The 115343-nt window shown below is 67.0% G+C and carries 96 protein-coding genes (1 of these 96 only partly in view); 46 read left to right on the top strand and 50 right to left on the bottom strand.

What is annotated here, in order from left to right:
* Nucleotides 1-198 precede the first annotated feature (198 nt).
* Nucleotides 199-1761 (bottom strand): AAA family ATPase, encoded by a 1563-nt coding sequence (locus tag BO996_RS14445; RefSeq protein ID WP_198041288.1) that lies wholly within the window; start codon nt 1759-1761, stop codon nt 199-201.
* Nucleotides 1762-2308: 547 nt separating this feature from the next.
* On the opposite strand from BO996_RS14445, the gene BO996_RS14440 reads away from it, so the two are divergent.
* Together BO996_RS14440 and BO996_RS14435 are read left to right on the top strand one after the other, a co-directional pair.
* Complete coding sequence (locus BO996_RS14440) at nt 2309-3265, top strand: BRO-N domain-containing protein (protein WP_071955191.1); 957 nt, start codon at nt 2309-2311, stop codon at nt 3263-3265.
* A gap of 97 nt (nt 3266-3362) precedes the next feature.
* Nucleotides 3363-4022, top strand: a complete 660-nt coding sequence (locus BO996_RS14435) for a hypothetical protein (RefSeq protein ID WP_071955189.1) — start codon at nt 3363-3365, stop codon at nt 4020-4022.
* Nucleotides 4023-4061: 39 nt separating this feature from the next.
* On the opposite strand, the gene BO996_RS14430 is transcribed toward BO996_RS14435, so the two are convergent.
* Complete coding sequence (locus BO996_RS14430; RefSeq protein WP_071955187.1) at nt 4062-4346, bottom strand: immunity protein Tsi6 family protein; 285 nt, start codon at nt 4344-4346, stop codon at nt 4062-4064.
* Nucleotides 4347-4470: 124 nt separating this feature from the next.
* Nucleotides 4471-6630: a methyl-accepting chemotaxis protein gene (locus BO996_RS14425; protein ID WP_071955185.1), complete on the bottom strand. Its 2160-nt coding sequence runs from the start codon at nt 6628-6630 to the stop codon at nt 4471-4473.
* Nucleotides 6631-6887: 257 nt separating this feature from the next.
* Between BO996_RS14425 and BO996_RS14420 the strand changes: the two genes are divergently transcribed.
* From BO996_RS14420 to BO996_RS29690, 3 genes are all read left to right on the top strand, one after another.
* A complete protein-coding gene (locus tag BO996_RS14420) occupies nt 6888-7751 on the top strand; it encodes a LysR family transcriptional regulator (RefSeq protein ID WP_071955183.1) in 864 nt (287 codons plus the stop codon).
* A 96-nt stretch (nt 7752-7847) separates the two neighbouring features.
* Nucleotides 7848-9005, top strand: a complete 1158-nt coding sequence (locus tag BO996_RS14415) for an agmatine deiminase family protein (protein WP_071955181.1) — start codon at nt 7848-7850, stop codon at nt 9003-9005.
* Nucleotides 9006-9227: 222 nt separating this feature from the next.
* The gene (locus BO996_RS29690; protein ID WP_232240532.1) at nt 9228-9392 is read left to right on the top strand and encodes a hypothetical protein; all 165 of its coding nucleotides are present in this window, start codon (nt 9228-9230) and stop codon (nt 9390-9392) included.
* Nucleotides 9393-9417: 25 nt separating this feature from the next.
* On the opposite strand, the gene BO996_RS14405 is transcribed toward BO996_RS29690, so the two are convergent.
* The 4 genes from BO996_RS14405 to BO996_RS14390 are packed head-to-tail and all read right to left on the bottom strand — an operon-like array spanning nt 9418 to nt 16884.
* Nucleotides 9418-10071 carry a response regulator transcription factor gene (locus tag BO996_RS14405; RefSeq protein ID WP_034392317.1) on the bottom strand — a complete coding sequence of 218 codons (654 nt, stop codon included), beginning with the start codon at nt 10069-10071 and terminating at the stop codon, nt 9418-9420.
* Nucleotides 10072-10089: 18 nt separating this feature from the next.
* The gene (locus BO996_RS14400) at nt 10090-13347 is read right to left on the bottom strand and encodes a hybrid sensor histidine kinase/response regulator (protein ID WP_071955178.1); all 3258 of its coding nucleotides are present in this window, start codon (nt 13345-13347) and stop codon (nt 10090-10092) included.
* Between the two features lie 20 nt (nt 13348-13367).
* Nucleotides 13368-14579, bottom strand: coding sequence for an EAL domain-containing response regulator (locus BO996_RS14395; RefSeq protein WP_071955176.1), 1212 nt, complete (start codon nt 14577-14579; stop codon nt 13368-13370).
* Between the two features lie 4 nt (nt 14580-14583).
* Complete coding sequence (locus tag BO996_RS14390) at nt 14584-16884, bottom strand: ATP-binding protein (protein ID WP_156897955.1); 2301 nt, start codon at nt 16882-16884, stop codon at nt 14584-14586.
* Nucleotides 16885-17237: 353 nt separating this feature from the next.
* Between BO996_RS14390 and BO996_RS14385 the strand changes: the two genes are divergently transcribed.
* Nucleotides 17238-19595: an Ig-like domain-containing protein gene (locus tag BO996_RS14385; RefSeq protein WP_232240531.1), complete on the top strand. Its 2358-nt coding sequence runs from the start codon at nt 17238-17240 to the stop codon at nt 19593-19595.
* 34 nt (nt 19596-19629) lie between these two features.
* Here the strand turns inward: BO996_RS14385 and BO996_RS14380 are convergent, their stop codons facing one another.
* The 9 genes from BO996_RS14380 to BO996_RS14340 form a co-directional block, all read right to left on the bottom strand.
* Nucleotides 19630-19947 carry a DUF3325 domain-containing protein gene (locus BO996_RS14380; RefSeq protein ID WP_071955172.1) on the bottom strand — a complete coding sequence of 106 codons (318 nt, stop codon included), beginning with the start codon at nt 19945-19947 and terminating at the stop codon, nt 19630-19632.
* Complete coding sequence (locus BO996_RS14375) at nt 19940-21613, bottom strand: PepSY-associated TM helix domain-containing protein (RefSeq protein WP_063326476.1); 1674 nt, start codon at nt 21611-21613, stop codon at nt 19940-19942. The genes BO996_RS14380 and BO996_RS14375 overlap by 8 nt, the downstream gene beginning before the upstream one ends.
* Before the next feature lie 17 nt (nt 21614-21630).
* Nucleotides 21631-21909, bottom strand: coding sequence for a hypothetical protein (locus BO996_RS14370; protein WP_063326477.1), 279 nt, complete (start codon nt 21907-21909; stop codon nt 21631-21633).
* A gap of 114 nt (nt 21910-22023) precedes the next feature.
* Nucleotides 22024-23742, bottom strand: a complete 1719-nt coding sequence (locus tag BO996_RS14365) for an FMN-binding glutamate synthase family protein (protein ID WP_071955169.1) — start codon at nt 23740-23742, stop codon at nt 22024-22026.
* A gap of 137 nt (nt 23743-23879) precedes the next feature.
* Nucleotides 23880-24521 (bottom strand): His-Xaa-Ser repeat protein HxsA, encoded by a 642-nt coding sequence (gene hxsA, locus BO996_RS14360; protein WP_013802946.1) that lies wholly within the window; start codon nt 24519-24521, stop codon nt 23880-23882.
* Nucleotides 24518-25651: a His-Xaa-Ser system radical SAM maturase HxsC gene (gene hxsC, locus BO996_RS14355; RefSeq protein ID WP_013802947.1), complete on the bottom strand. Its 1134-nt coding sequence runs from the start codon at nt 25649-25651 to the stop codon at nt 24518-24520. The genes hxsA and hxsC overlap by 4 nt, the downstream gene beginning before the upstream one ends.
* Nucleotides 25651-27114: a His-Xaa-Ser system radical SAM maturase HxsB gene (gene hxsB, locus BO996_RS14350; protein WP_071955168.1), complete on the bottom strand. Its 1464-nt coding sequence runs from the start codon at nt 27112-27114 to the stop codon at nt 25651-25653. Before hxsB ends, hxsC begins: the two co-directional genes overlap by 1 nt.
* Before the next feature lie 273 nt (nt 27115-27387).
* Entirely contained in the window at nt 27388-28869 is a 1482-nt protein-coding gene (locus tag BO996_RS14345; protein ID WP_013802949.1) for a sensor histidine kinase, read from the bottom strand.
* Between the two features lie 2 nt (nt 28870-28871).
* Nucleotides 28872-29588 (bottom strand): response regulator transcription factor, encoded by a 717-nt coding sequence (locus tag BO996_RS14340; protein WP_012204915.1) that lies wholly within the window; start codon nt 29586-29588, stop codon nt 28872-28874.
* Nucleotides 29589-29756: 168 nt separating this feature from the next.
* On the opposite strand from BO996_RS14340, the gene msrB reads away from it, so the two are divergent.
* The 5 genes from msrB (at nt 29757) to BO996_RS14315 (ending at nt 36853) form a co-directional block, all read left to right on the top strand.
* Nucleotides 29757-30257 (top strand): peptide-methionine (R)-S-oxide reductase MsrB, encoded by a 501-nt coding sequence (gene msrB / locus BO996_RS14335; RefSeq protein WP_013802950.1) that lies wholly within the window; start codon nt 29757-29759, stop codon nt 30255-30257.
* 16 nt (nt 30258-30273) lie between these two features.
* Nucleotides 30274-32103, top strand: coding sequence for a cytochrome c biogenesis protein DipZ (locus BO996_RS14330; RefSeq protein ID WP_071955166.1), 1830 nt, complete (start codon nt 30274-30276; stop codon nt 32101-32103).
* Nucleotides 32104-32137: 34 nt separating this feature from the next.
* The gene (gene msrA / locus BO996_RS14325) at nt 32138-32887 is read left to right on the top strand and encodes a peptide-methionine (S)-S-oxide reductase MsrA (RefSeq protein WP_071955164.1); all 750 of its coding nucleotides are present in this window, start codon (nt 32138-32140) and stop codon (nt 32885-32887) included.
* An 83-nt stretch (nt 32888-32970) separates the two neighbouring features.
* Nucleotides 32971-34329 carry a chromate efflux transporter gene (gene chrA, locus BO996_RS14320; RefSeq protein WP_071955162.1) on the top strand — a complete coding sequence of 453 codons (1359 nt, stop codon included), beginning with the start codon at nt 32971-32973 and terminating at the stop codon, nt 34327-34329.
* 364 nt (nt 34330-34693) lie between these two features.
* Nucleotides 34694-36853 (top strand): TonB-dependent siderophore receptor, encoded by a 2160-nt coding sequence (locus BO996_RS14315; RefSeq protein WP_071955160.1) that lies wholly within the window; start codon nt 34694-34696, stop codon nt 36851-36853.
* Between the two features lie 36 nt (nt 36854-36889).
* On the opposite strand, the gene BO996_RS14310 is transcribed toward BO996_RS14315, so the two are convergent.
* Nucleotides 36890-37840: a transglutaminase-like domain-containing protein gene (locus BO996_RS14310; protein WP_013802957.1), complete on the bottom strand. Its 951-nt coding sequence runs from the start codon at nt 37838-37840 to the stop codon at nt 36890-36892.
* 227 nt (nt 37841-38067) lie between these two features.
* Between BO996_RS14310 and BO996_RS14305 the strand changes: the two genes are divergently transcribed.
* Entirely contained in the window at nt 38068-38754 is a 687-nt protein-coding gene (locus BO996_RS14305) for a GntR family transcriptional regulator (protein WP_071955158.1), read from the top strand.
* A 12-nt stretch (nt 38755-38766) separates the two neighbouring features.
* Here BO996_RS14305 and BO996_RS14300 read toward each other — a convergent pair whose 3' ends face one another.
* From BO996_RS14300 to BO996_RS14290, 3 genes are read right to left on the bottom strand one after another with little or no spacing between them, the layout of a single operon-like run.
* Nucleotides 38767-39186 (bottom strand): heme-binding protein, encoded by a 420-nt coding sequence (locus BO996_RS14300; RefSeq protein ID WP_071955156.1) that lies wholly within the window; start codon nt 39184-39186, stop codon nt 38767-38769.
* Between the two features lie 37 nt (nt 39187-39223).
* Nucleotides 39224-42310 (bottom strand): FAD-binding and (Fe-S)-binding domain-containing protein, encoded by a 3087-nt coding sequence (locus BO996_RS14295; protein ID WP_071955153.1) that lies wholly within the window; start codon nt 42308-42310, stop codon nt 39224-39226.
* 8 nt (nt 42311-42318) lie between these two features.
* On the bottom strand, nt 42319-43008 hold the full coding sequence (locus BO996_RS14290) for a GntR family transcriptional regulator (RefSeq protein WP_012204897.1): 690 nt from the start codon (nt 43006-43008) through the stop codon (nt 42319-42321).
* Between the two features lie 158 nt (nt 43009-43166).
* Here BO996_RS14290 and BO996_RS14285 point away from each other — a divergent pair, with 158 nt between their 5' ends.
* From BO996_RS14285 to BO996_RS14270, 4 genes are all read left to right on the top strand, one after another.
* On the top strand, nt 43167-44408 hold the full coding sequence (locus BO996_RS14285; protein WP_012204896.1) for a pyridoxal-phosphate-dependent aminotransferase family protein: 1242 nt from the start codon (nt 43167-43169) through the stop codon (nt 44406-44408).
* 105 nt (nt 44409-44513) lie between these two features.
* Nucleotides 44514-45551 (top strand): Bug family tripartite tricarboxylate transporter substrate binding protein, encoded by a 1038-nt coding sequence (locus tag BO996_RS14280; protein ID WP_071955152.1) that lies wholly within the window; start codon nt 44514-44516, stop codon nt 45549-45551.
* Between the two features lie 11 nt (nt 45552-45562).
* Entirely contained in the window at nt 45563-46150 is a 588-nt protein-coding gene (locus tag BO996_RS14275) for a tripartite tricarboxylate transporter TctB family protein (RefSeq protein ID WP_026062133.1), read from the top strand.
* Nucleotides 46151-46177: 27 nt separating this feature from the next.
* Complete coding sequence (locus BO996_RS14270; RefSeq protein ID WP_071955149.1) at nt 46178-47692, top strand: tripartite tricarboxylate transporter permease; 1515 nt, start codon at nt 46178-46180, stop codon at nt 47690-47692.
* A 3-nt stretch (nt 47693-47695) separates the two neighbouring features.
* On the opposite strand, the gene BO996_RS14265 is transcribed toward BO996_RS14270, so the two are convergent.
* The 8 genes from BO996_RS14265 to BO996_RS14230 all read right to left on the bottom strand — a co-directional run bounded on the left by BO996_RS14265 (nt 47696) and on the right by BO996_RS14230 (nt 57496).
* A complete protein-coding gene (locus BO996_RS14265; RefSeq protein ID WP_034392272.1) occupies nt 47696-48739 on the bottom strand; it encodes a transporter in 1044 nt (347 codons plus the stop codon).
* A gap of 145 nt (nt 48740-48884) precedes the next feature.
* Complete coding sequence (locus BO996_RS14260) at nt 48885-49502, bottom strand: hypothetical protein (RefSeq protein WP_034392269.1); 618 nt, start codon at nt 49500-49502, stop codon at nt 48885-48887.
* Between the two features lie 241 nt (nt 49503-49743).
* Entirely contained in the window at nt 49744-50262 is a 519-nt protein-coding gene (locus BO996_RS14255) for a phage tail protein (protein ID WP_088165522.1), read from the bottom strand.
* Nucleotides 50263-50360: 98 nt separating this feature from the next.
* On the bottom strand, nt 50361-50978 hold the full coding sequence (locus tag BO996_RS14250) for a hypothetical protein (protein WP_071955147.1): 618 nt from the start codon (nt 50976-50978) through the stop codon (nt 50361-50363).
* Between the two features lie 109 nt (nt 50979-51087).
* Complete coding sequence (gene pdeM / locus BO996_RS14245; RefSeq protein ID WP_071955144.1) at nt 51088-51807, bottom strand: ligase-associated DNA damage response endonuclease PdeM; 720 nt, start codon at nt 51805-51807, stop codon at nt 51088-51090.
* Between the two features lie 16 nt (nt 51808-51823).
* On the bottom strand, nt 51824-54712 hold the full coding sequence (locus tag BO996_RS14240) for a ligase-associated DNA damage response DEXH box helicase (RefSeq protein ID WP_071957105.1): 2889 nt from the start codon (nt 54710-54712) through the stop codon (nt 51824-51826).
* Between the two features lie 55 nt (nt 54713-54767).
* On the bottom strand, nt 54768-56459 hold the full coding sequence (locus BO996_RS14235) for an ATP-dependent DNA ligase (RefSeq protein WP_071955142.1): 1692 nt from the start codon (nt 56457-56459) through the stop codon (nt 54768-54770).
* Nucleotides 56456-57496, bottom strand: a complete 1041-nt coding sequence (locus BO996_RS14230) for a ligase-associated DNA damage response exonuclease (RefSeq protein WP_071955140.1) — start codon at nt 57494-57496, stop codon at nt 56456-56458. Before BO996_RS14230 ends, BO996_RS14235 begins: the two co-directional genes overlap by 4 nt.
* A gap of 189 nt (nt 57497-57685) precedes the next feature.
* Between BO996_RS14230 and BO996_RS14225 the strand changes: the two genes are divergently transcribed.
* Complete coding sequence (locus tag BO996_RS14225) at nt 57686-57943, top strand: DUF2789 domain-containing protein (RefSeq protein WP_012204886.1); 258 nt, start codon at nt 57686-57688, stop codon at nt 57941-57943.
* Between the two features lie 9 nt (nt 57944-57952).
* Here BO996_RS14225 and BO996_RS14220 read toward each other — a convergent pair whose 3' ends face one another.
* The gene (locus BO996_RS14220) at nt 57953-58915 is read right to left on the bottom strand and encodes a TauD/TfdA dioxygenase family protein (protein ID WP_063326491.1); all 963 of its coding nucleotides are present in this window, start codon (nt 58913-58915) and stop codon (nt 57953-57955) included.
* A gap of 187 nt (nt 58916-59102) precedes the next feature.
* On the opposite strand from BO996_RS14220, the gene BO996_RS14215 reads away from it, so the two are divergent.
* The 5 genes from BO996_RS14215 (at nt 59103) to BO996_RS14195 (ending at nt 64405) form a co-directional block, all read left to right on the top strand.
* Nucleotides 59103-60335: a SpoIIE family protein phosphatase gene (locus BO996_RS14215; RefSeq protein WP_071957104.1), complete on the top strand. Its 1233-nt coding sequence runs from the start codon at nt 59103-59105 to the stop codon at nt 60333-60335.
* A 9-nt stretch (nt 60336-60344) separates the two neighbouring features.
* On the top strand, nt 60345-60917 hold the full coding sequence (locus BO996_RS14210) for a SiaB family protein kinase (protein WP_013802972.1): 573 nt from the start codon (nt 60345-60347) through the stop codon (nt 60915-60917).
* A 68-nt stretch (nt 60918-60985) separates the two neighbouring features.
* Complete coding sequence (locus BO996_RS14205; RefSeq protein ID WP_012204882.1) at nt 60986-61387, top strand: DUF1987 domain-containing protein; 402 nt, start codon at nt 60986-60988, stop codon at nt 61385-61387.
* Nucleotides 61387-62127: a GGDEF domain-containing protein gene (locus BO996_RS14200; RefSeq protein ID WP_034392248.1), complete on the top strand. Its 741-nt coding sequence runs from the start codon at nt 61387-61389 to the stop codon at nt 62125-62127. The genes BO996_RS14205 and BO996_RS14200 overlap by 1 nt, the downstream gene beginning before the upstream one ends.
* Nucleotides 62128-62155: 28 nt before the next feature.
* Nucleotides 62156-64405: a putative bifunctional diguanylate cyclase/phosphodiesterase gene (locus BO996_RS14195; protein WP_071955138.1), complete on the top strand. Its 2250-nt coding sequence runs from the start codon at nt 62156-62158 to the stop codon at nt 64403-64405.
* Between the two features lie 35 nt (nt 64406-64440).
* On the opposite strand, the gene pdxR is transcribed toward BO996_RS14195, so the two are convergent.
* Nucleotides 64441-65928 carry a MocR-like pyridoxine biosynthesis transcription factor PdxR gene (gene pdxR / locus BO996_RS14190; RefSeq protein WP_224986001.1) on the bottom strand — a complete coding sequence of 496 codons (1488 nt, stop codon included), beginning with the start codon at nt 65926-65928 and terminating at the stop codon, nt 64441-64443.
* 232 nt (nt 65929-66160) lie between these two features.
* Between pdxR and BO996_RS14185 the strand changes: the two genes are divergently transcribed.
* The 8 genes from BO996_RS14185 (at nt 66161) to aspA (ending at nt 77949) form a co-directional block, all read left to right on the top strand.
* Nucleotides 66161-67033, top strand: coding sequence for a carbon-nitrogen hydrolase family protein (locus BO996_RS14185; protein ID WP_013802975.1), 873 nt, complete (start codon nt 66161-66163; stop codon nt 67031-67033).
* A 91-nt stretch (nt 67034-67124) separates the two neighbouring features.
* Nucleotides 67125-70028: an aminotransferase class I/II-fold pyridoxal phosphate-dependent enzyme gene (locus tag BO996_RS14180; RefSeq protein WP_013802976.1), complete on the top strand. Its 2904-nt coding sequence runs from the start codon at nt 67125-67127 to the stop codon at nt 70026-70028.
* Nucleotides 70025-71482 carry a biotin carboxylase gene (locus BO996_RS14175; RefSeq protein WP_013802977.1) on the top strand — a complete coding sequence of 486 codons (1458 nt, stop codon included), beginning with the start codon at nt 70025-70027 and terminating at the stop codon, nt 71480-71482. Before BO996_RS14180 ends, BO996_RS14175 begins: the two co-directional genes overlap by 4 nt.
* Before the next feature lie 9 nt (nt 71483-71491).
* Nucleotides 71492-72493, top strand: a complete 1002-nt coding sequence (locus tag BO996_RS14170; protein WP_071955136.1) for a C45 family autoproteolytic acyltransferase/hydolase — start codon at nt 71492-71494, stop codon at nt 72491-72493.
* A gap of 113 nt (nt 72494-72606) precedes the next feature.
* Nucleotides 72607-73923 carry a dicarboxylate/amino acid:cation symporter gene (locus BO996_RS14165; protein ID WP_013802979.1) on the top strand — a complete coding sequence of 439 codons (1317 nt, stop codon included), beginning with the start codon at nt 72607-72609 and terminating at the stop codon, nt 73921-73923.
* Nucleotides 73924-73945: 22 nt separating this feature from the next.
* Nucleotides 73946-74965: an amino acid ABC transporter substrate-binding protein gene (locus BO996_RS14160; RefSeq protein ID WP_156897954.1), complete on the top strand. Its 1020-nt coding sequence runs from the start codon at nt 73946-73948 to the stop codon at nt 74963-74965.
* Nucleotides 74966-75085: 120 nt separating this feature from the next.
* The gene (locus BO996_RS14155; RefSeq protein WP_043796316.1) at nt 75086-76516 is read left to right on the top strand and encodes an amino acid permease; all 1431 of its coding nucleotides are present in this window, start codon (nt 75086-75088) and stop codon (nt 76514-76516) included.
* Nucleotides 76517-76530: 14 nt separating this feature from the next.
* Nucleotides 76531-77949: an aspartate ammonia-lyase gene (aspA, locus tag BO996_RS14150; protein ID WP_071955134.1), complete on the top strand. Its 1419-nt coding sequence runs from the start codon at nt 76531-76533 to the stop codon at nt 77947-77949.
* A 54-nt stretch (nt 77950-78003) separates the two neighbouring features.
* On the opposite strand, the gene BO996_RS14145 is transcribed toward aspA, so the two are convergent.
* Together BO996_RS14145 and BO996_RS14140 are read right to left on the bottom strand one after the other, a co-directional pair.
* Nucleotides 78004-79176 carry an MFS transporter gene (locus BO996_RS14145; RefSeq protein ID WP_071955132.1) on the bottom strand — a complete coding sequence of 391 codons (1173 nt, stop codon included), beginning with the start codon at nt 79174-79176 and terminating at the stop codon, nt 78004-78006.
* Nucleotides 79173-80423, bottom strand: a complete 1251-nt coding sequence (locus BO996_RS14140) for a serine hydrolase domain-containing protein (protein WP_071955130.1) — start codon at nt 80421-80423, stop codon at nt 79173-79175. The genes BO996_RS14145 and BO996_RS14140 overlap by 4 nt, the downstream gene beginning before the upstream one ends.
* Before the next feature lie 118 nt (nt 80424-80541).
* Between BO996_RS14140 and BO996_RS14135 the strand changes: the two genes are divergently transcribed.
* Both BO996_RS14135 and BO996_RS14130 read left to right on the top strand, forming a co-directional pair.
* Nucleotides 80542-81513 carry a LysR family transcriptional regulator gene (locus BO996_RS14135; protein ID WP_071955127.1) on the top strand — a complete coding sequence of 324 codons (972 nt, stop codon included), beginning with the start codon at nt 80542-80544 and terminating at the stop codon, nt 81511-81513.
* Between the two features lie 333 nt (nt 81514-81846).
* Entirely contained in the window at nt 81847-84816 is a 2970-nt protein-coding gene (locus BO996_RS14130) for a diguanylate cyclase (protein ID WP_083571215.1), read from the top strand.
* Between the two features lie 67 nt (nt 84817-84883).
* Here BO996_RS14130 and BO996_RS14125 read toward each other — a convergent pair whose 3' ends face one another.
* The 7 genes from BO996_RS14125 to BO996_RS14095 form a co-directional block, all read right to left on the bottom strand.
* Nucleotides 84884-85561, bottom strand: coding sequence for a DUF1028 domain-containing protein (locus BO996_RS14125; RefSeq protein WP_071955123.1), 678 nt, complete (start codon nt 85559-85561; stop codon nt 84884-84886).
* 53 nt (nt 85562-85614) lie between these two features.
* On the bottom strand, nt 85615-86049 hold the full coding sequence (locus BO996_RS14120) for a RidA family protein (protein ID WP_012204875.1): 435 nt from the start codon (nt 86047-86049) through the stop codon (nt 85615-85617).
* Between the two features lie 53 nt (nt 86050-86102).
* The gene (locus tag BO996_RS14115; protein WP_071955121.1) at nt 86103-87386 is read right to left on the bottom strand and encodes a flavin-containing monooxygenase; all 1284 of its coding nucleotides are present in this window, start codon (nt 87384-87386) and stop codon (nt 86103-86105) included.
* A gap of 115 nt (nt 87387-87501) precedes the next feature.
* On the bottom strand, nt 87502-88200 hold the full coding sequence (locus tag BO996_RS14110) for an ABC transporter ATP-binding protein (RefSeq protein ID WP_016448200.1): 699 nt from the start codon (nt 88198-88200) through the stop codon (nt 87502-87504).
* On the bottom strand, nt 88193-89020 hold the full coding sequence (locus BO996_RS14105; RefSeq protein WP_016448201.1) for an ABC transporter ATP-binding protein: 828 nt from the start codon (nt 89018-89020) through the stop codon (nt 88193-88195). Before BO996_RS14105 ends, BO996_RS14110 begins: the two co-directional genes overlap by 8 nt.
* On the bottom strand, nt 89010-90191 hold the full coding sequence (locus BO996_RS14100; RefSeq protein WP_012204871.1) for a branched-chain amino acid ABC transporter permease: 1182 nt from the start codon (nt 90189-90191) through the stop codon (nt 89010-89012). The genes BO996_RS14105 and BO996_RS14100 overlap by 11 nt, the downstream gene beginning before the upstream one ends.
* Nucleotides 90191-91108, bottom strand: a complete 918-nt coding sequence (locus tag BO996_RS14095) for a branched-chain amino acid ABC transporter permease (protein ID WP_047327224.1) — start codon at nt 91106-91108, stop codon at nt 90191-90193. Before BO996_RS14095 ends, BO996_RS14100 begins: the two co-directional genes overlap by 1 nt.
* Nucleotides 91109-91395: 287 nt before the next feature.
* Between BO996_RS14095 and BO996_RS14090 the strand changes: the two genes are divergently transcribed.
* The 3 genes from BO996_RS14090 (at nt 91396) to BO996_RS14080 (ending at nt 95142) form a co-directional block, all read left to right on the top strand.
* Nucleotides 91396-92544 (top strand): branched-chain amino acid ABC transporter substrate-binding protein, encoded by a 1149-nt coding sequence (locus BO996_RS14090; protein ID WP_013802993.1) that lies wholly within the window; start codon nt 91396-91398, stop codon nt 92542-92544.
* Nucleotides 92544-94058 carry a 4-hydroxyphenylacetate 3-hydroxylase family protein gene (locus BO996_RS14085; protein ID WP_071957102.1) on the top strand — a complete coding sequence of 505 codons (1515 nt, stop codon included), beginning with the start codon at nt 92544-92546 and terminating at the stop codon, nt 94056-94058. Before BO996_RS14090 ends, BO996_RS14085 begins: the two co-directional genes overlap by 1 nt.
* A gap of 133 nt (nt 94059-94191) precedes the next feature.
* Entirely contained in the window at nt 94192-95142 is a 951-nt protein-coding gene (locus BO996_RS14080; protein WP_034398359.1) for a LysR family transcriptional regulator, read from the top strand.
* A gap of 29 nt (nt 95143-95171) precedes the next feature.
* On the opposite strand, the gene BO996_RS14075 is transcribed toward BO996_RS14080, so the two are convergent.
* Nucleotides 95172-95732 carry a dihydrofolate reductase family protein gene (locus BO996_RS14075; protein ID WP_071955119.1) on the bottom strand — a complete coding sequence of 187 codons (561 nt, stop codon included), beginning with the start codon at nt 95730-95732 and terminating at the stop codon, nt 95172-95174.
* 220 nt (nt 95733-95952) lie between these two features.
* On the opposite strand from BO996_RS14075, the gene BO996_RS14070 reads away from it, so the two are divergent.
* The 3 genes from BO996_RS14070 (at nt 95953) to BO996_RS14060 (ending at nt 98455) form a co-directional block, all read left to right on the top strand.
* Nucleotides 95953-97059: an alkene reductase gene (locus BO996_RS14070; protein ID WP_071955117.1), complete on the top strand. Its 1107-nt coding sequence runs from the start codon at nt 95953-95955 to the stop codon at nt 97057-97059.
* Between the two features lie 73 nt (nt 97060-97132).
* On the top strand, nt 97133-98152 hold the full coding sequence (locus tag BO996_RS14065; protein WP_071955115.1) for a zinc-binding alcohol dehydrogenase family protein: 1020 nt from the start codon (nt 97133-97135) through the stop codon (nt 98150-98152).
* A 3-nt stretch (nt 98153-98155) separates the two neighbouring features.
* On the top strand, nt 98156-98455 hold the full coding sequence (locus BO996_RS14060) for a putative quinol monooxygenase (protein WP_071955112.1): 300 nt from the start codon (nt 98156-98158) through the stop codon (nt 98453-98455).
* A gap of 48 nt (nt 98456-98503) precedes the next feature.
* Here the strand turns inward: BO996_RS14060 and BO996_RS14055 are convergent, their stop codons facing one another.
* Nucleotides 98504-99454 (bottom strand): LysR family transcriptional regulator, encoded by a 951-nt coding sequence (locus BO996_RS14055; protein WP_034392211.1) that lies wholly within the window; start codon nt 99452-99454, stop codon nt 98504-98506.
* Between the two features lie 99 nt (nt 99455-99553).
* Here BO996_RS14055 and BO996_RS14050 point away from each other — a divergent pair, with 99 nt between their 5' ends.
* Nucleotides 99554-100534: a Bug family tripartite tricarboxylate transporter substrate binding protein gene (locus tag BO996_RS14050; RefSeq protein ID WP_071955110.1), complete on the top strand. Its 981-nt coding sequence runs from the start codon at nt 99554-99556 to the stop codon at nt 100532-100534.
* A gap of 12 nt (nt 100535-100546) precedes the next feature.
* Nucleotides 100547-100939 (top strand): 5-carboxymethyl-2-hydroxymuconate Delta-isomerase, encoded by a 393-nt coding sequence (locus tag BO996_RS14045; protein ID WP_071955108.1) that lies wholly within the window; start codon nt 100547-100549, stop codon nt 100937-100939.
* 67 nt (nt 100940-101006) lie between these two features.
* On the opposite strand, the gene BO996_RS14040 is transcribed toward BO996_RS14045, so the two are convergent.
* Both BO996_RS14040 and BO996_RS14035 read right to left on the bottom strand, forming a co-directional pair.
* Nucleotides 101007-102293 (bottom strand): M16 family metallopeptidase, encoded by a 1287-nt coding sequence (locus tag BO996_RS14040; RefSeq protein WP_071957101.1) that lies wholly within the window; start codon nt 102291-102293, stop codon nt 101007-101009.
* A gap of 157 nt (nt 102294-102450) precedes the next feature.
* The gene (locus BO996_RS14035; protein WP_071955106.1) at nt 102451-103593 is read right to left on the bottom strand and encodes a DUF3883 domain-containing protein; all 1143 of its coding nucleotides are present in this window, start codon (nt 103591-103593) and stop codon (nt 102451-102453) included.
* A gap of 319 nt (nt 103594-103912) precedes the next feature.
* Here BO996_RS14035 and BO996_RS14030 point away from each other — a divergent pair, with 319 nt between their 5' ends.
* Nucleotides 103913-104287: a nucleotide pyrophosphohydrolase gene (locus tag BO996_RS14030; RefSeq protein WP_016448215.1), complete on the top strand. Its 375-nt coding sequence runs from the start codon at nt 103913-103915 to the stop codon at nt 104285-104287.
* On the top strand, nt 104284-106155 hold the full coding sequence (locus BO996_RS14025; RefSeq protein WP_071955104.1) for a DUF2075 domain-containing protein: 1872 nt from the start codon (nt 104284-104286) through the stop codon (nt 106153-106155). Before BO996_RS14030 ends, BO996_RS14025 begins: the two co-directional genes overlap by 4 nt.
* A 92-nt stretch (nt 106156-106247) precedes the next feature.
* On the opposite strand, the gene guaA is transcribed toward BO996_RS14025, so the two are convergent.
* From guaA to BO996_RS14005, 4 genes are all read right to left on the bottom strand, one after another.
* Nucleotides 106248-107864 (bottom strand): glutamine-hydrolyzing GMP synthase, encoded by a 1617-nt coding sequence (guaA, locus tag BO996_RS14020; RefSeq protein WP_034364424.1) that lies wholly within the window; start codon nt 107862-107864, stop codon nt 106248-106250.
* Nucleotides 107865-107895: 31 nt separating this feature from the next.
* The gene (locus BO996_RS14015) at nt 107896-108330 is read right to left on the bottom strand and encodes a type II toxin-antitoxin system VapC family toxin (protein ID WP_071955102.1); all 435 of its coding nucleotides are present in this window, start codon (nt 108328-108330) and stop codon (nt 107896-107898) included.
* Nucleotides 108327-108605, bottom strand: coding sequence for a type II toxin-antitoxin system Phd/YefM family antitoxin (locus BO996_RS14010; RefSeq protein ID WP_012204855.1), 279 nt, complete (start codon nt 108603-108605; stop codon nt 108327-108329). The genes BO996_RS14015 and BO996_RS14010 overlap by 4 nt, the downstream gene beginning before the upstream one ends.
* Nucleotides 108606-108745: 140 nt before the next feature.
* Entirely contained in the window at nt 108746-109675 is a 930-nt protein-coding gene (locus BO996_RS14005; RefSeq protein ID WP_071955100.1) for a LysR family transcriptional regulator, read from the bottom strand.
* A gap of 93 nt (nt 109676-109768) precedes the next feature.
* On the opposite strand from BO996_RS14005, the gene ilvD reads away from it, so the two are divergent.
* Entirely contained in the window at nt 109769-111463 is a 1695-nt protein-coding gene (gene ilvD, locus BO996_RS14000; RefSeq protein WP_071955098.1) for a dihydroxy-acid dehydratase, read from the top strand.
* 105 nt (nt 111464-111568) lie between these two features.
* Here ilvD and guaB read toward each other — a convergent pair whose 3' ends face one another.
* Nucleotides 111569-113044 carry an IMP dehydrogenase gene (gene guaB, locus BO996_RS13995; RefSeq protein WP_013803023.1) on the bottom strand — a complete coding sequence of 492 codons (1476 nt, stop codon included), beginning with the start codon at nt 113042-113044 and terminating at the stop codon, nt 111569-111571.
* Nucleotides 113045-113180: 136 nt separating this feature from the next.
* Between guaB and BO996_RS13990 the strand changes: the two genes are divergently transcribed.
* Entirely contained in the window at nt 113181-113738 is a 558-nt protein-coding gene (locus BO996_RS13990; protein WP_071955096.1) for a DUF4124 domain-containing protein, read from the top strand.
* A 13-nt stretch (nt 113739-113751) separates the two neighbouring features.
* Here the strand turns inward: BO996_RS13990 and BO996_RS13985 are convergent, their stop codons facing one another.
* Both BO996_RS13985 and BO996_RS13980 read right to left on the bottom strand, forming a co-directional pair.
* A complete protein-coding gene (locus BO996_RS13985) occupies nt 113752-114096 on the bottom strand; it encodes an RnfH family protein (RefSeq protein ID WP_012204850.1) in 345 nt (114 codons plus the stop codon).
* The gene (locus tag BO996_RS13980) at nt 114089-114541 is read right to left on the bottom strand and encodes a type II toxin-antitoxin system RatA family toxin (RefSeq protein ID WP_043783393.1); all 453 of its coding nucleotides are present in this window, start codon (nt 114539-114541) and stop codon (nt 114089-114091) included. The genes BO996_RS13985 and BO996_RS13980 overlap by 8 nt, the downstream gene beginning before the upstream one ends.
* Before the next feature lie 168 nt (nt 114542-114709).
* Between BO996_RS13980 and smpB the strand changes: the two genes are divergently transcribed.
* A complete protein-coding gene (smpB, locus tag BO996_RS13975) occupies nt 114710-115183 on the top strand; it encodes an SsrA-binding protein SmpB (protein ID WP_013803027.1) in 474 nt (157 codons plus the stop codon).
* A 109-nt stretch (nt 115184-115292) separates the two neighbouring features.
* On the top strand, nt 115293-115343 hold the 5' portion of the coding sequence (locus tag BO996_RS13970) for a COG4315 family predicted lipoprotein (protein WP_063326519.1). It continues 366 nt past the right edge of the window; the window shows 51 of its 417 coding nt (coding positions 1-51); the start codon lies at nt 115293-115295; its stop codon lies beyond the right edge, outside the window.

Here is a 115343-nt window from a genome sequence, read left to right as displayed (position 1 = left end):
CCAAATACCATTCGCTCACGAATGGCGGCAATTGGAAGCTCTGCGACCATCGCTGAAGGTAACCCATGGTGGCTGCACGAAAGGTCACAGGCCGGCATCCGCTTTGCAGCGATTGCCGACTCTGTGGACGTGCACGGTTGCGTAGACCACAAGGCCACGCAGTCGGAATTTTGCCCGGCTCGCCATAGAGGCAGATTTCTAGCCACCTGCTCCGTTGAATTGATGGGCAGAGTTTTCCACCAGACGCGCTTCGGCTGACACAGCCTCCGTGGCAGGCAAAGATGCTGCAGCTTGAGCGGATGCAGGAATGGCAGATTCCAGGACGCGCAGCAGCTGCTTCGGGACCAGCACCTCAATTCGTCCATTCGCCCTTGCAGCTAAGAAGTAGCTGCTGTGATCTGCGATCTCAATAGCCCGAAACACATCCGCAACAATCATAGAGGCGTCAAACGTACGCAAGTTTTCGAAGGTCATATGGCTAGCATCAATACGGTCAGCAAGGAACTCGAAGAACTTGTTTCTCTGGAATATCGACTTCCTCTGGGAGCTAATAGACGCAACTATCGTCTCCTGCACGTCCGACAACGATCGTCCTGAAGCTGCGGCGAGAGTTTCGGGATCCAACATAATGTTCTCGACACAGTAATACGGCAGATGTATGAATTGTTCGTCATGCGGAAACGGATTTCCCTGGTTGTCGCCGTCGATCATGAAATGCGCGTTTGCCCAACGTCCGTGGGCCAGTTGGTATTGGTACAACGACTTGACGTTTGTACTGTTGCCGCACTGTGAGGTAGTGACGTTTGCGCCGTAGGTATCGGCTAAGATTTTAATTAGATTAGCGTGAGCATGATCCTCAACAAAAAGTGTAGGCTTCGTGAAGTCCCCAAGTGCGACGATCTCAATGGCATCGCCAGCGAGTCGACTCCGCTGCTGTGGTGTGAGGTCCTTGCCCCATGCAACCCGCTGGTCGTCCCCCCACCGTAGGAACTGTGCCTTGGGAAAGAAGCGTGGCTTGAAGATCGTCCTGCTGTGCGTTACTACTATGGCCTGCTTCCCGGTGTTTTCGCAGAAGTCGTCTAGAAAGCTAAAGAGCCGCTCTTCCAGATGCCAGTTCAGATGGACTTCAGGCTCGTCAATCAAGTAGACGTCAACGTTATCCCTGCCAGTGTGGATACTGAGTATCAACGAGAGGACTTCCTGCTCGCCCATCGAAAGACCTTCGATAGGGAACTCGACGTGCCCATGCTTGCACATGCCGATTCGCGGGGCACCCAAATTTTTGTCCCAGTGGGCCTGTAGACAGTAGTGCGGGAAGACGGATTGAATGACGCCGTTGAACTCACCCGTCAAAGCCTCCATGTGAGCAGTTCGGTCCGTACCGTCCTTGCATCGGTGTTCGAAAAGCAAGTAGTAGAGGTCTCCTAAGGAGGGGTAATTATCGAATCCAGAAGTGTTTATCTGTGCCCCGATCCGTTCATTGACGTTTGATTCCCAAGTACGGTTGTTTTGTCGGAAGAACTGAAGGATCGCCTCGCTTGCCCGTCGCTCAGAATTCCTCTTTGGACTAAATGTTTGCATCCGCAGTACTGCGGGGTAGTGCGCCTGCACTCCGCCGCCGCCGCGTAGCGCTTGCAGAAGTTGGGTTTTCAGCGTCCCGTTCTCCCCGCTGATGATGTTGAGCCCAGGCAGGAACTCCATGGTTCCACGCAACAGACCGTCACGTATGTCTACCTTTGCAGAAACGATGTAGTTCCTCATTATTTCCCCTTGCTGCATCACTCAATTGTGAGTGCATCCATCTTACGGTCCGGCCACGTGTACTCGGCGGAAATAAAAGTCTGCTTGCGGAGAAACCAGTCACTTAGCAGAGCAAACATCAGAGACCGTCTTCAGGCTGAAGCCGTCGCTCAGAAGTCTGCGGGGGCCGACTGTTCATGGCCCTCTGCTGACGCCCAGGCATTGAGCAACTGATCTGTGAAAAAATCAAACCAAGTGACGTTGCCCTCTCAAATCACTGCAAAGCCCACTCACGCAACACGTCCCTGCACCCTCCATCTAGCACTCCTACGTAACCGCCTTGGGCAGCTCCCGCACGCCCCACCTGCTACGATCCCCCCGGTGCTCAACACACCTTCATAGGCGGAAGTCACTCCCGAAAGTCAGTGGCATTTCGCCCATACGCTTTGCCTTGCCCTGCAATCCAGGGCAAGTCTTGTTTATGGCCGGGCTGCCCGCCGCTGCATAAAGCCATTGCGGCAAAGACGGACGGGCAACCCTATGACCGTGTTGACATAGGAGGCCATTCATGGCTTTGCGATCACCGTCCGTCCGTGGAATCCCTGCAGACGACATCACCCCCCAAACCCTCCACTTCGGCGACATCCCGATACGCACGTTCCCCAGGAATGGCGTGACCTGGTTCATGGCCAAGGATGTGTGCACCGTCCTGGGCATCTCCCGCCACAAGCTGGCCACCGGCAAGCTCGCTGAGGACCAGCGCTGCACCGTTCGCCTTTCCAGCGAACCCAGCCGCAAGCCCAGGCGCGAAGCCGTGGCGGCCATCAGCGTGGACGGCCTATATGCGCTGATCCAGGCCAGCGCCTCAACTGAGGCAAAGCGCTTCAGGCGCTGGGTGCAGCGCAAGGTGCTGACTGGCGTGGAGGCTCCAGCCAAAGACAGCAAAACCAAGTCCAAGACCAAACCCGGGTGCGATGCCAGGCACCCGCCCCAGAGCCTGGTCTCGAGCCCCGCACCCAAGGTCTTGCGCCGCATCCGCACCTGCGATGACCTGTCTTTCACACGGCGCAATGCGAAGGGGGAGCGCATTCAGTGGTTTGTGCCGCCGCGCGCGAACAGCGGGCATGAGCACTATGGGATTGGAGAGATCTGGTTCAGCGAGGTGGTGGAGTTGGCCCGCCACAACCCCAGGCATGCCTATGACGCCATGCGGTTTGCGGGGCCGGAGATGGCGCGGTACTGGAACCATGGGCACCCTGACGGCTTCTTCGACCGCATGGCGCGTTGGGCGCTGGGGGCCATTCTTGCCAATGCGCAGGAGCCCATGCTGCCGTTCGAGCTGCCCTGCCTGGGCTTTGCGCCGCTGGAGGGCATGGAGGCCATGCTGGCGACTGCGGCTGCGCCCCGGCCGCTGCCGGACCATGTGCAGGAGACCATCGACAGGCAGGCCTGGCAGGAGGCGGCCGAGTGCCAGCGGCATTACTACGAGCGCCGCCGCCGTGACCTGATGGCGCGGCACGACTGACGCGGGCTTCAAATGCCACTCCTTTACCCCAGGAGTGGCCAGCGGCTGGCTGGGCAGTGACCTGGGCAGGGACAATGGCACATATAGCGAGACTCCCATGAAGTTGAACCTGCTCACCCTGCACGAAAGTGACCTGGCCGCACTGCCTGAAGGCGTGTACCTTCGCCGCCTGACCCACCCCATCACCGAGATGTTCATGGCCCTGCTGCCTGCGGTTGAGATCAATGGCAGCAGCAAGATTGCCGTGGTTCTTGGCCCCCAGGGCGAAGCGGAGGCGTTCGACAATGTGCTTGGAGTGACTGCGGTTTTTGTTGAGAATTTCGACTTTGCGCATTTTCTGGCGCAGGACCGCGCTGCCCAGAACCAGCAGTTGCTGGAACTCCTGCGCCAGTGCCTGATGGACATCGCCAACCGCAAGGGACCGAACCTGCAAGCCGTGCAGGCCATCAACGCAGCAGCGGATGCGGTGGTGCAGCGCCAATTCCAGCTGACGCTGCCCATCAAGAAGCTGGGCAAGAGCAGCAGGGACAGAAAGTCCCGGGTGGAAGTGTTCCGGCACCTTGATTCCGAAGTGGGTGAAGCCTGGTATTGCGAAGTGACCAGGGCAGGCCAGAGCACCCCGCAAAGGCTGTGGATGAGCGATATGCCCGGCTTCATTGACCGCCGCGACTATTTCAAGACCGCCGAGATCAGCGGCAACAGCTACATCGCCAAGAGCCGCCTGGGCCGGGTGGTCTTCGAGACTCCGCTGGCATAGCGCCAAACTGCCCTCGCCATTTCCTTTGCTGGAGCGCGCTCAGGGCAAATCGATCTTCAGCCCGCGCGCGGTCTGCACGGCCACGTAGTGCGCATCCTTCAGGGCCCGGGCCAGCTCTGGATCGGTCTCGTCGAACTCCTTGACCGCAACGCTGCCGATGGTGATGTGGTGCAGCCTGGAGCGATCCAGGCCCCGGTCCAGCAGCACCGCACGCACGTATTGCAGCTGTTGCGCCAGGTGCTGGAAGACATCGTGCCCTGGCAGGGCCAGGGCACGTTGGGCCACCAGCGCCAGGGCGCGATCGATGTATTCAAGGGGCGTCAATGGGATTCAACCGGTTCATGCAGTGGCTGCAGAGCATGCCAGAGCGCCGCGGGCCTGAGAGGGCGGGCCGCTGGAGCCAGGGGCCCCAGGGGCTCCGGGCTCCCCTGGCCTCACGCGGTGGCTCTCAGAAATTGTCCCAGTCGTCATCAGCCGTGGAGGCCATGGCGACGGGCTTGGCGGCGGCCGTTTTTGCCGGGGCGGCCGATGCTGCGGGCTTGGCTGCGGCAGCGCTGGGCGCCAGCGCCGGGGCACGGTGGATTGCGGCGCTGGTGGTTGGCGCGGCGCTCGCTGCGCGGGCCGCAGTCTGCAGCGGCGCACCGCTGCCGCCCGGCAGCCTGAAGACCGAGACCACGCGCACCAGTTGATCGGACTGGTGGCGCAGGCCTGCGGCGGCGCCGGCCATTTCCTCGACCAGGGCCGCGTTTTTCTGCGTGGTCTGGTCGATGTGGGTGATTGCCTCGGCCACCTGGGCGACGCCGCTGTTCTGCTCGGCGCTGGCGTGGCTGATGTCCGAGATGAGCTGGGTGACCTTGCGGATTTCCTCCATGGCCTGTTCCATGGTTTCCCCGGCAAACGCGGCCTCCTGGTTGCCGGTGTGGATTTCGGCGACGCTGTGGCTGATGAGCTGCTTGATTTCCTTGGCGGCCTCGGCGCTGCGGCCTGCCAGGGCGCGCACTTCCTCGGCGACCACGGCAAAGCCCCGGCCATGCTCGCCCGCCCGGGCCGCTTCCACGGCGGCGTTGAGGGCCAGGATGTTGGTCTGGAAGGCAATGGAGTCGATGACGCCGATGATGTCGGCGATCTTCTTGCTGCTGGCGTCTATGCCCTGCATGGTCTGCACGACCTTGCGCACGGCCTGCCCGCCTTCGGTGACGACGCGCTGGGCCTCGCGCGTGATGCGGTCGGCCGATTGCGCGTGGTCCGCGTTGTGGGCCACGGTGGAGCCCAGCTCTTCCATGGCGGCGGCGGTCTGCTCCAGCGCGCTGGCCTCGCTTTCGGTGCGGGCGGCCAGGTCCTGGTTGCCCTGGGCGATTTCAGCGCTGGCCAGGGCCACGCTGTGGGCCTGTTCGTTCACGCTGCCGACCACGCGCGTCAGGCCCGTGCTGGTGGTGTTCATGGCTTCCAGCAAGTGGCCGATTTCATCCTGGCGGTCGCTGGCGATGCGCACGGTCAGGTCGCCATCGGCAATGGCGTAGGCCATGTGGCTGGCCTGCTTCAAGGGGCGCACGATCATGCGGCGGATGAGCCAGAACCATGCCGCCGACAGCAGCAGCACGGCGCCCAGGCCCATGAGGGCGAACTGCAGGACCAGGCTGCGGGTCTCGGACACGGCTTCGTCCACGTAGGCGCTGGTGGCAATGACCCAGTTCCAGGGTGCGTATTGGCTGAAGACGACCAGCTTGTCGCGGGCCTGGGTTTCGCCCGGATTGGTCCAGGGATAGGCCATGCTGCCCTGCTTGCGGTCCAGCATGTCGCGGATGAAGAAGCGGCCATCGCCGTCCTTGGAATCGCTCATGTTCTGGCCTTCCAGGGCGGGATGCACGACCAGTTGGCCGCGCTGGGGGCCGTCTTCGGCATTGAGCACGTAGTAGTAGCCGGTCTGGCCCACCTTGAGCGCGCGGATGGAGTCCTTGAAGTGCTCCAGCAGTTGCGAGAAGTCCTGGCCCACGAAGGCGATGCCCACGGTGGCGCCGGAGGCGTCCTTGAGCGGGCGGTATTGCGTCATGTACTGGCGGCCGAACAGGTGGGCCAGGCCCATGTAGCTTTGGCCGGCCTGGATGGCGGCATAGGCGGGATGGGCGCGGTCCAGCCGGCTGCCCAGCACGGCCGCGCTCTGGTCGCCTTTCTCGTTTTTGAGCGTGGTGGCAATGCGCACGAAGTCGCCCTGCCCCTGGGCCGCAAACACGGTGGCCACGGCGCCGGTGCTGCGCGTGAAGGCCTGCAGGTGCGCATCGTTGCCGTTGAGCGGCTGGCCGTCCAGGCTCAGCACGGGTTCGCCGCCGCTGGTGTCCAGGCTGAGCGTTCCCTGCAGGCTGCGCGCCAGGCTGTCGGCCAGGAACTGGGTGCGCTGGCGCAGCTCCTTGTCGGTGGACTCGACGAAGTTGTGCAGCATCTGGACGCCCTGCTGCATCTCGTTGTGCATTTTTTTCTGCAGGGACTTGCTCACATCCCAGGCAATGCCCAGCACCAGCAGCGCCAGGATGGCGGCGACCCAGACAAAATTGGTGAGTGACAGCTTTGCGCCCAATCCTTGGCGGCGCCAGAAACGTTGACCGATGTGCATTGATGCATCTCCTGTGCGGCGTTGTGCGCCGCTGTTGTGCGCGCACAGGCGGGGAATGCCTGCGTGCCAAGCCATGCTGACCAAAGTCAAGCCCTGGTGATTCATGGGCCGAAGCGTATCGACGCTGCCGCATGCGGGATTTGAGATGGGTCAAGGAAGTAACCAAGTGTTGCAACGACAGCGTCCGGTCCATCGCGCCCCGGCTTCGGCTGGGCGCGTCGACAATTCCGGTTCCACCGCTTTGCCTGCCGTGCCCCATGTCCAATGCCCGCCTCCCCTCCTTCCGGTTCCTGATCGGCTTCGAGGCCGCAGCCCGCCTGGGCAATTACTCGCGCGCGGCAGAGGAGCTGTGCATTTCCCAATCCGCCGTGAGCCACCAGATTGCGCAGCTGGAGCAGCAGTTGGGCCAGCCGCTGTTCCGCCGCAAGGGGCGCGGCGTGGAGCTGACGGTGGCGGGCCGGCTGCTGCTGGACAGCGTGGGCAAGTCGCTGGACCAGATCCGCCACGGGCTCAGCCGCATAGAGACCTACATGGACGACAGCCTGGTCACCATCGTCTGCCCCGCCCCCGTGGCCAGCGGCTGGCTGCAGCCGCGCCTGGACGGCCTGCTGCAGCGCCACCCCCAGCTGTGCCCCATCGTCTCCACCGACGAGACGGCGCGCTACATCGACGAGCTGGATGTGGACATCGCCATTACCCGCGAGCCGCTGCGGCAGACCGATGTGCTGCAGGTGCCGCTGCTGGCCGACGAGCTGGTGGCCGTGCGCGCACCCGGGCCGCACACAGGCGACGGCCTGCTGTGCCTGGAGGAAGACCTGACCAGCGACCGCACCGGTCCCTTCATCCGCCAGCACCTGGGCCGGCTGCGCAAGACCGCCATCTACGACGACGCACGCCTGCTGCTGGACGCGGCGCTGCGCGGGCGTGGCTGCGCCGTGGTATCGCGCCTGCTGGCGGACGAGGCACTGGTCACGGGCCGGTTGCAGTTGGTGGAAGGCATTCCACCCTTTGCGCTGGGCCGCCTGTGGATGTCGCGCATCGAGGGCGAGCCGCGCATGGCGCTGGTGCGCGAGGTGTTCGACTACCTTGTGGAGCAGGCGGTGCCGCTGGCCAAAGCATGAGCTGGGTTGATTGATTGCGGCAAAAGATATCAATTTTCAGAATGAATACGGGCTCGGACAATCGCAGCATTCCCCCAAGCACCTGCTGAAGACACCATGCCTTACGCCCTTTCCCGCCGCTGCCTGCTGAACTGCCTGGGCCTGTCGCCCTTGGCGGCCCTGGCCGGCACCGCCGCCGCACGCTCCACGGCAGCCCGTGCCGAAGGCAGCCGCCAGGACCCGGACAGCCTGGCGACCTGGCACATGCCCGACGAGGGCGACCCGCACCAGTCCACCTGGATGTCCTTCGGCCCCAGCGAAAGGGTCTGGGGCCGCCGCCTGCTGGAGCCCGCGCGCGAGCACCTGGCCGGCATTGCGCGCGCCATTGCCGCCTTCGAGCCCGTGAACATGCTGGTGCGCGAGCGCGACTACGACCTGGCCGCGCGCCTGTGCGGCAACCGCGTCAAGCTGCATGTGCAGCCCGTGGATGACCTCTGGATGCGCGACACCGGGCCGGTCTTCGTGCGCAGGCTGGGCAGCGGCACTGGCAGCAGCAAGGGCGAACTGGCGGGCGTGGATTTCAACTTCAACGGCTGGGGCGACAAGCAGGCGCATGACAACGATGCCGAGGTGGCAGGCTTTGTCACCGAAGCCGCCAACGTGCGCCACCTGGAGACCGAGCTGGTGCTGGAGGGCGGCGGCATCGAGGTGGACGGCCAGGGCACGGCCCTCATCACCGAAAGCTGCGTGCTCAACCCCAACCGCAATCCGGGCCTGTCGAAAAGCGCCTGCGAGGCCGAACTCAAGCGCCTGCTGGGCCTGCGCAAGATCATCTGGCTGCCCGGCATTGCGGGCCGCGACATCACGGACGGGCACACCGACTTCTATGCGCGCTTTGCCTCGCCCGGCGTGGTGGTGGCGGGCCTGGACGACGACCCGGACTCCTACGACTACGCCGTCACGCGGCGCCACCTGGACATACTGCGCCAGGCCACCGATGCGCGCGGGCAAAAGCTCAGCGTGCAGGTGCTCAAGGGTCCGTCATCGGTGCGCAGCAAGCTGGAGTCCAGGGAGTTCGCGGCCGGCTACATCAACTTCTATGTGTGCAACGGCGCCGTGATCGCCCCGCAGTTTGGCGATGCCCGCGCGGACGCCAACGCCCGCTCCCTGCTGCGCGAGCTGTTTCCCCGCCGCGAGGTGGTGCAGCTGGACATCGATGCGATTGCCGCCGGGGGTGGCGGCATCCACTGCACGACACAGCAGCAGCCGCTTTGATGCGCGCCGTACGGCAATAAGAATCGTCTTAACCTTGGCTGCGCAAGGCCGGGCAAGACTGGAGAGCGGTATATCGATCCGTTTTTTCCAGAAATGCAGCCAAAGAGAACGTCCCAGAAACTGTGCGACCCGTGCTACGAATTGCTGAGCAATACAAGCCTGTCAACGCCCCACCCCGGACTGAGGTTCCGCTTTTACTCACTGGAGCAGGATGCCAATTTCGTGAACTATGACTGCGTGCATTGCCAGGCGCCCCTGGCGATGAAGACAAGCCGGCGCGGGGCACTTCTGGGGTTTCGCCTGATGCCGTCCGAACCGCACTATCGCCTGGGCGAGGGGGACGCCGAGGACGGCAGCCAGGCGCAAGGCCAGGCGCTAAAAGGGTGACCGGCTTGTGCAGCCCGCAGGCCGGTCAGTCGAAGAGATGGTGCTCGGCGCAGAAGGCCGCCAGGTCCTGGTTGCTGTCCACGTTCAGCTTGCGCATGGCGGAGTTCTTCTGGAGGCTGACGGTCTTGACGCTGCGCCGCAGCCGTGCGGCGATTTCGGTGATGGACTCCCCATTGGCGAAATGCCTGAGGACTTCGAACTCGCGCGGCGAGAGGCTGTTGGCGCGCTCGGCCAGGAAAACGGACCGCTCCTGCCTGGGCGTGTCGGCCTGGAACGAGGGCGAATAGTAGCGGGCATTGAGGCGGACACACTGCAGCGCCGCCATGATCTGGGTGAGCGGCTCTTCCTTGAGCAGCACACCGGCGACGCCGGCGTCATACAGGGCCGAGATGATCATGGGGTTGGAGACGGTCGTCAGCACCAGCACCTTGATGTCCGGGAAGTGGCGTATCAGATAGTCCACGTAGCGCAGGCCATCGCCATAGACATCGTCGCCCGGCATGGAGTAGTCGGTCAGAACCACGTCCAGCGGGTTCGATCTGGCGTATTGCATCAAGGACGATGGCGTGCTGAACGTGGCCACGACCTGGAGATTGGGGTCCTGCTCCAGGAAGTCCTTGACGCCAAGCAGGACCACGGCGTGGTCGTCCACGACAGCAATGCGCAGTTTCAGTTTCATGGGATCGCAAGCAAAGGGTTAGGGCTGGGGCAATTGCGCCATCATGGCGCGAAGGTCGGCCAAGAGGTCGTCCAGCAGGACTGACAGCGCGGCCTGCAGGCCGGGCTCCCGGGTGCCGTTCGGGAGCTGGTCCTCCAGCGACTGGGTGCGCGCGGCAAGCTCCTGCATCCTGGCCAGCAGCAAGGCGCCGCGCATGCGATGCAGCGCCTGCGCGGCCAGGTCGGGCCGGCGCTCATCCAGGCCACGGGCCAGCATTGCGATGTCGTCGTTCATGCACTGCACGAAGACCTGCCTGTGCGTCTGCAGCACGTTGGGCTCCGACAGGGCCGCAGGCTGCGGGGTATCCCCCACCGGGGTATCGGCCTGGGCAGGCGCCGGACGGAGCCGCTTTTTCGGCGCGAATTTCTCCAGGGTGCGGACCAGCGTGCGCAATGGGATGGGCTTGACCAGCCAGGCATTCATGCCGGCATTCAGGCAGCGGTTTTCCTCGTCCAGCATGGCATTGGCGGTCACGCCGACGATGGGGCAGGCAACGCCCTCCGCACGCAGCCGCTCCGCCAGTTCGTAGCCGTTGAGGTAGGGCATGTTCACGTCCGTCAGCACCAGATCGTGCGGGCTGATGTCCCACAGCGCCAGCGCCTCCTCCCCGTCGTCGGCGACCGTGACTTCGCAGCCCAGGCTCTCGAGCTGGCCGCGCAGCGTCACCTGGTTGACGGGATTGTCCTCGGCGACCAGCACGCGCAGGTCGAACAGGGGCAGATCGGAGCCGGAGCCGGCCGAGCGCTGTGCGCCGCCGAGCACCTGCGCAATGCCCAAGCCGATGCTCAGAACGTTGTGCCCGTCGATGCCCCGGTTGTCCGGCGAGGAAAGGTTCAGGTGCGGCCCCATCCATCCGGGCGCGGGGCTGTCCGCCGGCAACAGGACGTCCAGCAGCAGCTCATCCTTGTCTGCGGCCACCGGAGCGGCGCCCGCCACGCGGGCCTGGCCGCCCCAGCGCTGCAGCCAGGCACAGATGTTGTCCGTCAGCTCGGGGTGGGGAGTGCGCACCGCGATCCGGGCACCCTTGAGCTCGGGCGCCTCCTCCTCCTGCGCGACGGTCTCCAGCCCCAGCTCGAACCAGAACCGGCTGCCCAGGCCGGGCTCGCTCCAGACCTCGATGGAGCTGGACATCATCCGGGCCAGGCTCCAGCAGATGGACAGGCCCAGGCCCGCTCCACGGGCCGTGCGGCTGCTGTTCTTGACGAGATAAAAGGGCGTGAAAAGCTCGCCATGCAGGGATTTTTCTATGCCCACGCCCGTGTCGCAGACCTCGAACACCAGCCGGACCTGGGAGGCCGTGCCCGGCACGCTGCGCAGGCGGACGATCACATGGCCGGCCTCCGTGAACTTGATGGCATTGCTGATGAGATTGCCCAGGATCTGGCGGATGCGCACCGCATCGCCCAGCACCGACTCGGGCACCTGCGCGTCCACGCAGGAAAACAGCAGCAGGCCGTTTTGCTGCGCCATGGCGGCATAGGAGCTGGTGCAGTTTTGCACCAGCTCCCGGGGATTGAACGGGGCCTTTTCCAGTTGCAACTGGCCCGCCTCGATCTTGCTGGTGTCCAGGATGTCGCTGATGATCTGCAGCAAGATGGACGAGGAGGCTTCGATACGGTCCACATACTTGCGCTGCAGCTGCGTGAGCTCGGTCAGGCCCAGCAGCTCCAGCGTGCCCAGCGCGCCATACAGCGGCGTGCGGATCTCGTGGCTCATGGTCGCCAGAAAGGTGGACTTTGCCTCGTTGGCCTCGTCCGCCGCGATTCTTGCCCGCTCCAGATTGCTCTCGATTTCTGCGCGCGCACTGACGTCGGCAAACACGCACAGCGTCACATCCTGGCCCAGGTAGCGGGTGGGCGCGTAGGCCACGTAAAGCGTTCGGCCCTGCGCGGTGACCAGCTGCTCCATGGTTCCTGCGGCCCTGGCGTGGACAATTTCATCCAGCGCTGCCCTGTTTTCCGGCGAGCCGGGGCGCAGGTAGCCATCGGCCGAGTGCAGCCACTCCTGCACCAGCGAGTTGCTGAAGATGATCTTTCCACTGCCGTAGGCCACAAGGCAGACAGCCACGGGGGCGGTTTCGATCAGCGTCCTGTTGAATTGATTGCTCTCGACGATGACCCGCTGCGCTTCCTGTGCAGGCGCAATCACCTTGCGGTTGAACCAGCGGGTATAGGCGATACCGGCCAGCAGGCTCAGCAGCAGGGCCAGGACCAGGCCGGCAGAGGGCGCGAACAGCCGGCCCTGGAAAAAGGTGGCGTAGTCCACCTGGTAGTAGCCGGTCCACCGGCCGGAGGCATCCTCGGTCTTGAGGATCAGGCCGTTGCGCGTGTACCGCATCCCCGCCTCGTCCACCTGCGGCACCGGGCCGGTGCCCATGAGCACGCCGAAATCCCGGTGCTCCAGCCAGAAAAGATGCCTGGGCAGCGTATGGATGGATCTTTCTATGGCGCTGATGCGCTGGCGGCTGAAAAGGATGGCGGCGTAGATCGGGCTTGTGGCGGCTTCGTCGCCGGCATCGATATGGCTTGAAAAGCCGGCTGCGACCATGCCGATCATCTTTTCCGGGAACTGGGGCGACCGGAACCAGACGATCTCCTGCGCCGGCGCCGTGGAGCCGGCGCCAGGCCGGGCATCGGCGGCCCTGGCCCGCAGATGCGCCTTGACGGCGGCAATCGTGCTGTCGAACATTTCCTGCGTGACGCTCTCGTTGCCTATGGGCACGTCGATGGCCGGCACGCCGATGCTGATCGCCCCATCCTCCTTGGTGAAGAAGGCAGCGGCTGCCGGGAAGTAGGAGCCTGCCCAGAAGGACGAATAGCCTGCGGCCAGGGAGCTGCCCAGCGAGAAAAGCCGGTCCGGGAGCGTGTCGCAGGCCGCGCGCGCAGAGCATTGCAGTGAAAAGGGAATGCCGCCGATGGCCTCGCGGCCACGGAACATGCGGTAGTCCGCCTGCGCAGGAGCAGGCACGTCGACGATGGTGGCTACTCTCTGGTCCGGCAGCGCTTTCCAGGACTCGTTGCGGCCCTTGAGCCGCCGAAGAAAGATCTCCTGCTCGTCGAGCGAGCCGACGATGGCGGAGAAGTTCAAGGCCAGGCGGCCCTGCTCCTGCTCGAAGATCCTCTCAGAGCCCCACAGCAGCACGGCGATGAGGAAGATCGCAAGGGGAAGCACTCCAAACAGTACCCGGTTCTGCCAGCGTGTGGTGCGTGTGATCTTGCTGAACGGGGAGTCGGGCATGGACGCCTTGCGTGCTTGGGTCAGGTGGGGTTGCCTTGGTGTCGGGGTTCGGATGCCAGCATAAGGGCAAATTCGCTGGCGGGCACCGCGGCGGACAGCAGATATCCCTGCACGCAATCGCAGCCGATGCTGCGCAGCAACTCCAGGTCCTGGGTGGTCTCCACCCCTTCCGCCGTCACCGTCAGGCCCAGTTGCCGCCCCAGCTGCACCGACGATGTCAGGGCGGCTGTGCGCACCTCGTCACCCGCGGCGCCGGCCACGAAGGCCCGGTCGATCTTCAATTCGGTGAAGGGCGTGGAGATGAGGCTGTACATCGAGCTGTAACCCCGCCCGTAGTCATCCTGGGCCAGGCCGAAGCCTTTGAGCCGCAGGCGGCTCGCGCACATGTAGTAGTTGGCAGGTATGCCGACGGCCTGGTCCTCCAGCAGCTCGAACGTGATGTTCTCCGCAACGATGCCGCACCGGGCCGCCATGTCGTGCAACTCATCCGGCAGGCCAATATCGTCCAGCAGCGGTATCGGCAGGTTGACGGACACAGGCACGACATGTCCGGCACTGCGCCAGGCCAGGTGCGCCGACATGGCGTCTTCCATCATCCGCACCAGCAAGGCATGGTCCAGGCCATGGAACCGGATGGCGGACATGAACGAGCCCGGCATCATGAAGCCGAACTGCCGATCGTTCCAGCGTGCCAGCGCTTCCACACCGACGGTGTGGCCCGTGAGCAGGGATTTCTTGGGCTGGAACCAGGCCTGTATGGTTTTCTCCTCCAGCGCCTGGATCAGGTGTGCCTTGGCGAAAATCGGCCGTTCCTTGATGCCTGGAGCGCTTTTCCTCTCGCAGGCACGCAAGGACCTGAGTTGGCTGGCCAGGACCTGGACATGGTCCGCACCGAACGGCTTTTGAAACATCCCGACGACGGAAAAGCCGGACTCCTTGGCCATGAGACTGACACTGTTCATCAACCGGCGCGAGCAGGAGCTGGATATGACGAGCATGGGATGCAGGCCGCGCTGGCTCAGTTCATTGATGAACTGCAGGCCGTCCATGTCGGGCATTTTCAGGTCGGTGATGACGAGGTGGAATCCGCCATCGCGCAGCATTTGCAGTGCATCGCGTGCGTTGCAGGCAATGTGCGTGTCCACGATTCCCGCCTCCATGAGCAGGCTGCGCGTGTGCTCGCAGCACAGGGCGTGGTCGTCAAGAATGAGTACTTTGAATGTCGACAGCATGGGATCAGTTCCTGCATTGCTTGATGTGGTTCAGGGTGGTGCGCAGCACCGCCAACGTGAATGGCTTGCACAGCAGGCTGTCGAAGCCGGCCGGCAGTCCGTCGCCCTGCCCTTGCGCCTGCGTTTGCGTCTGCGGCTGGGCATTGGCCGTCAGCCCGACGATCGGGCGGCCGTAGCCACGCTTTCTGAGCGCACGCGCCAGGGCCAGGCCGTCCAGCAGCGGCATGTGCAGGTCGGTGAGAACGGCGTCGAATTCGAGCAGGCCGGGCATGGACAGCGCGTCCTGTCCATTGCTGGCCTGCTGGACCTCGCAGCCCAGCACCTGCAGTTGCTCTCGCAGGATGATTCTGTTGATGGGGTTGTCCTCGACGATGAGCACACTCAGCCCCATCGGCTCGTGGACCTGGGGAGCGGCGGCGTACAGGTCAGGGCGCGCGCCCGGCGCAATGCCCTGCTGGGCCATGCCCAGCGCCTGGCCCACGGCCAGCACGCCAGGCATGCTGGTTTCCCACACACGGGCCTGCAGGGTTTCGCGGGGGACCTCGCCCGGCGCCAGCGCCAGAACGCATTTGCCCGTCCATTGCGGACGGCGCACCGACCGTGGCCAGGCTTGCACCAGCACCGCCTGTTCATTGGGGCCCTGCACCTGCTCCCGGTACGGCTGGGCCATGGCGCCCCAATGCCGAAGCCAGGCGCACAGGTTGTGCACCACTTCCGGAATGGCGCCATCCACGTAGACGGTGTGCGGCAACAGGCTGGGCACCGCCTCATAGCCTGCCGCGCTCTCGCGCGGCAGGCGCAGCTCGAATGACACGCAGGTCCCCAGTCCCGGCTGGCTGGCGGCCGTCAGCCGCCCGCCCATCTCCTGGCTGAGGCGCAGGCAGATGGACAGACCCAGGCCCGCGCCCTGGACCTGCTGCTGCGTGGCCGCATGGGCACGGAAGTACGGGTCGAACAGGAAGGGCTGCTGCTCCGGCTCGATGCCGATGCCCGTGTCCTGCACCTGGAACCGCAGGTCGGTGCCTTCCTCGCTGTCGCCCATCACCTGCAGGCGGATGGCCACATGGCCGGAGAACGTGAACTTGATGGCATTGCCCACCAGGTTGTCCAGGATCTGCCGCAGCCGCAAGGCATCGCCCACCAGCAGCGGCGGCGTTTTCACATCGGAGACGGCATACAGCTGCAGCCCCTTTTGCTCGGCACGCGACAGCAGGCCCGCGGCCACGCTGTCGAGCAGTTCGGTGGCCGAGAACGCATGGGCCTCCAGTTGCAGCCGGCCCGCCTCGATGGCCGACAGGTCCAGGCTGTCGTTGACGATGCGCAGCAAGGAGGCCGACGCCTGCTGCATGGCCCCCAGGTATCGGGTCTGTTCGGAAGGAGCCCTGGACAGCGCCAGCAGCTCCAGCGTTCCCAGGATGCCAAAGAGCGGCGTCCGTATTTCGTGGCTCATGGTGGCCAGAAACTGCGTCTTGGCCTGGCTTGCCGATTCGGCGCGCAGCTTGGCATCGACCAGCGCTGCCTGCGCCTGCCTGAGCGCCGTCACATCGCTGACCAGGCAAAAAACCACCGGCTCGCCTGCGTGGCTGGTGTGCGTGGTGCGGACCTCCACCAACCGGCCGTCTCCCAGCACCAGCTCGCGCCGGCCCTGCTGCGCGCCCGCGGCAACGGCATGCTCGAACCAGGAAGCATCACTGCACACCCACTGCCGCGCCAGTCCGTTGGACAGCAGCAGGCTGCGATCGCTGCACCGCACCAGCGCCAGGCCCACAGGGGCCGTGTCCAGCAGCTTTCGGCAGAGCGCATCACCGGCGGCGCAGGCGCCTGCCCGGCTCCAGGCCGAAGCCGGCACCCTGCGGCGCAGCCGGCGCACGCACCATGCAATTACAGCCATGAAGGCAAGTCCCAGCGACACGGACCCCAGCAACAGCCAGACATGGGCCCTGACCAACTGCCGCGCGGGCTCCCAGCGGCCTGCAAGCCATCCGGCGTTGTTCGCGGATTTGCGCAGCAACAGGGATTCGGGAAGCGCCTGGCCTGCCTGCATCAGTGAATGGAGCGGCCCGGGCTGGCCCTGCGGTGCGCTGGCGCGCCACGGCCAGGCATAACCGGCTTGCGTGTGGATGGCTGCGTGCGTGGCCCCCACCGCAGCGTCCAGCAGCAGGAAACATCGGTCCATGAAAAACAACTGAATGTCTCGCACGGGCACATGACCCAGGCTGCGCGATGGCGTCGCCGGGGCGGCGTCGTCCCTGCCGCCGTGACCGGCACAGGCCAGCATGGCCATGATCGCCAGTGCAAATGCCATCAAGTCACGCCGTGCCAGGGACAGGCACAGCCTGTGATGTGTCGATCTGGAAGAAAACAAGAGAGCTTGAAACTGGCGCATTGCCGAATCTTAGGAATCAAAAGGCGAATTTGGACTAAGAATTTTCTTAATGCTGAAACCTCTTGCACGCCGCCTCGCCAAAGAGCGATTTCAAGCATCGATCCGCCATCGGAAAATCGTCAAATCTCTTTGAAGATGCCATTATTCCTGTCACTTTAAGAAAATTCTTAAACCAATATTCCGATGCCCTGGAGATCATTGCCGGATTGATTCATCGACAAAGGCTGCTCCGTTTCTGACCACCCCTGTGATATTGCACACAGACGTCGCGCATGCAGAATGCCAGCGCTATTTCACGTCCTGTATTGCGCAATATCCAGAATGCGTTTCGGCGGCCCATCTCAGGGGAAGTAAAAATGGCAATGAGGATATACAGGCGACGATTCACGACCAGGCCGGCAAGCAGGCCGCTGCGCCTGCTCGCCCTGGCGTTGCTCTTGCAAGGCTGTGTCGCCACGGCCCATGCATGGACCGTCGTGGTGGACAGCGCCGCCGACGCAAGCGGCCCGTGCGCCAGCACCGGCCTGGGACCCTGCTCCCTGCGCGACGCCATCACCTACGCCAACGCCAACCGCAACAAAGGGGGCGACAACCGCATCGAGTTCAGCATCGGTGCGGGGGGAGAGCAGACCATCGTCACCCAAAGCAACTGGAATGGCAGCCTCATGCAGCCCATTGCACCCGCCACATCGCTCACGGTGGACGCCAGCACGCAACCCGGCTATGAGGACCACTTGCCACGCCGTCCCCTGATCACGCTGCAGGCAGGCAGCCCCGAGTTCGGCATAGGGCTCGAGCTGGCAGGCACCATCACGGTGCGCGGTCTGGCGATAGGCGGCTTCAGCACGGCCCTGGCGGTGACAGGCGACGGCAACACCGTGCTGGGCTGCCATATAGGCGTTGACGCATCTGGAACGGTCGCCATGGGCAACCGCAGCAACATTATTGTCAACTCCGGCAACCGCAACCGCATCGGCAATCTGGATATTGGCGGGCGAAATGTCATTTCCGCGGCGGAAAATTCCGGAGTATGGCTTTCCTGGCCGGGCGTCGGTACAGAAAACATCATTCAGGGAAATTACATAGGCACCGATATCACCGGCAACGTGGCGCTGGGAAACCAGGGAAACGGCATCAGCGTGGCATCCGGATTTACCGGCACGCTGATCGACAGCAACCTCGTCTCCGGCAATGTCAGGGAAACCGGTGGTTCATCCGGGATTTCCATTTCCGGCTCGCACACGCTGGTGACCCGCAACCGTGTCGGGACCAATGCAGCCGGCACGGCCATGATTGCCAACAATGGGCCAGGCATTGCCGTATTCTTTTCGCCGGAAGGCGGACATCGCATTGGCACAGGCCCTGAAGACGGCAACCTGGTTGCCGGAAACAAGGAAACGGCCATTGAATTGAATGGAAACTACGCCGCACGCAACTCGAATACCCTTATTGCCGGGAATATCGTGGGAACCAGCCTGGATGCCAGCACCATGCTGCCCAATCAATGGGGCATCGTCATCAAGGATTCGGACGAGGTCACCGTGCGCGGAAACATCGTCGGTGGCAGCAAGGCGTCCGGCATACAGTTCCAGGGCGCCGGCAAGAACAACCTCGTGCAGGGCAACTACGTGGGCGTCAGTCCCCAGGGAACCGCCCTGCCCAATGGGGAAGGCGTTTCCTTTTTCCAGAAGGCCCATGACACCCTGGTCGGCGGTGACGACGCGGCACATGCCAACGTGATTGCGCACAACAGGCTGTTCGGCGTGGGATTGCGGGGGGACGAAGTCAAGGGCGTCTCCATGCTCGGCAATGCCATCTACGGCAATACCGAGGGAGGCATCGCACGAACCAGCCTGGCCAACGGAGATCCTGCCGATCCGGTGCTGCTCACGGTGACGCCCGAGGGCCTGTCCGGCACGCTGGACAGCGTCGCCAACGAGAGCATGCGCATCGAGTATTTCTCGACGCCCAGGCTGCCCGACGGGCTGGTGGAGCGCGCCGCCGGCAAGGTTCTGCTGGGCTCGCAGACCGTGACCACCGATGCCTCCGGCCATGCGCCCTTGGCGTTCAAGGGCGCCATGCCCCCGGGCGACCAGGCCGCTGTCACGGCGACCGCCACCCGGATTTCCACCGGCGACACCTCGCGCTTTTCCAACGCAATGGCGGCCAACGCCGCCCCCATGGCGCTGCCGCAAGCCGTCACGACGCCGCAGGATACGGCGCTGTCCATCACCCTCGCTGGCACGGACTTCGAGTCGGACCCGCTGCGCTTCGAGATCACCGCCGGCCCCGCCCATGGCGGCATCGGCGGCTTCGATCCCCAGACGGGCACGCTGGTCTATACGCCGGCGGCCGGCTACTCCGGGCCCGATACCTTCGCCTTCACGGTATCCGACGGGCACCAGAGCGCTGCCGCACCGGCATCCGTGTCCATCGAGGTGATCGCTGCCGATCCTCCCGACCCGGGCCCGGGCACCGATCCCGATCCCGGTCCGGGCACGGACCCAGGGCCCGGTCCCGGCCCCGGAAATGTCCAGGCCGTTCCCGGCCTGGGCAAGGGCGGCATGCTGGCGCTGCTGTGCGGCATGGCCTATCTGGCCAGCCGCAGGATGAGGAAAAGGCAGGCCTGAGCCTGCAGCGGGCGCAGAGGCCCCCGCGCAAACGTCAGGCCGGCAGCCAGCGCAGCCAGCTCGGCCGCCAGGTCAGCGTGAAGGCAATGGACAGGGCGGCAGCGGCCAGCGTCATGATCCAGACCAGTGAGGCCATGGAGGCATGGTCCACCGCCAGGCAAAGGCCCAGCGAGGCGGCCAGGCCCAGGGCTCCCAGCCAGCGCAGCAGCCTGACCTTGCCATCGGGCTGGGGCATGTCGCCGTGCACCTGCTCCCAGTGCACGTCCTTGGCCAGCGCAAACCAGCCCATGCCGGCCAGCGAGGCGGCAAAGGCGGCGGCCAGCAGCAGTGCGTCCATCAGTCCCTCAGACATGGGCCACCTCCGCCGTGCGTGCAGGCGTGGCGGTGGCCACGCGGCTCTTGAGCTTGCGTGCCACCACCACGGCCAGCACGGCGCTGGCCAGCATGAACAGGTCCACGCCGGCCACCGGCCAGTAGCCCGCGCCCAGGGTCTTGAACAGGTGGTCGCCCGTGGTCAGCCAGTTCAGCAGCACGGCCGTGACGGCCATGGCGGCCACGGCCCAGCACTGCTCGCGCCATGCTGGGTTGGGCAGGCCCCGGGCCACGGGGGCGCTGCGCACAAAGGCATGCGCCATGGCCAGCAGCCAGGCGGCCCAGAAGAAATAGCGCTCCATGTCGCCCCGGCCCGGCCAGCCCTGGGGCATGGCCTCGGGCAGCAGGCGGTTGGAAATCAGCATGCCCAGGGCGGCCACCAGCATGCCGGTGACGGTGGTTACGGCCAGGGCATCGACCACGCGCGCGCCCTGCACGCCCTGCTTGGCGTGCTGCTTCTTGCGCTTTTCCACGAAGAAGACGAAGCCGGTGGCAATGCAGGCGCAGCCGGCCAGGCCACCGAGCACGTACAGCCAGCGCAGCAGCCAGTGGCGGAAGTGCTGCAGGTGCAGGCCGGTGAGGAAGGTGTTGAGGCTGTCCACGGCCGTGCGCGGCGGGTCTTCGCGCAACAGCGCGCCCGTGCTGGCCTTGAAGTGGATGCCCTCGCCCGTGAGCGCGATGCGGTCGGTGCCGGCGCGGTAGACGCTGACGTAGCCATTGGCATCGCCCACATGGGTGACGGACAGGAAGCCCACGTCGCCGGCCATGCCCTTGGCGGCCCAGCGGCGCTGCGCCTCGGCCACCATGGCGTCCACCGAGGCCACGGGCGCAGCCACGCCGGCGCGGTCATGCGGCAGGCCGGTTTCCTCGGCCTCCATTTTTTCGTGCAGCTCGTGCAGCGGCTCCAGCTGGGTGTGGGTGATGGGGAAGTAGATGCCCGCAAAGATCACCAGCCCCGTGAAGGCGAAGAAGAAGTGGAAGGGCAGCGCCACCACGCCCGTCATGTTGTGCAGGTCCAGCACGCTGCGCTGGGTGGCCTTCTTCGGACGGAAGGTGAACAGCTCGCGGAAGATCTTGCGGTGCATGACCACGCCGCTGACCAGCGCGACCAGCATGATGAGTGCGGCAAAGCCCACGATCCAGTAGCCAAGGCCCATCCAGTTGAGCGTCAGGCTGTAGTGCAGCGGGTAGAAGAACTGGCTGCCGATCTTGAGGTGGTCGTCCGGCAGGGACTCGCCATTGCGCGGGTCGATGGTGCGCATGGCCCAGATCAGGGTCTCGGGCTTCTTGGCGTTGGCCACCTCGTAGCCGGCGAACAGGCCCAGCACCGGGTCGCGGTGCGTGGTGTAGGCGCCCCAGCGCTGGGGCGTGTCGAAGCGCTCGGGCAGCGGGCCGTTGACCTCGCCGCGCATGGCCTCGCGCGCCTGGGCGTTGGGCTGCATGGACTCGAAGACCGGCTTGAGGATCTGGTCGTACGAGGGCATGGGCGTGGGCTCGAAGCGCGAGGCCGGAATGGCCCAGCGGTCGATCTCGCGGTCGAACACCGACAGCGCGCCAAAGAAGAACGCGGCCATGAGCACGAAGCCGAGCACCAGCCCGAACCAGGTGTGCAGCCAGGCCATGGAAAGGCGGAAATTCTGGAACATGGGAAGCGATCTCCGGATCAGGGCAGCAGCATCTGCTGGAGCAGTGATGCGCAGCCGGTCATGACAATGCCGCCACCGGCCAGCACGGCCCAGACGCGCGGGAGGCTCTGGGCGGCAAAGGCCCAGAGGAACACCGTCAGAAACACCAGGAAGCCGAGGATGTAGCCCAGATGCTCGGCATCGTGGAACTCCATTCCGGCGGCAAACATCAGCACCACGCCCAAGGCGATGAAGCCCCAGGTGAAGGCATAGCCGCCGAAGATGGCAGCTGCAATGCGAACCAAAATAGTTTTCATTTACACAGAAAAATACAGTTGTGCACCAAGTTCTCGGGGCGCATTATCCCCGAGGGTTGTTAAAACCTGTAATCGGCTGTGGTCTGTGGCGCCTGTCTTCTGTGCGTGGCGTCTCTATGCAGGCTGGCCTGCCGCCTGCGCCTTGGCCTGCGGCGCAGAAGGCTTGAGCGTGGGCGGCGCGAACTGGAAGGTGTGGGCGCTGGCGCCCGGCCAGTAGAGCTTGAACACGCTGTGCTGCTTGTCCAGCGGCCCCAGCAGCGCGCCGGGCTCCACGCGCAGGACCAGGTTGGCCAGCTGCCGCACCTCGGTGTCGGAGATGCGCCGCACGATGTGGTGGGCCGTGATGTCGCAAGGGTGCTCCAGGCCCGCAGCCTGCACCAGTTCCTGCAGCGCATGCAGGGTCTTGTCGTGGAAGTTGGCCACGCGCGTGGCCTTGTCGGGCACGACCAGGGCCTTCTGGCGCACCGCGTCCTGCGTGGCCACGCCCGTGGGGCAGTGGCCGGTGTGGCAGTTCTGCGCCTGGATGCAGCCCAGGGCCATCATGAAGCCGCGCCCGGCGTTGCACCAGTCGGCGCCCAGCGCCATCATGCGCGCGATGTCGAAGGCCGTGATCACCTTGCCGGCCGCGCCGATCTTGATGCGGTGGCGCAGACCCACGCCGATCAGCGTGTTGTGCACCAGCAGCAGCCCTTCCTGCAGCGGCACGCCCACGTGGTCGGTGAACTCCACCGGCGCCGCGCCCGTGCCGCCCTCGGCGCCATCGACAACGATGAAGTCCGGCGTGATGTCCGTCTCCTGCATGGCCTTGACGATGGCGAACCACTCCCAGGGATGGCCCACGCAGAACTTGAAGCCCGTGGGCTTGCCGCCCGACTTCTCGCGCAGCCGGGCGATGAAATGCATCATCTGCACCGGTGTCTTGAAGGCGCTGTGGCTGGACGGGCTGATGCAGTCCACGCCCACGGGCACGCCGCGCGCGGCGGCGATCTCAGGCGTGACCTTGGCGCCCAGCAGCATGCCGCCGTGGCCGGGCTTGGCGCCCTGGCTGAGCTTGATCTCGATGAGCTTGACCTGCGGGTCGGTGGCGTTGGCGATGAATTTTTCTTCGTTGAAGCTGCCATCGTCGTTGCGGCAGCCGAAGTAGCCCGAGGCCACCTCCCAGATCAGGTCGCCGCCGTGCACGCGGTGGTGCTGGCTGATGGAGCCCTCGCCCGTGTCGTGCGCAAAGCCGCCCATCTTCGCGCCCTTGTTCAGCGCCAGGATGGCATTGGCCGACAGCGCGCCGAAGCTCATGGCCGAGATGTTGAAGATGCTGGCGCTGTAGGGCTGGGTGCAGGGCGAGGTGCCTTCATCGGCGCAGCCGATGGTGATGCGGAAGTCATGCGAGGCCAGCTTGGTGGGCTGCATGGAATGGTTCACCCATTCATAGCCCTGGGCCGTGACATTGAGCTGCGTGCCCAAGGGGCGGCTGTCCGGGTCGCCCTTGGCGCGCTGGTACACCAGGGAGCGCTGGGCGCGAGAGAACGGCAGCGCCTCATGGTCGGACTCGATGAAGTACTGCCGCATCTCGGGCCGGATGAACTCCAGCAGAAACCGCAGGTGGCCGATGATGGGGTAGTTGCGCAGCACCGAATGGCGCACCTGGGTCATGTCGCGCACTCCCAGCAGCGCCAGCGCGGCGCACACGCCAAAGCCCAGCCACCACCACAGCCCTCCCCACACCAGCGCCGCCACCAGCAGCCCCGCGCTGCCGACCAGGCTCAGGCAGAACGTGGTGTAGCGCAGCGGCACCCATGCGGGCAGGCGATGAACCGGGGAGGCAGACGTTGACATGGCGTGGGTCCTTGGGGGCGTGTTGACGATCTTGTGCATGCCGCGCCGTCGAGGGCGCGCTGTGCACAAGGGTAACGCAGCGACGCCGCGAATTCCCCGGCATGGCCGGCATCCTGGGCCGGAGCCGCCGACACACCTCAATTGACAGCAGGAATCCCCATGGCGTTGAGCGTGGGCGTCGTCATCGTGCCGGTTCTCTGCAGCCCCTTGAGGTCCTGGAAGTAGCGCAGAGCCGTGCGCGTTCCCTCGTTCATTACCCCGTCAATCGGCCCGTCATAGAGACCAAGGTTCTTGAGTTTGATCTGCACCCTCATGATCTGAAGCCGCAGCTTCTCGGGGTGCGTCAATTCCTCGCGTGACGACGCTGCCCCGGTAGTGCCTGGATAGGTCTGTGGTGCTTTGCTGGCGCCCGGAGTGTCCACCAGATGATTGGAAGTGGTGCCTGAGGATGGCGCATAGCGAGAAGGAGCGGGTGCCGAGTAAGCCGGTGCAGGCACAGGGCTGGGCGCCACATACGCCGGAGCCCGGTAGCTGGAGCTGCTGCCGCCAGAGCCTGAGTAGTGCGAACTGTGGCTTGAATGGGAACGATGGCTTGAATGCGAGCGGTGGCCCGCAAAGAGATTGTCCATTTCCCTGTTCAATGGGCGCAGCGGAACAGCGCCAGGGCCTTCCAGAGGCTCCAGCTCAACCGCCGTTGCAGGCGCGGCCGACAGGCTCTTGGTTGCCAGCAGCGGCAGTCCCGCGACGAACAGCGAGATGTTGCGGATAAATTTGCTCATGCGGTTACCTCGATAGCGTCCAACGCCTTCAGCGGCGCTGGCTTCCAGCCTTTCTCATGCCATGCAAACAGACCCGCGCAGCGGGACTTCACTGCGCATTCCGTGCACTCCGGGGCATATACGTTCTTCCAGTCGGAGATGCTGCGATGCGCGAGCGGCCACAGCGGCCTTGGCAAGACACAGAGCGGCAAATTCATGAACAGTTGGGGGACGCCATGCCGGCGAAGCACACGCGACGATTGCTCAAGGGTTGCGCCCCAATCGCTTAGATCCACTTCGCACAGCTGTCGATTGGCCAACGCAAAACCTGTCGGCTCGCAGCCCATCCATGCCAGTTCATTCACGAACGGCAGGTTGCGACCGATGAAGCCTGCCAACTCGGGAAGGATCTCCAGCACGGGCTCTATCAGTACGGTTCGCAACTGCACCTGTTGTCCATGGTCTTGAAGCGCCAGCAGGCCCGCGATTGTTTCGTCGAATGCGCCAGGAGACTGCACCACGAAATCATGGACAAAGTCCGCGTGCCCATAGAGTGGAATCAACCAGCGCACGGTCGTGTCCAGGCCGTCCAGGATGCTCGCTGCGGTTTGTGCATTGCTGAACAAGCGTCCATTGGTCAGGACTTCCACGCGCGTTTCGGGCAAATGGGCAGCAATGGCATCCAGAACACGCCTAAGGCCATGGCCCAGCAGCAGCGGCTCCCCTCCCGTCAGTCCCAGCACCCTTGGGGCGCGGCGCAAATGGCGGATGGCGTCAATCGCCTCATCCACCAGCCAGCTGTCATCCGCTGTTGTCGGCGGCTGCGAGCACATGAGACAGTAGCTGTTGCAGCGGTTGGTCATGAACAGCGCATGGTGCGAGTCTGCCTCTCTCAACAGCACCACAAGCTCGGCTCTGCTGGCATGCGGGACCACGACATCTCCGGCCTGCAGATCGCAGGCCTGCACCCAGCAAAGATTGGACAGGCCTGACTTTCCCAAGTCATCCACGCAGCGTCGCTCCTGCTCCGACTGCACAAGGACGAGAAAGCGCAAATGCGGCAACCACTGTGCCGCCACATCCTTGAAGCTCACCACCCGGTGCACCACAGGCTCGCAGCCCGGCTGCAGCAATGCCTTTATCCGGCGCATCAGGCCGCCCCCTCGCCGACAGGCTGCGCCCAGCGGTGCAGCAGATCCTGGCATGGCTCATCGGCGCCATGCAAAAGCCTGAACATGGCGTCGAACAAACCCATGTGACGCTGGCAATGCTCGGTGTCCTCGGCCGGCACCAACAACTTGCCGAACTGCGCCTGTGCGTCCACAGGATTGGGCGCACAGAACATGCTGTAGGCGCATTCGCGGCACGCCGCCATTGCCTGTGTCTGGCTGGATTCGACAAGGCTGCGCCGCACCTCGGTCTCCAGCAATGCGCTCATTGGCGTGCCTATGCGCCCCATGCGCAACGATGTATCGCCAGTCTCTGCAAGCATGCGCGCCTCATCGCTGGGATAGACATGGCCGTCATAGTTGTAGACCAGCACACTGCTGCCTGCGCCTGTGGGACTCTGCAGATCGACGTAACCTGCGTCGAAGGTGGAAAGAATCTTGTTGAGCAGGATGCTGGCATACACCTCCCTGATCTCGACTCCTTGCGCGTTCCAATGCAGAACGCGCGACAGGCCTTGTTGATAGAAGCGGAAGAACTCGCCCACGGAGTAGCCCAGCAAGGCCTGATTGCGCTTGGCAAAGCCATAGCTGCTCAATGGCCGCAGGAAAATCTCCTTGAAACCCAGCCGCACGTACTCGTCAACAATGGCATCGGCGTGTGCCAGCGATGCCTTGGTCGTGGTCATCAATGCGGATACTGAATCAGGCCCGATCAACCGTCTTGCCATCGCCACCCCGGCAAGCGTGCGCGCATGGGCGTTGCGCCCAGGAATTGGCCGATTGCGGTTGTGAATGCCAGGAGGCCCGTCGATGCTGGTGGAAAGGTATACGCCGTGCGTCTTGAAAAATTCACACATCGCCGGATCCAGCTGGTGCAGCGTCGAAGCGATGACAAACCGGATCTGGCGCCCCTCGGATGCATTGCGCTGATGGATGCGCACGATTGCGCGCTGGACCAGATCGAAACGCAGCAGAGGATCACCCCCCTGAAACTCCACGGTCAGGACACGGGAAGGACTTTCAAATACGGTGTCGCAGGCTGCATCCAGGTCAGGCACCGACATGGTGTGGCCCTGATCGTCCAGAGCGCGGCTGACTTGGCAATAGCGGCACGAGTGAGCGCATTGCAGCGTGGGAACAATGATGTGCAGGGCGGGCCCGCTGGAAACCGTCTCGCGCTTGGCTGCCCTGCGCGAAGCCAACAGCCTGCGCATACCCTTTGCGGACTCGTTGCTGCCCAGCAAAAATCGGGCCCACAACTCGGCTTGGCGGCGCAAGGGCAGCGTTGATGGCCTTTGGTTAAATTGCTCGAATTCCGCTGCCGAGAAGAATGCATGGTCACCGCTATCTGCCGTAGCCACGATCACATCATCGGACAGGCGCCGGCTGCGAAACGCGAGGACTTGAGGTGCATATACTGCACCGTATGTGCCGCTATGGGACATGGCAAATTCGCATGCACGATGCATGCTGTGCATTGGTGCTTGCCAATGACCAAAACCTTGAATTGATGCTCATCGCCACGGCGTCTCCTTGTCAGTTTCTTTTTTCACACCATGAATAAACATTTTGCAACATCCAGGTGCAAGAGGTTTTTTCTCAGGAATTGGCAACGCAATGGATTGCGTATTGCCCGATTCCCATTCATGGATTGCGAAACTGTCAGAGACCTTGATCTGCCATGTGCTGGCCTCCGGTTTCCCGGACGCAATGGCCCATCAGACAGCGCGTGGCTTTGCCGCAGGCAGCACGAACCGGAAGCTCGCCCCCTGCCCCGGCTGGTCCACCAGTTCGATGCGGCAGCCGTGCAGCTCCAGCATGCGGTGGACGATGCGCAGGCCCAGGCCGCCGCCGCGGCGGGCGCCGCCCACGGTGAAGGGGCGCTCGAACAGGCCTTCGCGCAGATCGGCCGAGATGCCGGGGCCGGTGTCGGCCACGGTGACTTCGACCGCGTTGCCCGCTGCCGCCAGCGCCACCTGGATGCTGCCGCCGCCGGGCGTGTGGCGCAGCGCGTTGTCCAGCAGGTTGCCCAGCACGCGCTCGATCATGCCCAGGTCGGCCTGGACGACGGGCAGGCGGGGCGGGAAGTCGGCCCGCAGCGCCACCTGGCGCGCCTCGGCACGCAGCTCGAATTTCTGGAACACGTCCTGCACCAGGTCGGGCATGGAAAACGGCTCCGGCTCGGGCTGGACAAAGCCGTATTCCAGGCGCGCCAGCTCGAACAGGCTTTGCGCCAGCTCGCCCACCTTCTGGCTCTGGGCCAGGGCAATGCCCAGGTAGCGGCGGCGCTCGGTGGCGTCGAGCACGGCGTCCTTGAGCAGCAGCGTTTCCAGGTAGCCGTGCAGGGACGACAGCGGCGTGCGCAGGTCGTGCGAGACGTTGGCGATGAGTTCGCGCCGCTCCTGGTCCTGGCGCGTGAGCGCCCGCCACTGCTCGCCGATGCGCGCCACCATGCGGCGGTAGGCCGAGTCCAGCACGGCGATCTCGTCACGGCTGTCCTGTGCGGCGCCGGGCTGGGGGGCCGGCAGGTCCGGGGGCGCGCCATGGATGTCGAAGCCGGCCACCTCTTCGGTAAGACGGCGCAGCGGCCGCGTGATCAGCGCAAAGGCCACCAGGCCCGCCACCAGGCACAGCAGCGCCACCATGCCGATGGACCACAGCGCCGTGCTGAGCACCGAGTTGGCCGAGCCCTGCGCCACCAGCTGGTCATGCGCCTCGCCCTGCAGCACCACGTAGATGAAGCCCACGTCCTTTCCGTTGACGCGCAGCGGCGCCGCGCTGAAGACCTTGCGGCCTTCGACGCTGCGCGGGTCGTCGCCCAGGATGGGCAGCGTGCCGCCTTCCAGCAGCCGGTGCACGGGCGCCAGGTCCACGCGCTCGCGGCGCACGCGGCCGTCGGGGGCTGCATGGCCGGCAATGCGGCCGTCGGCGTCCAGCAGGTAGACCTCCACGCTGGGGTTGACCAGCATGAGCTGGTTGAAGAAGCTGCGCACGGCGCCGGGCATGAGGCCGTTGGCGTCGGTCAGCTGGGCGTCGCGCGCAATGCTTTCGGCCACATCGCGGGACAGGCCCTGCACCACTTCCAGCTCGTGCATGCGGCTGGCGCGCAACTGCATCCAGGCCGAGGTGCCGCTGCACACCAGCAGCAGCACGGCAAAGACCAGGGACAGGCGCTGGGTCAGTGTCAGGCGCAGTTTCATGGTCATGCGCCCTCGCCCGCTTCGGCGAACTTGTAGCCGCGCCCCCAGACGGTGAGGATGCGCGCGGGCTGGGCCGGGTCGGCCTCGATCTTGGCGCGCAGGCGGTTGATGTGGGTGTTGACGGTGTGCTCGTAGCCCTCGTGCTGGTAGCCCCAGACGGCATTGAGCAGGTCCATGCGCGAGAACACCTTGCCGGGCTGGCGCGCAAAGAAGTACAGCAGGTCGAACTCGCGCGGGGTCAGGTCCAGCCGGGCACCATGAAGCCGGGCATCGCGCGCCACGGGGTCCATGGCCAGGCCGGCGATGGTCAGGCTGCCGGACTCCAGCCGGGCATTCTGGGCCAGCGCCTCCACGCGGCGCAGCAGCGCCTTGACGCGCGCCACCAGCTCCAGCACGGAAAACGGCTTGGCCAGGTAGTCGTCGGCGCCGATCTCCAGGCCCAGGATGCGCTGCACCTCGCTGGAGCGCGCGCTGATGATGATGATGGGCGTGTAGCGCGCCATGGCGCGGGCGCGGCGGCAGATCTCCAGGCCGTCCACGCCGGGCAGCATGATGTCCAGCACCAGCGCGTCCCAGCCGCCGCGCTCCAGTTGGCGCAGGCCGTCGTCGCCACGCGCGCAGTGCATGACTTCCAGGCCTTCGTCGCGCAGGTGCAGCGTGAGCAGGTCGGCGATATGGGCGTCGTCCTCGACGAGAAGTACGCGGCGCGTGGCGGTCATCGGATGCGGTTTCCTGGAAGTGGCGGGAGTGGCTGCCATTGTGCGCAATACCGGGGCCGGGAGTTATCACGAATCTTTGAACTCTGCGTGAAGACTTCGGGAGGCCGCCGCCCTAACCTGACTGGCATCGCATCGTTTTCAGACGCAAAGAACCTTCAGGAGCACACCATGACCACCAGACGCCATCTTCTGTGGACTGCAGGTGCCGGCACCACCGCCGTGCTGGCGGCCAGCCTGTTCCCGCGCCGCGCACCGGCCGCCGCCTCCAGCGAAATCTTCGAGGTGAGCTACAGCGACGCCGAGTGGCGTGCCCGGCTCACGCCCGAGCAGTACCAGATCCTGCGCAAGGAAGGCACGGAGCGCGCCGGCACCAGCCCCCTGAACAAGGAGCACCGCGCCGGCACCTTTGCCTGCGCGGGATGCGCGCTGCCGCTGTTCTCGTCCAAGACCAAGTTCGACAGCGGCACGGGCTGGCCCAGCTTCTGGCAGCCGCTGGACAAGGCCGTGGCCACGCGCCAGGACCGCACCTACGGCATGCTGCGCACCGAGGTGCATTGCCGCCGCTGCGGCGGCCACCTGGGCCATGTCTTCGACGACGGCCCCAAGCCCACGGGCCTGCGCTACTGCATGAACGGGCTGTCGCTGACGTTCACGCCCCAGCCTGCCTGAACCCGGGAGCCACGCCATGCTGCTGATCGTCCTGGCCTATCTGGGCGGGGTGCTGACCATCGTCAGCCCCTGCATCCTGCCGGTGCTGCCCTTTGTCTTTGCACGCGCCGACCAGCCCTTCGCCAAAAGCGGCCTGCCGCTGCTGGCGGGCATGGCGCTGACCTTCGCCCTGGTGGCCTCGCTGGCCGCCGTGGGCGGCGGCTGGGTGGTGGCCGCCAATGAATACGGCCGCTGGCTGGCCCTGGGCCTGGTCGCCGTGTTTGCGCTGACCCTGCTGTGGCCCGGCCTGTCCGAGCGGCTGACGCGGCCGCTGGTGGCGGCGGGCTCGCGTCTGTCCGAGCGTGCCCAGGGCACGGACGGCGGCGCCCGCCCCGGCGCCTCGCTGCTGCTGGGCGTGGCCACGGGCCTGCTGTGGGCGCCCTGCGCGGGCCCCATCCTGGGCCTGATCCTCACGGGTGCCGCCCTGCAGGGCGCCAACACCACCTCCAGCCTGCTGCTGCTGGCCTATGCGGCCGGTGCGGCCACCTCCATGGCGGCGGCCCTGCTGCTGGGCGGCAAGGTGTTTGCGGCGCTCAAGCGCATGCTGGGCGCGGGCGAATGGGTGCGGCGCGGGCTGGGCGCGGCCATGCTGGCCGGTGTGGGCGCGATTGCGCTGGGGCTGGACACGGGCGTGCTGGCGCAAGTGTCAACGGCCTCCACCGGCGGCCTGGAGCAAAGGCTGGTGGACCGCCTGAGCGGCAGGCCCGAGGGTGGCGCCATGGCCATGCAGGCCGGTCCCGCCATGATGGCCGCCGTGGACAGGGGTGAGGGTGCTGGCCCGGCCATGATGGCCGCAGGCGGCGCCATGCGCTTGGCCGGCGGCCCGTCCCGCGCCGCCCTGCCGGACGAAGGGCTGGCCCCTGCGCTGGACGGCGCCACCGACTGGCTCAACTCCATCCCACTGACGGCCGAACAACTGCGCGGCAAGGTGGTGCTGGTGGATTTCTGGACCTACTCCTGCATCAACTGCCTGCGCACCCTGCCCTATGTGAAGGCCTGGGCCGAGAAGTACCGCGACCAGGGCCTGGTGGTGGTGGGCGTGCATGCGCCGGAGTTCGCCTTCGAGCGCAAGCTGTCCAACGTGGAAAAGGCCATCAAGGACCTGGGCATCAGCTACCCCGTGGCCGTGGACAACGGCTACAAGATCTGGCGCGCCTTCAACAACCAGTACTGGCCGGCGCATTACTTCATCGACGCCCAGGGCCGCATCCGGCACCACCACTTTGGCGAAGGCGGCTATGCCGAGTCCGAGCGCGTGATCCAGCAACTGCTGCAGGAAGCCGGATCGAAGCAGGTGGACCAGGGCCTGATCGACGTGCAGGCCAAGGGCGTGCAGCAGGCAGCCGACATGGCAGCCGTGCGCTCGCACGAGACCTACCTGGGCTATGAGCGCGCCGAGCAATTTGCCGCCACGCCTGCCGCCGTGCACAACCAGGCCACCGCCTATGCCACGCCCGAGCGCCTGCCGCTCAACGCCTGGGGCCTGAGCGGCCAATGGACGGTGGGCCCGGAAAGCGCCACGCTGGACGGCGCCACCGGCCGCATCACCTACCGCTTCCAGGCACGCGACCTGCACCTGGTGCTGGGCCCCGGCAGCGATGGCAAGCCCGTGCGCTTCAAGGTGCTGATCGACGGCAAGGCGCCCGGCGCCTCGCGCGGCATGGACGTGGCCGCCGACGGCAGCGGCAGCGTGACCGAGCAGCGCCTGTACCAGCTGGTGCGCCAGGACGGCGGCGCAGCCGAACGCACCTTCAGCATCGAATTCCTGGATCCCGGCATCTCCGCCTATGCCTTCACCTTTGGCTGATCCCTGGCCACTTCACTTTCACCGGAGAGACACCATGACCAACGATTCCACCCTCGCCACCGCACCCCGCCGCCGCGGCCTTCTCCAACTGCTGACCGGCAGCGCCGTGCTGCTGGGCGGCGCCCTGCTGTGGCAGGGCAGCAACCTGCAGGCGGCCGAGCAGGCCGTGCGCATTCCGCCACCCGCGCAGGATGCGACCGACACGGGCCAGGGGCCGCAGAAAGCCATCTTTGCGGGCGGCTGCTTCTGGGGCGTGCAAGGCGTGTTCCAGCATGTCAAGGGCGTGCAGCGCGCCGTCTCGGGCTACAGCGGCGGCACGGCGGCCCAGGCCTCGTATTCGGCGGTGAGCAGCGGACGCACCGGGCATGCGGAGTCGGTCGAGATCACCTATGACCCGGCCCAGGTCAGCTACGGCCAGCTGCTGCAGATCTACTTTTCCGTGGCCCATGACCCGACCCAGCTCAACCGCCAGGGGCCGGACACGGGCACGCAGTACCGCTCGGCCATCTTCGCCACCGACGCCGCGCAGCTCAAGACCGCCCAGGCCTATGTGGCCCAGCTGGACGCGGCCAAGGTCTTCGGCAAGCCCATCGTGACCCGGCTGGAGGACAAGCCCAGCTTCTTCCCGGCCGAGAACTACCACCAGGACTTCATGACGGAGAACCCGCGCCATCCCTACATCGTCATCAACGACCTGCCCAAGGTGGAGCAGCTCAAGCAGCTGTTCCCGGGCAGCTACCGCGCCGAGCCGGTGCTGGTCAAGCAGGCCGCCCGGCAGATGTAGCGTCTGCGCAGCGCGGGTGGGGTGCGGTGCGGGTGCGGTGCCTGCAGGCGTCAGCGGCGGCTGCCGTATGAGACATTTGCGGCATGCCTCCCAGCCCGCTTGATGCACCCGCTGCACCCCTCCCGCCCACCCGCGCCGAAGCCCTGCGCTACTGGCTGAAGCTGGGCTGCATCAGCTTTGGCGGGCCGGCCGGGCAGATCGCCATCATGCATGAGGACCTGGTGGAGCGGCGGCGCTGGATCTCGGAGGGGCGCTTCCTGCATGCGCTCAACTACTGCATGCTGCTGCCAGGCCCCGAGGCGCAGCAGCTGGCCACCTACATCGGCTGGCTGCTGCACCGCACCTGGGGCGGCATCGTGGCCGGCGGGCTGTTCGTGCTGCCTTCGCTGTTGCTGCTCATCGCCCTGTCCTGGATCTATGTGGCCTTCGGCCATGTGCCGGCCATTGCCGGCATCTTCTATGGCATCAAGCCGGCCGTGACGGCACTGGTGGTGCATGCGGCCTGGCGCGTGGGCTCGCGCACCCTGCGCAACGGCTGGCTGTGGGGCATTGCCGCGGCGGCCTTCGTGGCCATCTTCGCGCTGAAGCTGCCGTTTCCGCTGATCGTGCTGGCGGCCGGCGCACTGGGCTACCTGGGGGGCAGGCTGGCGCCGCGTCACTTCGCCCCTGCGGGCGGGCACGGCCCGCGCGGCGGCAGCCACGGCCCGGCCGTCATCGACGATGACACGCCCACACCGGCCCATGCACGGTTCAGCTGGCGCTTTTTCAGCCAGGTGCTGGCGGCCAGCCTGGGGCTGTGGGCGCTGTCGCTGGGCCTGCTGGCCGCCGCCTTCGGCTGGCAGGGCGCGCTCACCCAGATGGGCTGGTTCTTCACCAAGGCGGCGCTGCTGACCTTTGGCGGCGCCTACGCCGTGCTGCCCTACCTCTACCAGGGCGCCGTGGACCACTACCACTGGCTCACGGCCACGCAGATGATGGACGGGCTGGCCCTGGGCGAGACCACGCCGGGGCCGCTGATCATGGTGGTGTCCTTCGTGGGGTTCCTGGGCGGCTGGAGCACGCAGGTGTTCGGCCCCGATGCGCTGCTGCCGGCCGGCGCCGCCGCCGCCCTGGTCGTGACCTTCTTCACCTTTTTGCCGTCCTTTGCCTTCATCCTGCTGGGCGGCCCCTTCATCGAGTCCACCCATGGCAGGCTGGGCTTCACCGCGCCGCTGACGGGCATCACGGCCGCCGTGGTGGGCGTCATCGCCAACCTGGCCGTGTTCTTTGCCTGGCACGTGCTGTGGCCCCAGGGCTGGACGGGTCCCTTCGACTGGCCGTCCGCACTGCTGGGCCTGGCTGCGGCGGCCGCGCTGCTGCGCTGGAAGGTGGGCGTGATCCCCGTGGTGGTCGGCGCGGGGCTGGCCGGCCTGGCGATCACGCTGGCGCGCCAGGGCGTGTAGAGACCACCCGCCACGGCCCGCCTGGGACTGTGGCCGTGGCCGGAGTAATCAGCGGTTTTTTGGCAAGCTGAGGCAAGAACCGCTAGCACAGTGCCGCCGCCGCCGGCAACCACATCCATGCGCGGCATGGGTGGTCCATAGAAGACGTCTTCTCTCTTTCACCACAAGCATTCATTGCTATCAAAATAAGAGTAATGCGTGGCATGCTACACACAATTAAAAAGAAAAAGCAATCATTCTCATTGTCATTCTAGAATCCGCACCCGCCATGACAGGCTGCGCCGCTGGCCCCAGGCCGGCAGCAGCGCCGACGCACCTAGAGCACGCCCCACGGCACAGGTTTCCCAGCTCTCGACCATTGACCATGCTTATCCAAAGACTCTCGCGCACGGCAGTTGCGCATGCCGCCCTGCTTGCCCTGTGCGGCGCAGCCCACGCCCAGGCCCAGCCTGAAAATGTTCCCGAGGCCACGCTCGCCCCGGTCACCGTGAACGCAGGCACCGAGAAGGAAAATCCCACCGGCCCTGTGGTGGGCTTCACCGCCAAGCGCGCCATCTCGGCCACCAAGACCGACACGCCGCTGATAGAGACGCCCCAGGCCATCAGCGTGGTCACGCGCGACCAGTTCGAGGCGCAGGGCGTGCAGACGCTGCGCCAGACCACGGCCTACAGCGCGGGCGTGGTGTCCAACTACTTTGACAGCCGGGTGGATAGCTTCTCGGCACGCGGCGGCAGCGTGAGCCAGTACCAGGACGGGCTGCTGCGCACCTACGGCACCTACAACACCAGCCGCCCCGACCCCTACACGCTGGAACGCGTGGAGTTCCTGCGCGGCCCCTCTTCCGTGCTCTACGGCCAGGGCAGCGTGGGCGGCGTGCTCAATCTGACCAGCAAGCGCCCGCAGGCCGAGGCGCTGCGCGAGGTGCAGGTGCAGATGGGCAGCTACGGGCGCAAGCAGATCGCCACCGACCTGACCGGCGCCGTCACCGAAGACGGCCAGTGGCTGTACCGCCTGGTGGCCGTGGGCCGGGAAAGCGGCACCCAGGTGGACCATGTGAACGACGACCGCCTGGTCATCGCGCCCAGCCTGACCTGGCGGCCCAGCGCTGATACCTCGCTCACGCTGCAGGCGCTCTACCAGAAGGACAAGAGCGGCTCGCTGATCGGCTTCTTCCCCTGGCAGGGCACGCGCCTGCCCAGCCCCTACGGCCAGATTCCCACCAGCACCTTCATCGGCGAGCCCGGCTGGGACTCTTTCGACACAGAGAACAAATCCTGGGGCTACCTGTTCAGCCACCGCCTGAACGCGGACTGGACCGTGCGCCAGAACCTGCGCCGCACCATCAGCGACGTGGACTACCGCTCCATCTACACCAGCTTCACCGCCATCCCCGGCCAGGGCCGCCCTGCGCGCCCGGTCTTCAACCCCGACAACCGCAGCGTCTACCGCGATGCCTCCTGGCAGGTCAACGGCGGGCGCATGCTGGTGATCGACACGCAGCTCGAAGGCAAGCTGCGCTGGGGCACCGCAGAGCACACCGTGCTGGCCGGCATGGACGCACAGCGCAACAGCACCAGCCAGTCCACCTGGCGCGGCCTGACCGCGCCGTTTGACGTCTACAACCCCGTCTACGGCAATTTCACGCCGCCCACGGCCTCGCAGCTGGTGCGCCAGCCGGGCGTGTCGCAAAAGCAATTGGGCTTCTACGCCCAGGACCAGATCAAGTGGGGCCGCTGGACCGCCACCCTGGGCCTGCGCCACGACAGCGCCCAGACCGATACCGAAGGCCGGCCCGCCTCCGCCGTGGACGAGAAGGCCTGGACCAAGCGCGCAGGCGCCACCTACCAGATGGACGGAGGCTGGGCGCCCTACCTGGGCTACTCCGAGTCCTTCCAGCCGCTGGGCGGCGTGGATGTCTACGGCACGCCCTACAAGGCCCAGCGCGGCGAGCAATGGGAAGCCGGCGTGAAGTGGCAGCCACCGGGCCAGGGCCTGTCGGCCTTTGCCGCCGTCTATACGCTGCGCGAGAAGAACCGCAAGACCACCGACCCGGCCAACCCGCTCAACAGCCTGCAGATCGGCGAGGTCAAGGTCAACGGCTTCGAGGCCGAGCTCACCGCCAGCCTGGCCCGCCACTGGGACGCCACCCTGGCCTATGCGTACACCGACGCCGTCATCTCGCGCAGCAATGGCGGCGACCAGGGCCAGCGCGTGACCAGCGTGCCGCGCCACACGGCATCGGCCTGGCTGACCCACCGCTTTGCCAGCGAAGGACGCGGCGGCTGGAGCCTGGGCGCGGGCGTGCGCTATACGGGTTCACAGTGGACGGGCACCAGCCTGGTGGACACGCCCTCTGCCACCCTGCTGGATGCCATGGTGTCCTATGACGCAGGCCCATGGCGCCTGGCCTTCAACGTGGTCAACCTGACCGACAAGGTGCAGATCACGCAGTGCCTGGCACGCGGCGACTGCTTCTACGGCCAGCGGCGCACCTTTGCGGTGACGGGAACGCACCGCTTCTGAGAGCCGCCGCCGCGCGCCTTTCACAGCGCAGGCAACTCAGGCAGGCAGCTGCCTGAAGCTCCTTCGGTCCGCCGTGCTGCCAAACGATGCGCAGCCCGACAGCACGGCGGGCGAAGGCGCGGTGGTCGACAGCGCCTCGCTGCACAGCCGGGGCAGTTGGCTGTGCTCGTCTTCCAGGGCCTGTGTCTGGATCATGGGGGCCATGGCCACCACGTTGCCGAAGATGGTGGCAAAGGCCACGTCGGCCGCGTCACGGCCCGTGCCAAAGCGCATGAAGCCCATGGGAATGGCCGTGCCCGATGCATCGAACAGATACCACCTGTCGCCCAGGTAGGCTTCCACGTAGGCATGGAAATCGGGCGGGCCCAGTGCAGGATCGGCGCCGTAGTCCGTGCCGGTGGCGATGCGGGCGGGAATGTTCAGCGCACGGCACAGGGCGATCATCAGGTGCGTGAAATCGCGGCACACGCCCACCTGCTCCACCAGGGTATCGACGGCCGAGGTGGACGAGTTGCTGGTGGCCGAAGCGAAGGTCACCAGCTCCTGCACCCACTGCTGTATGGCCAGCACGCGCGAATAGCCCGGCGCCAGTTGGCCGAAATTGCGAAAGGCCAGCTGCATCAGCCGGTCGGACTGGCAGTAGCGGCTGGGGTAGATGTACGGCAGGACCTCCAGCGGGATGCAGCGCACCGGAACCTCGCCCAGCGCCGCCGGATCCTCGCGGTGGTGCGCGATGCAGACGGTGGCCGTGTAGGTCAGGTGCAGCGGGCCTGGGTTGGCATGCAGGCGCATGAAGCGGGTGGAGGTGGCGGGCTCGGTGGCAATGTCGGGCTCCACGGGCTGGCTGAGCACCAGACGCTCGTTCTCCACCGTCTGGTGCGAGGTGTGGGCCGCATGGATGTTGAACACGAAATCGGCCCCGGCCGGATCGCGGATGTCATAAGCAAGATCCACCTGGATCTGCAGCCGGATCGCTGCGTTGGCCATTGTTTGTCCCTGGTTGGTGTGTCTGATCGGCACCATGGTGCGGGCAGCCACGCCCGCAGGCCGTAGGCCCCTGCTGAAAAGCCTGTAGTGCTTGGCAGGGACAGCGCGTGCGCCGGGCAGGAGGCCCGCCTGGGGTGCAAACTCGGCTAACATCGGCGCCGCCCCGCATGGCGCAATGCCTGTGGCGGGGGCATCCACCAGCCAGGAACAGCCAAGGAGACCGCTAGATGGCGGAGATCATCGAGATATCGCGGGCGGCGCTGCACGAGCAGGTGGCGGACCGTTTGCGGTCCATGCTCATCGAAGGGCGCATCGCCCCGGGCGCCAAGCTCAACGAGCGCGAGCTGTGCGAGCAGCTGGGCGTCTCGCGCACGCCGCTGCGCGAGGCCATCAAGCTGCTGGCCGCCGAAGGCCTGGCCGACCTGCTGCCCAACCGCGGCGCCATCGCCGTCAAGCTGAGCGAGGCCGATGTCATGCACGCCTTCGAGGTGCTGGCCGGCATCGAGGGCCTGTCGGGCGAACTGGCCGCGCAGCGCATCACCGACCAGGAATTCGCCGAGATCCGCGCCCTGCACTACGAGATGATGGCCAGCGTGGCGCGCGCCGACGTGTCTGCCTACTACCGGCTCAACGCCGCCATCCACGCGGCGCTGAACAGCGCCGCCAAGAACCCCGTGCTGACGGAAACCTTCCAGCGCATCAACAACCGCGTGCAGTCGCTGCGCTTTCGCACCAACCTGGACACGGCCAAGTGGAAGCAGGCCGTCAGGGAGCACGAGGCCATGATCGAGGCCCTGGGCGCACGCGACGCCACGGCCCTGCGCGAGCTGCTGGTCACCCACCTGCACCACAAGCGCGATGCCGTGCTGGCCATGCTGCGCGCCGAGGCCCTGCAGCCGCGCAAGTCGCGCTGAATCCAAGGGCCGCTACCGCTGCGGCGCGGCCCCCAGCGCCGCACTCCCCGCCCGCGCCACCTCAGCATCCTCTGCCGGCTTCACCCCGCTGACACCCACGGCGCCCAGGCAGTGGCCCTCACTGGTGATGGGCACGCCGCCTTCCAGCAGGCCCTGCAGCGCGGGCACGCTCAGGTAGGCGGTGCGGCCACCATTGATCATTTCCTCATAGAGCCGGCTTTCCTTGCGGCCCAGTGCTGCGGCGTGGGCCTTGGCCGGCGCGATGTGGGCCGAGGCCGGCGCCGCGCCGTCCAGGCGCTGCAGCCACAGCAGGTGGCCGCCGTCATCGGCGATGGCGATGCTGACGGCCCAGCCGCGCGCCGTGGCATGCGCCTCGGCGGCCTGGGCGATGGTCTTGATGTCCTGGAGGTCCAGGCAGGGCTTGTGCTTCATGGGAGTGCCTTGTCTTGCGCGGGAGGGAGGATGGAGGTCAGCGGGCGTCCAGCAGGCTTTCCAGCAGCCGCGCCACATGCACGGCTTCGCGCGCCGCGCCGTCGGCGATCTGGTGGCGGCAGCTGGTGCCGTCGGCCACGACGATGGCCTCGGGGCGCTGGCGTATGGCCGGCAGCAGGGCCGCCTCGGCCATGACCATGGAGACCTGGTGGTGGCTGGCCTCGTAGCCGAAGCTGCCGGCCATGCCGCAGCAGGAGCTTTCGATGAGCTCGGGCTGGGCGCCGGGAATCAGCCGCAGCACGTCGAGGATGGGGCTGACGGCGCCGAAGGCCTTCTGGTGGCAATGGCCGTGCACGAGGATGGGCGCCTCGGCGGCGCGCAGCGGCAGCGCAAAGCGGCCGGCCTTCACTTCACGGGCAATGAATTCCTCGAACAGCAGGGCCTGGGCGGCAACGGCCTGTGCAGGCTCGCCCAGGCCCATGACCAGGGCTTCGTCGCGCAGGGTCAGCAGGCAGGAGGGCTCCAGGCCGACGATGGGAATGCCGGCCCGGGCCAAGGGCGCCAGGGCGTTGATCAGCGCACCCGCGCTGGCCTTGGCCTGCTCGACCATGCCGGTGGCCAGGTAGGTGCGGCCGCAGCAGTGGTGGCCGCCGCCCTCTTTGGCGGACTTGCTGGCGGTGTGCAGCGCATAGCCGGCCGCCTGCAGCACGCGGGCGGCGGCCAGGGCGTTTTCGCTCTCGAAGGTGCCGTTGAAGGTGTCCACGAAGAGCACGGCCACGCGCTCGCCGGCCGCCGCGCGGGCCAGGGCCTGGTCGCGGTCAAGAAAGGTATGTGCTTCGGGCGCGCGCCAGAAGGTGTCGCTGCGCCAGGCCGGCAGCGAGCGCCTGGCGGACAGGCCCAGCAGTTTTTCGCCCAGTTGGCGCAGCACGGGCAGGCGGTTGCGCAGGTTCAGCAGCCAGGGCATGCGGCTGGCCGTGGCGGCGTAGCGCGGCAGATGGGCGACCAGCCGGTCCTTGAGCGTGTGGCCATGGCGGGCCTTGTAGTGGGCCAGGAATTCCACCTTCATGCGGGCCATGTCCACGCCCGTGGGGCAGTCGCGCCTGCAGCCCTTGCAGCCCACGCACAGGTCCATGGTGTCGTGCAGGGCCTCGCTGGTGAAGGCGTCCGGACCCAGCTGGCCCGAGATGGCCAGGCGCAGGGTGTTGGCGCGGCCGCGCGTCAGGTGCTGCTCGTCGCGCGTGACGCGGTAGCTGGGGCACATGGTGCCGGCGTCGAACTTGCGGCAGTGGCCGTTGTTGTTGCACATCTCCACGGCCTTGGCAAAGCCGCCGGTGACGTCGCCGCCCGTGCCGGGCGCCGTGGTGACTTCGGTGACCGGGTCGGCCTGCACGTTCCAGGCCGACCAGTCGAGCACGGGCGTGATGGGAATGCGCCGGTAGGGCCGGGGCGTATCGGCGGGCGCGAAGCGGAACAGCCGGCCATCGTCCATCCTGGGCGTATCGATGATCTTGCCGGGGTTGAACAGGCACTGGGGATCGAACTCCTGCTTGATGGCGCGCAGGGCCTCGGTGATGGCGGGCCCGAACTGCCAGGCAATCCACTCGCCGCGGCACAGCCCGTCGCCGTGCTCGCCGCTGAAGGCGCCCTTGTATTTGCGCACCAATTCGGCCGCTTCCTCGGCAATGGCGCGCATGCGCGCCGCGCCGTCGGTGCGCATGTCCAGGATGGGCCGCACATGCAGCGTGCCCACGGAGGCATGGGCGTACCAGGTGCCCCGGCTGCCGTGGCGCGCGAACACTTCGGTGAGCGCGTCGGTGTACTCGGCCAGGTGCTGCAGCGGCACGGCGCAGTCCTCGATGAAGCTCACGGGCTTGCCGTCGCCCTTGAGGCTCATCATGATGTTCAGCCCCGCCTTGCGCACTTCCCAGAGGTTTTTCTGGGCCGCTTCCTCGGGCATTTCCACCACGCTGCCGGGCAGGCCCAGCTCGCCCATCAGCTCCACCAGCTGGCGCAGCCGCGCCAGCAGCGCGGCGCGGTCGTCACCGGCGAATTCCACCAGCAAGATGGCAGCCGGGCGGCCGATGAGCGCGGTCTCTATGGTGGGCTTGAAGGCCGGGTTGGCCAGGCCCAGCTCGATCATGGTGCGGTCCACCAGCTCCACGGCCGTGGGGCCCAGCTTCACGATGTGCTGGGCCGAGTCCATGGCCGCGTGGAAGGAGGGGAAGTTGACCACGCCCAGCACCTTGGCGCGCGGCAGCGCGCTGAGCTGCAGGGTGAGCGAGCGCGTGTAGGCCAGCGTGCCCTCGGCGCCTATCAGCAGATGGGCCAGGTTGACGCTGCCGTCGGCCGTGTAGGGCCGCTCGCTCTGGTTGTCGAAGATGTCGAGGTTGTAGCCGGCCACGCGGCGCATGACCTTGGGCCAGTGGGCGTGAATGTCCTCGCGGTGCTGTTGCGCCAGCCCGTGCACGAACTGCGCAATGCGCGCCGCGCGGCCCGTGGCCTGGGCGACGGGGCCGAAGTCCAGCAGCTCGCCATCGGCCATCCAGGCGCGGGCGCCGCGCACGTTGTGCACCATGTTGCCGTAGGCAATGGAGCGCGAGCCACAGGAGTTGTTGCCCGCCATGCCGCCCAGCGTGGCCTGGGCGCTGGTCGATACGTCCACCGGATACCACAGGCCGAGCTTCTTGAGCCGGGCGTTGAGGTGGTCCAGCACCAGGCCGGGCTCGACCTCGGCAATGCCTGCATCAGGGTCCACCGAGAGGATGTTGCGCAAATGCTTGCTGTTGTCGATCACCAGGGCCGCGCCCGTGGTCTGCCCGCACTGGCTGGTGCCGCCGCCGCGCGGCAGCACGGGCACCTTCAGCTCGCGGGCGATCTGCAGGGCCGTGGCGATGTCTTCTTCGCAGGTGGGCACGAAGACGCCCACGGGCATGATCTGGTAGATGGAGGCATCGGTGGCATAGCGCCCGCGCGAGGCGGCGTCGAACAGGACCTGGCCGCGCGTGTCCGAGCGCAGGCGGCGCGCCAGCATCTGGCTGACATCGTTGGGCGGCAGCACGGTGCCGGGGGCGGGCACGGTGTCGTCGGGGGAAGCGGCAAGGCGGTGCGTGGATTCCATCAGCATGGCGGCTCTCATTCGTTCATGGTTCGTGGGTAGATCTGGCCTGCCTTGAGCAGGGCGATGACGGTGTCGCGCTTGTGCTCCAGGTGGGCGACCAGCACCTGGCGCAGCGCGGCGGCGTCGCGCGCCTGCAGCGCCTCCAGCATGCGTTCGTGCTCCTGGACGGCGCGCTTCCACTTGGCCGCGTCCTGGTTGGTGCGAAAGCGCAGCGACTGCACGCGGGCGTTGATGCGGCCATAGGTCTCGGCCAGCACGGGGTTGGCGGCGGCGCGGTTGATGGCCGAGTGGATCAGCGCATTGAGCCGGTAGTAGCCGGACAGGTCCTGGCGCGCATGGCTGGCCAGCATCTCGAAGTGCAGGGCCCGCACCTCGGCCAGTTGCTGCTCGCTGATGCGCTGCGCGGCCAGCTCGCCCGACATGCCCTCCAGCCCCGCCAGCACCTCGAAGGTCTGCAGCACATCGGCCTCGCCCAGGCGCACGGCCACGGCGCCGCGGTTGGGCACCAGGTCCACCAGCCCTTCGGAGGCCAGCAGCTTGATGGCCTCGCGCAGCGGCGTGCGCGAAACGCGCAGCTGCTCGCACAGCGCGCGCTCGTTGAGCTTGGCACCGGGCGGTATGCGCCCCTCCACCAGCCAGGTGCGCAGCCGCGCCGCCACCTGGTCATGCAGGGCAAGCCGCGAAATCTCGATGATCTCCGCCATGGATTCTCCTGGTCGAATGAATTTTGCATTCATTTTTACGCAAGCATTTCTCAAGGCATTCATGGTTATCACCAAGGCATTTATGAATTTTGAATGCAAAAATTCGCAAACACCCTCCCCCACAGACCGACCTGGCATTTCCTTGAAAAGGACGCACCATGCTCACGCTCGACAACCATCCCACGGGCCGCCACTTCCTCCAGATCCCCGGCCCCAGCCCGGTTCCCGACCGCATCCTGCGGGCCATGAGCCTGCCCACCATCGACCACCGGGGGCCGGAGTTCGGCCAGCTCGGTTTGAAGGTGCTGGCTGGCATCCAGCAGGTCTTCAAGACCCGGCATCCGGTGGTGATCTATCCGGCCTCCGGCACGGGCGCCTGGGAGGCGGCCCTGATCAACACGCTCAGCCCTGGCGACCATGTGCTGATGTTCGAGACCGGCCACTTCGCCTCGCTGTGGCAGAAGATGGCCACGCGCCTGGGCCTGTCCACCGAATTCCTGTCCTATGGCGGCTCCGATGAGCACCTGCCCCAGGCGCCGGGCTGGCGCCATGGCGTGCAGGCCGGGCTGATCGAGGCACGGCTGCGCAAGGACACGGAGCGCCGGATCCGCGCCGTGTGCGTGGTGCACAACGAGACCTCCACGGGGGTGACCTCGGACATCGCCGCCGTGCGCCGCGCCATCGACGCGGCGGGCCACCCGGCCCTGCTGCTGGTGGACACCATCTCGGGCCTGGCCAGTGCCGACTACCGCCATGACGAATGGGGCGTGGACGTGACCATCAGCGGCTCGCAAAAGGGCCTGATGCTGCCGCCCGGCATCAGCTTCAACGCGCTGTCGCCACGCGCGCTGGAGGCCGCCAAAAGCGCCAAGCTGCCCAAGTCGTTCTGGGCCTGGGACGAGATCGTGGAGATGAACCAGACCGGCTACTGGCCCTACACGCCCAACACCAACCTGCTGTACGCCCTGTCCGAATCGCTGGACATGCTGCTGGCCGAAGGGCTGGATACGGTGTTTGCGCGCCACCAGCGCTGGGCGGCCGGCGTGCGCGCCGCCGTCCAGGCCTGGGGCCTGCCCATCCAGTGCGCCGATCCGCAGGTCTACTCGCCCGTGCTCACCGGCGTGATCACGCCCGAAGGCGTGGATGCCGACGCCCTGCGCCGCCTGATCCACACGCGCTTCGACCTGTCGCTGGGCGCGGGCCTGGGCAAGCTCAAGGGCCGCATGTTCCGCATGGGCCACCTGGGCGACAGCAACGACCTCACGCTGCTGGCCATGGTGGCGGGCGTGGAGATGGGGCTGAAGCTGTCCGGCATCCGGCTGGCCGGCAGCGGCGTGCAGGCGTCCATGGACTACTTCGCTGCCCACGCCGCAGCCGGGGCGCTGCGCAAGGCCGCCTGAACCCATCGGCCCCGCGCCGAAAACCCTTGGCAGAGCCGGAGCACATGGCTCGCCCCCTTGATCGTGGATTGCACCAATACCAGGAAATAACAGGAGACAAGAGACATGACATCGCCCCGCAACCGCCTGGCGGCAACTGCCGTCGCCACCCTCGCCGCCACCGCCGCCATCACCCTCGCCGCCCCTGCCGCCTGGGCGCAGTGGAAGCCCGCCAAGTCCGTCGAACTCGTCGTGCCGTTCTCGGCCGGTGGCGCCTCGGACCAGATGGCGCGCGTGATCCAGGCCATCGTCACCAAGCACAAGCTGATCGAGCAGCCCGTGGTCATCCTCAACAAGGCGGGCGCCTCCGGCGCCGAGGGCATCCTGGATGTCAAGGCCTCGGCGCGCGACCCGCACAAGCTGCTGGTGGCCTCCACGGCCATCTTCACCCTGCCCATGGCCACGGCCCTGCCCTTCCAGTGGCGCGACCTGAATCCCGTGGCCATGATTGCCCAGGACCAGTTCGTGCTCTGGGTCAATGCCGAGACCGGCTACCAGACGCCCGCCGACTACCTGGCCGCAGCGCGGCAGGCCGGCGGCAAGTTCAAGATGGGCGGCACCAGTTCCAAGCGCGAGGACCAGATCATCACCGCCAACATGGAACAGGCCGCCGGCGTGAAGTTCACCTACATCCCCTACAAGGGCGGCGGCGAGGCCAGCACGCAGCTGGTGGGCAAGCACATCGACTCCAACGTCAACAACCCCAGCGAGTCCATGGCGCAGTGGCGCGCGGGCCAGGTGCGGGCGCTGTGCGTGTTCGACACGCAGCGCATCGAGTACACGGCCAAGGTCACGGGCAGCCAGGCGCTGTCGGACATCCCCACCTGCAGGGAGCAGGGCCTGGATGTGCAATACACCATGCTGCGCGGCTTCTTCCTGCCGCCCGGCACCACGCCCGAGCAGGCGCAGTTCTATGCGGGCGTGATGCACAAGGTGGTGGCCACGCCCGAATGGAAGGAGTACCTGGAGAAAAACGCGCTCAAGCCCGAGTACATGACGGGGCAGGCCTTCGTGGACTTCCTGGCCAAGGACGAGACGCGCCACCTCGACATCATGAAGAAGGCCGGCTTCCTGTCGGCCAGCGTGGCCGCCGCCGCCAAGTGAGGAGCCGCGCCATGGACACCGCCATCCACCTTGCCCCGCCCTCCTCCAATGCAGCGGCAGCAGCAGCCCCGGCCCAGCCCGCCAGCGCGGCCACCGAATCCATCCCCGCCACCGAAGCCCAGGCCCCCGGCCTGTCCCGCCGCCATGTGGAGTACGGCGTGGCCGCCGTGCTGCTGGCGCTGGCCGTGCTCGTGGTCTGGGACAACCAGCGCATTGGCGCAGGCTGGAGCGACACCGGCCCGCAGGCCGGCTACTTCCCGCTGCGCGTGGGCGCCGTGCTGGGCATCTGCGCCATCGCAGTCTTCGTGCAGGCGCTGCGCAGCCGCAGCCAGGAGCAGTTCGCCAGCTGGCTGCAGCTCAAGCGCGTGGCCCAGGTGCTGCTGCCGCTGACGGCCTACATCGCCGTGATCGCGCCGCTGGGCATCTACGCGGCCTCGGTGCTGTTCATCACGGGCTTCATGGTGTTTGCGGGCCGCTATCCCTGGTGGAAGGCCGTGGCGCTGTCGGGCTTCACCAGCGTGCTGCTGTTCTACGTCTTCGAGATCCAGTTCAAGGTGCCCCTGCCCAAGGGTCCGCTTGAAGCCTGGCTCGGCTATTGACCCCTGTCGCCGCCACGGAGCAACACCATGGACGAACTCCAATACCTTGCGCACGGCTTCGCGGCCGTCACCACCTGGCAGAACACGGGGCTGATGCTCACGGGCATCCTGCTGGGCATCGTGGTCGGCGTGCTGCCGGGCCTGGGCGGCCCCAACGGCGTGGCCATCCTGCTGCCGCTGACCTTCGGCATGTCGCCCACCTCGGCCATCATCCTGCTGTCTTGCATCTACTGGGGGGCGCTGTTCGGCGGCGCCATCACCTCGGTGCTGTTCAACATCCCGGGCGAGGCCTGGTCGGTGGCCACCACCTTCGACGGCTATCCCATGGCCCAGCAGGGCCACGCGGGGGCGGCGCTGACCACGGCCTTCACGGGCTCGTTCATCGGCGCCATCTCGGGCGTGATGCTGATCACCTTCCTGGCACCGGTCGTGGCCTCGTTCGCGCTGCAGTTCGGGCCGCCGGAGTTCTTTGCGGTCTTCTTCCTGACGTTTTGCTCCTTCATCGGCATGGGCAAGGAGCCCAAGGCCAAGATCGTGGCCGCCATGGCCGTGGGCCTGCTGCTGGCGGCCGTGGGCATGGACACCATCTCGGGCGACCTGCGCATGACCTTCGGCTCCACGGAGCTGCTGCGCGGCTTTGATTTCCTGGTGGTGGTGATCGGCCTGTTCGGCATCAGCGAGATCCTGATGACCATCGAGGAAGGCCTGGCCTTCAAGGGCAAGAAGGCCTCCATCGACCTCAAGGTGGTGTTCAGGACCTGGGCCCAGCTGCCGCGCTACTGGCTGACCATGCTGCGCTCGGCCCTGGTGGGCTGCTGGATGGGCGTGACGCCCGGCGGCGCCGTGGCGGCCAGCTTCATGGGCTACGGGCTGGCCAAGAAGTTCTCGCGCGACCCCGACAGCTTCGGCAAGGGCAACCCCGAAGGCGTGCTCGCCCCCGAGACCGCCGCCCACGCGGCCGGCACCTCGGCCCTGCTGCCCATGCTGGCCCTGGGCATTCCGGGCTCGGCCACGGCGGCCGTGCTGCTGGGCGGGCTGATGATCTGGGGGCTGCAGCCCGGCCCGCTGCTGTTCACCGAGCAAAAGGACTTCGTCTGGGGACTGATCGCCAGCATGTACCTGGGCAACATCGCCGGCCTGGTCATCGTCATGGCCACCGTGCCGCTGTTCGCCGCCATCCTGCGCGTGCCGTTTTCCATCGTCGCGCCCATGATCCTCATGGTCTGCGCCATCGGCGCCTTCACCGTGCACGGCAATGCCACGGACATCTGGCTCATGCTGGTCTTCGGCGTGGTCGGCTACGTGTTCAAGAAGCTCGACTATCCGCTGGCGCCCATGGTGCTGGCCATCGTGCTCGGCGACCGCATGGAAGACGCCTTCCGCCAGAGCATGCTCTCCAGCCAGGGCGAGCTGGGCATCTTCTGGCACAACGGCCTGTCGGGCACCATCACCACGCTGGCCCTGCTGATGCTGGTGTGGCCGCTGCTGGGCAGGCTGCGGGCGATGGCGTTCGGGGCGAGGGCAAGGGCTGTGGCGGCCTGAGCCCTAATCCCTGTACCGCTTCTTGCGAAACGCCAGCCAGGCGGCGATGACGGTGAAGGCGATCACGATGGACACCACGATCCAGAAGCCGTGCTCGTGCTCTGCCAGGGGTATGCCGCCCACGTTCATGCCGAACAGGCCGGCCAGGATGTTGATGGGCAGGGCCAGCACGGTGACCACGGTCAGCACGAAGAGGCTGTTGCTGTTGTCCTCGTTCACGGCGGCGGCCACTTCTTCCTGCAGCAGCTTGATGCGGTCCTGCAGGGTTTGCATGTCGCGCAGCATGAGCGAGAACTCCTCGCTGGCGGCGGCCAGGCCGCGGCGGTCGTCCTCGCCCATCCAGGCGGGGGGCTGCTGCAGCAGGCGGAACAGCGCGGCCGGCTCGGGCGCCAGCAGGCGCTGCAGGCGCACCAGCAGCCGGCGCAGCCGGCCCAGGTGGGCGCGCGGATGGTGGTAGCGCTGCGCGATGATGGCGTCCTCGATGTCGTCCACGCGCGCCGTGGTCTCGCGCACCACCTTGACCAGCACGTCGGCCTGGGTGCGCATCAGGTGTTCCAGCAGCTCGGCCGTGCTGGCGGGGCTGTCGCCCTGGCGCACGCCGGCACGCAGCGCATCGACCGAGCGCAGCGGCTGGGTGCGCGCGGTGACGACCAGGCGCTCGTCCAGGCAGATCCACAGCGTGGCGATGTCGGCCGACTCGAAGTTGAACTCGAAATTCACATCGTTGAGCACGGCGACCAGGGAGTCATCGGAGCGCTCGATGCGCGTGGAGGCCAGGCCCTCGCGCAGCGTGGTGTAGAAGACTTCGGGCAGCGCGGCGTGGCGCTGCAGCCAGCGCAGGGACTGGGTATTGGCCAGGTTGAAGTGCAGCCACAGGAAGTCGCGCCGGCCGGGCTCGGTGAGCGGACGCTCTCCACCCAGCCACTGCGCGGCCGACTGTGCCGTCATGGCCTCCACACGCCGCTGCGTGTCGCAGAAAAACCGCCAGCCGCAGATCAGGCCTGCGTCTTCATTGGCCTGGGCCAGGGGGGAGGCTGCGTCAGTCATGGATGGGTGGGGCACCTGCGGGGAGTGGCCTGCGCGGGCCGGACAAGTGCGGGATTCTTGGCCGCCTCCATGACAGAGGTGTGACAACTGTCACGGAGTCGTCATCCGATGTGCCTGCCCCCCAGTCGGGGGTGCGGGGCAGGCCTCAGCACATCACGACGTTCTCCAGCGTGAACGAGAACGGCGTGGACCCGGCGCCCGCACCGCCGCCGCGCATCACGATGTCGGCGCGCGAGATGCCCAGCAGGGAGATCTCGGTGTTGATGTCGCCCAGGATGGCCGAGTTCATGACCTGGCCCTGTTCGATCTGCGAGACCACCCCGATCCAGATGGAGGGCTTGAATTCGAACACGGCCTTTTGCTGGGGGGCAATCGCGGTCTTGACGGCCAGCAGCCGGCCGTCCTTGTAACAACTGGCATTGATGGCGCCCCGGGGCAGCGAGTTGAGCACCTGCACTTCGTTGGAGCTTGCGCCATAGCCTGCGGGCGCCAGGCGATCGCCGCTGCTGCTCAGGGACAGCTGGAACTGCTGGCCGAACTGCGCCTCCAGCTGGGGCGTGTGGTTGCCATAGCTGTCGCTGGCACCGACCTGCAGGCCCAGCGGGAAGGTGAACGGGTGGTTGTCGCCCTGGCCGCAGTACTTGATGACCCGCCATGCCACGGCCAGCTCCTCGAAATCGCTGGCCACGTTTTTCTGGAAGATGACGATCTGCGAGTTGTTTGCGTCGTTCGATTGATTGACGAAGTTGAGTTGAACGCCCATGCATCTCTCCTGATGGATCAAAAAAGCGCTGCGGCGCTTTCTGCTGCCCCGCCGTGCGGGCGCAAGCGCACTGTAGGGAACAACGATCCTTCAGAAAATTACGCCTGATTACATCCCGCCCCCTCCACCGGGAACGGCCCAGACCCGCCCGCCGCCTACGGCAAAGCACTGGTGGCTCGGCCCGGGCGGCACCCATGGCCTCGTTGCTTTGCAGGGGTAGAGGATGCGAACAATCGCGGCGTCACATCGACATGGGGCGAATGCCGTAGGTGAACTTGATGATGTAGTTCACATACACGTTCAGGGGCCGCGTCTCGGCCGGGCTTGCCGCCACCGGGGCGGGCGTGCCGTCGCGGGTGTTCTCTTGCATAGGCGAGGAGGACTGCCGAGACCCCACGCCATTGTCCAGGCCCTGTCCACCAGGCGGCCGGGTGCGGCTTGCCTCATCGGGGTCATTGTTCGTACCGGCGCTCACGCCGCGCAGGAAGCAGCCCCGGTAGTCGGGAATGCGGAACGTTCCATCCGCGCCGCCGTACACATAGCCCAGAACAGCAAACAGCTGGGGGTACTGGGCGCAGGCCAGCTCCCTGCCATCGCACAACATCCAGGCCGAAGCCTCCAGGACGCTTGTGTGGTCCTGCGCGCCACCAGCCCCGGAGGTATCAAGGGTGCCAGCATAGGCCGTGACCGAACCGACCGGCACATCTCCCAGGCCGGGGATGGAAAACGAATGACCGGGCATAGTGGGAAGAGTCATCATGGAGCACATCCTTCATCGACAAACAGGGGGAGGAAGCTTCGCCCCGCGCTGGCGGCAATCGACCGAACGGGGCACCGCAGACCGGATGTGGTCTGCCATCAGCGCATCACGATGTTCTCGAGAAGGAATGAGAACGGCCTGGAATCAGGTCCGGGGCCTCCGCCAGTCATCACGATGTCGGCGCTGGCAATGCCCATCAGGGATATTTCGGTGTTGATGTTGGAAAGAGTGGCCGAGCCCATCACCTCGCCCTGCACAGCCTGCGAGGCAATGCCGATCCAGAGCGTGGGCTTGAACGCGAAGACGGCCCTTTGCTGGGGAGCAATCGAGTTCTTGACCGCCAGCAGCTTGCCATCCTTGTAGCAACTGGCATTGATGGCCCCCCTGGGCAGCGCATTGAGCAACTGCACTTCCCTGGAACTGGTGCCACGGCCAGCAGGCACCAGGCGATCTCCCGAGGCCGTCAGAGTCATATGGAACAGTTCGCCATCTTGCGCATTCAGTTGCGGCGTGTAGTTGCCATAGCTGTCGCTGGCAGCGATCTGCATGGAGAGGGGAAATGAGAAAGGATGGTTATCGCCTTGTCCGCAGTTTCTGATGACCTGCCAGGCCACGGCCAGTTCCTCGAAATCGCTGGCAACGTTCTTCTGGAAGATGACGATCTGCGAGTTGTTCGTGTCGTTCGATTGGTTGATGAAGTTGAGTTGAACGCCCATGCACCTCTCCTGTTGGATCAAAGGCGAGTCGGGTGGCACCTGCTATCCCGCCGCGTCTGTTGCAGGAGCCACTGTAGGGAACAACGGTTTTGCGGCAAATTACGTTTGATTACATTCTGTCTGCTTGGCCGGGAACGGCCCAGACCCGCCCGCCGCCCACCGCAAAGCACTGGAGGCCAGGACCGGGCGGCAGGCTGGCCATGCCGGTGAACAGGCCGAAGGCCGGCAGCAGGGTGAAGCCGGCATGGACGGCAAAGCACGGCAGGCGCAGCGCATCTCGCCCCGGGCCGCGCAGCACGACGGCGGGGTGGACATGGCCGGCCAGCACATGGCAGGCAGGAGCCTCCTGCGGGTAATGGCAGCCCGCGAATGGGCCCAGGCGCCAGGGTTCGTCCACCACGCCGATGCCCAGCGCGGACGGCGGGTCGCCCGCATGGCTGTCGTGGTTGCCACGCACCAGCACCACCTCCAGCGCCGCGTGGCGGCGTCGCCAGTCGGCCAGGGCGGCCAGCACGGACGGCGTGCGGGCCTGCGCGGCATGCAGGAAGTCGCCCAGAACGACCAGCCGGCGCACCGGCAGGCCCTGCAGCAGCGCCGACAGCCGGTCCAGGTTGCCCTGGGTGGTGCCGGCCGGCACGGGAATGCCGCGCGCACGGAAGGTGGCGGCCTTGCCCAGGTGCAGGTCGGCAATGAACAGCGTGCCCTGGGCGGGCCACCACAGGGCGTGCTGGGCCAGCAGGTGGACGGGCTCGCCCGCCAGGAGGATGCCCAGGCTGCCGGCCAGGGCGTCGGGGGAAACAGGACTTGGCAACAGTGCGTGGCCTTTCATCAGCGGTGCAATGGTTCTACAGCAGCGGCAAGGGCCGCGAGGGCTTGCGCACGCGGCGCGGGCGGCGGCTGGCGGCATCGGCCTCGGGGCCGTCGGTGGCCTGCAGCGAGAAATCCAGCGTACGGCGCACGGCGGCCGTGTCCTCGTCCACGGCGGGGGGCTGGTCTGCCTTGGGTTTTTTCCGTGGACGCAGCGGTGGATCGGGCGGGACCAGGTCCTGCGTGCGCGGCTCGCTGGCTGCACCGCCGGCGTCTGCCGCCTCGTGCAGCTGGGCCAGCATGCGCGCGATGCGGTCGGCCAGGTGCTCGTTGGTGAGCTTTTCGCGAAAGCGCTCCACCATCAGCGGAAAGGCAAACGGGCTGGGCCGGCGCAGCGCGCTCACTACCAGCTGCTGCGCCTGCATGCGGCGCAGCGCGGCCAGCAGCTGGGCCACGTCCAGCTCCTGGCTCAGCACTTCCTCGTCGGCCTGGCGCAGCAGCAGGTTCATGTCGTCGTACTTGCGAAACACCTCGAAGAACAGCTGGGCCGAGGCCTGCAGCTGGCGCGCGCTGCGGCGCTCGCCCGGGTGGCTCTGGAAGATCAGGCCCGAGACGCGGGCGATCTCGCGGAAGCGCCGCCTTGCCATCTCGGTGGCGTTGAGGCTGGCCAGCACTTCGTGCAGCAGGGCGTGGCGGGCGTCATCGCCCGCCAGGTGGACATCCTCGGCGGCCTGGTCCCAGTGGCGGTCGGCATTGGCGGTGTTGCGCATGGCGCCCGCCTCCGTGGCAGAGACACGTCCGGGCGCCGCCACGGCCTGCACCGGCTCGGCGCGCAGCAGTTCGGGCAGCATGGCGGCCCAGTCACGCTCGGTGGCGCTCAGCAGCTCCAGCCCGTAGTCGTTGACGGCGATGGAGAAGGTACCCGTCTCGCCCTGCGCGGCGCGCCAGGCCAGCAGGCTGGCCAGCCCCGTATGGGCATGGCGGCCCGCAAAGGGGTAGAGGAACAGATGCCAGCCTTCGCGCGTGCGCAGGGTTTCGGCCAGCAGCGTGCCGGGCGTGGGCAGGGCCGACCAGCGCTGCTGCACCTCCAGCAGGGGGCGCACGCAGCGCAGCTCGGGCGAGTGGTAGTCGCCCGCTGCCGCCAGCGCCAATTGCTGCACCACGAAGTCGGCCAACACGGTGGACAGCGGCATGCGCGCGCCCGCCCAGCGCGGCACGGTGGGCCGCGTTCTGGCGGCGCGGCGCACGTAGGCGGTCATGTCCTCGATGCGCACCAGCTCCAGCACCTGGCCCGCGAAGACAAAGGCATCGCCGGGCGACAGGCGCGACAGAAAGCTCTCTTCCATGCTGCCCAGCCGCGCGCCGTGCAGGATCTGCACGCTCATGCTGGCGTCGCTGACGATGGTGCCGATGTTGGCGCGGTGCCTGCGCGCCAGCCGCGCGTCGGGCATGCGCCAGATGCCCTCCCCGTCGGGCCGCACGCGCTGGTAGTCGGGATAGGCGGCCAGCGAGGGGCCGCCGCGGTGCACGAAGTCCAGGCACCATTGCCAGACCGCAGGCGCCAGCCCGGCGTAGGCGACGGTGCGGCGCACTTCGGCATACAGCTCATCGGGCACGAAGCCGCCGCCCAGGGCCACGGTGGCCAGGTGCTGCACCAGCACGTCCACGGGCTGGCGGGGGCTGGCGCGCATTTCCACCTGCTGCGCGCGCACGGCGGCGCGGGCGGCGGCGGCCTCCACCAGCTCCAGGCTGTGCGTGGGCACCAGGGTGATGCGCGAGGGCCGGCCCGGCGCATGGCCCGAGCGGCCCGCGCGCTGCAGCAGCCGCGCGATGCCCTTGGCCGAGCCGATCTGCAGCACGCGCTCCACGGGCAGGAAGTCCACGCCCAGGTCCAGGCTGCTGGTGCAGACCACGGCCTTGAGCGTGCCGGCCTTGAGCCCGGCCTCCACCCATTCGCGCACACCCCGGTCCAGAGAGCCATGGTGTATGGCCAGCAGGCCGGCCCAGTCGGGCCGGGCCTCCAGCAGCGCCTTGTACCAGAGCTCCGCCTGCGAGCGCACATTCACAAAGACCAGGGTGGAGCCCGCCGTGGCCTCCAGCTCGCGCACCACGGCCGGCAGCATGGCCAGCCCCAGGTGGCCGGCCCAGGAAAAGCGCTCGGGCCGGTCGGGCAGCAAGGTGTCCACCACCAGGCGCTTGTCCACCTGGCCCTGGACCAGTACGCCGGGCCGCGGCTGGCCATGGTCGTCCAGGCCCAGCAGGGTCTGCATGGCTTCGTCCAGATTGCCCAGCGTGGCCGACATGCCCCAGACGCTCAGTTGCGGGCTCCAGCCGCGCAGCCGTGCCAGGGCCAGCTGCAGTTGCACGCCGCGCTTGTTGCCCAGCAGCTCGTGCCATTCATCGGCCACCACCAGGCGCACGGAGCCCAGCAGCTCGCGCGCATCGGCCCGCGCCAGCAGCAGGGACAGGCTCTCGGGCGTGGTGACCAGCACGGTGGGCAGCTGGCGCGACTGCGCGCCGCGCTCGGCGCTCCCCGTATCGCCCGTGCGTGCGCCCACGGTCCAGCGCGCCAGCGCGGGATGGCCCTGGGCCAGCGCCTGCAAGGGCGTCTGCAGCGCCTTGAGCGTGTCGGCCGCCAGGGCGCGCATGGGCGTGATCCACAGCACGGTCAGGGGTGCGGCGACGGGCTTTCTCCTGCCGGATGGGGCCTGGGCAGGGGCCTGGGCAGGCGCCTTGGGGACCTGCGCAAAGGCCTGCAGCGCGCCCAGCCAGACCGCATAGGTCTTGCCTGCGCCCGTGGTCGCATGCAGCAGGCCGCTGTGGCCCTGGGCCAGCGCCTTCCACACGGCGCGCTGGAAGGCAAAGGGCTTCCAGCCCTGTGCGGCAAGCCAGGCAGTGGCGAGGGGGTGGGGGGAACGGGGGGCCATGGCGCGGTGCGTCAAGGGTGGGTCGCGGGTGGGTCGCGGGTCGGTCAAGGGTTGATCAAGGGTCGGAATGCGGCAGCAGGGCGGCCAGCGTGTCGATGGAGTCGGCCTCCTGCACAGGCTTGTCCTCGCGCCAGCGCAGCATGCGCGGAAAGCGCACGGCAATACCGCTCTTGTGGCGTGCGCTGCGCGCAATGCCCTCGAAGCCCAGCTCGAAAACCAGGGTGGGCCGCACGCTGCGCACGGGGCCGAAGCTCTCCACCGTGGTCTTGCGAATGACGGCGTCCACGCGCGCCATTTCTGCATCGGTCAGGCCCGAATAGGCCTTGGCGAAGGGCACGAGGGCGCGGCCCTCGGTGCCGGGCGGCGCGTTCCAGACGGCAAAGGTGTAGTCGCTGTAGAGGCTGGCGCGACGGCCATGGCCGCGCTGTGCGTAGATGAGCACGGCGTCCACGCTCAGCGGATCGATCTTCCACTTCCACCAGACGCCGCTGTCCTTGGTGCGGCCCACGCCATAGGCGGCATCGCGGGCCTTGAGCATCATGCCCTCCACACCCAGGGAACGGGCCTGCTCGCGAAGTTCGGCCAGGGCGGCCCAGCTGTCGCCTTGCAGCACGGGGCTGGCCAGCAGTGCCGGATGCGCCACGGTGGCCACCAGCTGATCCAGCCTTGCGCGCCGTTCATGCTGGGGCAGCGCGCGCAGGTCCTGGCCGCCCTCCTCCAGCAAGTCATAGGCCAGCAGCACCACGGGCAGCTCGCGCAGCAGCTTGGGGCCCAGGGTCTTGCGGCCTATGCGCTTTTGCAGGTCGGCAAAGGGGCGCACATGGGCGGGCGCCTCGCCCTGCTGCGCGGCCCAGACGACGATCTCGCCGTCGATCACGGTGCCCGCAGGCAAGGCATCGCCCATGGCCTGCAGCTCGGGGAAGCGCTCGCTCACCAGTTCCTCGCCGCGCGACCAGATCCAGGTGCCCAGCGCGTCACCGCTGCCGCGCCGCACGATCTGGGCGCGTATGCCGTCCCATTTCCACTCCACCACCCATTGGGACGGCGGGCCGAGCACGGCGTCGAACTGCTCCAGCGGCAACTGCAGCGGATGGGCCAGGAAGAAGGGATAGGGGTGGCCACGGGCTTCGCCCGAATGCGCGTCATCGCCCTCTTCCTCGCCTGCCACCAGCCGCAGGTAGTCGGCCGCCCCGGGCCGCGCGCCGATGTGGGTGTAGCCCATGAGCCGCTGGGCGATGCGCTTGGCATCCACCCCGCTGACGGCCGCCAGCGCCTGCGTGACCTGCAGCCGCGACACGCCGACCCGGAAGGCGCCGGTGATCAGCTTGAAGTAGACCAGCCGCTCATCGGCCGCCAGCCGTGCCCATTGCATGCGCAGCGTGTCCGCCAGCGCCTCGGGCGCCATGCCGCGCAGCGGCAGCAGGTGGTCCGTGACCCAGGCGGCCAGGCCCAGGTCGTGCGCGTCACCGGGTGGCGGCAGCAGCAGCGCAATGGTTTCGGCCAGGTCGCCCACGGCCTCGTAGCTTTCGTCGAACAGCCATTCGGGCAGGCCGGCAGCCTCGCGCGCCAGCTCCTTCAGGACCTTGGTGGGCACCAGCTGGCGCGGCTTGCCGCCGGCCAGGAAGTAGACGGCCCAGGCCGCATCGGCAGGCGCGGCGGCGCGCAGATAGGCCTGCAGCGCGGCCTGCTTGTCGCGGCTGGCGGTGCTGGCGTCCAGCGCGCGGTAGAGGGCGGCGAAGTCCTTCATGGGGCGGGCGCCTCGTCCGGTGCAGCCTGGGCGGCGGCAGCCTCGTCCTCATCGCCGTATTCGGTCTGGAAGGCTTGCGCATCCAGGCCCTGCTCGCGCAGCCAGCGCACCAGCACCGCCACGCTGCCATGCGTGACGAAGACACGCTCGGCGCCCGTGGCGCCTATGGCGTATTGCAGGCCGGGCCAGTCGGCATGGTCGGACATGACAAAGCCCCGGTCCACGCCACGGCGGCGGCGCGTGCCGCGCAGCTGCATCCAGCCGCTGGCAAAGGCATCGGCATGGCCGGGAAAGCGGCGCATCCACGGCGTGCCCTGCGCCGAAGGCGGCGCCAGCACCAGGGCGGTCTTGAGCCGTTGTGCATCCACGCCGGGGTCGGTCACGCGCAGCGTGGGCGGCAGGTCCACGCCCGCTGCGCGGTACACGGCATTGAGCGGCTCCACCGCGCCGTGCACGACGATGGGGCCGATGCGGCGGTCCACGCCGTGCAGGATGCGCTGGGCCTTGCCGAAGGCATAGCACAGCAGCACCGAGGGCCTGCCCTGGGCGGCGTTGGCCTGCCACCAGGCGTTGATGTCGGCCATGAGCTCGGGCTGGCGGGGCCAGCGGTAGATGGGCAGGCCGAAGGTGGATTCGGTGATGAAGGTGTCGCAGCGCACGGGCTCGAAGGGGGTGCAGGTGCCGTCGGCCTCGGTCTTGTAGTCGCCCGAGGCCACCCACACCTGGCCGCCATGCTCCAGCCGCACCTGGGCCGATCCGAGCACATGGCCGGCCGGGTGCAGGGAGATGCGCACGCCGTGGTGATCGATGGCTTCGCCATACGGCAGGGTCTGCAGCGTGATGTCAGCGCCCAGCCGTGCGCGCAGCACGCCCTCGCTGTCGTCATGGGCCAGGTAATGGGCATGGCCGGCGCGCGCGTGGTCGGAGTGGCCATGCGTGATCACGGCCCGGTCCACGGGCCGCCAGGGGTCGATGTAGAAGTCGCCGGCCGCGCAGTACAGGCCTTCGGGGCGGGCCACGATCAGGTCGGCGGCCATGCGGAATCAGGGGCGGGAATGCTCATGGCCCCATGCTAGTGGGGCGGTCGCCGCGCGCACGCTGGCCCGGAGCGCGGCAGGCTGTCAGCCTGCACCTACCCGCGCAACGAATGACCGCAACCGGTCCGCAGGGCCGGTCAAATCGGGGAAGATAGCGCCCTCTCAACCCACACACATCCACACGCCTTCATGAACAACTCCGTCGTACGCATGTCCAATCTCTTCCTGCAGCTGGGCCTGGATGCCAGTGACCAGGCCATTGCCGATTTCATCCGCGCGCACCAGCTGGCCGCCGATGTGGATGTGGTGGATGCGCCCTACTGGAGCGATGCGCAGCGCCAGTTCCTGGCCGAGCAGCTCAAGGCCGATGCGTCGTGGTCCATCGTCGTGGACCAGCTCAGCGAGTCGCTGCACGAAGACGCGGTCAGGCAGCGCGCTGCCCGATAGCACGGGCAGTCAGGCCGCCAGCGGCTCGGGCACCGTGATGTCCACGCTGTGGCGGCCGTCCACGCTGGTGGCCACGGTGCCGGTCACGGTGACGCGGCGCACCACGCGGTGGGCATCGCCGTAGTCGTTGATGGCGTAGTGCTGCGTGGCGCGGTTGTCCCAGATGGCCACGTCGCCCTGCGCCCACTGCCAGCGCACGGTGTTCTCCAGCCGGATGATGCGTTCGTTGAACAGCTGCAGCAGCGCCGTCGATTCATTGGCGCGCAGGCCCTTGATGCGCTTGGCGAAGTGGCCCAGCAGCAGCGCCTTCTCTCCGGTCTCGGGGTGCACATGCACCAGCGGCTGCTCCGACTCGATGGTCTTGCGCGTGAACACCTTGCGGTAGCTGGCGCGGCCTGCGGTCTCGGTCTGGCTGGCCGCGTTCTGGCGGAAGTTCTCGGCGTAGTCGTAGTCGTTGCCATGCACGGCCCACAGCTGCTCGGCCAGTTGCCTGAGCGGCTCGGGCAGGCCCTCATAGGCGGCCACGGTATTGGCCCAGACGGTGTCGCCGCCATGGCCGGGCAGCGTGACGGCGCGCAGCACGCAGACCTTGGGAAAGGCCGCCTTGAAGGTGACGTCGGTATGCCAGGAATCGGCGCGGCCGCCATGCTGGGAATTGAGCTCCAGAAAGGCCGTGCCGTCCGGGGCAGGCACGGTGGGGTGCGATTCGATCTCGCCGAACAGCCGCCCGAAGGCCTGGTGCGATGCATCCGTCAGATGGTGCTGGCCCCGGAAGAACAGCACGCGGTGGCGCAGCAGGGCCGCATGGATCTGCGTGAACTGTTCGGCCGCCAGCTCGCCCGACAGCCTGGCGCCGTGGACCACGGCGCCTATGCGGCCGGACAGGGGCTGGATCTGCAGCGGCTGTTGCCGGTCCTGCTCCAGGTCTTGGGCCACGGTGCTCAAGTGGCTGGCTTCGGTGACAGCGTTCACGGCGTCTCTCCTCAGTGCTTGCATGGGTGGGAAGCCCTCATGCTAGGAACCGCCCTGCCACGCCACAACGAAGCTTTTGGCGCATGGTTATGCGCAAGACAAGTGCATGCCAACCAGGGCCGTGCGCGTCACAAAACTGCAACAAGGAAAACGTAACATTCCTTAACAATTTTGCGATGTGCCTTCCATGGATGAGTCCCGCGCCTACCTGAGCGATTCCAGGCCACGTTTCCGCCCACCCAGCGCTGCGGACCTGTGTACCCCCGTTCCCTGCATGACCGCCGACGAGACCAACGAGAAGGTGCTCGAGGTCTTCACGCGCCACCGGGACCTGATCAGCCTGCCCGTGGTGGAGGGCAACCGCCCCATCGGCCTGATCAACCGCAGCATCTTCCTGTCCCAGTTCAGCAAGCCCTTTCGCATGGAGCTGTACGGCAAGAAGAGCTGCATCGCCTTCATGGACAAGGAGCCGCTGGTGGTCGATGCCTCCACCGACATAGACACCCTGACCGTGAAGACCGTGGAGTACGGCGAAAAGGCGCTGACCGATGGCTTCATCATCACGCGCGACGGCCTGTTCGCGGGCGTGGGCAACGGCCTGCAGCTGATGCGCGCGGTGGCGGACATGCAGGTGGCGCGCAACCGCCAGATCATGCACAGCATCGAATACGCCAGCGTGATCCAGCAGTCGCTGCTGCGCAGCTCGCGCGAGGCCCTGGCACGCGCCTGCCCCGGGGCCGACCTGGTCTGGGAGCCGCGCGATGTGGTCGGCGGCGACTTCTACCAGTTCAGCCAGGACGGTGATGGCTGGTTTGCCACCGTGGCCGATTGCACGGGCCACGGCGTGCCCGGCGCCTTCATGACGCTGATCGCCACCAGCAGCCTGAGCCAGGCCATCAAGGAGCACGGCCCGCGCGACCCGGCCGCGCTGCTGGGCCATGTGAACCGCAGCGTCAAGCAGATGCTGGGCCAGCTCGACGGCAAGGATGGCACGCCCGGCTCTGACGACGGGCTGGACGCGGCCTGCTTCTGGTTCGAGCCCGCGCACCGGCGCCTGCGCTTTGCAGGCGCGCGCCTTGCGCTGTTCGTGCTGCGCCCCGGCGCCGAGGCGGTGGAGGTGCTCGATGGCCAGCGCAAGGGCGTGGGCTATGTGGACAGCGAGTTCGACTTCGCCTGGAACAACATCGACCTGGAGCTGCCCGCCGCCACCCTGGTCTTCATCACCACCGACGGCCTGATCGACCAGGTCGGCGGCCCGCGCGGCATCACCTTCGGCAAGAAGCGCGTGCGCGAGCTGCTGCTGGAGCAGGCAGGCCGCACCCCCGCCGAGATCAACCGCGCCCTGCTGGCCGCCCTGCAGGCCTGGCAGGGCGAGCACCACCGCCGCGACGACCTGACCTTTTTCTGCTTCAGAACCTGAATGCCTCCCATGCCCTCCGCACAGATCGCCGACAAGTACGGCAGCTTCTTCCACCTGGCGCGCCAGCACCAGGTGATCTTCTACTACGTGGGCTACTTCTCGCAGAACATCGTCGCGGCCATGGCCGAGGCCGTGCGGCTGCAGCTGGAAGTGGCCGGCGTGCCGGGCCCCACGCGGCGCAAGCTGTTCTCGTCCTTCGTGGAGATGGCGCAGAACATCATCCATTACTCGGCCGATGCCCTGACCCCGCCCCACCAGGACGATGGCGAGCTGCGCCACGGCGCGGTCTGCATCCGCCGCGAGGACGACGGCAGCTTCGTGCTGCTGTGCGCCAACCCCATCGAGCCGGGCATGGGCGAGGCGCTGCGCGCCAAGCTCGACGCCCTGCGCAGCATGACGCTGGACGAGATCAAGAAGGCCTGCCGCCAGTCGCTGCGCGATGACGCGCCCGAAGGCAGCAAGGGCGCGGGCATGGGTTTCCTGACCCTGGCCCGCGATGCGCGCGAGCCGCTGCAGTTCGACTTCGATCCCGCCCAGACCGTGGACGGCCGGCCCGTCTTCTACCTGAAAGCCACGCTCTGAGCCGTCGCTCCGGCACCAGGCCTGGACAGGCCCGGCCCGCAGGCACGGACAACGCACCGAGATCACGCATGGACAACCTCTACATCGCACCGACTCCCAGTTCCCCGGAAGTGGACTTCCAGTTCGACACGCACACGCTGCACCTGCGTGGCGAGTCCTATCCCGAGAACGCCGCCGCCTTCTACGGCGGCATCCTGGCCCGCCTCAAGGACTACCTGGCCCAGCCGCAGCCGGCGCAGCAGCAGGCGCGCATCGAGGTGCACATCGCGCTGGCCTACTTCAACAGCTCCAGCACCAAGATGCTGTTCAACCTGATCGAGGCACTGAGCGGCGCCGCCGAGGCCGGCCGCCCCGTGGCCCTGCACTGGTACCACGACGAGGAAGACGACACCATCTGCGAATTTGGCGAGGAGCTGCGCGACGACTTTCCCGCCATCGCCTTCACCGGCCACCCCGTGAAGGCGGCGTGATGGACACCGTGGCCGCTCCCGCGGACCTCTTCGATGCCGAGCACCAGGCCCTTTTGGCGGCCCGCGCCGCCCACGACCGGGGCGAGGAAGCCGGCGCCCAGGCCTGCCACCAGGCCCTGGGCGTGCTGCTGACCGCCTATGAGCGCCTGCTGCGCGAAACGCGCCGGCTGGTGCGCCGCAGCGACCGGGCCGAGCTGGAGATGACCCAGCTCAACCAGCGCCTGCAGGACCTGGCCGGCGAGCTGGAATACCGCGCCACGCACGACCCGCTGACCGGCGTGCTCAACCGCGCGGCCATCATCGAGCGCGTGAACCGCCACTTCACCCAGCAGGGGCTGGCCCTGATCGTGCTGGACATAGACCACTTCAAGCGCGTGAACGACAGCTTCGGCCACCCCGTGGGCGACAGCGTGATCCTGGGCGTGGTGCGCTGCCTCAAGGCCGCCGTGCCGGCCACGGCCCACATCGGCCGCGTGGGCGGCGAGGAATTCACCGTGCTGCTGCCCCAGCACGACAGCGACGGCGCCGTGTGCGTGGCCGAGCAGGTGCGCGCCGCCATCGAGGCCCATCCCTTCGGCCTGCCCGACGCCAGCTGCATCACGGCCAGCTTCGGCGTGAGCTGGCGCCCGAGCGGCGGCCGCTTCGACGACGCCTACAGCCTGGCCGACGAGGCGCTGTACGCCGCCAAGCGCAGCGGGCGCAACCAGGTCGTGCGCGCGGCAGACCATGCCACGGCCTGAGCGGCGCGGACACGGACAGGGCTGAGGCATGAGTTTCGTGATGCGCGCACGGGCGCCCAGGGCGCCCGCCCCTGCTTCCGCCCTCCTGCAGCCGGCTCTGCAGCCGCCCCCGCCATCGCCCGGGCCCGGGCCTGAATGGCGGGTGCTGATCGTGGACAGCGACCCCGACGTACACGCCGCCTTCCGCCTGGCGCTGGAAGGCCACAGCCTGTTCGGCCGGCCGCTGGTGTTCCTCTACGCCCGCTCCGGCACGCAGGCGCGCAACCTGCTGCGCAGCGAGCAGGACCTGGCCGTGGTGGTGCTCGACGCCGTGACCGATGGCACGGGCGCCGGGCTGGACCTGGTGGATTTCATCCGCTACACGGCCGGCCTGCGCAACAGCCGCATCGTGCTGCGCACCGGCCGCCCGGGCCAGGCGCCCGATCTGGAAACCCTGCTGCGCTACGACATCAACGACTGCCGCACCAAGACCGAACTCACGCCCGACCGGCTGCTGGCCATCGTGGTGACCGCCGTGCGCTCCTACGAGCAGCTGTGCGCCATCGAGGCCAACCGCCGCAGCCTGGAGCTGATGGTGCGCTCCAGCGCCTCGCTGCTGGAGGAAACCAATCTGCACGCCTTCGCGCGGGGCGTGATCACCCAGCTGGCCACCTTGCTGGGCGTGGCCAGCGAAGGCCTGGTCTGCTCGGAGGGCACGCACCCGGCCGAGCCCTACCGCGTGCTCGCGGCCACGGGGCCATTCGCCCGGCTCATCGACCAGCCCATCGCCACCGTGCTGGCCTCGCGCGGGCTGCGCCTGCTGCGCCAGGCGCTGCAGACCCGCCGCAACATCTACGGCGTGCAGCGCGGCGTGGCGCTGTACATCGGCCGGGGCGACGAGCAGGACATGGCCGTCTTCATCGACGCGCCGGCCTCGCACAGCGCACTGGACCGCCAGCTGCTCGAAGTCTTCTGCGCCAACCTGCGCACGCTGCTGCACAACCGCGGCCTGCTGGAGCGCCTGCACCAGTCCGCCTACTTCGACCCCCTGGTCTGCCTGCCCAACCGCGCCCACTTCGTGGAAAAAGTGGACGAATGCGTGTGGCGCGGCACGCGTGACCATGTGCTGGCCCTGGTGGATATCGACGACTTCAGCGCCACCAACGACGTGATGGGCCACCGCTTCGGCGACCGCCTGCTCGAAGCCATGGCCCGCCGCCTGGCCAGCGCGCTGCCCGCAGGCGTGCTGCTGGCGCGCGTGGGATCGGACACCTTCGGCATCCTGGGCCCCACCGACGAGGTGGCCCTGGCCCAGTTGCTGGACTGCGCCCGCCAGCCGCTGGCCGTGGATGGCGTGCCGCACAAGGTCTCGCTGACCTGCGGCTACGTGTACCTGCCCCATGAGCGCCAGGCCGGCACCGACCTGGTCAAGGACGCCACCATCGCCCTCAAGCGCGCCAAGCGCGATCACCGCGGCCAGCTGCTGGAGTACTCCGAGCAGATGGGCATGGAGGCGCGCGACCGCGCCCTGCTGCTGTCCGACCTGCGCGCCGCCATCGACGGCGCCCAGCTTTTCCTGGTCTACCAGCCCCAGGTGGACCTGGAAACCCATGCCCTGGTCGGCCTGGAGGCCCTGCTGCGCTGGCGCCGGCAGGACGGCAGCTTCGTGCCGCCCGACCGCTTCATCCCGGTGGCCGAGCATTCGGGCCTCATCGTGCCGCTGGGCCAATGGGTGCTGGCCACGGCCTGCCGCACCATGCGCGAACTGCTGGACGCCGGCCGCGCCCCCAGGCGCATGGCCGTCAATGTCTCCACCGTGCAGCTGCAGGACCCGGGCTTTCTGCAGACCGTGAGCAACGCCCTGGCAGAGCACGGCCTGCAAGGCGCGCAGCTGGAGCTGGAGATCACCGAGTCGGTGGCCGTGCTGCCCACCCAGCTGCTGCAGGCCACGCTCAGCGCCCTGCGCACGCTGGGCGTGACCATTGCCATCGACGACTTCGGCACCGGCTACTCCTCGCTGAGCTACCTGGAGCGCCTGCCGCTGGACCGCATCAAGATCGACCGCAGCTTCGTGCGCCAGCTTGGCGAATCACAGGAGGCGCGCATCGCCGAAATGATCGCCCAGCTGGGCCGCAAGCTCGGCCTCCAGGTCCTGGCCGAAGGCATAGAGGACGCCAGCGCCTGGCAGGCCCTGCGCGCCATGGGCTGCCAGGAGGGACAGGGCTATCACGTTGCCCGGCCCATGGACAAGGCGCAGTTGCTGGGCTGGCTGCACCGGCGCACTGGCGCACCGGAGTGAATGGTGCGCAGGAGTGAAGGGGCCCCGTCGCCCATTCACGGCAGATGGGGCGCGATCACCTCGGCCAGCAGGCCGAAGCTGTGGCGGATCTCCTGCTCCGTCACGGCTCCGTAGCCCAGCACCAGGCCCCGGGCCGGATCGGGCCTGAGCGAGTACAGGGACAGCGGCCGCGTGAGCACGCCCAGCTTGCGTGCCTGCCGCGCAATGGCGTCATCGTCCGAGCCGGGCGGCAGGCCCAGCACCAGGTGCAGCCCCGCGTCTCCGCCCTGCACGGTCACCGCCGTGCCCAGGCGCTGGCCTATCTCGTCGATGAGCACGCGCCGGCGCTCGCCGTAGACCTGGCGCATGCGGCGGATGTGGTTGACGTAGTGGCCTTGCCGCATGAACTGCGCCAGCACGATCTGCTGCATGATCTGCCCCTCCCGGAACAGCTCGCTCAGCGCGCGCGCAAAGCTGTCGGCCAGGTCGCTGGGCAGCACGAGGTAGGCCAGCCGCAGCGAGGGAAACATGGTCTTGGAGAAGGTGCCCAGGTAGATCACGCGGCCATGCTCGTCCAGGCCCTGCAGCGCCGGCAGCGGGCGCGAGGTGAAGCGGAACTCGCTGTCGTAGTCGTCCTCGACGATCCAGACCCGCTGGGCCACCGCGTAGTCCAGCAGCTGGCGCCTTCGGCCATGGCCCATGAGCACGCCGCTGGGGTACTGGTGCGAGGGCGAGATGAACATCAGCCGCGGCGGTGTCTTCAGTTGCTGCGGCGTGGGCGCCAGGCCCTCGCCGTCCAGCGCGATGGGCTGCAGTTGCAGGCCGGCCATGCGGAACACGCTGCGTGCGCCCCAGTAGCCGGGGTCCTCCAGCCAGACGGTGTCGCCGGGATCGGCCAGCAGCTGGGAAATCAGGTGCAGCGCCTGCTGGGCGCCGCTGGTCACCAGGATCTGGTCCGCGCTGCAGGCCACGCCGCGCGTGCCCTGCAAGTGCTCGGCAATGGCTTCGCGCAGCGCGGGATGGCCCGCACCCGTGGCATAGCTCAGTTGCAGCGGGTTGTGATCGCGCCAGGCCTGGGCGTGCAGGCGGCTCCATAGCGCGGCCGGAAACTGGCGCAGCTCGGGCACGCCCGGCGCGAACGCGCCCCACTGCAGATGGCTGGCCCGCGCCCCGCCCACGATGGCGCTGCCGCGCCGCGACAGCGGCGTGCCCCGGCGGCGCGGCAACGGCGGCTGGCTCACGAAGGCCGGCGCCACCTCGGCCACATAGGTGCCCCGCCCCACGCCGGCCTGCACCAGGCCCTCCAGCGCCAGTTGCTCATAGACCTGGACGATGGTGTTGCGCGCAATGCCCAGCGTCTGCGCCAGCTCGCGGCTGGTGGGCAGCCGCGAGCCCGCCGGCAGGGCCTTGCGCAGGATGCCTTCCTTGACGATGCGGTAGAGCTGGCGGTGGTTGTACTCGGCATCGCTACGTTGGAAATGCCGATTGACAAAGTCCGGCAGCGTGGAGTTTCCAACGCGGGAAATTGGTTCTCTCTTGTTCACGGTATTTGGTTCTTTTGTTGGGATCAATGTGAACATAGACTCGCCCCCATGTATAGCTATCGAAGGCGTGAAAGCCGAATATTTTTTCAATGATCCGCCTCCAGACACTTCAAAGACCCGTGCCCACCGCCCGGTTCCATCCGCCCCTCAGTCAGCCTATGTCCTTGAAGTTGAAAGCTTTTCGTTGCGGCACCCTGCCGGCCCGGCAAGCGGCCTGCCAGGAGGTGCAGCCATGAGCACGGCCACCACCTTCGGCATCGCCGGCGTCCAGATGGAGGTTTGCGCCTTCGACAGCAACCTGGAGCGCATGGCCGGTTACCTGCGCCACATCCGCTCGCGTTTTCCCTGGGTCCGCATGGTGCTGTTCTCCGAGCTGGCGGCGCTGGGCCCCAAGCACGACAGGGCCGAGCCGCTGCCCGGCCCCACCGAGGACCGGCTGTGCGGGCTGGCCCGGGAAACCGGCCTGTGGCTGATTCCCGGCTCGCTGTTCGAGAGCGTGGCCGGCCCCGATGGCACGGTGGTCTACAACACCACGCCCGTCATCAACCCGCAGGGCGAGGTCGTCACGCGTTTTCGCAAGCTCTTCCCCTTCAGGCCCTATGAGCGCGATGTGGCCGGCGGCACCGGCTTTTGCGTGTTCGACGTGCCTGGCGCGGGCCGTTTCGGCGTGTCCATCTGCTACGACATGTGGTTTCCGGAAACCACGCGCACGCTGGTGGCCATGGGCGCCGAGGTGATCCTGCACCCCACCATGACGGACACCATCGACCGCGATGTGGAGCTGTGCATCGCGCGCGCCTCGGCCGTCACCAACCAGGTCTATTTCTTCGATGTGAACGGCGTGGGCGACGGCGGCGTGGGCCGCTCCATCATCGTGGACCCCTCGGGCTACGTGCTCCACCAGGCCGACAGCGGCGCCCAGATCATGCCCATCGAGGTCGACTTCGCCCGGCTGCGGCACGAGCGCGAACACGGCCTGCGCAGCAACCTGGGCCAGCCGCTCAAGAGCTTCCGCGACCGCGACTGCGATTTCACCGTCTACCGCAAGGACGGCACCGACTTCCCCTACCTGCACAGCCTGGGAGCACTGGACAAGCCCCAATGACCTGACACGCCCCTTTTCCCAGCGATCGACATCACGAGCACCACAAAGCCGCAAGCCACCGGGCGATGCGGCAAAAAACCAGGAGACAACGATGACATCCCGCCCCCCGACCGAAACGCGCGCCCGTGCCTCCCTCAGCCGCCACCGCAGCGTCTGGGAAATGCGTGCCGATGGCTGGATCAGCCTGGTGGACGATCTCAGCCGGCTGGCCATCCTGGCGCCCGAGCACCCCGAGCGTGCCAGCCGCCTGGCCCATGTGCAGACCATCATCGACGCGCTGGCTCCGGTCGAAAGCTACTGGGCCTTTCCCGGGGGCCGGGTCTTCGGTGAGCTGTGCCAGTGGATAGAGCGCGAGGAACTGGCACGCGCCCACCAGGCGGCGCGGCGCATCCACCGCGTGCTGGCTGCGCGCACCTACCGCCATGACGCCAACACGCTGGACAACGACAACGAGCTGCCCTCGCAGATAGAGACCGACAGCGAGCGCCAGGCACAGCTGACGCGGCCTTACTTCGAGGTGCTGATCGTCGACGAGATGTCGGCCAGCGAGGAAGACGCGCTGCGCCGCCGCGTGCAGCGCAAGCGCAGCGCCGACGATGATTTCGTGTTCGACATCGTGGTGGTGCCCAGCTTCGAGGACGCGCTGATCGCCACCCTGGTCAACTTCAACCTGCAGGCCGTGGTGATACGCCATGGCTTTCCATTCCGCTCGGTCAACAGGAACGGCATGCTGCGCCGCTTCCTGGAAGGCATGGACGACAACAGCGAGGCCATGCCCGAGTTCGAGCGCGGCCCGCTGCTGGGCCGCCAGATCGCGCAGCTGCGCCCCGAGCTGGACCTGTACCTGGTCACCGATGTCAGCGTCGAGGAGATCGCCGCGCGCGTGGGCGAGGTCTTCAAGCGCATCTTCTTCGGCGAGGAAGACCACATCGAGCTGTACAGCGCCATCATGAAAGGCGTGGGCGAGCGCCACAGGACGCCCTTCTTCCACGCGCTGCGCGACTACGCCAAGCAGCCCACGGGCGTGTTCCATGCGCTGCCGCTGGCGCGCGGCAAGTCCATCATGAACAGCAACTGGATCGGGGACCTGGCCCAGTTCTACGGCATGAACCTGTTCATGGCCGAGACCTCGGCCACCTCGGGCGGCCTGGACTCGCTGCTGGACCCCGTGGGCCCGCTCAAGCTGGCCCAGGAGTACGCGGCCCGCGCCTTCGGCGCCAGGCGCACCTACTTCGCCACCAACGGCACCTCCACCTGCAACAAGATCGTGGTGCAGGCCCTGGTGCGGCCCGACGACATCGTGCTGGTGGACCGCAACTGCCACAAGTCCCATCACTACGGCCTGGTGCTGGCCGGCGCCCAGGTGGCCTACCTGGACTCCTATCCGCTGGACCAGTACTCCATGTACGGCGCCGTGCCGCTGCGCCACATCAAGGAGACCCTGCTGGGCTTTCGGCGCGCGGGCACGCTGGAGCGCGTGCGCATGGTGCTGCTGACCAACTGCACCTTCGACGGCATCGTCTACGACGTGGAGCGCGTGATGACGGAATGCCTGGCCATCAAGCCCGACCTGGTCTTCCTCTGGGACGAGGCCTGGTTCGCCTTCGCGCGCTGCCATCCCATCTACCGCCCGCGCACGGCCATGGCCAGCGCCGCCAAGCTGTGCGAGACCTTCAAGGACCCGGCCTACGCCAGGCGCCACGCCGAGTTCGCCGCCAGCATCGACTGGGAGGACGACCAGCAGTTGCTGGAGACCCGGCTGATCCCCGACCCCGCCAAGGCCCGCATCCGGGTCTACGCCACGCATTCCACGCACAAGACGCTGACGGCGCTGCGCCAGGGCTCGATGATCCATATCTGGGACCAGGACTTCAAGGACAAGGCCGAGGAGTCATTCCACGAGGCGTACATGACGCACACCTCGACCTCGCCCAACTACCAGATCCTCGCCTCGCTGGACGTGGGCCGCCGCCAGGTGGAACTGGAGGGCTACGAGCTGATCCAGCGCCAGCTGGAGCTGGCCATGAGCCTGCGCGAGCAGGTGCTGCACCACCCCCTGCTCAGGCGCTACTTCCGCTTCCTGCGCATCGGCGACCTGGTGCCGCTGGCCTACCGAGAGTCGGGCGTGGACAACTACTACAACGACGAGACGGGCTGGGACAACCTTGAGGTGGCATGGCGCAGCGACGAGTTCGTGCTCGACCCCAGCCGCGCCACCCTGGTCATCGGCACCACGGGCATGGACGGCGACACCTTCAAGAACAAGGAGTTGATGGACAGGTACGGCATCCAGATCAACAAGACCTCGCGCAACACCGTGCTGTTCATGACCAACATCGGCAGCACGCGCTCGGCCATCGCCTACCTGATCGAGGTGCTGATCAAGATTGCCCGCGACGTGGACGCCCGCGTGGCCGACCTGAGCGCCATCGAGCGGCGCATCCATGAAAGGCGCGTGCGCTCGCTCACGCTGGAGCAGCCGCCGCTGCCCAATTTCTCCAGCTTTCACTTCGCCTTCCGGGGCCGCAGCGTCGAAGGCCGCGCAGGCACGCGCGACGGCGACATCCGCAGCGCCTTCTTCCTCTCGTACGACGACACCAACTGCGAGTACATCGACATGGCCGAGGCCGCGCGCGCCATTGCCGAGGGGCGCGAGCTGGTGTCCGCGCTCTTCGTCATCCCCTACCCGCCGGGCTTTCCCATCCTCGTGCCCGGGCAGGTGATCAGCGCCGAGATCCTGCAGTTCATGGCCGCGCTCGATGTGCGCGAGATCCACGGCTTCCGGCCCGAGCTGGGCTTTCGCATCTTCAGCCGGGCCGCGCTGGACCGCGCCGCCCAGGCCACGGCCGCGCGCGCTGCGCTGGCGCTGTCGGGCCGCGCGGCGCAGCCGCAGGCGGGCGACGAAGGCCTGGGCCTGGTCCGACCCGAGCCCGAACCTGAACTGATCACGCTTTCCCCCACCCCGAAGAAGACCACGACGAGGAGCAAGAAGTGAACAACAAAGTCAAAAGCGTTGCCGACCTGCTGCTGATGTTCCACCGCAACGAGCGGCCCATCTACTTCATCAGCGCCACCAACTTCAACCTGCTGGGCATGGACCGCTGGGTCAACCGCTTCCGCTACATCAACTACATCGACTGCTTCGACGGCCGCCACCCCAACGCCTTCGTGCCGCAGGAGCTGCCGCACGAGCCCTTCGAGTCCATCGAGGACATCAACAACTACCTGCTGCAGCACAAGGATGTGGTGGACCTGATCGAGCGGCGCGGCGGCAAGCCGGTCGCCACCTTCCTGATGTTCGACGAGAAGACCGAGGCCCTGGCCCGGGAGCTGGGCATGGAGGTCTGGTTTCCGCCAGCCGCGCTGCGCCAGCGCTGCGACAACAAGATGGAGACCGTGCGCATAGGCAACAAGGCCGGCGTCTACTCGGTGCCCAACGCGCTGGAGAAGGTGGACAGCTACGAGCACCTGATGCAGATCGCCGAACGCCACGGCCTGGGCAAGGACCTGGTGGTGCAGTCGGCCTTCGGCGACTCGGGCCACACCACCTTCTTCATCGCCTCGCGCGAGGACTTCGACAAGCACAAGGACGAGATCGTCAACGACCCCGAGGTCAAGATCATGAAGCGCATCAACTGCCGCGGCGCCACGCTGGAGGCCTGCGCCACCCAGTCGGGCACCTTGGTCGGGCCGCTGCTGACCGAGGTGGTGGGCGCGCGCGAACTCACGCCCTACAAGGGCGGCTGGTGCGGCAACGAGGTGTTCCCGGGCGCCTTCTCCGAGGAGGTGCGCGCCAGGGCGCGCGACATGGCCGAGCGCTTCGGCAACCAGTTGCTGGCCGAGGGCTACCGCGGCTACTTCGACCTGGACTTCCTGATCGACACCGACACCGGCGAGGTCTACCTGGGCGAGCTGAACCCGCGCATCTGCGGCGCCAGCCCCATGACCAACCATGCCGCCTTCGCCTACGCCGATGCGCCGCTGTTCCTGTTCCACCTGCTCGAATTCTCGGGCGTGCCGTTCGACCTGAACGTCAAGGAGATCAACGAGCGCTGGGCCCAGCCGCATTTCATCGATTCCTGGTCTCAGGTGGTGCTCAAGTTCAACGAGGACCGCATCGACCAGGTCACGCATGCTCCGGCCACCGGCATCTACCGCATGGGCGAGGACGGCAGCGTCGCCTACCAGCGCTTCGACTACAACCGCAAGGCCATAGACACCGAGCGCGAGGCCTTCTTCCTGCGCATCACCGGCCCCGGCGACTACCGCTACGAGGGCGCCGACCTGGGCATCCTGATCACGCGCGGCCGCTCGATGGACGACAACTTCAAGCTCAACATCCGGGCGCGCGACTGGATACGCGGCATCAAGAACTACTACGCGGGCAAGCCCATCCTGGCCACCCAGCCCGGCGCAGCGCCGGCGCCGGGCTCGTTCAAGATCCTCTGAAGGCCTCCCATGCCCCTGCCTACCCGCATCCGCTTCCAGGCCATCGCCGAAGACCTGCCCGGCCGGAAATGGCAGGCCCTGTGCGAGCAGGCCTGGCCCTACTACCGCGCCTGGTTCCTGCGCCAGGGCGCGGTGGCGCGCGCCGGCTTCCTGGAGTGCCGCCGCGCCCTGCGCCAGCACATGCCGGAGCTGGTGCCCACCTGGGAGCGGCTGGTGGAGCTGGCCGGCGGCGGCGACATCGAGGCGCGCTTCCTGTCGCTGTGGTGCCCGCCGCCCTACATCACCGGCTGCTCCCAGGCAGTCTGGCTTGATGCGGCCGGCCAGCAGGAACCCATGCTGCTGCGCAACTACGACTTCGCGCCCGCGCTGCTGGAGGGCCACTGGCTGGCCACGCGCTGGAGCGGGCAGCGCGTGGCCGCCATGGGCGACTGCCTGTGGGGCGCGCTGGACGGCATGAACGAGTCGGGCCTGGCCGCCTCGCTGTCCTTTGGCGGCCGCACGGCCCATGGCGACGGCTTCGGCATTCCGCTGGTGCTGCGCTATGTGCTGGAGATCGCGCAGGACACCGCATCGGCCGTGGCCATCCTGCAGCGCGTGCCCGTGCACATGTGCTACAGCGTCACGCTGCTGGACGCCCGGGGCGAATGGGCCACGGTGTTCCTGAATCCCGACCGCCCCGTGGAAGTGACCCGGCGCCGGGCCGTGACCAACTTCCAGCACACGGTGGAATGGCCCGAGCATGCACGCGCCACCAGCGCCTGCGAGCGGCTGGCCGCCCTGCAGCAGCAGATCGAAGCCGGCATGCCGGCCGGCGACACGCAGGCCGCGCTGCTGCGCGAGCCCCTGTACCAGCCCGCCTGGCGGCGCGGCTACGGCACGCTGTACACGGCGGCCTACGCCCCTCGGTCGGGCCGGCTCGAACTGTCCTGGCCCGGGCAGGCCTGGCCGCAGACCCTGATGGCCTTCGAGGAGGGCCACCGGGAGATCGCCTACCTGAGCCAGGGCCCCTGAGCGCCCCGCCCAGCATCCCGCGCCTGCATTCAGCGCTTGCATCCGACGCCCGGGACAAGGTGCCACGCACTGCCGTCCAGGCATTCCCCACAGGTTCCGAAGGAGACATGGAAATGACAAGAAGACTTCCGCCCGCCATCTGGATTCTGGTTGCCATGGTGCTGGGCATCGTGATCGGCTACATGGTGTTCATCAACTTCCCCGACAAGAAGGCGGCCGCGCAGATCGCGGGCTACATCTCCATCATGTCGGACGTGTTCCTGCGGCTGATCAAGATGCTGATCGGCCCGCTGGTGTTCTCCACGCTGGTGGTGGGCATTGCGCACATGGGTGACGCGGCCTCGGTGGGCCGGGTGTTCCTCAAGGCCATGGGCTGGTTCGTCACCGCCTCGCTGGTGTCGCTGGTCATGGGCCTGGTCCTGGCCAACCTGCTGCAGCCGGGCCACAACCTGGGGCTGCCGCTGCCGGACATCGGGGCTTCGGCCAACCTCGCCACCGCCAAGTTCACGCTCAAGGACTTCGTCAGCCACCTGGTGCCCAAGTCCTTTGCCGAGGCCATGGCCAACAACGAGATCCTGCAGATCGTCGTGTTCTCCATGTTCTTCGGCGTGGCCCTGGCCGCGCTCGGTGAAAAGGGCAGGACGCTGGTGGCCGCCATCGACGAGCTGTCCCACGTCATGCTCAAGATCACCGGCTATGTGATGAAGCTCGCGCCGCTGGCCGTGCTGGCGGCCATGGCGGCCACCGTGTCGGTCAACGGCCTGGAGATCCTGCTGAAGTTTGCCGTTTTCATGGGGGACTTCTACCTGGGCCTGTTTCTGCTGTGGGGAGTGCTGGTGATCGCCGGTTTCCTGTTCCTGGGCCCGCGCATCTTCAGGCTGCTGGTGCTGATCAAGGAGGCCTTCATGCTCTCGTTCGCCACCGCCAGCTCCGAGGCCGCCTACCCCAAGATCCTGGACGCGCTGGACCGCTTCGGCGTCAAGCGCAAGATCTCCAGCTTCGTGATGCCCATGGGCTACTCGTTCAACCTCGACGGCTCCATGATGTACTGCACCTTCGCCGTGCTGTTCATCGCCCAGGCCTACGACATCCACCTGTCGCTGGGCACGCAGATCACCATGCTGCTGATCCTGATGCTGACCTCCAAGGGCATGGCCGGCGTGCCGCGCGCCTCGCTGGTGGTGATCGCCGCCACGCTCAACCAGTTCAACATCCCCGAGGCCGGCCTGCTGCTCATCCTGGGCGTGGACACCTTCCTGGACATGGGCCGCTCGGCCACCAACGCCGTGGGCAATTCCATCGCCACCGCCGTCGTCGCCAAGTGGGAGGGCGACCTGCTGCCCGAGACCGAAGCCGCCGCCAACGCCGCACGGCTGGATTCGGAGGCCAGGGCCACGCTGGCCCATCCCGCCTCCCCGGCCCATTCCTGACAACCCGCACAAGGAACACGCCATGAAACCCGAACCCAGATCACGGCACGGGCAGCCATGGGCGCTGCGGGGGCCGGCGCGGGTGGCAGCGGCAGCGGGCGTGGCGGCCCTTGCGCTGCTGGCCGCCACGGCCGGCGCGCAGGAAGCCGACACGCCCGACCGCACCGCCGCCAGCCGCGCGCCCGCCACGCTCAGCGGCACGCTGGCCAAGGTGCGCGCCAGCGGCTCCATTGCGCTGGGCTACCGCCAGGCCTCGGTGCCGTTTTCCTACCTGAACGCGCGCAACGAGCCCATCGGCTACTCCATCGAGCTGTGCAAGGCACTGGTGACCAGCATCGAGGATGCGGTCAACAGGAGCCTGGCCATCCGCTGGGTGCCCGTCACGGCCGACAACCGCGTGGATGCCGTGGCCAGCGGCCAGGTGGACCTGGAATGCGGCTCCACCACCAGCAACCTGGAGCGACAAAAGCGCGTGGCCTTCTCGCCCATCATGTTCGTGGCCGGCACCAAGGTCATGGTCCGGCAGGACGCGCAGATCCGCTCCTTGCGCGACCTGGCCAGCAAGAAGGTGGCGGTGACGGCCGGCACCACCAATGAAAAAGCCATGCGCGATCTGGACCGGAAATTTCACCTGGGCATGCAGCTGCAGGTGGTGCCCGACCATTCCCAGGGCTTTGCCCAGGTGGCCGGCGGCCAGACCGACGCCTTCGCCACCGACGACGTGCTGCTGTACGGCCTGATCGCGGAGAACGCCGGCAAGGCGGATGGCAACGGCGGCACGGGCGCGAGCCAGGGCGCCAGGCTCCAGGTGGTGGGCGATTACCTCTCCTACGACCCCTACGCCATCATGTTCCGCAAGGACGACCCCCAGCTGGCCCAGGTGGTGAGGAGCAGCTTCCAGGCGCTGGCCGAGGACGGCGAGATCGAGCGCCAGTACAGGCGCTGGTTCCTGCGCCGCCTGCCTTCGGGCACCAGCCTGGACCTGCCGATGAGCGCCCAGTTGCAGACCCTCATCGAGACCCTGGCCGCCCAACCCCGTTGAGGCGGTTGCTGCCTGCACCCATTGCGCGCCGGATGGCGCCTCGCCCGGCCTTGCTCTGCGCAAGGCACGCAGCACGCGGGCCGCACCCCCTTTGCAACAGCAAATACAAGGAGACAGGAAATGAGTCAGCAACTCGAAGGTGGGCTGAAGCCGCGGCACCTCACCATGCTATCCATTGCGGGGGTGATCGGCGGTGCGCTGTTCGTCGGCTCCGGCAAGGTGATTGCCAGTGCCGGCCCCGCAGCCATCCTGGCGTACATGGGCGGGGGCATCCTGGTGGTGCTGGTCATGCGCATGCTGGGCGAGATGGCCGTGGCGCAGCCTGACAGCGGCTCGTTCTCCACCTACGCAGACCGCGCCATCGGGCGCTGGGCCGGCTTCACGATCGGCTGGCTGTACTGGTGCTTCTGGACACTGCTGATGGGCTGGGAGGCCTATGTGGCCGGGGCCATCCTCAACGCCTGGATGCCGGCCGTTCCCATCTGGGGCTACATGCTGGTGGTGGTCTTCGGCCTGATGGCCGTCAACTTCTTGCCGGTGCACAACTATGGCGAGTTCGAGTTCTGGTTCGCTCTGATCAAGGTCGTGGCCATTGTGCTGTTCATCGCCATCGGAGCGCTGGCCATCGCCAGGCTCTGGCCGGCGGGCGATGTCGCAGGCATGGCGTACCTGACCAGCAAGGGCTTCATGCCCAACGGCCCCGGCGCCGTGGTGGTGGCGCTGCTGGGCGCGATGTTCGCCTTCATCGGTGCCGAGATCGTCACCGTGGCGGCGGCCGAATCCCAGGACCCGGGCAAGGAAATCGTGCGGACCACCCGGTCCGTGGTCTGGCGCATTTCGCTGTTCTACGTAGGCTCCATCTTCATCGTGGTCTGCCTGATTCCGTACGACACCCCGGGCCTGATCCTCTCCACCGAAGGCACCTATGCCGTCGCGCTCAAGCACCTGGGCATTCCCTTCGCCGGCCAGATCGTCAACTTCGTGGTGCTGACTTCCGTGTGCAGTTGCTTCAACTCGGCGCTCTACACCTCCAGCCGCATGCTGTTCTCGCTGGCGCGCCGCGGCGACGCCCCCCGCCTGTTCACGACCCTGGGCCGCAGCACCAGCGCGCCCTACATGGCCGTCATCGCCTCCAGCGCCCTGGCCCTGCTGACGGTCGCCCTCACCGCCACCGGCCAGATGGACGTGTTCGATGTGCTCATGGCCGCGACCGGCTCCATCGCGCTGCTGGTGTACCTGTGCATCGCCGTGTCGCAGTTGCACATGCGCCGCAAGCTCGAAGCCAGCGGCACGCCCATCCGCCTGAAGATGTGGTGCTTCCCGGCGCTGACCTACGCCACCATCTTCTTCATCGTCGCCTCCATGGTGGTCATGGTGGCCGAGGGCACCTACCGCAAGGAAGTGCTCTACACCAGCGTGCTGGGCGGTGCATTGGTCGCCCTGGGCATGCTGGCGCAAAAGCTCCACTGGGGCCGCCCGAAACCCGGCCGCGTGGAACAGGAGCAGGCCGTTCAGGAAGGCCTGGGTCCGTTGATCGTCAAGTCCGAATAACTGGAGACACAAGCATGAGCACCGATCCATCCGTCCGCATCGAACACGACCTGCTGGGGGACCGCGAGGTTCCCGCCGACGCCTACTACGGCGTGCACACCCTGCGCGCCCGGGAGAACTTCGGCATCACCGGCACGCCCATCTCCATCTACCCCGAACTGATCCGCGCCCTGGCCAGCATCAAGCAGGCGGCGGCCATGACCAACCATGAGCTGGGCCTGCTGGACCAGCGGCGCTGCGATGCCATCGTGCGCGCCTGCCAGGAGGTGCAGGGCGGGCGGCTGCACGAGCAGTTCGTGGTGGACGTGATCCAGGGCGGTGCCGGCACCTCGACCAACATGAACGCCAACGAGGTCATCGCCAACCGCGCGCTGGAGCTGCTGGGCCACCACAAGGGCGAGTACCGGTACCTGCATCCCAACGAGCAGGTGAACATCGGCCAGAGCACCAACGACGTCTACCCCACCGCGCTCAAGATCGCCACCTGGTTCGGCATCCACGGGCTGATCGACGCCATGGACACGCTGCGCCTGGCCTTCGCGCAAAAGGCCGAGGAGTTCCGGGATGTGCTGAAAATGGGCCGCACCCAGCTGCAGGATGCCGTGCCCATGACGCTGGGCCAGGAATTCAGCACCTATGCCGTGATGATCGAAGAGGACCAGGCGCGGCTGCGCGAGGCCGTGCTGCTGATCTGCGAGATCAACATGGGCGCCACCGCCATAGGCACGGGCATCACCGCCCATCCCGACTACGCGCCCCTGGTGCTCAGGCACCTGCAGGAGATCACCGGCATTGCGCTGCAGACCGCGCCCAACCTGATCGAGGCCACCCAGGACTGCGGCTCTTTCGTCCAACTGTCGGGCGTGCTCAAGCGCGTGGCCGTCAAGCTGTCCAAGACCTGCAACGACCTGCGGCTGCTGTCCAGCGGCCCGCGTGCAGGCCTGGGCGAGATCAACCTGCCGGCCATGCAGGCGGGATCGAGCATCATGCCGGGCAAGGTCAACCCCGTGATCCCCGAGGTGGTGAACCAGATCGCCTTCGAGGTCATCGGCAACGACATCACCGTCAGCTTCGCGGCCGAGGCCGGGCAGCTGCAGCTCAATGCCTTCGAGCCCATCATCGCCCACAGCATCTTCAAAAGCGTGAGCCACCTGCGCAACGGCTGCCTGACGCTGGCCGAGCGCTGCGTGCAGGGCATCACCGCCAACCGCGAACACCTGCGCGCGGCGGTGGAGAACTCCATCGGCATCGTGACCGCGCTCAACCCCTACATCGGCTACGCCAATGCCACTTCCGTGGCCCAGCAGGCCCATGCCAGCGGCGGCAGCGTCTACGACATCGTGCTGGCCCGAGGCCTGCTGACCAAAACGCAGCTGGATACCATCCTGCGGCCCGAGATCCTCACGCGGCCCACGGCGCTGAACCTCGCCTGAGGGGCATCCACGGGGCCGACCCCGGCTGGCAGCCACCAGAATGTCCGGCCTGCCCTACCTGCACACCGCAGGAAAGCCGTGCCGCCTGGCCGCCCACACCACGGCCAGCGATGCGCACAGCAGCGCCAGCAGCACGGGCGTGAAGGCGCCCACGCCCATGCGCGCCAGCAGCAGGCCGCCCACGATGCCGCCGCCGGCAATCGCCATGTTCCAGGCCGTGACCAGCATGGACTGCGCCACGTCGGCGGCCTCGCCCGCCGTGTGGGCAATGGCGGTCTGCAGCAGCGTGGCGGCGCCGCCAAAGGCCAGGCCCCAGACGGCCACCGCCGCATAAACCAGGGCCGGCGCATCTGCGGCCACGCCCAGCATCAGCGTGGACAAGGCGAACAGCGCAATGCTGGCCAGCGTGAGCGCGCGCAGGTGACGGTCGATCAGCACGCCGGTGATCCAGATGCCCAGCACGGAGGTGGCGCCGAACACCAGCAGCACCAGGTCCGTGCGCGCGGCCATGCCCGCCTCCGCCAGGAAGGGCGCGATGTAGGTGTAGAGAATGTTGTGCGCCAGCACGAAGGCCAGCACCACGAACAGCACGGGGCGTACGCCCGCCAGGGTGAACACGTGCCGCAGCGGCAGGTGGCGGCCTGCCGCCTGCCCCGCAAAGTCGGGCAGGCGAGCGCGCACCCAGACCATGAGCACCAGCGCCAGCACGCTCATGAGTCCGAAGCACAGCCGCCAGCCCACCAGTTGGCCCAGCACGGTGCCGGCCGGCACGCCCAGCGACAGCGCCAGCGGCGTGCCCACCATGGCAATGGCGATGGCGCGGCCCTTGAGATGGCCGGGCACCATGCGTGCCGCGTAGCCGGCCAGCAGCGCCCAAAGCAGCCCGGCCGAGACCCCCGCCAGAAAGCGCGCCACCAGGGTCAGCGCAAAGTGCGTGGACAAGGCCGTGACCGTGTTGGCGACGACAAAGCCCGCGATCGCCGCCAGCAGCAGGGGGCGGCGGCGCATGCCCTGCGTGGCGGCCGTCAGCGGTATGGCGGCCACCAGGGAACCTATGGCGTAGAGGGTGACGGTCTGGCCCACCCAGGCCTCGGTCACGGCCAGGCCCTGGGCCATCTGCGGCAGCAGGCCGGCCGGCAGCGCCTCGGTCAATATGGTGATGAAGGCTGCCATGGCCAGCGCCAGCAGGGAGGCAACGGGCAGGCGGTCCTGGCGTGTTCCGGTCATTGCGGCTCTCCCGAAGCCCCGTGGACCTCACAAACCCCGTAGACCGCGTCGCGCAAATCGTTGACGAAGCGCCCCGACATGCCCTCGTACAAGGTGTTGGTGAAGGCCACGACACTGAGCTCCTGCGCCCGGTCCACGAACCAGGAATGCCCATAGGCCCCGCCCCAGCGCCAGGTGCCCACCGTCTCGGGCGATGCCGCCTGCGCCGCATCGCGCAGCACGGAAAAGCCCAGGCCAAAGCCGAAGCCCGGCGCATTGGGCAGGGCCAGCCCGCCGGTCTGGTCCCGCGCCATCTCGGCGACCAGGGCGTCGGGCAGCAGGGTGTTGCCGCCCTGGCGCAGGGCTTCCAGCAGCCGCAGGAAATCGCCCGCCGTCCCCGCCATGCCGGCGCCGCCGGAGGCAAAGGCCTGGGCGTCAAAGATGCGCGAAGGGCTGAAGGCAATGCCGATGCTCCCCTCGAAGGGCGACACGGTCTCGCCCTCGGCCAGCGGATGGGGCTGCGGCGCGTCGCTGACATAGGCCTTGGCCACGCGCTGCACGGCCAGCGCATCGGTGACGGCAAAGCCGGTATCGGTCATGCCCAGCGGCCCGGTCACCAGCTCGCGCACGGCCTGGTCCAGCGGCCTGCCGTGCACCTGTTCAATGAGGGCGCCCAGCACATCGGTGGCCAGCGAGTAGCCCCAGGCCGTGCCCGGCGCGTACAGCAGCGGCACGCTGGCGATGCGCTCCAGGTTCTCTGCCAGGCCGATGGCCTGGCGGTCCATGCCGTCCGAAACGCCCGCGCGCGCATAGGGGCCTTGTGCATCGGCCTCGAAGAAGCGGTAGCCCAGCCCCGCCGTGTGGCTGAGAAGCTGCCGCGCGGTGATGCGGGCGGGCCGGCCATCGGCCAGCCGGGGGCGGAACCGGGGCAGCCAGCGCTCCACACCCTCGTCCAGCGCCAGCAGTCCCCGCGCCACCAGCACCAGCGCGGCAGCCGAGACGATGGGCTTGCTGGCCGAGGCCAGGCGGAACACCGCATCCATGGCCATGGGCAGCCCGCGCTCGCGGTCGGCCCAGCCTGCGGCCTGGCGGTGGACCAGCGCGCCGCCACGCGCCACCAGCACCACGGCGCCGACCAGGCGCTGCGCCTCAAGCGCCTGCCGGACCACGGCCTGGATGCGGTCGGACAGGGGCGAGTTCAACGGGGCTGCAGGCAGCGCAGCGGGCGCCGCAGGTGCTGAAGGCGCTGCAGAAAGGGCAATCGTCATGGGAATTCCCGGGATCAAATGAACAGGGTTCCGACGATAGAAAGACCACGATTAAAGAAAAAGTGGGGTAGATTTCCGGTTTATGCGGAACTGGGCGTCCGCAATGAAGGAGCGGCGTTTGGACAGCCTCAACGGTTTCGTGGTGTTCGTGCAGGTCGCCGAGACCCGCAGTTTCGTGGCGGCCGGCCGGCTGCTGGGCATCTCGGCATCGGCCATCGGCAAGAGCGTGGCAAGGCTGGAGGACCGGCTGGGCGTGCGCCTGTTCCACCGCAGCACGCGCAGCATCACGCTCACGGCAGAGGGCGCGCTGTTCCTCGAGCGCAGCCGGCGCATCCTGGCCGAGATCGAGGCCGCGCAGCTGGAGCTGTCGCAGGCCAGCACCGCGCCGCGTGGCCGGCTGCGGGTCAGCCTGCCCCTGGTCAGTTCGCTGGTGCTGCCGGTGCTGGGAGAGTTCATGCGCGCCTATCCCGAGATCGAGCTGGACCTGGACTTCACCGACCAGCTGGTCGATGTGTTCGAGGACGGCTTCGACGCCGTGGTGCGCACGGGCGCGCCCGCCGACTCACGCCTGTCCGCGCGCCGGCTGGGCGCCTTCGGCTACCTGCTGGTGGCCTCGCCCGGCTACCTGGCGCAGCGCGGCACGCCCCGGGTGCCCGAGGATCTGCTGCAGCACAGCTGCCTGCACTACCGCTACCCCCACAGCGGCAAGCTGGAGCCCTGGGTGCTGCGGCGCGCAGCGGGCGCGCCCGAGCTGCAGCTGCCCACCTCCATGATCTGCAACAACATCGAAACCCGGCTGTGCTTTGCGCTGCAGGGCCTGGGCATCGCCTACCTGCCGGATTTTTCCATCCGCGAGCCGCTGGCCGACGGCCGGCTGCAACCCGTGCTGGCGGACTGCATGGAGCACACCAATGTCTTCCATGTGCTGTGGCCCGCCAGCAGGCACCCCTCGCCCAAGCTGCGGGCACTGGTGGACTTCCTGTGCGCGCGGGTGTTTCCACAGGCGCAGCCCGGGCAGGCCCAGGACGCTGCCAGGACCGCTGCGCCCAAGACACCCAAGACACCCCAGACATCCGGGACGCGCAGATAGGCTGCCCGCCGGCTGCTGCAGCCTGCAGGCCCTGCCCTGCCTTGCTGACTATCGCGCGGGCCCCCATCTGAGTTAGCATGCTTATAGAGCGACGTATTCACAGAGTCATATCGGTTGCTCTGGCCCACCGGCAGGCAGGACCTGCGTCTCGAGCGCTGTGGCGTGCGGGGCGCTGTATCGGTGGGCCATTGCGGTTGACGGCTGGCGTTGCAGATCTCTTTTCTTGTCTCGCTGCGTTGCATGTCTTCTCGTTCCACCGCTATCCATCGTCCCGCCCTTTCCTCGCGCTCGCACGCAAGAACATCGTTGGCCGTCATTGCAGGCGTCTGCTTGATGGTGCTCGCAGCGGGGCTGTACTGGGCCGCGTTGCTGGCCAGCCACCAGTACATGCAACGCTACACACGGGATCAGGCATGGCTGCGCGTCTCGCAGATGTCCCAGGCGGTTTCCGCGCAGGCCGGGACCATGCTGTCGGGCCTGAACTATTCCCTGCGGGACCTGGCCCAGGACTACGAGTCGGGTGACTCCGAGGCGTTCGGGCGGGCCGTCGCCAGCGTCCAGGAGGCCTATCCGCCCGGCACCATCGTCCAGGTGGCCGTGGCCGATGCGAACGGCCAGGTGGTGTATTCGAGCCTGGCAGCCTCGGAGCCGCCTGCGCAGGGCGTGTCCATTTTCGACCGCGAACATTTCCAGGCGCATCTGAAGGGCCTGACGCAGGGAACCTTCATTGGCCGTCCGGTGCAGGGACGGGTTTCCGGGCAATGGGGTATCCAGCTGAGCCGCGCACTGCACCACCGAGGCGCGTTTGCGGGCGTGCTGGTGGTGTCGCTGTCGCCGCAGTACCTGTCGCGGCAGCTGCAGGCCATCTTCGACAGCCCGCGCGACGTGATCTTGCTGCTGCGCGAGGACGGCACCTATCTTGCACGTTCGCAGAACCAGGATCGGGTGCTTGGGCGCCAGCTGCCCGCGGCGCGGGTGGCGCTGTTTGCCCCCGACGTCACGCATGGCACCTACGAGGCGCTGGCGAGCACTGACGGCATACAGCGCATGTATGCCTGGAGCCGCGTGAGCGGCTTTCCGATCCTGGTGAGCACGGGGCTGGACCACGAGGCCGTGTTCGGCCCGCTCAACGAGACCATACGGCAGAGCCTGTGGCGCAACGGGATAGGCACGCTGCTGATTTTTCTGGGCGGGATGCTGACGGCCTGGCTGGCGTTCCAGCGCTGGCGGGAGGAGGACCAGCGGGTCCAGTCCGAAGAACGCTTTCATCTCCTGTCCGAGGAAGTCCCGGGCGGCCTGTTCCAGTACAGCTGGGACCCTGCCGGCCACTACGCCCTGTCGTTTGCCAACCCCGGCTTTTATGCCATGCACTGCATCGATGCGGATACGGCAGGCACGGCCTTGCAGGACCTGGCACAGCGGGTTCATCCGGAAGATATCTCCGCGCTCCGGCAGTCCATCGACGAAGCGATGCGCAGCCAGGAAGACTGGGCCTGCAAGTACCGCGTACAGTCCGCCGATGGCTCCGTGCGCTGGCTGCAGGGCCATGCACGCCCGCAACGCACCGAAGACGCAACCGTGCTCTGGCATGGCTACATCCTCGATGTCACCCAGGACGAAGGCCTGCGCAAGGCGCTTCACGAGAGCGAAGAGCGTCTGCGGCTGACCATCGGCGCCGTGCGTGACGGACTTTGGCAGTGGGACCGCGAACAGGACCAGGTGCTGTGGGATGCCCGCTGCTACCAGATGCTGGGCATGCCGGATCAGGCACTTGGTTCGTTCACCGTGGCCGGCTTCATGCATCTGCTGCACCCACTGGACCAGCCTCGCGTCCAGGAACGGCTCAGGCGCCACCTCGAACACGGCGACCCATTCCGTGTCGAGATGCGCATAAGGCAGGCCGATGGCTCCTGGCGATGGATCGAATCGCGCGGGGAGGTCACCCTGCGCGATGCCGACAACAAGGCACTGCGCATGCTCGGAATGCACACCGATATCCAGGAACGGGTGGAGCAGACCCACATGGTGGGCGCCCTGCTGGAGCGCGGAAGCGCCCTGGTGCTTGTCGCCAGCCATCGCCGCAGCATCGTCTACGCCAATGCCCGGGCAGCCGAGTGCTTTGGCCTTGCGGCGGGCGCACTGGAGCCGCAGTGCTCATTCCAGCAACTGCATCCGTCCAGCGACAGCTTCCACAGCTTCGCATCGCTGTACGAGCGCCTGAGCCTGAAGGGCACGGTGCGTACCGAGTGGGCACTGAAGGTCAAGGGCGGGCACATGCGCTGGTTCGACATGCAGGGGGCACTGCTGGACCCCGAAGATCCCCAAGGCAATGTGATCTGGACACTGTTCGACGTAGATGCCCGCCATCAGGCAGAAAGCGCCTTGCACGAGGTCCAGCAGCGGCTGGAGGCCATCATCGAGAAATTTCCGGCGGGCATCCTGGTGACCGACGACGCGGGGCAATGCATCAGGGCCAGCAACGCAATGCTGGTGGACCTGTTCGAGCTGCCGCTGTCCGCCGCGGACCTTGTGGGGGAAAGCCTGCAGACATTGCTGTCCTATTTGCCCCCGGCCATGGCAACGGCCTTGCAGCCTGCGCCGCAACCGGGGGCAGGCGCCCTGTCGCAACGAACGATCTTTGCCCTGTCCAACGGCCGCCATATAGAAACGGAGCTGCTGCCGCTTCGCAGGCAGGAGCGGCTGCTTGGCTACTGCTGGGTATTCCACGACGTGACCGACTACAAGAGGCGCGAAACGCAGCTCGAAGCCCTGGCATTGACCGATGCGCTCACGGGTGCCAGCAACCGGCGGGCCTTCATCACGCGCATGGAGTCGGAGCTGGAGCACCTGCGCCTGGGACTGAGCCATCCGTCGGCACTGATCATGCTGGATATCGACCATTTCAAGCGCGTCAACGACAGCTTCGGCCATGGCGTGGGCGACGAGGTGCTCAGGCATCTGGTGATCGCGGTGTCCAAGCAGCTGCGCCAGGGCGACATGCTGGGCCGCCTGGGCGGCGAGGAATTCGCCGTCTTGCTGACGGACGTGGACGCCCCCACCGCACTGCGGCGCGCGGAGAACCTGCGTGAGGCCGTGGCAGCGCTGGCCGTGTCCGTACAGGGCCAGGACAGCCCGATCCGCTTCACCGTGAGCCTGGGCGTATGCCTCATGGACGAGGGCGAGGCATCGGTCGAGCGCTGCCTGGAGCGGGCCGACGCCGCCATGTACTTCTCCAAGCGCAATGGCCGCAACCGCACCACGTGCTGGACGCCCGATACCCCCGTGATTTCGGACGCCAAGTGAGCGCGATGCCAGTGCCGCGACACGCCCGTGCGCCCGGGCAAGGCGATGTGTCAGCTACCCGGCCGCCTCACTCATCGCCGGGCACTCCGTAGCTGGGCGCGGCCGTGGGATGGATGGCGCGCGTCTGGTAGTCCTGCATCTGCGGCGCGTAGGCGGCCCAGAGGCTTTGCAGCGCGCCGATGGGATCGTGCTCCGACCAGTCCACGCGCAGGTCCGCCATGGGCCAGCTGTGCTCGCCCGCCACCTTGAGCGCGGCCGAATGCACGGGCCCGGCCTCGCCGCCCGCGGCCATGGCGGCCCGCATGGCGGCCAGCAGGCGCTCGGCCAGCGGCAGGTCGGCGCTGCGCTCGAAGGCCGGCACCATGGCCTCGATGGTGCGCTCGCTGGCCAGCAGGTTGCCGGCCGCCACGCACTGCCGCCCCACGGCGCTGGTGAAGATGCCCAACGCCTGGCTGCCGCTGAAGACGCCGGTACGGCCCTGCGCGTCCACCACGGTGACCTGGCGGTACTGGGGCCAGCTGCCGTCGTCCAGCGCCTGGCGCAGCGCGGCCTGGGGGTCGGCGCCCTTCTCCAGCAGGTCCAGCACGCGCGGGCCCAGGGCGGGCAGCGTGATGTTCTGCGTGGACACCACGCCCACGCCCGCGCGTACCCAGGGGCAGCGCGCGCCCACCGCAATGCTGGACGAGCTGATGGCCACGCCCAGCTGCCCGGTGCGCTCGCAGCGCCCCACAATCGAAAAAGTCATGGTTTCTTCCTCCTGCCGATGCGGCTGTACCAGGTGCTTGCTGTGGTTGACGCTCAGGCGCTGGCCGGCGGCTGCCAGTCATCGGGGATGACCGCGATCACGTCGATCTCCATCAGCCACTGCGGCTGCCCCAGGGCCGATATGCACAGCCCCGTGGAGATGGGAAACACGCCCTTGAGCCACTTGCCCACTTCCCGGTAGACGGGCTCGCGGTAGCGCGGGTCGATGATGTAGGTGGTGGTCTTGACGATGTGCGACAGGTCGCTGCCCGCCTCCTCCAGCAGCTGCTTGACGTTCTTCATCGCCTGCTCGGCCTGCTTTTGCGGATCGCCCAGGCCGACCAGGTTGCCCTCGAAATCGGTGCCGATCTGGCCGCGCACATAGACGGTGTTGCCGGCGCGCACGGCCTGGCACAGGTCGTTGTCCAGCGACTGGTTGGGATAGGTGTCCTTGGTGTTGAACATGCGGATGCGGGTATGGGTGGGCATGGTCTGGCTCCTGCAGGGGGTGGATGGGAAGGTGTCTCAGAGCGCGCTACCTGCTACCTGCTGCGGGCAGCGGCGTCGTAGTCGCTGTAGCGGCGCTGCTTGGCGATGTGGTCGGCCACGAACTTGGCGTCATGCCACACGCCCCAGATGAAGGACGAGCCACGGCGCGACAGCCAGGGAAGGCCCAGGAAGTAGATGCCGGGCTCATGGCCCACGCCGCGGTGGTGGCGCGGCTTGCCGCCGGGCTCGAAGCTGTCCACCTGCAGCCAGCCGAAGTCCACCCTGTAGCCCGTGGCCCAGATGATGGAGGTGATGCCTGCGGCGGCCAGGTCGAGTTCGCGCAGCGGATGGGTCACGCACTCCGGATCGGGCAGGCGCCTGCGCGCTTCGGGCTCCTCGGGCAGGTCCAGGCCGTTGCGGCGGATGTAGTCGTCGGCCGCATCCAGCATGGCCAGGTAGTTGGCGTCGCCGTTGGCGATGTTCTCGGCCAGGTCGTCCCTAAAGCGCACCCGGCCATCGGCGAAGGACTCGGTCAGCCCCACCAGGGTGATGCCCTGGTGTCCCAGCGCGCGAAAGTCCACGGTGTGGCCGCCGCGCGCGCCGCTGACGGCAATGGTCACATGCTCGCGGCCGGGCTTGGCAATGGCCGCATCCCATTCGCCCAGCACGCCCAGCCACCAGCAGAAATCACGGCCGCGGTAGGCGCGCGGCGGCCGGTCATGGGCGCCTACCGACAGGAACACCTTGCGGCCCGCGCGCTGCAGTTCATCGGCGATCTGCACGCCCGAGGAGCCTGCGCCCACCACCAGCACGGCGCCTTCGGGCAGCTGCGCGGGGCGGTGGTAGTGCGCGGAATGGATCTGCAGCAGGCTGCCATCGGCGGGTGCAGCGGGCGCAGCCGGCGCTATCGGCGGGATCACCGGCACCTGGAACGGCCCCGTGGCCGCGATCACGTTGCGGGCCTCGATCACGCCCTCGGACGTTTCCACCGTGAAGCCCGGCCGGCCCTGGTTGCGCGTGACCCGCCTGACCTCCACGCCGGTGCGCACGGGCGCCTTGATCTGGCGGACATAGTCCTCGAAGTAGTCGGCCACCTCGTCCTTGCCGGGAAAGCCGTCGCGGTCGCCGTTGAACTCCAGGCCCGGAAAGCGGTCATGCCAGGCCGGCCCGTTGGCCACCAGCGAGTCCCAGCGCCCCGTGCGCCAGGCCTGGGCGATGCGCTGGCGCTCCAGCACCAGGTGCTCTACGCCAAGCTGGCTCAGGTGTTCGCTGGCCGCGATGCCGGCCTGCCCGGCGCCGACCACGAGCGTGTTGATGGTTTGGATTTCAGCTGTCATGTTGTGGGTCTCTCAGGAAAAAAAGGCGCAGGCCGTCCCGCATCGGCGCCGTGCCGACTGCCTTGGTGTGGTCCGCAACAAAAAAGGGAAGGAGGTGAAGGCCGCCCGTGCGGCGCTACAGGTACAGGTGCTTCACCACGTCGTTGGCCAGCAGCTCGCTGGCCGTGCCCGAGGCCACCAGCTGGCCCTTGAGCAGCAGATAGCCGGTGTGGGCGATGGACAGCGCCGCCTCGGCGTTCTGCTCGATGAGCAGCACGGTGATGCCTTGGCTGTGGATGCGCTGCACCGTCTCGAAGTACTCCTCGATGAGCTTGGGCGACAGCCCCAGCGTGGGCTCGTCCATCACCACCAGGCGCGGCTCGCCCATGAGCACGCGGCCCAGCGCCACCATGGCCTGCTCGCCGCCGGACAGGGTTCCGGCCGCCTGCGACAGGCGCTCGCCGACCCGGGGGAACAGGGCCACCACGCGCTCCAGCGCCTGGGCAAAGCCCTGCTGCGGGCGCAGCGCGTCGTGGCCGATCTTCAGGTTCTCCTGCACGGTCAGCTCGGCAAACAGGCGCCGCCCTTCGGGCACGAAGCCCACGCCCAGGCCGGCCAGGTCCTCGGTGCGCATGCGCGCCAGCGGCTGGCCCATGACGCGGATGGCGCCGTGGTGCACGGGCAGCAGGCCCGCAATCGCCTTGAAGGTGGTGGTCTTGCCCGCGCCGTTGGGGCCCAGCAGGCAGACGATGCTGTGCTCGGGCACCTGCAGCGAGACCTGGTTGAGCATGTTCACCACGCCATAGCGCGTGCTGATGGAGTCCAGTTCAAGCATGGCTGGCCTTTCTGCCCAGATAGGCTTCCTGCACGCGCGGCAGCCGGCGCACCGCCTCGAAGCTGTCATCGCCGATCTTGCGTCCGTAGTCCAGCACCATCACGCGGTGCGGCAAGGTGGCGATGAGCCGCATGTCGTGCTCGATGATGATGAAGCCCAGCGCCGGATTGCCTTCGCGCAGGCGCTGGATGTCGGCGATCAGCGCATCGGTGTCGCGGTCGTCCATGCCGCTGGAGGGCTCGTCCAGCAGCACGATGCGGGGCTCGGCGGCCAGGGCGCGCGCAATCTCCAGGCGGCGGCGGTCGGCCTGCGGCAGGCTGCTGGCCAGCACGTTGCGGCGCTGGTGCAGGTCGCTGGACACGCTTTGCAGCAGCGCGCAGGCGCGCTCGGCGCAGCGCTTCATCTCGGCGCGCGAGACGGCCGGGCGCAGCAGCGCGGTGAGCACGCCGCAGCGGGTGCGCGCGTGCATGCCGATGATCACGTTGTCCAGCACGCTCAGCGAGCCGAACAGCCGGCTGGTCTGGAAGGTGCGCGCAATGCCGGCGCCCGCGATGTCGTGCGCGGCCATGCCCTTGAGCGAGCGGCCTTGCAGCAGCACCTCGCCCTCGGTGGGCTGGTAGATGCCGGTCAGCAGGTTCAGCAAGGTGGACTTGCCCGCGCCGTTGGGCCCGATGATGCCCAGCACCTCGCCCGCCGCCAGGTGGATGTCCACGCCCTGCACCGCCGTCAGGCCGCCGAAGCGCATGGTCAGGCCACGCCCCTCAAGGACCAGCGGGCCTGCGGGCGCGGCATGGTGGGTGGGATGGGAATCAATGCTCATGGTTGCGCACCCGTTGGGGGAAGATGCCGCGCGGGCGGATGATGAGGAAGGCGATCACCACCAGGCCGTAGAACAGGATGCGGTAGTCGGAAAACGCCCGCAGCTTCTCCGGCAGCATGGTCAGCAGGAAGGCGCCGACGATCACGCCCAGCGTGTTGTCCATGCCGCCTGCGATCACCAGCGTCATGATGGTCACGGACACCAGGAAGGTGAAGTTGTCCGGCGAGATGAAGCTCACATAGAACGCATACACCGTGCCCGCGAAGCCCGCCAGGAAGGCGTCCACCGCAAAGGCCTTGACCTTGAACCAGGTGACGTTGATGCCGCAGGCGCGCGCGGCGATCTCGTCGTCGCGCAGGGCATTCCAGGCCAGTCCCACGCGCGAGCTGTGCAGGCGCTGCGCCGAGACGATGGCCAGCCCCAGCAGGGCGACGGCCACGTAGTAGAAGTTGGCCTGGCCCGGCAGGCTGTGGCCCCACAGCGTGATGGGGTCGTTGAACGAATGGCCGAACAATGTGGGCGAAGGAATGCCCACCAGGCCGTTGGCGCCGCCCGTCCACTCCAGGTTCATCAGCAGCTGGTGCACGACGATGCCGAAAGCGATCGTCACCAGCGCCTGGTAGCTGTCGCGGGTGCGCATGGACGGCAGGCCCAGCAAAAAGCCGAAGACCGTGGCCACGGCGGCGGCCACCAGCAGGCAGATCCAGAAGCTCACGCCGAAGTGGATGGCCAGCAGGGCCGACGCATAGGCGCCGATGCCGTAGGACGCGCCGGTGGCGAAGTTCGGTATGTTGGCGCTGCCCAGCTGGAAGTTCAGCGCCAGCGCCAGCACCGCGTAGAGGCAGGCGATGATCATCAGATGCATGGCGTAGCTGTCACCGCCCAGCACCCACGGAAACACCAGCGCCAGCACCACGCCCGTGCCCACGGCCAGCGGCCTGCACTGGCCGAAGGCAGCCACGATGCGGTCTTCCACCAGCGGGCGTTTCTGCACCGCGACCAGGGCCACGGCAAAGCAGGCCAGCAGCGCCAGCACCGTGATCCAGCTTTCGGCCAGCAGGAACTGGCGCAGCAGCACGGCGCCCGCCAGGGCCACGCCCAGCACGATGGCGGCAGAGCCCGCACTCCGTGGTGCCGCGCGCGGCGGCGCCTGTATCGTCGTTGTCTGCATCACACCTTCTCCATTTTCTGAACGCCGAACAGGCCGGCGGGGCGAAAGATCAGCACCAGGATCACCAGGGCGAACACGAACACCAGGCGGTACGAGGTGCCGTTGGGCACATAGCCCTGCACGATGGTCTCGATGGCCGCAATCAGCAGGCTGCCGACAATGGCGCCCCCCAGCCGCCCCAGGCCGCCGACCACCGCGGCGGAAAAGCCGATCAGGCCCGCCTGCACGCCGAAGTCAAAGCGCACCACGCCCGCATAGCTGGCCAGGAAGATGCCGCCCACCGCGCCGGTGGCCGAGGCAATGAAGAAGGTGTTGCGGAACACCGGCCCCGGCGCAATGGAGAACAGCCGCGCGGTTTCGCGGTCCTGCGACACGGCGCGTATGCGCATGCCCATGGGCGTGTGGTGCAGCACGTACAGCAGCACGCCCACCAGCGCCATGGCCACCAGCACCGAGACCACGCTGATCAGGGGCAGCGGCCCGAACGGGGTGGGAACGGCCCCCTGCGCAATCGCCGGGAACGCGTGCGGATTGCTGCCCTGCGGGTACAGGTGGCGGATCAGCTCGCGGATCACGATGCCCAGCGCCACCGTGGCCACCAGCGGCATCATGGCCGGCGCATTGCGAAAGCGGCTGATCACCAGCCGGTCCAGGGCGACGCCCAGCCCTCCCACCGCCGCAATGGCCACCAGGCAGGCCAGGCCCAGCACCAGCCAGGGGGCCGAGCCGCCCAGCGCGGCGGCCAGGGCCTGCACGGCCGCCAGGGCGATGAAGGGGGCGACCATGGCCACGTCGCCATGGGAAAAGTGAATCACCTGCAGCACGCCAAACAACAGGCTGAAACCCAGGGCAAGCAGGCTGTAGATGCAGCCCAGGGTCAGCCAGTTGATGAGTTGCTGGAACAGCGCGTCATGCATCGATAGGGTTCCTCTTGTGTCGGGTTCGGCCGGGTTGGCGGGGCTTCGCTTGTCTCCATGTCACGCAGCCATTGAAGCAAGAAACCGCGCAAAACCTGCGTCGCTTTTGCCGAGGCGCTGCTTCGGAAAACGCGATCCAGTCCCGGGCAGGTGCGGCGATACATTGATCCGGCGGCGTTGCCAGACAGCGCCGGCCAGCCCGCCACGCACCGTGGCGCCCCGCCGCCCCGGCCCCCCCGGGCCGCCATGGCTGCCCCTCGTCTTCACCTGAACAGGACCGACCGACCATGCAAGCCTTCACGACAACCACCGCCCTCCTGCCATCGCGCCGGCGCCTTGCCGCATCCGCCCTGGCGCTGGCCGCCGCCACGCTGGCCTGCGGCGCGGCCTGGTCCCAGTCCACCGTGAAGCTGGGCTTCATCGGCCCCGTCAGCGGCGGCAACGCACAGCAGGGCCTGGGCGCGAAGAACGGCTTCCTGCTGGCCATCGACCAGTGGAATGCCACGGCCGGCGTGCCGTTCAAGGTGGAGGGCGTGGTGCTGGACGATGCCTCCGACCCGCAGACCGGCGTGTCCGCCGCGCTCAAGCTGGTCAACGACCGCGACGTGGTGGGCGCCATAGGCCACTGGAACAGCCCCGTGGCCCTGGCCACGCTGCCGGTGTTCAACCGCGTGCAGATGCCCTTCATCGTCTGGGGCGCCATCGGCCCCAAGATCACCGACCAGAACTTCGCCAACACCACGCGCGTGACGCCCACCCTGGTCAACGAGAACAAGCCCCTGGCCGCCTGGGCCGCCACGGGCCTGGGCGCAAGAAAGATCGCCATCATTGCCGACACCAGCGACTACGGGCGCGCCAACCTGGCCTCGTTCGGCAGCTTCTACAAGGCCGAAAAAGGCAGCGTGGTGGCCGAGGAAAGCTACCCCGTGGGCACCACGGATTTCCGCTCCATCCTCACCAAGATCAAGAGCCTGAACCCCGACGCGGTCTACTTCGGCGGCGTGATCACCGAGGCCGGCATCGTGCGCAAGCAGATGGCCGAGCTGGGCATGAAGCAGCCCATGCTGGGCATCAGCGGCATCTTCGACCCGCAGCTCATCCAGATCGCCGGCCCGGCCGCGGACGGCACCATCGTCGGCACGCCCAAATCGCAGACCAATCCCCGGCTGGACGCCATGAGCCGCGCCTATGCCGCCAAGGGCTATGCCGACTCCGAGAGCCCGTACACCAAGTACGCCTACGACGCCACCGGCATCCTTTTGCAATCGCTCAAGACGGCAGGCACCAAGGACCGGCAGGCCGTGGCCAAGGCCATCCGCGCCATACGCTACGACGGCGTGACCGGTACCGTGACCTTCGACGCCAACGGCCAGACGCAGGTGCCCGTGGAGCTGCAGCTGCACGAGGTCAAAGACGGCAAGTGGGCCAGCCGCTGATGATCAGGACAGGCAGCCAGTACCGCGACTCCATCCGCGATGGCCGGCGGGTCTGGATGAACGGCGAGCGCGTCAACGACGTGACCACCCACCCCATGTTCAAGCCGCTGGTGGACATCCGCGCGCGCATGTACGATCTGCAGCACGAGGCCGCGCTGCGCGACGCGCTCACCTACGACGAAGGCGACGGCGAGCGCCACCCCATCGCCCACAAGCTGCCGCTGACGCGCCAGGACTGGTGGGACAAGCGCCGCGCCACCGACCTGCTGCTGGAGGACATGGGCGGCGTGGTCATGCGCGTGGGCGACGAGAGCGTGGGCGAGATGTGGTCGCTGTTCGACGGCCAGGACGTGCTCAACGAGCTGGACCCGCGCTTTTCCGCCAACATCCGCACCCACATCCGCCGCGTGGTGCAGGGCGACCTGTTCCACGTATCGGCCAACACCGACCCCAAGGGCGACCGCTCGCGCCTGCCGCAGGACCAGGACCCCGACGTGCTGCTGCATGTGGTCAAGGAGACCGATGCAGGCGTCATCGTGCGCGGCGCCAAGTACGAGACCGCCGCCGCCTATGCCAACCAGGCCTTCACCAAGCCGGGGCTGGCGCACTGGGGCGACGCTGCCCAGTCCGAATACGCCATAGGCTTCATCTGCGACCTGGGCGCACCCGGCCTGCGCTTCATCTGCCGCCCGGGCCTGGCCGCCCGCGCATCGGCCCAGGACCATCCGTTGAGCCATCGCTTCGACGAAGTGGATGCCATCGTGGTCTTCGACGACGTGCTGGTTCCCTGGGAGAACGTGCTGTTCTACCGCCACACCCGGGCCGCCCATTTCCTGCGCGAGACGCTGCACCGCTACTCGGCCTTCACCTTCCTGCAGCGCAGCCTCAAGCTGGCCGACATGCTGATAGGCACGGCCCTGCACAACGCGCGCCAGACCGGCGTGGAGAAGCTGCAGGCCGTGCAGGACAGGCTGGCCGGCCTGGCCTGCTACCGCGAAGGCATCAACGCCCACCTCACGGCCGCCATCGCGCTGGCCGAGCGCAGCCCGGCCGGGCTGATGATGCCCAACCAGTCCCTGCTTTTCACGGGACGGTCACTGGCCACCGGCCAATTGCACCACATGATGAACACCGTGCGCGAGCTGTGCGGCGGCCAGGTCTGCCTGACGCCGGACCACGCCAGCTTCGAGAACGAGGACACCGGCCCCTGGCTGCGCAAGTTCTACACCCTCGGCCCGCAATGGCAGGCCGACGACCGCCGCAGGCTGCTGGCCTATGCGCGCGACCTGCTCGACTCGGACCACGCCGGCCACCGGCTCAGCTTCCAGCTGTTTGCGCAATGCCCGCCCTACGCCCAGACGGCGGCCGTGTACCGGCATTTCAACTGGGATGCGCCGCTGGACTTCGTGGGCAAGTCTGCGGGCCTGACGGACCGCGTGAAGGCCACGCAGGCGCCGGCCCAGGGCGACGGTGCGGTGGCGCAATGGTTTCGCAATCACAACGCCAGCGACTGAAGGCTGCCGGGGCCCGACCGCCGCACAATGCAGGCGCCTTGCGGGAAGGGCCTCTTGCAGCGCGGTCCACCGCTTGGTCAACTACGCGGCAGGTCACCCTGGCCGCCCTCCCCCTCTCCACCTCTTGCACACCGTGCTGACACGACTGACCTTCAGACAATTGGAATACTGCGTGGCAGCGGGCGAATTCGGCAGCATTGCCGAGGCCGCCAACCGCATCCACGTCTCGCCCTCGTCCATCTCATCGGCCATCACCCAGGTGGAGGCCGAGCTGCAGGTGCCGCTGTTCGTGCGCCACCATGCGCAAGGCCTGTCCGTCACGCCCGCAGGCGCCGAAGTCCTGCGGGAGATCCGCGGCCTGCTCGACCAGGCCATGGCCTTGTACGACGTGGCCAGCAGCGCGCAAAGCCAGGTGCGCGGCCCCGTGCGCGTGGGCTGCTTCACCACGCTGGCGGCCATGGTCGCCCCCGAGCTGTGCCAGGGATTCGCGCGCGCCCACCCCAAGGCCACGGTCACCCAGATCGAGGACCACCAGGAAGGACTGATCCACAAGCTGCGCACCGCGCAGATCGATGTCGCCATCACCTACGACCTGCTGGTGGCCGAATCGGACATCTGCTTCGAGCCCCTGGCCCAGCTGCCGCCCATGGTCATCGTCAGCGAACTCAATCCGCTGGCCAACCACCGCTCCACCACGCTGGAGGCGCTGGCCCAGCTGCCCATGGTCCTGCTGGACCTGCCCCTGAGCCGTGAATACTTCATGTCGCTGTTCCGCGAAGCCGGCGTCTCGCCCCTGATCGCGGCCCGCAGCGCCAGCCCCGACGTGGTGCGCTCCCTGGTCGCCAACGACGTGGGCTACTCCCTGGTCAACGTGCGCCCGCGCAACTCCCACGCGCTGGACGGCAAGAAGATCGTCAACCTGCACCTGAACGGCAACCACCGCCCCATGAAACTGGGCCTGGCCTGGGCCCGCGAACAAAAGCCCCGCCATGTGGTGGAAGCCTTCATGCACCGCTGCCGCAGCTTCATCTCCAATGAATACATTCCGGGGATGACGGCGCCTGGGCGCGGGGAGGCGAACTAAGCGGCGCGCAGACCGAATCAGGGAGCCCGTCAGGCCGTGCTCTTGCGCACCTCGTAATGCAGCACCGCCATGCCCTCGCCGATCTGCCGCACGGATAACAAACGCAACACCGGATGCAGCACCCGGCGCGGAAACAGCGGCTTGCCCCGGCCCAGCGTGGCCGAGCCCACGCTCAGGATCATCTCGTCCAGCAGGCCCGCGTCGTAGAACTGGCCTGCCAGGTCCCCGCCTCCCATGATCCAGAGGTTGCGCCCGCCGGCCGCAGCCTGCATCTGCGCATGCACGGCACGCACATCGCCACTGACAAACCGGATATCGGCACCCGGGATACCAGGCAGCGTGCGGCTGGAAAACACCCAGGCTGGCTGCGTATAGGGCCACGCCGCCCCGGTCTCCTGCGCCACCGTCTCCGCGTGGCGCAGCATCCATTCGTAGGTGGCGGACCCCATGGCCAGCGCGCCCACGCCGGCAATGAACTCCGGGTAGCCCGTGGCCTGCATGTCGCCCAGCGGGAACAGCCAGTCCAGGGAGTCGTCCTCGGTAGCCAGGAATCCGTCGAGTGAGGTGGCGGCGAAGTATTGGGTCTTCATGGGGGAGATGGTAGCCAGGCAGGCGCGGCACGGCCATCCGCCCGGGTGTTGTGCAGGCCGCGCCTTGACCTCATCGTCAAATTTCTTTTGAAGCCGCCTTCAGTCCTGCGGGTCTTTTTCAATTGAAACGCCCAGGTCAACATCGCTCCATGCCCAGACGACTTGCGAACCGGGTTTCCGCCACCGCCCCAACACCTGTACAGCTCCGCCAAGAAACCGAATGACCACCGCCTCCACGCCCCTGTTTAGCCCCCTGCAGCTCGGCACGCTCAGCCTGCCCAACCGCATGGTGATGGCCCCCATGACGCGCAGCCGCACCAGCCAGCCAGGCGACGTGCCCAATGCATTGATGGCCACCTACTACGCACAACGCGCCAGCGCCGGCCTGATCGTCTCGGAAGCCACCCAGATCTCCCGCCAGGGCCAAGGCTACAGCTTCACCCCCGGCATCTATTCAGAGGCGCAGGTGGACGGTTGGCGCCGCGTCACGGACGCGGTGCACGCCGCCGGCGGGCGCATGGTGCTGCAGCTGTGGCACGTTGGCCGCATGTCGCATGCCAGCTTTCACGCCGATGGCCTGCCGGTCGCGCCTTCGGCGCTGTCGCCCGAAGCGCAGGTCTGGGTGGTCGGCGACGACGGTGTCGGCCGCATGGTCGACTGCCCCGTACCGCGCGCACTGAGCGCACAGGACATCCAGGACGTGATCGGCGACTTCCGCAGGGGCGCGGCCAATGCGATGCGTGCCGGTTTCGATGGCGTGGAAATCCACGGCGGCAACGGCTACCTGATCGATCAGTTCCTGCGCACCACCTCCAACCACCGCACCGACGCCTACGGCGGCGGCATCGCCCAGCGCACGCGCTTCGCCGAAGAGGTCACGGCCGCCGTGGCGAGCGAGGTCGGGGCCGAGCGCACCGGCATCCGCCTGGCGCCCTTCATCACGCAGCGCAACATGAACTGCCCGCAGATCATCGAGACCATCCTGCATCTGGCCAGCAAGCTCGACGAGATCGGCCTGGCCTACATCCACCTGTCGGAAGCCGACTGGGACGATGCGCCCGAGATTCCGCACGACTTCCGCCACGCGCTGCGCCGCGCCTACCAGGGCAAGGTGATCGTTGCGGGCAAGTACGACGCGGAGCGCGCCCAAGCCATCCTGCACGAGGGCCTGGCAGACCTCGTTGCCTTCGGCCGCCCCTTCATTGCCAACCCGGACCTGCCGGCGCGCTACGCCGCCCAGGCGCCGCTGGCCGCATTCGATCCGAAGGCCCTGTTTGGCGGCGACGCGCGCGGCTACTCGGACTACGCAGCCCTCGCCACTGCCTAAAACCCTCCTTGCTCGCCCTCCCTGCTCTCCCTCCTTGCTCCCCCCCTCTTCCTCAACCTTTGAAAGCACGACCATGAAAGCCGTTGGATACCAGAAACCCCAGGCCATCAGCCAACCCGAATCGCTGATCGACATCACCCTGCCCGATCCCGTGGCCACCGGCCGCGACCTGCTGGTCGAAGTCAGGGCCGTGTCTGTCAATCCGGTGGACACCAAGGTGCGCGCCAGCGGCGTGCCCGCCGAGGGGCAAACGCACAAGGTGCTGGGCTGGGATGCCAGCGGCATCGTCAAGGCCGTGGGCCCCGAAGTCACGCTGTTCAAGCCGGGCGACCGCGTCTGGTACGCCGGCTCCATTGCGCGCCCTGGCACGAACAGCGAACTGCACCTGGTGGACGAGCGCATCGTGGGCCACGCGCCCAAGTCGCTGGACTTTGCACAGGCGGCGGCCCTGCCCCTGACCGCCATCACCGCGTGGGAGATGCTGTTCGACCGCCTGGGCATCGCGCCGGGCAAGCACCCCAGCCACAAGACGCTGCTCATCATCGGCGCCTCCGGCGGCGTGGGCTCCATCCTCACGCAGCTGGCCACGCGGCTGACCAGCCTTACCGTCATCGGCACCGCATCGCGGCCCGAGACGCAGGCCTGGGTCAAGGAGCTCGGCGCCCACCACGTGATCGATCACAGCCAGCCGATTGCCGACGAACTCAAGCGCATCGGCTTTCCCACGGTGGACCTCATCGTGAGTCTCACGCAGACCGACCTGCACTTCGCACAGATCGTCGAGGCGATCGCGCCCCAGGGAAAATTCGGCCTGATCGACGATCCCGCGTCGCTGGACATCACCAAGCTCAAGCGCAAGTCGGTGTCGGTGCACTGGGAATTGATGTTCACCCGCGCCCTGTTCGGCACCGACGACATGATCGGCCAGCACCGCCTGCTCAACGAGGTTGCCGCACTGGTCGATGCCGGCCTGATCCGCACCACGCTGGCCGAGCGCTTCGGCAGCATCAACGCCGACAACCTCAAGCGCGCCCATGCCCTGATCGAGTCGGGCAAGGCGCGCGGCAAGGTGGTGCTGGAGAACTGGGGCTGAACCATGAAGACAGAGACCATTTTCAACCTGGCCATCCTTGAAGCGAAGGCCGGCCAGCAAGACCAGCTGCGCGACGCCCTGCGCGCGCTGGTGCCATTCACCCGGCAGGAGGCCGGATGCCTGGACTACACGCTGTTCGAGCTGGCGGACACCCCCGGCACCTTCTACATGCGGGAGTCATTCAGGGACCAGGCAGCGCTGGATGCGCACTTCCGCATGCCGTACTTCAAGGCGTTCGAGAAACGCTTCGACGAACTGCTGGCACGCCCCCTGCAACTGGTGGGCCTGAAGGAAGTGCCCTGACGGGCGGTAGAGATCCGGGCGGTACGGATCCGGCCATCCGGCCGACGACTAGCGCGCGGCTGCAACGCGCCGCCCCCACGCTGGCGGCAGCGTGGGGGTTGCCGCCGACAGCTCGTCCCATACGTACTGGGCGGCAAAGCCGTGGTGACGGCTGCGTGAGCGCACCAGGCAGGCTTGCCGGCCCAGATTTCTTTCGGCCAACGGGACTGCGTCCTGCACGTCCAGGCTCATTGCCGCGGCACCGTTGAGCAGCGCAACCATGCCGTTTTCACGGGCGGCATGCACCAGGTCCTCCAGCGTATCGGACTCCAGATGCACGCCCGGCTTCAGCCCCTGCGCCGCAAAGGCGTTGTCGAGCTGGCGCCGCATGGCGTATTCGCTTGGCAGCAAGGCCAGGGGGTGGTTCGCGACCTCGCTGAGCTCCAGCAGGCGTCGCCGCCGGCGGGGCTTCAATCCGACGGCCACCACCGGCTCGTCGAAACAGGCCAGGATCTCCAGGTCGGCATGCGGCTCCGGGTCGAAGCTGACGGCGAGATCGAAATCGCCACGCAACACGCCCTCCACCAAGGCCTGTGCGGTGCGCCTGCGCAGTGCGATCGCCAGCTGTGGCCACTGCGCCTGGGCACTGCGCACGACGGGCAGTACCCAGCATCCCGCGTATGACTGCACCAGGCCGATGCGCACCAGGCCCGCCACGGTGCTCGCACGCGCCTGCACGTCGCGCAGCGCCGCCTGCAGCTCCCTGAGGCAGGCCGACACCCGGCGGTCGAGCTCATGTCCGGAGGCCGTGGCAACGGCACGCCCGCTCGCACGGTCGAACAGATGCACGTCCAGGGTCGATTCCAGCAAGGCGATCTGCTCCGAAAGCGCCGCCTGCGAGATCGAGGCATCGCGCGATGCCGCACTGAAGCTGTGCGCCCGCATCGCCGACACGAAGTAGCGCAACTGGCGCAATGAGACGAGATCGAGGGGGTCGCGGCTGCGTGCGGACATGGCCATCGGATTATCCGATAGGCGCGGCCAGAAAATGCGAATTGCGAAGAAACAAGGGCCTGCCGACACTACGGCCACGAGACAACTCTGGTCACGAGAGCACCGATGAAACGACGCAACTTCCTTCAGTACGCCAGCACGGCGACGGCCATTTCAGCCTTGGGCGCAAGCCCCTTGGCGCGCGCGCAGGCATTCCCTTCCAAGCCCATCCGCATCATCTGCCCCTATCCGGCAGGTGCGACCACCGATGCCGTCTCCCGCCTGATGGCGAACGCCTTGCAGACGGACAGCGGCAGCACGGTGATCGTCGACAACCGCAGCGGTGCGGGCGGCAACATCGGCACGGAGGCGGCGGCACGCGCCGAGGCCGACGGCTACACGCTGCTGCTGGGTGCACTCGGCCCCATGGCCGCGAACCCGGCGCTGTACTCCAGGCTCAACTTCGATCCGGCCAAGGACTTCACACCGCTGGCGTTGGCCGCCTCGGTGCCGTTGATCTGGGCCGTGCATCCCTCCTTCCCGGCGGCCACGGCCAAGGAGGCGCTCGAATGGCTGCGCAAGAACCCGGGCAAGTTCTCCTACGCATCCGCCGGCAACGGCACGCCGCAGCACCTGGCGGGAGAGCTCGTCAAGCGCCAGACCGGCACCTCGATCCTGCACATTCCCTACCGGGGCTCCGCGCCTGCACTCAACGACGTGCTGGGCGGCACGGTGCAGATGGTGTTCGAAGCCACGCCGGCCATCCTGCAGCATGTGCAAAGCGGGCGCCTCAAGGCGCTGGCCGTGACGTCCGCCAGGCGCATTCCCGCGCTGCCCGGCGTGCCCACGCTCAAGGAATCGGGCGTGGACGCCGAGATCAGCGGCTGGTACGGCTTCCTCGCGCCCGCTGCGACCCCGGCCGACCGCAAGGCCTGGCTGGTCAAGCACATGGGCGCGGCGCTGGCGACCAAGGCCACGCAGGACAGGCTGGCCGAACTCGGCTCGGTGCCCATCGACAACTCGCCCCAGGCATTCGCACGCCTGCTGGACAGCGAGCGGGCACGCTGGCAGACGCTGATCCGCGAAGTCGGCATCAAGCTCGACTGAAGGCGCCGCCCCATGCCGCACATCGCCATCGAGGTATCGCCATCCTTGCTCCCGTCGATCCAGTGGGAGCCGGTCCTGCACGCCATGCACCTTGCGCTGGCCGAGCGCGGATGGGCGCGGCTCGCGGACCTGAAGTCGCGCGTGGCACCCATCGCCGTCGGACTGTGCGGCGACGACCCCCACGCGCAGCAACTGATCGCCACCCTGACGCTGACCAACCCGCGCCCGCCACAGATGTGCTCGGCCATGGCCGAGGTCGTGTTCGCGCATCTCTCGCGCGCGATCGGTGCGCCCCTGGAGTCAGCGGCGTGGGTGCAGTGCTGCGTGTTCCTGCAGGAGCACCCGAAGTCGCACTACCTCAAGCGGCAATGGAACGCTCCGCCGCCCCCTCCCTCAACTCCATGACAACGGGAAAAGCGCCATGTGTTGCGGCTGGCGGTTGGCCGCTGGCCGCTGATCGCGCGCTGCCGGCTCAGGCCGCCAGACCTGCGGCCAGCTGCCGCACGGTCCGGGCACTGGCGCCCTTGCCGGTGATGGCCACCGCCGGAGGGTGGGCCAGCATGCGCTCGAAGACCTTGCGCACTTCCTCGGCACCGATGCCATCGATCATCGCCAGCGTTTCGGCCACGGACGTCACGCTGCCATGGGCAAAGAGGTCCTCGACAGCCCGCTCCATGGTGGCGTAGGTCCGCTCGCCCGCACGCACCCGCGAGACCGCCAGCTGGTTCTTGGCCCGTTCCAGATGCACGGGGTCGATGCCGGCCGCCTGGGCGCGCAGCAGGCCGCCTGTCGCTGCCACCAGCGCTTCGAGCTTGTCCGGCGTCGTGACGGCATGCACGATGAAATTGGCCCAGACGTCACCACCCTCCATCGCCGCATAGGCCGTATAGGCCAGTCCGAGCCGTTCGCGCACGGTATCGACCAGGGGCGACGACATCCCCTCGCCCAGCAGATGGGCCGCCAGCGAGGCCACGAGACGCGCACGCTGCGGGTGCTCGCCCTGCAACTGCTCGAACACCAGGGGATAGGCCAGGTTCACGAACACCTGGGACACCTGCGTGAAACGTTGCGCCAGGGCCTGCCCCACATACTTTGCGGGCTGAGGGGGCAGCGCCACAGCGGGATCGGCCGAAGCAGGCATGCCGGCGAACAGCTGCGCCGCCTGCTCCAGCCAGGCCGGCACATCGAAGTTTCCGGCCGCAACGACGACGGTCTTTTCTCCCACGTAATGGGACTGCACATGGCGCACCAGATCCTGCCGGGTGAAGCCTTCGATATTGGCCACCGTGCCGATCACCGGCATGCCCATGGGGTCGTCGCCCCAGATGGCGCGGTCCAGCAGATCGCCGGCGCTGTCCTCCGGGTCCTCTTCGTACTCGATGGCCTCCTGCCGGATCACCTGCAGCTCCCTTTGCAGCTCATGCTCGGGAAACACGCTGTTCAGCACGATGTCCGCAATCATTCCCAGCAAGGCCTGCGCATGCCAGCCCAGGCCGGTCATGAAATAGCCGGTGATGTCCTTCCCGGTGAAGGCGTTGACCTCCGCGCCCAGCCGCTCCGCATCCAGGTTGATCTCCTGCACGGAACGCGTGTGCGTGCCCTTGAACGCCATGTGTTCCAGCACATGGCTGATGCCGTTGCTGGTGGAGGTCTCGTCGCGGGAGCCCACGCGCAGGAACACACCCACGCTGACGCTCTGCAAATGCGGCATGGGCAGCGCCAGCAGCCGTACCCCGTTCGCAAGAGTGCGCAAGGCCATGGCAGGCCGCTCCAGTTCGGTTGCCGCCAGGGGCTTTTCTTGAATCATGGGCTATTGTCGTCGCGCTCCAGAGGATGCGCAGGGCAGCCCTCTTCAGCCCTCTTTCATGTGCCTGTGATCAAAGCTGCGGGGAGCTCTGGCTCGGCCGCCCTGCGCGTTACCCGACCAGGCGCCGGAACGACGCCCGAAAATCGATGGGCTCCAGGTGCAGCTGGTCCGCCAGCGGCCAGTTCAGGATGTAGAGCCTTGGTTCCTGCCGGAACTGAAAAACCCGGTAGAGATGGAAGGCATCCCCGGCCTCTGCTGCGAAATCCAGTTCGTTGCGGCTGATGATGAAGGACGAAGCATGCCCGCCATTGGTGGTCTTGACCTCGATGAAGCGATGCTCGCCGGGCCGCTCATGCGAGAGGATGTCGTAGCCGCTCCCGTCGCCGAGCCGGTCCGAGACCCAGTCCAGCTGCTGGAAAAGCTCCGGATACCCGGCATGGACAAGTCGCCGCTGCTCGAATCCGATGACCCACTGCTCTCCGGCACGGCCAAGATGCCGGTTGCCTTCATCACGCTGGGCCCAGTTCGTCTTGCGTGGAAATCTGACCTTGGCGCCGTCTTTCGCCAACTGCGCCACTGTCTCCAGCGCAGGCGGTTCAACCAGGCAGGCATGAAAACTCTGCTCATCAGACGTCTTGACCTCCTCCATCGCATCCACTACGCGGGAAACCAGGCCCGGCTGATTCAGGACGAACTGCTGCACCGCCTGACGCAACAGAAGCTGAGCGTTGCTCCGGGGCTTGTAGCCGCGGATGAAGGGCAGCTCCAGGTCATGCAGGACGGCGCTGATGTTCTGGAACTTCAACTCCACCGATCCCTTGCTGCGCTCACGCAGCCGCTGGCGCAACTGCGCATTGAATTCGGTCTTGGTGTAGCGCTGCTGCTCGGCCTCCAGCAAAAGCATCTCGAAATATGACGCGACCGTGGCCTGCACCTCATCGAAGGTCCAGTCTTCACCAATGCGCACGACATCGAAGCCCAGATGCTGCAATCGAGGAACGACGGTGGCCTCTCCACCGGAGAAATCATTCGGCTTGAGCGGTCCCTCCTGCGGGAACTGATGGCCGAACGCAGCTCCGACGATGGCCTTGGAGTCGCATAGCTGCCCGGTTCTTGCATTGCGAACCAAGAAATCGCGCGATTTTCCAAATCCGTATCGCTTCAGGAATGCCGTCCGACCAAGACGTGAAAACTCGTCCAACGCCGCCTGAACGGCCGCAGGACTTTGAAGGCGAGAGAGTTCAACAGCCATCAGCGTTTGGGAGAAGTATCTTCATGCGGAATCAATACCCACGAGCTAGGGTCCGCAGCAGCACACAGCAAATTGCAAAGAAATAGTACTTTACGTTACAAACGCATGCTTGGTCTGGTAGCAGCCATGTCTTTCATGGGGAACACTGGACTCCGTTTGTCTGCGCGCAAGTGCTTGCACCGGACCTGGGAATCAGGCGGCGAGTTCTTACATCCAAGCCTCGCCAGGTTCAGAATTTTCATAGGCACAGCGATACTTCAGGTCTCTGAGTCCTAGGAACTACAGAATAGGTAACAATCCGTTCCGAAAGGGTCTGGATGTGGACAAAAGTCTGATTGACGTGACGGGCGCGGTACACGCGCTGAGGCAGTTTGCGCAAGAGCGGGAGTGGCAACAATTCCATTCACCCAAGAATCTGGTCATGGCTCTCTCGGGCGAGGTGGGTGAGTTGACCGAAATATTCCAATGGATGACCGAGGCCGACTCTCATTCGGCCGCCTCGAATCCTAAAACCGCCTCGGCGGTACGCGACGAACTGGCCGATGTCGCCCTGTACCTCATCCGCTTGGCGGATGTGCTGGACGTGGACCTCAACGCAGCCATCGCCAGCAAGCTGGCTTCCAACGCCGCCAAATACCCTGTCGAGGCGTCGCGCGGCGTCAGCACCAAATACGACCAGCTGCCCGAGCCATGATCGTTTATCAGGCCGAGAAGACACAATTCCTGCTCGACTACGACGAACGCGATATTGAAGACGTCATCTACGCGAAGTACCAGGCAGCGACTCACCGCAAGGTAGCCAAGGCGGAGATCCGATCATGGCGCGAGTCACTGGGCTACATTGCCCGCCTTCTGCGTGACCCGGAAATCGCACCCGACATCGGGGTCGCTGTCGAATTCATCCTGCCGCAATCGTCAAAACGCATCGATGTCATTCTTGCCGGACATGCCGACGACGGCTCTCGACGGCTGGTGGTGGTCGAACTCAAGCAATGGTCATCGGTCGGCGCCACCGACCGCGATGCCATCGTGCTTTTGCGCGGTGGAATGCGCCCTGACCAGGCACGCATTCACCCCAGCTACCAGGCGTGGTCGTACACGGCATTTCTGGAGGGGTTCAACGAGGCCATCTATGACGGCGGGCTGCAGCTGAAGCCTTGCGCCTACCTGCACAACTATGCCGCCGATGGCATCATTGACTCCCCCCAGTACCAGCCCTATATCGAGCGGGCACCTTTGTTCCTGAAAGGTGATGAAGACCGCAAGAAACTCCGCGAGTTCATCAAACAGCACATCCGGCATGGCCGAGGCCGCCAGGTGCTGTTCGATCTTGAACGAGGAAGGATGCGCCCATCCAAAGCGCTGGCGGATGTGGTCGGCAAGCTGCTGAAGGGCAACAGCGAGTTCGCGCTAATCGACGACCAGAAGGAAGTGTTCGAGGCTGCGAAGGCGGCATGCCGCCAGGCCAGCGCCAGCGGCAGGCCTCGCGTCTTGATCATTGAGGGCGGTCCTGGAACCGGCAAGTCGGTGATCGCCGTCAACCTGCTTGCGGCTCTGCGCGAAGGGTTGACCGTCAAATACATTTCCAAGAACGCTGCCCCACGTGCTGTCTACAGCGACAAACTGATACAGACGCGCGACAACGCACATCTGGTCAATCTTTTCGGCGGATCAGGCTCCTTCACGGAAACCGTGCAGGATGCCTTTGATGTCTTGGTCGTGGACGAAGCACATCGCCTAACCGAAAAAAGCGGCTTCTATGGGAATCTGGGCACCCATCAGGTCAAGGAGCTGATAGAAGCCGCCAAGTGCAGCATCTTCTTCATCGACGAAGACCAGCGCGTGACTCTCAAGGATGTAGGTTCCAAGGAGGTCATCCGCAAGTTTGCAGCCGGGCGGAATGCTGAGGTAGAGGAATATTCGCTGACTTCCCAATTTCGGTGCGCCGGCTCCGACGGCTACCTGGCCTGGGTAGACCATACGTTGCAGATCCGAGCTACCGCCAACCCTAGCCTTGCAGATATTCCGTTTGACTTTCAGGTGTTTGACGACCCCTCGGATCTGCACAAGGCCGTCGAGACGAAGAACACCAACAACCGGGCACGCGTTGTGGCTGGTTACTGCTGGCCATGGAACAGCAAGAAGGATCCCAAGCTTATGGACGTAGTCATCGGAGACTACGAGCGCCAATGGAATCTGGACCAGGACGGCAGCCTCTGGATCGTGGCACCGAACTCTGTGGCACAGGTCGGCTGCATACACACCTGCCAGGGGCTGGAAGTGGACTATGTGGGAGTCATCATCGGGCCAGACCTGACCATCATGGGTGACACGCTAGTGGCAGTGCCCCGAGCGAGGGACAGACATGACAAGACCATGAAGGGATTCGTGAAGATGACTAAGGAGCAGCCTGCCGAGGCCGCACGGCTGGCGGACAGCATCATCAAGAACACCTATCGCACCTTGATGACCCGTGGCATGAAGGGGTGCTATGTGTATGCCACGGACGCGAAGCTGAGGGCATACCTGCGCCAGCATTCGGCCGTTCCAGCATCCCACTGAACAATGGCAAGCGGGCAGAAAAAAAGCCCGCATTGATGCGGGCTTGAGGTGGAAACACTGCCAGACAGTTCCAGCAGTTTCCTATTGCGCAATCATTCCCACTCAATCGTCGCCGGCGGCTTGGTCGAAACGTCGTAGGTCACGCGGTTGATGCCGCGCACTTCGTTGATGATCCGGCCAGACACCTTCTTGAGCAGGCCGTACGGCAGCTCGGCCCAGTCGGCGGTCATGAAGTCGCTGGTCTGCACGGCGCGCAGGGCCACGACGTAGTCGTAGGTGCGGCCGTCGCCCATGACGCCCACGCTCTTGACGGGCAGGAAGACGGTAAAGGCCTGGCTGGTGAGGTCGTACCAGTTCTTGCCGGTGGCTTCGTCGGTCCAGTTGCGCAGTTCCTCGATGAAGATGGCGTCGGCGCGGCGCAGCAGGTCGGCGTATTCCTTCTTGACTTCACCCAGGATGCGAACGCCCAGGCCCGGGCCGGGGAAGGGGTGGCGGTAGACCATTTCGCGCGGCAGGCCCAGGGCCACGCCGAGTTCGCGCACTTCGTCCTTGAACAGGTCGCGCAGGGGCTCGAGCAGCTTCAGGCCGAGCTGCTCGGGCAGGCCGCCGACGTTGTGGTGGCTCTTGATGGTGACGGCCTTCTTGCTCTTGGCGCCGCCCGACTCGATGACGTCGGGGTAGATGGTGCCCTGGGCCAGGAAGGTGGCGCCCTTGTGGCCACCGTCGCCCGCCTTGAGCTTGGCGGCCTCGGCCTTGAAGACGTCCACGAACAGGCCGCCGATGATCTTGCGCTTGGCCTCGGGCTCGCTGACGCCGGCCAGCTTGCCCAGGAACAGGTCGCTGGCGTCCACGCGGATGACCTTGGCGTGCAGCTTGCCTTCGAACATTTCCATGACCATGTCGCCTTCGTTCAGGCGCAGCAGGCCGTGGTCCACGAAGACGCAGGTCAGCTGGTCGCCGATGGCGCGGTGGATCAGGGCTGCAGCCACGGAGGAGTCCACGCCGCCCGACAGGCCGAGGATGACTTCCTCGTCGCCCACCTGCTCGCGGATTTTGGCGACGGCTTCCTCGATGTAGTCGCCCATGATCCAGTCGGCGTTGGCCGCGCAGATCTCGCGCACGAAGCGGTTGAGCAGGGCCGCGCCCTGCACGGTGTGCGTGACTTCGGGGTGGAACTGGACGGCGTAGAAGCGGCGCGCCTCGTCGGCCATGCCGGCGATGGGGCAGGACGGCGTGGAGGCCATGACCTTGAAGCCCGGGGGCAACTCGGTGACCTTGTCGCCGTGGCTCATCCAGACCTTGAGCATGCCGTGGCCTTCGGCCGTGGCGAAGTCCTCGATGCCCTTGAGCAGTTCGGTGTGGCCATGGGCGCGCACTTCGGCGTAGCCGAATTCGCGGGTGTGCGAGCCTTCGACCTTGCCGCCCAGCTGGGTGGCCATGGTCTGCATGCCGTAGCAGATGCCCAGCACGGGAATGCCCAGCTCGAACACGGCGTCGGGGGCGCGGTCGTCCACTTCGTAGACGCTGGCGTGGCTGCCCGACAGGATCACGCCCTTGAGGCGGCCGTCGGCGGCGAATTCGCGCACCCAGTCGCTGCTGACGTCGCAGGGGTGGACTTCGCAGTAGACATGGGCTTCGCGCACGCGGCGGGCGATCAGCTGGGTGACTTGGGAGCCGAAGTCAAGAATGAGGATCTTGTCGTGTTGCATGGTCATCTCAGGCAAAGGTGATGGGAGGGGATCAGAAATCTTCAGGGGCCAGCAGCGCCAGCCCGCGCTTGCGGGCAGCGGCGGCCTGGGCCGCGTCAAAGGTGGCCAGCGGCAGGCGCAGCGACTGCGCCAGCCACAGGTAGGCCGCGTCATAGACCGGCAGGCGGGTGTCCAGCGCCACGTCGAGCACGGCCTTGTGCTGGGCGGGCGCCAGCTCGTGCAGCTCCACGCGGTGGCGGATGGCCTCGAGCACGCCCCACAGGCCTTCGATCGAGCTGTGCGGAATGCGGCCGCCGTGCACGCCCGAGGCGATCAGGTTGCCGCACTCCCACTGCCAGAGGTTGGGCGCCTGCGGGTCCACTTCGTGGCGGCGGATGCGGGTATACAGGCGCTGGGTGTGCACGCTGGCGGCATCGGGCAGCAGCCAGGCGGCGGTGACGGAGGCATCGAGCACGAAAGAGGTCATGCCTGGCTCCGGCCTGCGTGGCGCAGTCGGGTGGTGGAGTCCGGCGCCTGTGCCGACTGTGCCGGCTGGGCTGGCCGCACCGTGGCCTGCAGCGCCTGCATCTGCTCCAGCTCGCGGGCGATCTGCTCGTCGGTGATGACGGGGCGGCGGCGCACCGGCAGCATGCGCACCACTTCCTTGCCGTGGCGGGTGATGCGCACTTCCTCGCCCTGCTCGACAAGTTCGATCAGGGCGGAGAAACGGGTCTTGGCTTCGTAGATGCCGACAGATTGCATGGCGGGGCTGAAAACAAAAACAGGCCTAGTATCCGGCCTGGCCCGAATTCTATCATTCTGGCCAGAATTTCCAAAAATTCAGACCAGAACCTTGCGGATATTCCAGGCATTGGCCTCAGCTGCCTGCTGGCGCGCCCCACTCAATGCTGTTCGCGCACGAAGTCGACAAACCGCGCCAGCGCGGGCGACATGGCGTCGGCCGGCCAGGCCAGGCTGGTCTCGCAGACCGGCAGGGCAACGGCCTTGCTGCCTGCACGGGCGCTGGCGAAAACCGCCTCGCGGTAGACCACGCCGGGCCTGCAGAACTGCATCACGCTGGCGGGCACCCAGGCCAGGCCGATACCGCCCCAGACCAGGTTCACGATGGTCTGCATCTGTATCGCCTGCTGCGCGATGCGCGGCACATGTCCGTGCCGTCGGTACAGATCCGTCACCGCGTCATGGAGCGAGGGCATGATGCGGCGCGGAAAGATCACCAGCGGCTGCTCCAGCACCTCGTCGAGCATCAGCCGGTCCGCACCGGCAAGCGCATGCTGCTGAGGCAGTGCCAGCACCATGGCTTCCCGTCCCACGGCCAGGCGCTCCAGGCCGGCCGGCGCATGCCCGGGGGCATGCAGCATCAGCCCGGCATCGATCTGCCCGCGCTCGAAGGCTTCCATCTGCACATCGCTGGTGGCCTCGACCAGCTCCAGCGCCACACCTGGCGTGCCTGCAACGAAGTCCCGCACCCACAGCGGCAGCCGGGTGAAGCCGATGGTGGAGACAAAGGCCAGCCGCACGCGCCCCACTTCTCCCGCTGCCGCAGCCCGCGCAATCCCGGGCAGCGCAGCCGCCCGTCCCAGCAGTTCACGCACCTGCGGCACAAGCGCCTCGCCGGCCGGCGTCAGCGCGACGTGGCGGCTCGAGCGCTCGAACAGCGCCACGTCCAGGCTGCGCTCCAGCTGGGCGATGGCCTGTGTGAGCGGCGGCTGCGTCATGTGCAGGCGCGACGCGGCGCGGCCGAAGTGCAGCTCGTCCGCCACGGCCAGGAATTGCCGCCAGACGCGCAGATCAATGGGGGGCTCATTCATATGCGCAGCATATCAATCATGCCGATGAATAGGATTGGATCAGATGAATCAGTCGGCCCATACTCATCCAACCCCCACAACGAGAGACATGCCATGACCCCGCCGAACCAGATCAACCGCCGAAGCGCCCACATCACCGAAGGCAAGGCGCGCGCAGCCAACCGCTCCATGTTCTACGGCATGGGCTACAAGGAAGAGGATTTCAAGAAGCCCATGGTCGGCGTGGCCAACGGCCACAGCACGATCACGCCGTGCAACTCCGGCCTGCAAAGGCTGGCGGACGCGGCCATCGCAGGCATCGAGGAAGCCGGCGGCAATGCGCAGGTGTTCGGCACGCCGACCATCTCGGACGGCATGTCCATGGGCACGGAAGGCATGAAGTACTCGCTGGTCAGCCGCGAGGTGATCGCCGACTGCATAGAGACCTGCGTGGGCGGCCAGTGGATGGACGGCGTGCTGGTGGTCGGCGGCTGCGACAAGAACATGCCGGGCGGCATGATGGGCATGCTGCGCGCCAATGTACCGGCCATCTATGTCTACGGCGGCACCATCCTGCCCGGCAGGTGGAAAGGCCGGGACCTGAACATCGTCAGCGTGTTCGAGGCCGTTGGCGAGAACGCCGCGGGAAAGATCAGCGACCAGGAGCTCAAGGACATCGAGCAGCACGCCATTCCCGGCACGGGCTCGTGCGGCGGCATGTACACCGCCAACACCATGTCCAGCGCGTTCGAGGCGCTGGGCATGAGCCTGCCCTACTCCTCCACCATGGCCAATCCCCATGATGAAAAGGAAAACTCGGCCAAGGAATCCGCCAGGGTGCTGATCGAGGCCATCAAGATGGACCTCAAGCCGCGCGATATCGTGACGCGCAAGTCCATCGAAAACGCGGTCTCGGTGATCATGGCGACCGGGGGCTCCACCAATGCCGTGCTGCACTTTCTTGCGATCGCCCATGCGGCCGGCGTGCCCTGGTCCATCGACGACTTCGAGCGCATCCGGCAGCGGGTGCCGGTGCTGTGCGATCTCAAGCCCAGCGGCAGATACCTGGCGGTGGACCTGCACCAGGCGGGCGGCATCCCGCAGGTCATGAAGATCCTGCTGAATGCGGGCCTGCTGCACGGCGACTGCATCACCATCTCGGGCCAGACCATCGCGCAAACCCTGGCCGGCGTGCCTGACGAACCGCCCAACCCCCAGGTCATCCGCCCCCTCTCGGACGCGCTCTATCCGCAGGGCCACTTGGCCATTCTCAAGGGCAACCTGAGCCCGGAAGGTGCGGTGGCCAAGATCACGGGCCTGAAGAACCCGGTCATCACCGGCCCGGCACGCGTGTTCGACGATGAGCAATCGGCGCTTGCGGCCATCCTCGACGGCAGGATCCAGGCCGGCGACGTGATGGTGCTGCGCTACCTGGGCCCCAAGGGCGGCCCCGGCATGCCGGAAATGCTGGCACCCACGGGCGCCCTGATCGGCGCCGGCCTGGGCGAGAGTGTGGGCCTGATCACCGATGGCCGCTTCTCCGGCGGCACCTGGGGCATGGTGGTCGGCCACGTGGCGCCGGAAGCGGCCGTGGGCGGCACCATCGCGCTGGTGCATGAGGGCGACTCGATCACCATCGACGCGCACGCATTGCAGCTGCAGCTGAACGTGCCCGAAGACGTGCTCGCCCAGCGCCGCGCGGCATGGAAGGCTCCCGCGCCCCGCTACACGCGGGGCGTGCAGGCCAAGTTCGCGTTCAACGCATCGAGCGCCAGCTCGGGCGCGGTGCTGGACAACTTCGCCATCTGAGCTTCGCCATCTGAGCTTCGTGAGCGCACGAAAAAAAGAGGTCCGGGCAGTGGCTGCCCGGACCTCTTTTCCATCTCGCGCCAAGGCGCTGGATCTGGATATGGATCAGTCGGCGCGGTAGTTCGGCGCTTCCTTGGTGATCTGCACGTCATGCACGTGCGATTCACGGATGCCTGCGGCGGTGATCTCCACGAACTCGGCCGTGTTGTTCATCTCTTCGATGGTGGCGCAGCCGCAGTAGCCCATGGCAGCGCGCACGCCGCCGGCCATCTGGTAGACGATGGAGACCATGGAGCCCTTGTAGGGCACGCGGCCTTCGATGCCTTCGGGCACGAGCTTGTCGGCGTTGGGATTGCCGGTGCTCGATTCCTGGAAGTAGCGGTCGGCCGAGCCCTGCTGCATGGCGCCGATGGAGCCCATGCCGCGATAGCTCTTGTACGAACGGCCCTGGTACAGGATGACTTCGCCCGGAGCCTCTTCGGTGCCGGCGAACATGCCGCCCATCATGATGGTCGAGGCGCCAGCGGCCAGGGCCTTGGCGATGTCGCCCGAGAAGCGGATGCCGCCGTCGGCGATCAGCGGCACGCCCGTGCCCTGCAGGGCCTGGGCCACGCTGTCGATGGCCATGATCTGGGGCACGCCCACACCGGCGACGATGCGCGTGGTGCAGATGGAGCCAGGGCCGATGCCGACCTTGACGGCGTCGGCGCCTGCCTCGGCCAGTGCCAGCGCAGCGGCGCCGGTGGCGATGTTGCCGCCGATGACATCGACCTGCGGGTAGTTCTGCTTGACCCAGCGCACGCGGTCGATCACGCCCTTGCTGTGGCCGTGGGCCGTGTCCACCACCAGTGCATCGACGCCGGCCTTGACCAGCAGCTCCACGCGCTGCTCGGTGCCCTCGCCCACGCCCACGGCGGCGGCCACGCGCAGGCGACCTGCGCTGTCACGCGCTGCGTTGGGGAAGGTGGTCTGCTTGGTGATGTCCTTGACGGTGATCAGGCCCTTGAGTTCAAAGGCGTCGTTCACGACCAGGATGCGCTCGAGCTTGTGCTTGTTGAGCAGGGCCTTGGCTTCCACGGGCGTGGTGCCGTCCTTCTCGTTGACGGTGATCAGGCGCTCGCGCGGCGTCATGATCTGGCTGACCTTGACGTCGTAGCGGGTCTCGAAGCGCAGGTCGCGGCTGGTGACGATGCCCACCACCTTGCCGCCGTCGCACACAGGAAAGCCGGAGATGCCGAGGTTCTCGGACAGCTGCAGCACCTGCAGCACGGTGTGCTCGGGGGTGATGACCACGGGGTCGTGCACCACACCGGATTCGTGGCGCTTGACCTTGGACACTTCGGCAGCCTGTTGCTCTGCCGTCATGTTCTTGTGGATGACGCCGATACCGCCCTCTTGCGCGATGGCAATGGCCAGACGCGCTTCGGTCACGGTGTCCATGGCGGCGGACACAAGGGGGATGTTCAGGGAGATGTTGCGCGAAAAGCGCGTCTTGAGCGAGGTGTCCTTGGGCAGGACCTGGGAGAAAGCGGGGACCAGGAGGACGTCGTCGAAGGTCAGGGCTTTACCGAGAAGGCGCATGTGAGAGCTCCAAAAGAAGGATTGTACCCGTGCGCCGGATCACAATGTATGCTGTAGGCCATTGTTCCCCGCTATCGCTGCCCGCCATCATTTCCTGCTATTGCTACCTGCAACCGGCCCGATCACCCCAATCACCATGCATGCCACCAAGCTTGTTTTGCTAGCCGCGCTTGCCGCCTGTTCGCTATCCGCAGCCGCCCAGTGGCAATGGGTCGACGCCACAGGCCGCAAGGTCTTCAGCGACCGCGCGCCACCCCCTGACATTCCGGCCAAGAACATCCTGCGCCAGCCTGGCGGCAGCGCGCCCGCTCCAGCAGCGGCGGCGCCATCCACGGCACCCGCGGCTACAGATGCGGCCACGCAGCCCGCTGCAGATGCAAAGGCACAGGCAGCGCCTGCCGCCGCCGCCAAGGACGCCAAGCCCGCAGGCACCGACAAGGCCCTGGAAGAGCAAAAGCGCAAGGCCGAGGCCCAGGAGGCCGCCAAGGCCAAGGCAGAAAAGGACCGCATTGCCAAGGATCGCCAGGAAAACTGTGCGCGGGCAAAACAGGCCAAGACGGCACTGTCATCGGGCGGCCTGCTGGCACACACCAATGCCCAGGGCGAACGCGGCTTCATGGACGAAGCCACGCGCAACAGCGAACTCAAGCGCGCCGACGCCACCATCGCCTCGGACTGCGGCCCGGTGCGCTGAGCGCCTCCCTCCTTCAGTAACCGGCCTTGGCCCCGGGCCTTTGGCGCTGGAACAGGCCCGTGGCGCGGGCTCCCTGGCGCGCAAAGCGCTCTCGGCGCGCCACCTTGGGGTCCACGGTCAAGGGCCGGTACAGCTCCACGCGATCGCCGTCGCGCAAGCCTTGCGTCAATGGTGCGCTGCGGCCCCAAAGGCCAGCGGGCCCCTCCTGTGCAAAGCCCAGCGCCTGCCAGCCACCAGCGGCCTCGACTGCGTCGGCAATCGAGGCACCGGCCGGCAATTGCAGGGTCAGCTCAACGACTTCACCGGCACGCGGGCTGCATGCCAGCGTGATGCACAGAAACGGCCGGGGTTCAGCCATAGACCTGCTCGGCGCGCTTGACGAAGGCATCCACCATGGAGCCCGCGATGCGGTCGAACACCGGGCCGACCACGGCGGCCAGCGCCATGTTGTCAAAGCCATAGTCCAGCTGCAGCTCCACGCGGCAGGCACGCTGCGTGCCGTCGCCCACGGGGCGGAACATCCAGTTGCCCTCCAGCCGCGAGAACGGCCCCTTGATCAGGCGGATGCTGACCTGGCGCCCGCCGTCGTCGAGCACGCTGTGCGTGTTGCGCGTGACGAAGGACTTGCGCATGCCGCCGAATGCAATGCCCACCTCGGCCGTCATGCCCTGCTCGTCCTGCTCCAGCACCCTGGCCTGGTCGCACCAGGGGAGGAAGTCGGCATAGTGGGCCACGTCCGTCACCAGGGCAAACATTTCTTGGGGGCTGTACCAGATCAGGACGGACTTGTTGACTTTTTTCATGAATGGGGCGGGCTGCACGGCATGCAAAACACCGGCTGCGCGGTCATGGCGCATACGGCTGTCACAATGACGGCAAGGCGAAACTAAAATCCCGCACGGAGGCGAGACGGCAATCCAGTATTGTATGGAGAGCTTTCATCTCCAGGTTTTCGCCGCATCTATTACTCCATGGCCAAGAAACCTGAAACACAGTCGCGCATCGCCGACAACAAAAAAGCCGCGTTCAACTACTTCTTCGAGGAACGCTTCGAGGCCGGCATCGTGCTGCACGGCTGGGAAGTGAAGGCACTGCGCAGCGGCAAGGTGCAGCTGACCGACGGCTACGTCATCGTCAAGGACGGCGAGCTGTTCCTGCTCGGCTGCCAGATCAACCCGCTCAAGACCGCCTCCACCCACGTCAACCCCGACGCGGCGCGCATCAAGAAGCTGCTGCTCAAGAAGGACGACATCCTGCGCCTGATCGGCAAGGTCGAGCAAAAGGGCTTCACGCTGGTGCCCATCAACCTTCACTGGAAGAACGGCTTCGTCAAGTGCGACATCGCCCTTGCCAAGGGCAAGGCCGAGCACGACAAGCGCGACGTGATCAAGGACCGCGAAGGCAAGCGCGAGGTCGAGCGCGCCATGAAGAGCTTCAACCGTTGACGGGCATCCGCAGCTTTTTTTGCACTGCTGCGGAATAAACCGGCACGGCCCAGTGTTCATTGCAGTGTCCGGCCGCAATTTCGCGCGCCGGCAAGCACCGGAGACAGCGATGAAGAAGCTCGGCATGAAACTTGGTACCTGTGCCTTCACGGCAGCCCTG

Source organism: Delftia sp. HK171 (genome assembly GCF_001886655.1).
Lineage (GTDB): Bacteria > Pseudomonadota > Gammaproteobacteria > Burkholderiales > Burkholderiaceae_C > Comamonas > Comamonas acidovorans.
The sequence above is the reverse complement of the archived record's forward strand: the minus strand, read 5'-3'. Positions and strand labels throughout refer to the sequence as shown.

Excerpts from the sequence above, each read along its gene's own strand:
- BO996_RS14445 (WP_198041288.1), bottom strand. The coding sequence starts at position 1,761 with ATGAGGAACTACATCGTTTCTGCAAAGGTAGACATACGTGACGGTCTG.
- BO996_RS14440 (WP_071955191.1), top strand. The coding sequence starts at position 2,309 with ATGGCTTTGCGATCACCGTCCGTCCGTGGAATCCCTGCAGACGACATC.
- BO996_RS14435 (WP_071955189.1), top strand. The coding sequence starts at position 3,363 with ATGAAGTTGAACCTGCTCACCCTGCACGAAAGTGACCTGGCCGCACTG.
- BO996_RS14425 (WP_071955185.1), bottom strand. The coding sequence starts at position 6,630 with ATGCACATCGGTCAACGTTTCTGGCGCCGCCAAGGATTGGGCGCAAAG.
- BO996_RS14420 (WP_071955183.1), top strand. The coding sequence starts at position 6,888 with ATGTCCAATGCCCGCCTCCCCTCCTTCCGGTTCCTGATCGGCTTCGAG.
- BO996_RS14415 (WP_071955181.1), top strand. The coding sequence starts at position 7,848 with ATGCCTTACGCCCTTTCCCGCCGCTGCCTGCTGAACTGCCTGGGCCTG.
- BO996_RS14405 (WP_034392317.1), bottom strand. The coding sequence starts at position 10,071 with ATGAAACTGAAACTGCGCATTGCTGTCGTGGACGACCACGCCGTGGTC.
- BO996_RS14400 (WP_071955178.1), bottom strand. The coding sequence starts at position 13,347 with ATGCCCGACTCCCCGTTCAGCAAGATCACACGCACCACACGCTGGCAG.
- BO996_RS14395 (WP_071955176.1), bottom strand. The coding sequence starts at position 14,579 with ATGCTGTCGACATTCAAAGTACTCATTCTTGACGACCACGCCCTGTGC.
- BO996_RS14390 (WP_156897955.1), bottom strand. The coding sequence starts at position 16,884 with ATGGCATTTGCACTGGCGATCATGGCCATGCTGGCCTGTGCCGGTCAC.
- BO996_RS14385 (WP_232240531.1), top strand. The coding sequence starts at position 17,238 with ATGCAGAATGCCAGCGCTATTTCACGTCCTGTATTGCGCAATATCCAG.
- BO996_RS14380 (WP_071955172.1), bottom strand. The coding sequence starts at position 19,947 with ATGTCTGAGGGACTGATGGACGCACTGCTGCTGGCCGCCGCCTTTGCC.
- BO996_RS14375 (WP_063326476.1), bottom strand. The coding sequence starts at position 21,613 with ATGTTCCAGAATTTCCGCCTTTCCATGGCCTGGCTGCACACCTGGTTC.
- BO996_RS14370 (WP_063326477.1), bottom strand. The coding sequence starts at position 21,909 with ATGAAAACTATTTTGGTTCGCATTGCAGCTGCCATCTTCGGCGGCTAT.
- BO996_RS14365 (WP_071955169.1), bottom strand. The coding sequence starts at position 23,742 with ATGTCAACGTCTGCCTCCCCGGTTCATCGCCTGCCCGCATGGGTGCCG.
- hxsA (WP_013802946.1), bottom strand. The coding sequence starts at position 24,521 with ATGAGCAAATTTATCCGCAACATCTCGCTGTTCGTCGCGGGACTGCCG.
- hxsC (WP_013802947.1), bottom strand. The coding sequence starts at position 25,651 with ATGCGCCGGATAAAGGCATTGCTGCAGCCGGGCTGCGAGCCTGTGGTG.
- hxsB (WP_071955168.1), bottom strand. The coding sequence starts at position 27,114 with ATGTCCCATAGCGGCACATACGGTGCAGTATATGCACCTCAAGTCCTC.
- BO996_RS14345 (WP_013802949.1), bottom strand. The coding sequence starts at position 28,869 with ATGAAACTGCGCCTGACACTGACCCAGCGCCTGTCCCTGGTCTTTGCC.
- BO996_RS14340 (WP_012204915.1), bottom strand. The coding sequence starts at position 29,588 with ATGACCGCCACGCGCCGCGTACTTCTCGTCGAGGACGACGCCCATATC.
- msrB (WP_013802950.1), top strand. The coding sequence starts at position 29,757 with ATGACCACCAGACGCCATCTTCTGTGGACTGCAGGTGCCGGCACCACC.
- BO996_RS14330 (WP_071955166.1), top strand. The coding sequence starts at position 30,274 with ATGCTGCTGATCGTCCTGGCCTATCTGGGCGGGGTGCTGACCATCGTC.
- msrA (WP_071955164.1), top strand. The coding sequence starts at position 32,138 with ATGACCAACGATTCCACCCTCGCCACCGCACCCCGCCGCCGCGGCCTT.
- chrA (WP_071955162.1), top strand. The coding sequence starts at position 32,971 with ATGCCTCCCAGCCCGCTTGATGCACCCGCTGCACCCCTCCCGCCCACC.
- BO996_RS14315 (WP_071955160.1), top strand. The coding sequence starts at position 34,694 with ATGCTTATCCAAAGACTCTCGCGCACGGCAGTTGCGCATGCCGCCCTG.
- BO996_RS14310 (WP_013802957.1), bottom strand. The coding sequence starts at position 37,840 with ATGGCCAACGCAGCGATCCGGCTGCAGATCCAGGTGGATCTTGCTTAT.
- BO996_RS14305 (WP_071955158.1), top strand. The coding sequence starts at position 38,068 with ATGGCGGAGATCATCGAGATATCGCGGGCGGCGCTGCACGAGCAGGTG.
- BO996_RS14300 (WP_071955156.1), bottom strand. The coding sequence starts at position 39,186 with ATGAAGCACAAGCCCTGCCTGGACCTCCAGGACATCAAGACCATCGCC.
- BO996_RS14295 (WP_071955153.1), bottom strand. The coding sequence starts at position 42,310 with ATGCTGATGGAATCCACGCACCGCCTTGCCGCTTCCCCCGACGACACC.
- BO996_RS14290 (WP_012204897.1), bottom strand. The coding sequence starts at position 43,008 with ATGGCGGAGATCATCGAGATTTCGCGGCTTGCCCTGCATGACCAGGTG.
- BO996_RS14285 (WP_012204896.1), top strand. The coding sequence starts at position 43,167 with ATGCTCACGCTCGACAACCATCCCACGGGCCGCCACTTCCTCCAGATC.
- BO996_RS14280 (WP_071955152.1), top strand. The coding sequence starts at position 44,514 with ATGACATCGCCCCGCAACCGCCTGGCGGCAACTGCCGTCGCCACCCTC.
- BO996_RS14275 (WP_026062133.1), top strand. The coding sequence starts at position 45,563 with ATGGACACCGCCATCCACCTTGCCCCGCCCTCCTCCAATGCAGCGGCA.
- BO996_RS14270 (WP_071955149.1), top strand. The coding sequence starts at position 46,178 with ATGGACGAACTCCAATACCTTGCGCACGGCTTCGCGGCCGTCACCACC.
- BO996_RS14265 (WP_034392272.1), bottom strand. The coding sequence starts at position 48,739 with ATGACTGACGCAGCCTCCCCCCTGGCCCAGGCCAATGAAGACGCAGGC.
- BO996_RS14260 (WP_034392269.1), bottom strand. The coding sequence starts at position 49,502 with ATGGGCGTTCAACTCAACTTCGTCAATCAATCGAACGACGCAAACAAC.
- BO996_RS14255 (WP_088165522.1), bottom strand. The coding sequence starts at position 50,262 with ATGATGACTCTTCCCACTATGCCCGGTCATTCGTTTTCCATCCCCGGC.
- BO996_RS14250 (WP_071955147.1), bottom strand. The coding sequence starts at position 50,978 with ATGGGCGTTCAACTCAACTTCATCAACCAATCGAACGACACGAACAAC.
- pdeM (WP_071955144.1), bottom strand. The coding sequence starts at position 51,807 with ATGAAAGGCCACGCACTGTTGCCAAGTCCTGTTTCCCCCGACGCCCTG.
- BO996_RS14240 (WP_071957105.1), bottom strand. The coding sequence starts at position 54,712 with ATGGCCCCCCGTTCCCCCCACCCCCTCGCCACTGCCTGGCTTGCCGCA.
- BO996_RS14235 (WP_071955142.1), bottom strand. The coding sequence starts at position 56,459 with ATGAAGGACTTCGCCGCCCTCTACCGCGCGCTGGACGCCAGCACCGCC.
- BO996_RS14230 (WP_071955140.1), bottom strand. The coding sequence starts at position 57,496 with ATGGCCGCCGACCTGATCGTGGCCCGCCCCGAAGGCCTGTACTGCGCG.
- BO996_RS14225 (WP_012204886.1), top strand. The coding sequence starts at position 57,686 with ATGAACAACTCCGTCGTACGCATGTCCAATCTCTTCCTGCAGCTGGGC.
- BO996_RS14215 (WP_071957104.1), top strand. The coding sequence starts at position 59,103 with ATGGATGAGTCCCGCGCCTACCTGAGCGATTCCAGGCCACGTTTCCGC.
- BO996_RS14210 (WP_013802972.1), top strand. The coding sequence starts at position 60,345 with ATGCCCTCCGCACAGATCGCCGACAAGTACGGCAGCTTCTTCCACCTG.
- BO996_RS14205 (WP_012204882.1), top strand. The coding sequence starts at position 60,986 with ATGGACAACCTCTACATCGCACCGACTCCCAGTTCCCCGGAAGTGGAC.
- BO996_RS14200 (WP_034392248.1), top strand. The coding sequence starts at position 61,387 with ATGGACACCGTGGCCGCTCCCGCGGACCTCTTCGATGCCGAGCACCAG.
- BO996_RS14195 (WP_071955138.1), top strand. The coding sequence starts at position 62,156 with ATGAGTTTCGTGATGCGCGCACGGGCGCCCAGGGCGCCCGCCCCTGCT.
- BO996_RS14185 (WP_013802975.1), top strand. The coding sequence starts at position 66,161 with ATGAGCACGGCCACCACCTTCGGCATCGCCGGCGTCCAGATGGAGGTT.
- BO996_RS14180 (WP_013802976.1), top strand. The coding sequence starts at position 67,125 with ATGACATCCCGCCCCCCGACCGAAACGCGCGCCCGTGCCTCCCTCAGC.
- BO996_RS14170 (WP_071955136.1), top strand. The coding sequence starts at position 71,492 with ATGCCCCTGCCTACCCGCATCCGCTTCCAGGCCATCGCCGAAGACCTG.
- BO996_RS14165 (WP_013802979.1), top strand. The coding sequence starts at position 72,607 with ATGACAAGAAGACTTCCGCCCGCCATCTGGATTCTGGTTGCCATGGTG.
- BO996_RS14160 (WP_156897954.1), top strand. The coding sequence starts at position 73,946 with ATGAAACCCGAACCCAGATCACGGCACGGGCAGCCATGGGCGCTGCGG.
- BO996_RS14155 (WP_043796316.1), top strand. The coding sequence starts at position 75,086 with ATGAGTCAGCAACTCGAAGGTGGGCTGAAGCCGCGGCACCTCACCATG.
- aspA (WP_071955134.1), top strand. The coding sequence starts at position 76,531 with ATGAGCACCGATCCATCCGTCCGCATCGAACACGACCTGCTGGGGGAC.
- BO996_RS14145 (WP_071955132.1), bottom strand. The coding sequence starts at position 79,176 with ATGACCGGAACACGCCAGGACCGCCTGCCCGTTGCCTCCCTGCTGGCG.
- BO996_RS14140 (WP_071955130.1), bottom strand. The coding sequence starts at position 80,423 with ATGACGATTGCCCTTTCTGCAGCGCCTTCAGCACCTGCGGCGCCCGCT.
- BO996_RS14130 (WP_083571215.1), top strand. The coding sequence starts at position 81,847 with ATGGTGCTCGCAGCGGGGCTGTACTGGGCCGCGTTGCTGGCCAGCCAC.
- BO996_RS14125 (WP_071955123.1), bottom strand. The coding sequence starts at position 85,561 with ATGACTTTTTCGATTGTGGGGCGCTGCGAGCGCACCGGGCAGCTGGGC.
- BO996_RS14120 (WP_012204875.1), bottom strand. The coding sequence starts at position 86,049 with ATGCCCACCCATACCCGCATCCGCATGTTCAACACCAAGGACACCTAT.
- BO996_RS14115 (WP_071955121.1), bottom strand. The coding sequence starts at position 87,386 with ATGACAGCTGAAATCCAAACCATCAACACGCTCGTGGTCGGCGCCGGG.
- BO996_RS14110 (WP_016448200.1), bottom strand. The coding sequence starts at position 88,200 with ATGCTTGAACTGGACTCCATCAGCACGCGCTATGGCGTGGTGAACATG.
- BO996_RS14105 (WP_016448201.1), bottom strand. The coding sequence starts at position 89,020 with ATGAGCATTGATTCCCATCCCACCCACCATGCCGCGCCCGCAGGCCCG.
- BO996_RS14100 (WP_012204871.1), bottom strand. The coding sequence starts at position 90,191 with ATGCAGACAACGACGATACAGGCGCCGCCGCGCGCGGCACCACGGAGT.
- BO996_RS14095 (WP_047327224.1), bottom strand. The coding sequence starts at position 91,108 with ATGCATGACGCGCTGTTCCAGCAACTCATCAACTGGCTGACCCTGGGC.
- BO996_RS14090 (WP_013802993.1), top strand. The coding sequence starts at position 91,396 with ATGCAAGCCTTCACGACAACCACCGCCCTCCTGCCATCGCGCCGGCGC.
- BO996_RS14085 (WP_071957102.1), top strand. The coding sequence starts at position 92,544 with ATGATCAGGACAGGCAGCCAGTACCGCGACTCCATCCGCGATGGCCGG.
- BO996_RS14075 (WP_071955119.1), bottom strand. The coding sequence starts at position 95,732 with ATGAAGACCCAATACTTCGCCGCCACCTCACTCGACGGATTCCTGGCT.
- BO996_RS14070 (WP_071955117.1), top strand. The coding sequence starts at position 95,953 with ATGACCACCGCCTCCACGCCCCTGTTTAGCCCCCTGCAGCTCGGCACG.
- BO996_RS14065 (WP_071955115.1), top strand. The coding sequence starts at position 97,133 with ATGAAAGCCGTTGGATACCAGAAACCCCAGGCCATCAGCCAACCCGAA.
- BO996_RS14060 (WP_071955112.1), top strand. The coding sequence starts at position 98,156 with ATGAAGACAGAGACCATTTTCAACCTGGCCATCCTTGAAGCGAAGGCC.
- BO996_RS14055 (WP_034392211.1), bottom strand. The coding sequence starts at position 99,454 with ATGGCCATGTCCGCACGCAGCCGCGACCCCCTCGATCTCGTCTCATTG.
- BO996_RS14050 (WP_071955110.1), top strand. The coding sequence starts at position 99,554 with ATGAAACGACGCAACTTCCTTCAGTACGCCAGCACGGCGACGGCCATT.
- BO996_RS14045 (WP_071955108.1), top strand. The coding sequence starts at position 100,547 with ATGCCGCACATCGCCATCGAGGTATCGCCATCCTTGCTCCCGTCGATC.
- BO996_RS14040 (WP_071957101.1), bottom strand. The coding sequence starts at position 102,293 with ATGGCCTTGCGCACTCTTGCGAACGGGGTACGGCTGCTGGCGCTGCCC.
- BO996_RS14035 (WP_071955106.1), bottom strand. The coding sequence starts at position 103,593 with ATGGCTGTTGAACTCTCTCGCCTTCAAAGTCCTGCGGCCGTTCAGGCG.
- BO996_RS14025 (WP_071955104.1), top strand. The coding sequence starts at position 104,284 with ATGATCGTTTATCAGGCCGAGAAGACACAATTCCTGCTCGACTACGAC.
- guaA (WP_034364424.1), bottom strand. The coding sequence starts at position 107,864 with ATGCAACACGACAAGATCCTCATTCTTGACTTCGGCTCCCAAGTCACC.
- BO996_RS14015 (WP_071955102.1), bottom strand. The coding sequence starts at position 108,330 with ATGACCTCTTTCGTGCTCGATGCCTCCGTCACCGCCGCCTGGCTGCTG.
- BO996_RS14010 (WP_012204855.1), bottom strand. The coding sequence starts at position 108,605 with ATGCAATCTGTCGGCATCTACGAAGCCAAGACCCGTTTCTCCGCCCTG.
- BO996_RS14005 (WP_071955100.1), bottom strand. The coding sequence starts at position 109,675 with ATGAATGAGCCCCCCATTGATCTGCGCGTCTGGCGGCAATTCCTGGCC.
- ilvD (WP_071955098.1), top strand. The coding sequence starts at position 109,769 with ATGACCCCGCCGAACCAGATCAACCGCCGAAGCGCCCACATCACCGAA.
- guaB (WP_013803023.1), bottom strand. The coding sequence starts at position 113,044 with ATGCGCCTTCTCGGTAAAGCCCTGACCTTCGACGACGTCCTCCTGGTC.
- BO996_RS13990 (WP_071955096.1), top strand. The coding sequence starts at position 113,181 with ATGCATGCCACCAAGCTTGTTTTGCTAGCCGCGCTTGCCGCCTGTTCG.
- BO996_RS13985 (WP_012204850.1), bottom strand. The coding sequence starts at position 114,096 with ATGGCTGAACCCCGGCCGTTTCTGTGCATCACGCTGGCATGCAGCCCG.
- BO996_RS13980 (WP_043783393.1), bottom strand. The coding sequence starts at position 114,541 with ATGAAAAAAGTCAACAAGTCCGTCCTGATCTGGTACAGCCCCCAAGAA.
- smpB (WP_013803027.1), top strand. The coding sequence starts at position 114,710 with ATGGCCAAGAAACCTGAAACACAGTCGCGCATCGCCGACAACAAAAAA.